Raw genomic sequence first — 115343 nt, 5'->3', positions numbered from 1 at the left:
CGCGTCCAGGCACCGCTCGCCTCTATCTCCCGCACCAGGGCGGACGCGGCGTCCGCGGCGAGAAGAGGGTCGACTGTGGGTCCCATATAGCCACTGTGCTGCGGTAAGGCCCGCGATGCGAGCGGCAGGACGTACCGATCCGGAGGAGATCGGTCCCGCTCCGGGGGAGACCGGCCCCGATCCGGGGTCCGTGAGCCTGCGTCCGGGGGGCGACGAGTCCCGATCCCTGGGGGCGACGAGTCCCGATCCGGATGCCATGAGCCCGTTCCGGAAGGCGTCGGTCCTAAGCCTTCCGTCCTCGGTCGGCGCGTCTGAGACCATGGACGGTGTGATAGAGATCCCGCGCGGCACGCTTCAGGAGCAGACCTTCTATGAACAGGTCGGCGGCGAGGAGACCTTCCGGCGCCTGGTGCACTTCTTCTACCAGGGGGTCGCGGAGGACCCGCTGCTGCGACCGATGTACCCGGAGGAGGACCTGGGACCGGCCGAGGAGCGCCTCGCGCTGTTCCTGATGCAGTACTGGGGCGGCCCCCGCACGTACAGCGACAACCGCGGCCACCCCCGGCTGCGGATGCGCCACGCCCCGTTCACCGTCGACAAGGCCGCGCACGACGCCTGGCTGAAGCACATGCGTGCCGCCGTCGAGGAGCTGAAGCTCTCCGAGGAGCACGAGCGGACGCTGTGGAACTACCTGACGTACGCGGCGGCGTCCATGGTCAACTCCGAGGGCTGACGCCTCTCGGCGCTCTCGGTGCTCTCAGCACTCTCGGCGCACTCTTTCGGTGACGTCGGCCGCAGGCTAGGCCGGCGTCACCGAAAGGCCACCGACGCCCGCGCGGCGCACGGCGATCGACCCGTAGTTCGTGCGCAACCGCAGCCACGCCCCGGAGGACAGCAGGTCGAGCGTGTCTCCCCGCAGGAACCCCAGGGCCTGGGCGGCGTGCGCGGCCCGCACGGGCAGGCCCGTGTCTCCGATGGTCCTCGACCAGATCTCCCGGCCCAGCTCGTCGAGCTCGGCCCGGACCCGCCGCTCCTGCGGCAACTCCTCGACCCGGGACTTGAACTCGGCGACCGCGGCCGCGACGAGCCCCCGCACCGCGTCCGCCGGCGGGAGCCCACGCTCGGGCTGCCAGCCGCCGCGCGGCGGAAGAACTCCGGCCCACGGCGGCCCGGTCACGGCCTGCGGCACCGAGACCACGCCCGCCGACTCGACGGACTCGGCCGACTCCCCCACGGCTTCGAGGAGTTCACCGGCGGAGACGGTGACATCGAGGGAGGAGTCGAGCCCGTGCTCGTACGGCTTCGCGAGCCGCGCCGTACGGATGGCGAGCACTTCGAACGACGGCGGCCTGCCGAACACGGCGAGCGTGTCGCCCGCCGCCTGCAGGCGGACCGCGGCGGCCTTGTCGTAGTGGATGAGCCGGGCCAGGAAGGCGGCGAGATCGCCCGCCTCCCCGGCGTCGGTCAGGTGCAGCTGCGCCGTCATGCGACGAGCGCCTCCGAACTTCCGGCGTCATCGTCGTCGTCCATGTACGTCAGGAGAACGGCCTTCTCCTCGGCGGTGATCCGCCGCGGGCGCTGCGCCTCCAGGTTGAACGGGACGACGATCGTCGAGGCCCGCACGTACACCTGGTCGGGGTCCTTGACCTCGTAGGAGATGGTGAGCGAGGCCGCGCCGATCTTCGTCACCCACGACTCGATGGTCACCGGCGAGTGCCGGTGGACCAACGGCCGTACGTAGTCGATCTCATGGCGGGCCACGACGGACCCGCCCGAGAACGACGGACTGCCGTCCCCCGGTGCGAGCCGGAACATGAAGTCGATCCGCGCCTCTTCCAAGTACCGCAGGAAGACGGCGTTGTTGACGTGCCCGAAGGCATCCATGTCCGACCACCGGAGGGGGCAGCTGTAGATATGCCGACTCATGTCAGCCTCAGCCTCGGGTGAGCTTCTTGTAGGTGGCACGGTGCGGGCGGGCCGCGTCGGCGCCGAGACGCTCGATCTTGTTCTTCTCGTACGACTCGAAGTTGCCCTCGAACCAGTACCACTTGGAGTCACCCTCGTAGGCGAGGATGTGCGTGGCGACTCGGTCGAGGAACCAACGGTCGTGGGAGATCACGACAGCGGCGCCCGGGAACTCCAGGAGCGCGTTCTCCAGGGAGGACAGGGTCTCGACGTCGAGGTCGTTCGTCGGCTCGTCGAGGAGGAGCAGGTTGCCGCCCTCCTTGAGGGTCAGCGCCAGGTTGAGGCGGTTGCGCTCACCACCGGAGAGCACCCCGGCCGGCTTCTGCTGGTCCGGCCCCTTGAACCCGAACGCGCTCACGTACGCGCGCGAGGGCATCTCGACCTGACCGACGTTGATGTAGTCGAGCTCGTCGGAGACGACGGCCCACAGCGTCTTCTTCGGGTCGATGTTGGCGCGGCCCTGGTCGACGTAACTGACCTTGACCGTGTCGCCGACCTTGATGGAGCCGGAGTCCGGCTCCTCGAGGCCCTGGATCATCTTGAACAGCGTGGTCTTGCCCGCGCCGTTCGGGCCGATGATGCCGACGATGCCGTTGCGCGGCAGCGAGAAGCTGAGGTCGTCGACGAGCACCTTGTCGCCGAAGGCCTTCGACAGATTCTCGACCTCGACGACGATCGAACCCAGCCGCGGGCCCGGCGGAATCTGGATCTCCTCGAAGTCCAGCTTCCGCATCTTGTCCGCCTCGGCGGCCATCTCCTCGTAGCGCGCCAGACGCGCCTTGGACTTGGCCTGACGCCCCTTGGCGTTGGACCGCACCCACTCGAGCTCTTCCTTGAGCCGCTTGGCGCGCTTCTCGTCCTTGCGGCCCTCGACCTTGAGACGGGTCTGCTTCTTCTCCAGGTACGTGGAGTAGTTGCCCTCGTACGGGTGGGCGCGACCGCGGTCGAGCTCAAGGATCCACTCGGCGACGTTGTCCAGGAAGTACCGGTCGTGAGTGACCGCGACAACGGCGCCGGCGTACTTGGAGAGGTGCTGCTCCAGCCAGTTCACCGACTCGGCGTCGAGGTGGTTGGTGGGCTCGTCGAGGAGCAGCAGGTCGGGCGCCTCGATGAGCAGCTTGCAGAGCGCGACGCGGCGCTTCTCACCACCGGAGAGGGTGGTGACGGGCCAGTCGCCGGGCGGGCAGCCGAGCGCGTCCATGGCCTGCTCGAGCTGGGCGTCGAGGTCCCAGGCGTTGGCGTGGTCCAGGTCCTCCTGGAGCTTGCCCATCTCTTCCATGAGCGCGTCGGAGTAGTCGGTGGCCATGAGCTCGGCGACCTCGTTGAAGCGCCTGAGCTTGCCCATGATCTCGGCGGCGCCGTCCTGGACGTTCTCCAGGACCGTCTTCGACTCGTCGAGCTCCGGCTCCTGCATGAGGATGCCGACGCTGTAACCGGGCGAGAGGAACGCGTCACCGTTGGACGGCTGCTCAAGACCGGCCATGATTTTCAGCACCGTGGACTTACCGGCGCCGTTGGGGCCCACGACACCGATCTTCGCGCCAGGGAGGAAGCTCAAGGTGACGTCATCGAGAATCACCTTGTCGCCGTGCGCCTTGCGCGTCTTGCGCATGGTGTAGATGTACTCAGCCAAGAGAAACCGTCCGGCAATCAGTGAGTGGGCAGATACACCCCATCTTGCCTGACAGCCACCTCCCGGAGGAAACCAGTATGGGCAGGGGGCCATGACCTGGACGTTCGATGGTCGGTTGGGTGGTTGGGGCGTTACGGGGTGTCACCCCCGGGTGTCGCTTGTCGCTCAGGGGATGCAGGCGTCCGGTAGCCGGGTGCCACCGGACGCTCGCCCTTCGGTGCGTTTCTCGGGCGCCCCGTCCTGCTGTCCGCTCCCCTGGCTCCTGCTCAGTCCTCCGTCGGCGTCTCCGTGCCTGTCGGGTCCTTCTTCTTGCGGAGGAGGAACATGGCCGCCGCGCCCAGTACGACCATCAGGACCGCTATTCCGGCGATCATCGGTGTCGCGCTGGAGCCGCCCGTCTCCGCGAGGTCGCCGCCGCCCGTGCTGGTGCCGCCTGCCGACGCGGGGCTCGGGTCGGAGACCGGCTCCGTCTTGGTGCCGATCGCGCTGGCCTCGGTCTGGCAGTCGAGCACGCCCTTGAACCGCTTCTCGTAGCCGTTCGGACCCTTGATCGTGAAGTCGTAGGCCTGGTCCTCCTGCAGCGGGATCGTCACCGTCCGCGACGTACCGGCCTCGATGGTGTGCTTGAGCCCCATGAGCCGGAAGGTGAACGGCCGGTCGCCCTTGTTGCTCGCCGTGATGTCCACGCCGCCCTTGGCGCAGTTCTTCTCCGCGGACAGCGCCGGTATCGCGCCCTCCTTGGCCCAGGTGGCGCTCGCCGTCGCGGAGACCGTGGACTCGCTGGAGCCCGCGAGAATCTGCGTCTGGCTCCGGGTCTCGGAGGCGAAGGCCCGGCCGACCGGAATCGTGGTCGACGCCTGCACGGCGAGCGCCGCCGAGCCGTCCGGGGCGTCATCGGGGATGTCGAAGAAGAGCCGGCTGCCGTTGGCCGCGGAGGTGACGGGCTTGCCGTCCTTGCCGACGACCTTCACTCCGCTCGCCGCCGAGTCCGCGGGCGGGGTCACGGACACGCTGTCCGCGTCCGTCCGCACGGTGACCGGACCGACCCGCTCCCCCGCGCGTCCGGAGACCGCGGGCGGGTCGAGGGTCAGCGAGGCCTTGGGCTCTGCCGTGCCACGGGCGCTCTTGTAGAGGTAGTCCGCGAGCTTCTCGGCCTGCGGGTCGACCGCGTCCACCTCGGCGCCGTCCGAGTAACGCCAGATCGCCACCTGCGTGCCGGCGGCCGCCTCCTGCTCGGTGAGCGCCCGCGCGCCCGCCTTGTGGGCCAGCGCGGCGAGGTCGTTCACCTGCGGGTAGGAGTTCTGCAGGATCCAGCGGATCCTGCCCGCGTCCTTGTTGCTGTTCAGCGAAGTGCCGCTCCAGGAGGTCTCCTGGTACTTCGCGTCCTTCTGCGTGGGGTTCTGGATGTCGACGCAGTACGTCTGCAGGGTGCCGCCGCCGTCCACGGACATCTCGAAGAGCCCGGCGGGCACCTGCTGGCTCGTCCCGTTGTCTCGGATGACGGCCTGGTCGTACGTCTGGAGCCCGCCCAGCGTCGCGACGGCTCCGCCCTGGTGCTGCGGAACCTCTTCCGCGGCGGCGGGACCCGCGGTGGCTATCGCGCCCGCCGCCAGGACCCCGGTCGCCAGCGTCACCGCCGCAAGGCGCACGGCGCCCCGTCTCCCCCCGGACGGGGCAGGGCAGGCACGTCCACCGGAGAACGACGAAGACGCCGAGAACGCCGAGAACGCGGAAACCACAGATCGTGCAAAGAACACAGAATTCCCCTCCGGGCGGGACCCGTTCACATCGAGGGGGGTGGTCCCGCCAGCAGATTGAAGGGGCAGAATCACCTGCCACCTGCGTGGCATCCACTACCAACTGCCCCGTGAGCTACTTTCGGCATCCTAGGGACGCGGCACAGCACGGTCCCCCGTCCTACCGTTCGATAACCGATCCGACTCGGAATCGTTATCGCCAACAACCTTTCAGAACTGGGCTTATCGACAAATCAATGGCACCCATTCGCCGATATGCCGCACATCGGTCGCCGCCCCTGACGAGTCATCACCCCACCGGCTCGGGCATCGGCTCAGGATCGGGATCGAGCACCCGCTCACGCGCCGCCACCGGATCCGTCAGTGCCGCATTGCCCTTGAGCACGCGCCGGAACGCCGCCGTCCCGCGCGAGAGGTCGTGGCCGATGGCGATCGCGTCGATGTCCGCCGACGTCCAGTGCTGACCGCCCCGTTCCTCGTCGCGCACCTTCAACTTGCCCTGCACGATGACGGGTTCGCCGATCGTCAGCGAGCCCTGCACGTTCGAGCCGAGCGATCGCCTCGCCCACACCGTGAAGAAGTTGGTGTGTCCGTCCGCCCATACGTTCTGCACCGCGTCGTAGTGCCGCGCCGTCACCGCGAGCCGGAACCGCGCCACCGGCCCGGAGGGCAGCTCCCGGAACACCGGCGTCGTCGCGACGTTCCCCACCACCGTCACCAAGGTCTCGTTCATGTCGAACCCCTCCCTCGTCCACTCCGCTTCCGTCGCCGCGACGGTCGGTCCCGCGGCTTCGATCTCAGAGTGGACCGGTCGGGGCGATCTCGCTGAGCCCTGTGGTCTACCGGGCCGTTGTGGAAAACTCCGTCACCCGGAAGGGGTTCAGCCGACCGTCGCCCCCGTCACCCGCACGTACTGCTCCCGGACCTCCAGGTACCGCAGCAGCTCCGCCGCCACCGGATCCAGGACCCTCGCGCGCCCGCACCCGGCGGCCGCCTCCCGCAACCGCCTTTCCGCGTCCAGGCCGTAGCGTCGCGCCGGCCCCCGTGCCGCCATCCTGCTCCCCCACTCCACGCAGGGACCGCCCACGATGCCCGCCAGCATCAGCAGCACCGGCACGCCCAGATTCGGCACCGCGACCCCGATGATCTGGGCCACCAGCCATAGCCCGCCGATGACCTGGAGCAACGTCATCGCCGCCTGGGCGAAGACCGCGGCCGGCCACCACCCGGGCCGCGGCGGCTTTCCCTCCGGCACCCCGACCGACGCCGTCAGTTGGTCGAGCGCCTCGGGCAGCCCCTCCGCGCCGCGCACCGCGGCCTCCCGCACCGCCTGCCCCCAGGGCTGCGGCAACCCGGCAGCAGCCTCGTCGGCCACCGTGCGCACCGCGTGCTCGACGCGCTGCCGAGCCGTGGCCTCCTCGTCCGCCGGCGCCTGCGCCACGGGCCAGCCGACGCCCCGCGGCGAGCGCTGGGCCTCGTACCAACGCCACAGCCGCAGCCATGGCGTACCGCACGCCTTGCCCGCGTTGCGCTGCCAGGCCCGTTCCGCGGCCTGCCCCGCCGCCGCCGCGCCCACCGCGTCCGCGAGCCGGTCGGTGAACTCCTCCCGCGCTTCTTCGCTGAGCCCGATCCACGACCTGCCCCGGCCTCCATGCCACCCCGCCCCGGCCGCGTACACCGGCCACAGCTGGTCGGCGGTGGCGTCCAGGTCGGCTGCGATCCGCCGGGCGGCGGCGCCTCGCTCCTTGGTGAACTGGCCGACGGACTCCCGCAGTTCATCGACTCCCTCGCCGGTCAGGGCGGACAGCGCGAGCACGGTGGCGCCGGGTTCGCCGTGCTCGCCGAGGGCGATGCCGTCCTCGTCGAGCAGCCGTCGCAGATCGTCGAGCACCTGGTCGGCGGCGTCGCCCGGAAGCCGGTCCACCTGGTTGAGCACGACGAACATGACCTCGGCGTGCCCCGCCATGGGTCGCAGATAGCGCTCGTGGAGCATCGCGTCGGCGTACTTCTCGGGGTCGACGACCCAGATGACCGCGTCGACGAGCGCGAGGATCCGGTCCACGTGGGCGCGGTGCTCCCCGACCGCCGAGTCGTGGTCGGGCAGGTCGATCAGGACGAGCCCCTCCAGGGTGTCCAGGTCAGGGCCCTGGAGCGGACGTCTGCGCAGCCGCCCAGGGATGCCGAGCCGGTCCAGGAGCCCCGCTGCGCCGTCGGTCCAGCTGCACCCGATGGGGGCGGCCGTGGTGGGCCTGCGGACGCCCGTGTCCGAGATCGTCACTCCGGCCAGGGCGTTGAAGAGCGTCGACTTGCCGCTCCCCGTGGCGCCGGCGATGGCGACGACGGTGTGCCGGCCGGAGAGCCTGCGCCGGGCCGCGGCCTCGTCGAGGACCCTGCCCGCCTCGGCGAGCGTGGCGCTGTCCAGCCGGGTGCGGGAGAGCCCGATGAGTTCCCGCAGGGCGTCGAGCCGGGCGCGCAGCGGCCCTTCGTAGGCGGTCGAAATGCCGGACGAGGTACCGGATGGCGTACGCGAACGAGCACCGGATGGCGTAGCGGACGGCGCACTGGACGGCGCTGGGGGCAAGGTCTCCGCGGGGGCGTACGCGTCGGCGCCGCCTCCTGTCCCCTGAGCGGCGCCACCTCCTGCCCCCTGGGCGGAGCCGCTGCGCGTGGTACCGCCGCGCCGCGCGATCAGCCCGTCGTCCCAGACGGCTTCGGAGTCACCACGACCCTCCCCGGCAGCGCCTTCGGGGCTCGTCGGCTCCTCGGGGGGCTCGTCGCGCTCACGGTCGCGCTCGGTGTGATCAGTGACGGCAGTCACCGCGGTCACCTCTCCTTCTGCAGTACGGACAGCGCGGCGATCAGGTCGGCCTGGGGTTCGGGGTTCACGTCGAGGCGGTCGAGAGGGGCGAGGCGTCGCTCGCGCTCCGCGTCCAGGACGTTGTCCAGGTAGGTGGTGAGCAGACGTCCGCCCCGGTCGCGCAGCCGGAGCGCTCCCTGGGCGCCGATGCGCTCGGCGAGCGTCTCGCCCGCCGAACGTCCGCGGCCGCCGCCGAGCAGGGCCGTGGCGAGCAGGGCGGCCACCATCTCGGGGTCGGGCACGAGGTTCTTCTCGACCCGGTCGAGCCCGCGGACCTCGTCCTCCGCGTACTCCTCCAGGATGCGTCGCCAGCGCCGTACGGCCATCCCGATGCGGTGCTCGGCGCTCTCCGCCTCCCGGATCCGGTCGTCGAGCCCGGGGGCGGTGGCGGCCGGCTCGCGCCGCCACGCCTCGTCGATGCGCTCGTCGGCGGCGGTCACCGCGCACAGCAGCAGCGCCTCCAGGCTCTCGGCGACGGAGTCCAGGAGCTCGACGGCGCCGCAGTCCAGCGGATAGCTGCGCCACCGCTTCAGCGCGTCGCCCGCCAGGACGGCGCCCGACTGCAGACGCTCCCGCACGCGCGCGTGCTCGTGTCCGTACGCCTCTTCGACGGCCGAGGTGAGCCGCAGAGCGGCCGCGTACTGGAGGGCGACGGCGCCCGCGAGCTCCGGGACCCGCACGTTGAGGGACTGGATGACGCCGTGTGCCGTGCGCGCGATGGCCTGCGCGCGGGCCGTGGGCTCCTGGGAGCGATGGGTGAGCCAGGCCCGGAGCGGCGCGACGGCGGTGGCGGGCAGCAGCCCGCCACCGCCCGTGGACTCGGGCAGCTCGGGCACGGTGAAGCGCGGCACGTCGCCCAGGCCCGCCTTGAGGAGCAGCGCCCCGTACTGCCGCGACACCTCGGCCACCAGTTGATGCGGCACCCGGTCGAGGACGGTGACGAGGGTCGCGTCGTACTCCTTGGCGGTACGCAGCAGATGCCAGGGCACGGCGTCCGCGTACCGGGACGCGGTGGTCACCATGACCCAGACGTCGGCCGCGGAGATCAGCTCGGCGGCGAGGATGCGGTTGTCGGAGATGAGCGAGTCGACGTCGGGGGCGTCCAGGAGCGCGAGTCCCTGGGGCAGGGTGTCGGCGGTCTCGATGCGCAGCGCGCGCTCGCCGTCGGGCGCGGGCGGCAGCAGGTCGTCGCCGCCGTCGTCGTCCTCGTCCCGCGCGGCCGAGGGTTCCGGGCGCGGCACCCATACGCGCGTGAGATCGGGCAGTACGCGCATACCGGCGAACCAGTGATGATCCCCCGGATGGCACACAAGGACCGGTGTCCGGGTCGTCGGCCGCAGCACCCCGGCCTCGCTGACCTGCCGTCCGACGAGGGAATTCACCAGGGTCGACTTGCCGGCACCGGTGGAACCCCCGATCACGGCGAGGAGCGGAGCTTCGGGGGCCCGCAGGCGGGGCACCAGATAGTCGTCGAGCTGCGCAAGGAGCTCGTCGCGGTTGGCACGCGCGCGTGGCGCCCCCGCCAAGGGGAGCGGAAAGCGTGCGGCGGCGACACGCTCGCGCAGGGCGGAGAGTGCGTCGAGCAGTTGAGGCCGTACGTCCAAGGTCACCACATGCGAAGAATGCCCAATTTTGGCGGCTTTCTGAAGCATATGGGCACCCCTGCGCGCCGATCGGACACATGGGATGGAAGGGGCGACTGGGGCGCAGGCATAACGAGTGCACAACACCCGGGGCGCGAGACGGCAAAAGCGGTGCGAGATTCGCACCTGCCTGCGATTATCAGGACCGCTTCACTGAACCTCCACATGCAGCCCCGGAGGCGAAGCACCAGGGACAAGGACCCGGGAGCCCTATCCTTGTCCCCGGCAAGGTCACGGCTCGTCCCCACCCGGGCTCCAGGCCTCCGGCCACCATCCGGCCCCCGTAGCTCAGTGGATAGAGCAGGCGCCTTCTAAGCGCTTGGCCGCAGGTTCGAGTCCTGCCGGGGGCGCAAACCACCTTTGACCAGCGGAAACGCTGGTCAATTTCTGTTTCGGGGCGGCTCCCCGTACAGCGCCTCGATCTCGGCTGCGTACGCCGTCGTCACCGCATGCCGTTTGATCTTCAGGGACGGGGTGAGCAGGCCGTTGTCCTCGGTGAACTCGCCCTCGACGAGGGTGAACCTGCGGATCGACTCGGCCCGTGAGACCGCCGTGTTGGCGTAGTCCACGGCCTTCTGGATCTCCGCGATCATCTGCGGGTCCCGGCAGAGTTCGGTGAGCGGGGTGTCCTCCGGGCGCTTGCGCACGGCGAGCCAGTGCTCCACGGCCTCCGGGTCCAGCGTGACGAGCGCCGCCACGTACGAACGGTTGTCCCCGACGACGATGCACTGCCCGACCAGGGCCCTGCCGCGCAGCCGGTCCTCCAGGATCGCCGGGGAGACGTTCTTGCCCCCGGACGTGACGATGATGTCCTTCTTGCGGCCGGTGATCGTGAGATAGCCGTCGTCGTCGAGCGCCCCGAGATCACCCGTCGCGAACCACTCGTCCCGCAGCACGGCATCCGTCGCGGCCGGGTTGTTCCAGTACGAGCCGAAGACGATGCCGCCCTTGATGAGCACCTCGCCGTCGTCCGCGATGCGCACGGCGGTGCCGGGCACCGGCAGACCCACCGTGCCGGGGCGGGGCTTCAGCGGCGGCGTGATGGTCGCGGCGGCCGTGGTCTCCGTCAGGCCGTACCCCTCGTAGATGATGATCCCGGCGGCGTAGAAGAAGAGGTTGAGGCGCCGGTCGAGGGGTGAGCCGCCGCTGATCGCATAGCGCAGCCTGCCGCCGACCTCCTTGCGGATGCGGCGGTAGACCAGCAGCTCGTACAGCGCCCAGCCGAGGTGGAGGCCGACAGAGGGGCCGGGGTTGCTCTTGTCGAGGAACTTGTTCAGGTACGCCTCCCCGAACCGGACCGCGATCCCCTCGGCCCGGTCGAAGGACGCGCCGCGCCCGATCTTCTCCGCGGTCGCGCGTCCCGTGTCGTGGATCTTCTCAAAGAGGTACGGGACACCGACGACGAACGTGGGCCGGAACTCCCGTAGTTCGGGACGCAGTTCGTCCGGCTTGATGCTCGGGCAGTGGCCGAGTTCGATGCGGGCGAGCATGCAGGCGATCTGGATGGTGCGGCCCAGGATGTGGGCGAGCGGCAGGAAGAGGAGCGTGGAGGCGACCTGGCCGGTGATCTCCTTGAAGACGGGATGCAGCAGGTCCACCGTGTTCGCGGCCTCGGCATGCAGGTTGCCGTGGGTCAGGACGCAGCCCTTGGGCTTTCCGGTCGTGCCCGACGTGTAGCAGATGGTGGCGATGGAGTCCGGGGTGAGGGCGGACCTCCGCTTGGTCACCTCCTCGTCCGACAGCGCCGCTCCCATGGCGGTGAGTTCGGCCATGGCGCCGTCGTCGACACAGAGGACGCGCGGCGGCTCGGTCAGGCCTGTGACCGCCGCCTCGACCGTCGCTACGTTCTCCGCCGTCTCCGCGATCAGCAGCGTCGCGCCGGAGTCCCGCACGATCCACTCGATCTGCTGCGCCGCCGATGTGGCGTACACGGGCACGGTCTGCCCGCCCGCCGCCCAGATCGCGAAGTCCAGTACGGCCCACTCGTACCGCGTACGGGACATCAGCGCGACCCGGCCGCCCGGCTGGAGCCCGGCCGCGATCAACCCCTTGGCCGCGGCGGTGACTTCGCGCGCGAAGGCCGCCGCGGTGACCGGACGCCACTGGCCGCCCTGCTTGCGGCGCAGGACGACCGCACCGGGCGCCTCGGCGGCGTTGGTGTAGGGGATATCGGCGGTGCTGCCCGCGGTGGCCTTCGCCGCGAGGGGGGCGGTGCGCGCCTCGCGCACGACGCCGTGCTCGTCCCGGACGATCTCCACCTTGGCGCGCTCCGCCAGCTCGCTGTGACGTTGCGCCCGTTTCAGGTCCTTGCGTACGCCCATGACGGCTCCCGGGTCCCGGCTACCAGCTGACGTGCGGAGTCATGCGGTGGTGCTGCGCAGGTGCTGCGGTGCGTACTTACTGGGTGGTCAACTTACTCACGCGTAGGGAAAGTTCAATGGGTTGGGCGGCGGAAAAACCGGCGAGCGGTCCGCACCACGGTGACAAGAGCGCTCACCTCGTGGGGTCGGCGCGCGGCACCCACACCTCCCCCTCGAGCACCCGCCCCATCCCCACCCACACCATGTTCATCAGCCGCAGGGTGACCCCCTCCGGCGACTGGCCCGGATGGGCGCCCATCCAGTCGGTGAGCGAGTCCGCCGCGCCGACCAGCGCGTGGGCCACGAAGTCGGCGTCCTCGTCGCCGAGCCGGGAGTCGCCGGGGCTCTCCGCGATGCCGTCCCAGACCAGGCCCGCGACCTGCGCCATCACCGCACGGCGCGCGTCGGCGACGGCGGACGCGATCGCCTCGCTCAGCTCCGAGGCCTGGCGGTGCAGCACGACCCAGCTGTCACGGTGCTCGGTGACGAAGGCGAAGAACGCCGAAAGGCCCGCGTACAGGCGCAGTTCGGGCGCACTGCCTCCGGCCCGCGCCGCGCTCTGGAAGGCGGCGACCAGGCGGTCGGCCTCGCGCCGCAGGCAGGCGAGGAAGAGTCCCTCCTTGGAGTCGAGATAGAGATAGACCATCGGCTTGGAGATGCCGGCCAGTTCGGCGATCTCGTCCACGGACGCGGCGTGATAGCCGCGCTTGGCGAAGACCGTCACCGCCACATCGATGATCTGCTGCTCGCGCTCCTGGCGCGGAACACGCCGACGCCGTCCCTCAGTTCTCCCGTTGACCGTCACCCTTGCAGCCTCCCAGACTCGGAGCTACCTTACCCTTTAGTAAGTTTACTGTTGAGTAAGGAGATTGTCATGGCGGACGGCATCGGCGGCCCCGAGGACGTGGCCGGCCTCGACTTCGCGAGCGTCACCCCGGACGAGTTCGCGAAGATCGTGAAAGGTCTCTCCGGCAAGGAGATCACCGCGATCGCCCAGGACGCCGAGGTGCGTGCCCGCGTTCTCCAGGAGGTGTTCGGGCGGATGGGCCGGCAGTTCAAGCCGGAGGCCGCGGGCGCCGTCGAGGCGCTGATCCGCTGGAAGATCACGGGGGTCGACGAGGCGGTCTACGAGACGGAGATCTCCGAGGGCAGCTGCACCGTCCGTGAGGGCCGCTCGAACGCCGAGCCGCGCGTCACGCTCGTGATGGCCGACGCCGAGTTCCTCAAGCTGGTCTCCGGCAACGCGAGCCCCGTGACGATGTTCATGATGCGCAAGCTCAAGATCGTGGGCGACGTGGCGTTCGCCGCCGGTCTGACCCGCTACTTCGACATCCCGAAGGCTTGATTCCGCAAGCCCCGCAAGCCTCGCAAGTCCCGCAAGTCCCGCACGCCATACAAGTCCTGCAAGTCCCAGAAGCTGAACCGACTTCCGGAAGGAACTCACCATGGCCTTCTCGCTCGAACTGACCGAGGAACAGCGGGACCTGCGCGGCTGGGTGCACGGCTTCGCCGCCGACGTGGTGCGGCCGGCGGCCGCCGAGTGGGACGAGCGCGAGGAGACGCCCTGGCCCGTCATCCAGGAAGCCGCGAAGATCGGTCTGTACGGGTTCGAGTCCCTGGCCGACCTGTTCGGTGACCCCACCGGTCTCTCACTGCAGATCGCCAACGAAGAGCTGTTCTGGGGTGACGCGGGCATCGGGATGGCCCTGTTCGGCACGTCGCTCGCGGTGGCGGGGATCTTCTCCGCGGGCACGCCCGACCAGCTCGCCGAGTGGGTGCCGCAGTGCTTCGGGGACGAGGACGATCCCAAGGTCGCGGCGTTCTGCGTCTCCGAGCCCGACGCGGGCTCGGACGTGTCGGCGATGCGGACGCGCGCGACGTACGACGAGGCGCGCGAGGAGTGGTCGCTGTCGGGCCAGAAGGCGTGGATCACGAACGGCGGCATCGCGAACGTCCATGTCGTCGTCGCCTCCGTCGATCCCGCCCTCGGCTCGCGAGGGCAGGCGGCCTTCATCGTGCCGCCCGGCACACGCGGCCTCGAAGGCGCCAAGAAGATCAAGAAGTTGGGGTTGCGGGCCTCGCACACCGCGGATGTCTTCCTGGACGACGTACGTGTGCCCGGGCACTGCCTGCTCGGCGGCAAGGAGCGCCTCGACGCCCGGCTCGCGCGGGCGCGTGAGGCGGCGAGGGCGGGCTCCGGGGGCGGTACGAAGGCGGGCTCCGGTGGCCGCGCGCAGGCCGCCATGGCGACCTTCGAGGTGAGCCGCCCGACCGTGGGGGCGCAGGCCCTCGGCATCGCGCGGGCGGCGTACGAGTACGCGCTCGACTACGCGGGCTCCCGAGTCGCCTTCGGCCGCCCCATCATCGAGAACCAGTCCATCGCCTTCGCGCTCGCCGACCTGCGGACCGAGATCGAGGCCGTCCGGCTGCTGATCTGGCAGGCGTCGTGGATGGCGCGCAACGACAAGGCGTTCGACGCGGGGCAGGGGTCGATGTCCAAGCTGCGCGCCGGGGAGCTTGCCGTGGCGGCCACGGAGAAGGCGGTGCAGGTGCTGGGGGGCGCGGGCTACAGCAGGGAGCATCCGGTGGAGCGGATGTACCGGGACGCGAAGATCTACACGATCTTCGAGGGGACGAGCGAGATCCAGCGCCTGGTGATCGCCCGGGCGATCTCCGGGCGGCAGATCCGTTAGGCGTCCGGCGCGAACGGCTCGACCGGACCACCGCCCCGAACGTCCCGATCGATCCGACCTGCTCGACCGGCCCGACCGGCGCGAACGGCCCGAACGGGCCCGACTGGCCCCACCGCCCTGACCGGCCCGACCGCCCCGACTGACCCGAACGGCTCGACCGCCCCGCCCGGCTCGACTGGCCCACCGCCCCGAACGACCCGAGCGGCTCCACCGCCCCGAGCGGCTCCACCGCCCCGACCTGCCCGACCGCCCCGCCTGACCCGAACGGCTCGACCGCCCCGCCCGGTCCGCCTGGCCCGACTGACCCGACCGGCCCCACCGCCCCGACCGCCCCGACCGCCCCGACCGGCCATTGACGCAAACCCCGCCTAAAGCCCCCATTTACCGGCGCCGATGAAAAGATCATGACGTCGACGCAACTCTCCCTCCGCGAGCCCGACGCCGTCCTCGGGCTGATCAACAGCCGACGCGACACCGGGCGCAGGCTCCGGCGCGGCGTCCTGTGTCTGCTGCCGGCCTGTGCCATCGCGTTCGCCGGGTTCCAGCGGCGCTGGATGTCCGACGACGGGCACATCTACGTCCGTACGGTCCGGCAGATCCTGGCCGGCAACGGCCCCGTCTTCAATGCGGGCGAACGCGCCGAGTCCTCCACCGGCACCCTCTGGCAGTGGCTGCTCGTGCTCGCGGGACTGCCGGGGGCCGACATCGCGAGGGCCGCGATGTACGGCGGGCTGTTGCTGACCGCGGCCGGGTTCGCGCTCGCCTCGCTCGGGGCGCTGCGGCTGTACGCAGACAACGCAGTCGGCGCAGCCAGCGGAGACAACGCAGCCAAGGCGGTGCTCCCCCTCGGCTGCCTCGTCCTGCTCGCTCTGCCGCCCGTCTGGGACTTCGCCACCTCCGGCCTGGAGACCGGGCTCGCGACCTGCTGGATCGCGGGCGCCTGGTTGCTCCTCGTGACCCGGTCGGGGTCGCTCGCCACGTGCGTGGTCCTCGGCCTCGGGCCCCTCGTACGGCCCGACCTGGCGCTCGTGTCCGCCGTCTTCCTCGTCGCGCAGTGGGTGATGGCGCGGCCCTCGCGGCGGGCCACGTTCGGCGGCCTCGGTGCCGCCCTCGCGCTGCCGGGCGCGTACGAGATCTTCCGGATCGGGTACTACGGGCAGTTGATGCCGCTGCCCGGCGTGACCAAGGAGGCCTCGCGGAGCCTGTGGGGGCGCGGCTTCGACTACCTCACGGACTTCACCGGGCCCTATCTCCTCTGGATGCCCGCGCTGTTCCTGCTCGCCGCGCTGCTGCCCACGAAGGCGATCCGGCGGGACGCCGTCCCCGTCGCCCCCTACTTCGCCCCCTACCTCGTTCCCGCGCTCGCGCCCGTCGTCGCGGGACTCCTCTGCTGGGCCTACGTCATCAAGGTGGGCGGCGACTTCATGCACGGCCGGATGTTCCTGCCGGGTCTGCTGCTCATGCTCCTGCCGGTCTTCCTGGTGCCGGTCACGCGCGCGTGGACCATCGCCACGGTGGGCGTCGGGCTGTGGGCCGTGGCCTGCGCGAGCCTGCTGCGGGTTCCGTACGAGGGGCGGATCGGGCCCGGCGGGGTGGCGGACGAGCGCGGTGTGTACGTCCGGCAGAACGCGGCGGCCCACCCCCTCCACCACGACTTCGCGGGTTACCCGGGCACCGTCGCGTACGCACGTCTCGTACGCGAGGCCGATCGTGCGAACACACCCAGCCTGCTCCTCGCCAGGACCCCCGCCACCGCCGATTCCCCGACCGTCACCGGCGTCTACAGCACGCTCGGCTTCAACGGCACCGTGGTGCCCCTGGACGGCGCCGCTCTCGACCCGATCGGGCTCGCCTATCCGCTGGCCGCGCACTCCGAGCGCATCGACGGCAGGGTGGGCCACGACAAGCGGCTCCCGGACACCTGGATCTTCGCCGACCGTGGCCGGGGCCCCCTGCCCGACGGCCTCGACCCCGCGGGGGTGGCCGCCGCCCGGCGCGCGCTCGACTGCGGTCCGCTGGCCGAGCTGCGGGCGGCGACGCGGGACCCGATGACGCCCGGCAGGTTCCTGCGCAATGTCACCGGCGTCTGGGAGCGCACCTCGTTCCGCTTCCCCAACGACCCGGTGCGGGCCGAGCGGCAGCTCTGCGGCGGGTAAGAGCCTTCTGAGGGATCTGGAGCCGGACCGGGGAGAGCGTTCGGCGGCTGGATCGCGCCGGTCCTGTGCGGCCCGTCGAACGTCAGATTCCGCTGTGCACCGGGGTCTTGAATGTTGGGCGATCGCGTCCGATGCTGACGTTTCTTGTTGCCTTACGTTCGGAGTTGCAGCATGGGCGCACATCTGCCGAGCCGCCGTTCCTTCCTCGCCACCGGCACCGCCCTCGTGGGCTGGGCCGCCTTCTCGGCGCAGAAACAGGCCTTCGCGGCGGAGGCGAAGACGGCGGGCACCCCCGAGTGGAACGCCGACCCGCGTGTCTTCCAGGTCAACAGGGAAGCGGCCCGGGCGAGACTCGTCCCCTACGCCTCCATAGCCGACGCCCTGCGCGGTGAGCTCACCAAGTCGCCGTACTACCGCTCGCTGAACGGACGTTGGCGCTTCCATTGGGCGAAGAATCCCGAGCTGCGCCCCACCGGCTTCGAGGCCGACGACTACGACGTCAGCGGCTGGGACCACATCCCCGTGCCCTCCAACTGGGAGATAGAGGGCTATCCGGAGCCGATCTACCTCAACATCAAGTATCCGTGGGAGGGCTACGAGAAGCCCGACTTCCCGGACGTACCCAAGGACTTCAACCCCGTCGGCTCCTACCGCCGGACCTTCACCGTCCCGGACGACTGGTCCGGGCGGCGCACCCTGATCTCCTTCCAAGGCGTGAAGTCGGCCTTCTTCGTCTGGGTCAATGGCAAGAAGGTCGGCTACAGCGAGGACAGTTACACCCCGGCCGAGTTCGACATCAGCCCCTACTTGCGGCCCGGCACCAACTCCCTGTCGGTGGAGGTCTACCGCTGGTCCGACGGCAGCTGGCTCGAGGACCAGGACATGATCGACCTGTCCGGGATCTTCCGGGACGTGTACCTCTACGCGATCCCCCTCGTGCATGTGCACGACGTCTTCGTACGGACAGATCTGGACTCGGCGTTCCGCGACGCGACGCTGTCCGTCACCACCGTCGTACGCGACCGGACCGGCAAGGCGCGCGCGGGCGAGCATCGCGTCACGGCCCGGCTGCACGATGCCGATGGCCGCCCCGTGCCGGGCACGAAACTGACCGGTGAGCCCGTCTTCGACGAGCCGCTCACCCTCAAGGCCGACGTCAAGGCCCCCGCCCTGTGGTCCGCCGAGGACCCGAACCTCTACACGCTCGTCGTCACGCTCACCGACGCCAAGGGCCGTACGACCGACATCCAGCGGACCCGGATCGGCTTCCGCCAGGTCGACTTCGGCCCCGGCAAGTGGACGGTCAACGGCAAACACGTCATGCTCCACGGCACCAACCGGCACGAGTCGACCCCCGAGCACGGGCAGGCCGTACCGGAGTCCGTGATGGTCGAGGACGTCCTGCTGATGAAGCGGCACAACATCAACGCCGTCCGGACCTCGCACTACCCCAACCACCCCCGCTGGCTCGAACTGTGCGACGAGTACGGCCTGTACGCCATCGACGAGACCAACCTGGAGACGCACGGGGTGCGCGACCGGCTCCCCGCCTCGCTGCCCGAGTGGACCGACGCCTGTGTGGACCGGATCCGCTCGATGGTCGAGCGCGACAAGAACCACGCCTGCGTGGTGGCCTGGTCACTGGGGAACGAGGCCGGTCAGGGTGACAACTTCAAGGTGATGGCGGACTGGGTGCGCGCCCGTGACGACTCCCGGCCCGTGCACTACGAGGGCATGAACTCCGTCGCCGACGTGCACAGCGAGATGTACACGAAGCCCGCCGGCGTCGAGAAGTACGGCGCGTCCGGCAACCCCAAGCCGTACATGCTCTGCGAGTACACACACGCCATGGGCAACAGCAACGGCAACCTCCCCGAGTACTGGGAGATCTTCGAGAAGTACCCCAATCTGCACGGCGGTTTCGTCTGGGACTGGGTGGACCAGAACATCCGCCGCCCCATTCCCGGCGACCGCAGGCACAGCTACCTCTCGTACGGCGGCGACTGGCACGACGGCTACCCGACGGACGGCAACTTCAGCTGCAACGGCCTGGTGGCATCGACCCGTGCGCCCCACCCCGGCCTCATGGAGATCAAGAAGGTCTACCAGCCGCTGGCCGTCACGGCCGACGACCTCGAGGCGGGGACCGTCGAGGTTCGCAACAAGCACCTCTTCAGCGGCCTGGACGCGTACGAGCTGCGCTGGAGCGTGACGCGCGACGGCGAGCGGATCCAGCACGGCACGCTCCGCGCACCCGATGTGGCCCCCGGTACCGCCAAGGCCGTACGCATCCCGTACAAGAAGCCGGGCAGCCTCGAACCCGGCGCCGAGTACTGGCTCGACGTCACCTTCGCCCTGCGCCACAAGAACCGCTGGGCCCCGGCCGGCCACACCGTCGCCGCCGAGCAACTCCCCCTGGACTGGCGAGCCCCGGCCGCCGACGAACCGGCCCCCGGCTCGCTGCCCTCCCTGGAGCTCACCGAGAGCGACACCGAGGTGAGGATCACGGGGCGGCGCGTCGAGGTCGTCCTGTCCAAGGCGTCCGGCACGCTCTCCTCGTACAAGGTCAAGGGGAAGCTGCTCCTGGCGGGCGGCCCCGTGCCCAACTTCTGGCGCGGTCCCACCGACAACGACATCGGCCGCAAATACCACGAGCAGGCGGCCACTTGGCGTGACGCGGGCGCCAAGGCGAAGGTCACCGAGGTCAAGGCCGCGCAGCCGTCGCCCGGCGAGGTCACCGTCGAGGTGACCGCCACGCTGCCGACCTCGCCGTCACCGTCCTCCTGGCACACGGTGTTCACGGTGCGCGGCGACGGCGAGGTGCGGGTCAGGCACACCCTGAAGGCGGCGAAGGGGCTGCCCGATCTGCCCGTGGTGGGCACCCTGCTGACCGTGCCCGCCGGGTTCGAGCGGATCGACTGGTACGGGCGAGGGCCGCACGAGAACTACCAGGACCGCAAGTCGGCCGCGTTCGTGGGCCGCTACCGCTCCACGGTCGACGATCAGGTCGCTCCGTACGTCCGCCCGCAGCAGACGGGCAACATGACGGACGTACGGCGCTTCTCGCTCACCGACCGCTCGGGCGACGGCCTGACCGTGCTCGCCGACCCGGCCGGTGGCGAGCCGCTGCTCGAAACCAGCGCGCTGCACCACTTCCCCGCCGATCTGGACGGGCCGAGACACCCGCACGAGGTGAAGCGGCGCGACGAGACGATCCTCGGGGTCAACCACCGGCAGATGGGCGTCGGCGGAAACGACTCCTGGGGCGCGCCTCCGCTGGAGGCGTACCTGCTGCACTCCGGGCGGACCTACACGTACGCCTACCGGCTGCGGGCGCTCAACCGGGCTTGATCTCCCCTTCGCCACTGTCTCCGCCGCTGCCTTCGCCGCTGCCTCCTGTGAGGCGGTCCGCCTGGCGGACGGCAGTGGCGAGGTCACGCAGGGCGGTGTCTTCGCCGTCCCCCAACTCCGCGGCGCGCCGCGCCAGTTCGGGCAGCTTGGGCGCGCCGGGGAGAGGCTGCCAGGTGGAGTGGTCGCTGGTGGACATCGGCTCGGGGGCGGTGGTCGCCGTCGTGCCGGTGTCGGGCCGCACGGCAGGGTCGCCGGGCTCGGTCCGCGCGGAGGACCCGTGCCGCAGCGCGTCCGCGAAGTACGCGGCCACCGCCGCGGTCCGCAGCCCACGGTCCGCGTTCCACAGGCCACCCTCCAAGTCACCCGACTCGATCTGGTTCGACTCCTCGTGCGGGACACGGTTGTCGGGGTCGAGCCAGCGGACGTGGGCGGTCGCCACATGGCCGCTCGCGCCTGGCCTCATCCGGACGGCATACAGCGCGGTCACGGTATGCCCAGGACCGACCTCTCCCCCGTCCACGCCGTCGTCACGGAAGTCGTCGTCGGCGACCGCGCGGTTGTCGTAGCCGATGAGCCGGAACTGCTTGACGGTCTGCGGGTCGAAGGCGACCTGCGCCTTCGCGTCGCGGGCCCGCAGCTCGATGTTGGCCGGGAGCTGCTCGCAGAAGACCTTCTGGGCCTCCTCGCTGTCCGACACGTAGGTGGTGTGGCCGTCGCCCTTGTCGGCGAGGCGTTCCATCAAGGCGTCCCCGTAGTCGCTGCCGACGCCCACCCCGAAGAGGGTGATGCCGTGTTCGCGGCGGGCGTCGGAGATGCGCTCCAGGATGCCGTCGGCGCTGGTCTCACCGGTATTGGCGAGGGCGTCGGAGAGGAGCACGACGCGGTTGGTCGCGCCGTCGCGCCGGCCGCCCACCGCGGTGTCGTACCCGGTGCGGACGCCCGCCTCCAGGTTGGTGGACTGGGTGGGCTCCATGGCGCTGATGGCCGAATGCACCTTGCCACGGTGGTCACCGAGGCGCGTCATGGGCAGCACGGTCTCGGCGCTGTCGCTGAAGGTGACGAGCGCGACGGAGTCGTCGTCGCGCAGCTCGTCGGTCATGATCGCGAGCGATTCCTTGACCAGGTCGAGACGGCCGGGCTCCGCCATCGAACCGGAGACGTCGATCACGAAGGTGAGGGCGGCGGGCGGGCGTTCGCCGTCCGATGTGTCGCCGCGGGTGGCGAGACCCACCCGCAGCAGGGACCAGTCGTCATCGTCGGTCCGGGCACCGTCCACGTTCACCGAGAAACCGTCGCCCTCGGGGCGCGGGTAGTCCTGGCGGAAGCTGTTGACGAACTCTTCGGGGCGTACGGTCGCCGGGTCCGGGAGGCGGCCTTCGGCCAGGGTCCGGCGGGCGAAGCCGTAGGAGGCGGTGTCCACGTCCAGGGCGAAGGTGGAGAGGTAGTCGGGCGGTGGGGCGAAGTCGCGCTCCTTGCCGTCCTGTTCCTCACCGGGGGTCGCCGCGTCGCCGGTGCCGGGCGATGCGGGGCCCGGCGCGGGCAGCGGCGTGGTGCCGCTCCGGTCCCGCTTGCCGCTGTCGGTGGTCCGGCTCGTGTCGTGGTCGCCGGAAGTGCATCCGGTGAGCAGCAGCCCGCTCGCCACGGCCGCGGCGAGCACCCCGCGCCGTATTCTCCAGGTCCGCATCCTGGCCCCCTCGCGTCGTCGGTTCACATGACTGTGACGCGCGGGGCACCACGAACGCTCGCTCGAAACCGTTGCGGAAGAGTCTCGATGCGGGAACGGGCCCCTGGGCCTTGAGCGGGGGCGGTCACCGGCTTCGCCTCGTTCGTCCTCAAACGCCGGACGGGCTGAAATGTTGCCGGCCTCCTACGACACCACGTCCTTTCGCGCGAACCCCCGGAACGCGAGCGCGAACAGCACCAGCGCGTACGTCACCGAGACGGCGGAACCCTGGATCATGCCGCCCCACTCCATTTTCGGCTGGATCGCGTCCGCCCAGGCGAACTGCCAGTGCGCCGGCAGGAAGTCGCGCCAGCCGCCCAGTGCCGTCACCGCGTCCAGGACGTTGCCGATGATGGTCAGGCCGACCGCGCCACCCACCGCCCCCAGAGGCGCGTCGGTCTTCGTCGAGAGCCAGAACGCGAGAGCGGCCGTGACCAGTTGGGAGACGAAGATGTACGCCACGACGATCAGCAGGCGCTGCGCCGCCGTCCCCGCGGGCAGTGCTCCGCCGGTCGGGATCTGCAGCGGGCCCCAGCCGTAGGCCACTGTCCCGACCGCGAGGGCGATCAGCGGGAGCAGCACCATGGCCGCCGCGCTGAGCCCGAGCGCCACGGCCAGCTTCGACCACAGCAGGCGGGCCCGCGGCACCGGGGCGGCGAGCAGATAGCGCAGGGAGGACCAGCTCGCCTCCGAGGCGACCGTGTCCCCGCAGAACAGCGCGACGGGGATGACGAGGAGGAATCCTGCGGAGACGAACAGACACGTCGCCGCGAAGTTCCCGCCGGAAGCCGTGGCCGTGTCCATCAGCGTCACCCGGCCGCTTCGGGACTCCGGCGAACCGGCGATGGCGAACGCCAGGACCAGCACGAAGGGCAGCAGGACCATCACCCCGGCCATGACCAGGGTCCTGCGCCGCTTCAGCTGGCGGACCGCCTCGACCCGCAGCGGCAGCGTGCGCCCGGGGCGGTATCCGGGGGCCGTGGCGCGTTCCGTGCCCGGCCCGGTGGCTGTGACGCTCATGCGGTGCCTCCGTCGATCAGGGTCAGGAACGCGTCTTCGAGGCGGCGGTGCGGGCCCATGGACTCCACCGGCAGCTCCAGGCGCACCAGTTCGGGCAGCAGCCGTGCGGCGCTCGCGCCGTCCGTGCCGTCGAGGCGGATCAGGAGGCCGCCGTCCGCGCGGGCCGCCGAGGCGACGCCGGGCAGCGCGGCCACCTTGTCGACCATGGGGTCGGCGACGTCTTCCGCGAGTCCCACCAGGAGCGTGTCGCCGGAGCCGACGATCTCGGAGACCGGGCCGGCCTGGATCAGCCGGCCGCGGTCCATGACGACGAGGTGGGTGCAGGTCTGCTCGACCTCGGCGAGGAGGTGGCTCGAGACGATGACCGTGCGGCCGCCCTGCGCGTACCGGATCATCACCTCGCGCATCTCGCGGATCTGTGGCGGGTCGAGGCCGTTCGTCGGCTCGTCGAGGATCAGCAGGTCCGGCATGCCGAGCATCGCCTGGGCGATCGCGAGCCGCTGCCGCATGCCCTGCGAGTACGTGCGCACCGCGCGGGCCAGCGCGTCGCCGAGCCCGGCGATCTCCAACGCCTCGTCCATGCGGGCGTCTTCGGCGGGGCGCCCGGTGGCCTTCCAGTACAGCTCCAGGTTGTCGCGGCCGGAGAGGTGCGGCAGGAAGCCCGCGCCCTCGACGAAAGCGCCGACCCGGGAGAGGACCGGGGCGCCGGGCCGGATCGCCTGGCCGAAGACCCGGATCTCGCCCGCGTCGGGCTGGATCAGGCCCATGAGCATGCGCAGGGTCGTCGTCTTGCCGGCGCCGTTCGGTCCGAGGAGGCCGAGCACCTGGCCCTTGTCGACGCCGAAGGAGAGGTCACGGACCGCGTAACGGTCCGTCGACTTGGCGTACCGCTTGCTCAAGTCCGTGATCCGCAGCGGCACTTCCGCGAGCTGCGGGTCCGGTGCGGGCGCCGAGGTTCGGCGCCGGGCGGTGACCAGGAGCAGCACCGCGATCACCGCTCCGGCCGCGGGGAGCCACCACACCCAGGCGGGCAGCGGGGCCGCCGCGGTCTTCACGCCGGGCGCCGTCGGGACCGACAGGTCGCCCCGTACGGAGACCGTGTACGTGGCGGGCTGTGCCGGAGAGGCATAGCCCAGGTCCGTCGAGGCGAGGACCAGGCGCAGCCGGTGGCCCTTCTGCACGTCGTGGTCGACGGCGGGCAGGGTGACGGTGACGTCCTTGCCTGCCTTCGTGCCCTCCACCCGGATCGGCGAGACCAGCTGCGAGGGCAGCACCTTCTGGCTGCCGTCGGGCCCCACGTCGTACACCTTGCCGAAGAGCACGGCGTCCTCGCTGTCGGACTTGACGTGCACCCGCACCTTCGGCGATCCGGTGATGCGCAGGTCGTCCTTGAGCGGCGCCGACTGGAACGAGGCGTTCTGGCCGGGGAAGTCGAGAGAGACGCCGACGCCCAGCGAGGAGAGCTGGTTGAGTCCGCCGCCACCCGTGCCCGGGAGCGCGGAGATGGCGGGCGGCGAGGCTCCCGCGGGGTTCTGGACGCGCTGCGGCTCGCGCCCGCTGAGGGCGATCTTCCGCTGCCCGTTGTCCAGGCCGGGGTACCGGTCGCCGCTCGCGCCCCGCAGTTGCGCGGCGCCGTCGGTGGAGTCGATGCCTCCGGTGCGGGTGACTCGGAAGGCGGGGCCGGTGTCCGCGTTCTCGTCGTCCTTCAGGTAACGGTCGAACCACGAGCCGATGCGGGCCTCGACCCGCCCCGTCTCGCGGTCGCCGCCGTCGTGGCCGCCCGAGATCCAGTCGACGGAGACGGGCGCGTGGTTGCCCCGGACCGCCTTGGAGATGGCGTCGGCCTGGCCGAGCGGGAAGAGGGAGTCGGTCTGGCCCTGGAAGAGCAGGGTGGGCGCGTCGATGCGGTCGCCGACGGCTTCGGGGCTGCGGGCGGCGAGGAGCTTCTGTGCCGCGGCGTCCGGCTTCCCGGCCTCCGCGACGCGGTTGTACATCTCACACAGCCGCTTCTCGAACCGCTCGCAGCCGCCGCCGGTGTTGATGAAGAGCCCGGCCCAGAGCTTCTTGAAGACACCGTTCGGGAAGAGCGCGTCGCCGAGGTTCCAGTACGTGATCTGGGGGGCGATGGCGTCCACCCGGTCGTCGTACCCCGCGGCCAGGAGGGAGACCGCACCGCCGTACGAGGCACCGGTCATGCCGACGCGGGGGTCGCCCTTCTTGTCCAACTGCACCTCGGGGCGGGTCGCCAGCCAGTCGATCAGCCGGCGGGCGTCGGCGACCTCGCCCTTCGGGTCGTTCAGGCCGATCTTGCCGGTGGACTTGCCGAAGCTCCGGGCGGACCAGGTCAGGACCGCGTACCCCTTTTCGGCCAGGTCCTCGGCCTGGGCGCGCAGGTCGTCCTTGCTGCCGCCGAAGCCGTGGCCGATGAGGACGGCGGGGCGCTTGACGGAGGGGTCTCCCGCGGTGAAGTACGACGTGTCGATCTTCGCGCCGCCCGCGCCCGTCATCCGCATCATGCGGTCCGAGCGGTGCACGGCGGGCCCGTCGTCCGATGCCGCCGCCGTCCAGGTGCCTGCGCCCGCAAGCACCGCGAGGGCAGCCGCCGCGGCGAGCAGTCCGCGCTTGGGCAGCTTCGGCAGTCGTAGATCCATGCGTCAACCGTACGGGTGAGGGCTGCCGTCAGCGGCAACCGGTGGTCTGAACCCGGCTGCCTACCTGGGGAGTAGGCGACAGGGCCCGCGTACCGCGGTCGCGGTACGCGGGCCTCCGTGTGCCCTCAGTGATTGCGCGGAAACCCGAGGTCCACGCCCGCCGGGGTGTCCGACGGGTCCGGCCAGCGGGTCGTGATGACCTTGCCCCGGGTGTAGAAGTGCGTCCCGTCATTTCCGTAGATGTGGTGATCCCCGAAGAGCGAGTCCTTCCAGCCACCGAAGGAGTGGTAGCCGACCGGCACCGGAATCGGGACGTTCACGCCCACCATTCCCGCCTCGACCTCCAGCTGGAAGCGCCGCGCGGCTCCGCCGTCGCGCGTGAAGATCGCGGTGCCGTTGCCGAAGGGCGACGCGTTCATCAGCGCCACGCCCTCCTCGTACGTGTCGACGCGCAGCACGCACAGCACGGGGCCGAAGATCTCGTCCTTGTACGCGTTCGCCGTCACCGGGACGCGGTCCAGGAGCGAGAGCCCGATCCAGTGGCCGTCCTCGAAGCCCTCGACCGTGTGGCCGGTGCCGTCGAGGACGACCTCGCAGCCCTCCGCCGCCGCGCCGGTGACGTACGACGCGACCTTGTCGCGGTGGGCCGCGGTGATCAGCGGGCCCATCTCAGACGTCGGGTCGTTGCCGGGGCCGATCTTGATCTTCTCGGCCCGCTCCTTGATCTTCGCGACCAGCTCGTCCGCGATCGACCCGACCGCGACCACGGCCGAGATGGCCATGCAGCGCTCGCCCGCCGAGCCGTACGCCGCCGAGACGGCCGCGTCGGCCGCCGCGTCGAGGTCCGCGTCCGGCAGGACCAGCATGTGGTTCTTGGCGCCGCCCAGCGCCTGGACACGCTTGCCGTTGGCCGTCGCGGTGGTGTGGATGTACCGCGCGATCGGCGTGGAGCCGACGAAGGAGACGGCGGCCACGTCCGGGTGCTCGAGGAGGCGGTCCACGGCCACCTTGTCGCCGTGCACGACGTTGAAGACGCCGTCCGGGAGTCCGGCCTCGGAGAGCAGCTCGGCGATCTTCATCGCGGCCGAGGGGTCCTTCTCCGAGGGCTTCAGGACGAAGGTGTTGCCGCACGCGATGGCCAGCGGGAACATCCACATCGGCACCATGGCCGGGAAGTTGAACGGCGTGATGCCCGCGACGACGCCCAGCGGCTGGCGGATGGAGGAGACGTCCACGCGCGAGGCCACCTCCGTCGACAGCTCACCCTTGAGCTGGACCGTGATCCCGCAGGCGAGGTCCACGATCTCCAGGCCGCGGGCGACCTCGCCGAGCGCGTCCGAGTGCACCTTGCCGTGCTCGGCGGTGATCAGCTCGGCGATCGCGTCGCGGTTGGCGTCCAGGAGCGCGCGGAAGGCGAAGAGGACCGAGGTGCGCTTGGCGAGCGACGACTTGCCCCACGTGGCGTACGCCTCGCGCGCGGCGGCGACGGCGGCGTCCACCTCGTCCACGTTTGCGAAGGCGACCTGCGTGGTGACGGCGCCGGTCGCGGGGTCGGTCACGGGGCCGTACGTACCCGACGCGCCCTCGACGGACTTCCCGCCGATCCAGTGATTGACGGTCTTCGTCATGACAAGCATCCCTACTCTCACAGGTGGCGGCGTCGGGCTGAGACGTGCCGGTCGTACTCTTTCCTGGCCTTGATCGCGGACGGTCGGTCCGCGGTCTCGGCCACGGGCACATCCCACCACGCCTGCGCCGGGGGCGGGGGCGACACTGTGTCTGCCGTTTCCGTCTCCACGTAGACACATGTGGGACCGTCGGCCGTACGCGCCTCCGCGAGGGCATCGCGCAGGTCAGCCACTGTTTTGGCGCGAATGACACGCATCCCGAGCGAGGCCGCGTTGGCCGCCAGATCGACGGGCAGCGGGGCGCCGGTGTACGTGCCGTCGGGTGCCCGGAAGCGGTAGGCCGTGCCGAACCGCTCGCCGCCGACGGACTCGGAGAGCCCGCCGATGGACGCGTACCCGTGGTTCTGCAGGATCACGACCTTGACCGGGATGTTCTCCTGGACGGCCGTGACGATCTCGGTGGGCATCATCAGATACGTCCCGTCGCCCACCAGCGCCCAGACGGGGCGGCCCGGTGCCGCGAGGGCCACCCCGATCGAGGCGGGGATCTCGTATCCCATGCAGGAGTAGCCGTACTCGACGTGGTACTGCCGGGGCGAGCGCGTCCTCCACAGTTTGTGGAGATCGCCGGGGAGGGAGCCCGCCGCATTGATGAGTACGTCGTCGTCGGTGACCAACTCGTCAAGGAGGCCGAGCACTTGGAGCTGTGTGGGCCGTACGTCGGGTTCGCCGGCCGCGTACGCCGCGTCGACGCGATGCTCCCAGCGCTCCTTGTCCTCGGTGTACTCGGCGACGTACGCGGGTGGCACACGCCACCCCTTCAGGGCTCCGGTCAGCGCCTTAAGGCCCGCGCGCGCGTCCGCGATCAGGGGTGTGCCCGCCATCTTGTGGCCGTCGAAGGCCGTGATGTTGAGGTTCAGGAAGCGGACGGCGGGCTCGGTGAAGAGGGTGCCGGACGCGGTGGTGAAGTCGCTGTAGCGGGTGCCGACGCCGATCACCAGGTCGGCGGTGCGGGCGAGTTCGTCGGCCGTGGCCGTGCCCGTGTGCCCGATGCCGCCGACGTCCGCGGGGTGGTCGAACCGCAGGGAGCCCTTGCCCGCCTGGGTGGAGGCGACGGGGATGCCGGTCGCATCCGCGAGATCCCGCAGCGCCTCCTCGGCGGCGCTGTGGTGGACTCCGCCGCCCGCGACGATCAGCGGGCGCCGCGCCTCGCGCACGGCCCGCGCGGCGGCGTCCAGTTCCCGCGGGTCGGGCGCCTGCCTGCGTACACCCCAGGTCCGCTCCGCGAAGAACTCCTCGGGCCAGTCGTACGCCTCGGCCTGGACGTCCTGCGGGAGCGCGAGGGTGACGGCGCCGGTGTCCGCCGGGTCCGTCAGGACGCGCATCGCGGCGAGCGCGGCCGGGATCAGGGCCTCGGGCCGGGTGATCCGGTCGAAGTACTTCGAGACCGGGCGCAGGCAGTCGTTCACGGACACGTCGCCCGCGTAGGGGAGTTCGAGCTGCTGGAGCACGGGGTCGGCGGGGCGGGTGGCGAAGGTGTCGCCGGGCAGCAGGAGCACCGGGATGTGGTTGATGGTCGCCAGTGCGGCTCCGGTGACGAGGTTGGTCGCGCCGGGGCCGATGGAGGTGGTGACGGCGTGCGTGGCCAGGCGGCCCGACTGGCGGGCGTACCCGACGGCGGCGTGCACCATGGCCTGTTCGTTGCGGCCCTGGTGGAAGGGCATCTCGTCGGCGTACTCGACGAGCGCCTGGCCGATACCCGCCACGTTGCCGTGCCCGAAGATGCCCCAGGTGGCGCCGATGAGCCGCTGCCGCTCACCGTCGCGCTCGGTGAACTGCCGGGACAGGAAACGGACGAGGGCCTGCGCGGTGGTCAGCCTGATCGAGGTCATCGCTTTCCCTCCACTGTCATCGGTATCCCTCCGTGTGATCGGGGTGGAAGCAGATCCGCCACTCCCGTTCCTCGCCGGGGCCCGCCATCACGTTCAGGTAATACATGCTGTGTCCGGGCTGGGCGATCGACGGGCCGTGCCATCCGTCGGGGACGAGCACGGCGTCGCCCGTCCGGACCTCGGCCAGGACGTCGGTGCCGCCGGGGCGCGAGGGGAAGACCCGCTGGTAGCCGAAGCCTTCCTGCCCGTCCTCGCCGGCCTCGATCTCGAAGTAGTAGATCTCTTCGAGCTCGGCCTCGACGCCGGGGCGGTGCTCGTCGTGCTTGTGCGGGGGGTACGAGGACCAGTTGCCGCCGGGTGTGATCACCTCGACGGCGATGAGGCGGTCGCAGTCGAAGGCGTCGGCCGACGCGAAGTTGCGGACCTCGCGGGAGCAGGTGCCGCCGCCGCGGTGTTCGACGGAAACCTCCGGCGCGGAGCCGTAGCGGGCGGGGAGTCGACGCTCGCACTTCGCTCCTGCCAGGGCGAAGCGGCCTCCCGCGCCGGAGGCGATCTGGATGTGGGCGTCACGGGGCACGTAGGCGAAGTCGCTCACTCCGCTGAACACGCTCTGACGGCCAAGCAGTTCAATGATCTCGCCTTCTGCGTGCACCGTACAGCCGCCGGTCAGCGGGAGCACGATCCATTCACTCTCCCCGGTGGCGAAGGAGTGTGTGGTGCCGGGTTCGATGTCGACCACGCGCAGCGCGGAAAAGATCAGACCGGACCGCTTCGGGTCGAGATCGAGTGCGTACGGCCCTTCGGCCGCGCTGCCCTTCGGTACGTACGTCATGTGGCCCTCCTACAGCAGTCCGACTGCGGTGTCGACGGCGCCCGCCACGTCGCCGTCCGCCGGGTAGAGGAGCGTGCGCCCCGCGACGAGGCCGTGCACGGTGGGCAGTTGGAGGGCGCCGCGCCACTTCTCGTACGCCGCGTCACTGTCGTCACCGAGGTCACCTCCGAGGAGTACGGCGGGCAGCGTCGAGGTCTCCATGACCCGCGCCATGTCGTCCGGATTCTCGGTCACGGGGACCTTCAGCCAGGTGTACGCCGATGTCCCGGCGAGCCCCGAGGCGATGGCGATGGACATCGTGACGGCCTGAGCGCTCAGGTCGTTGCGCGGCGGCCCGCCGTCGGACGCGCGGCGGCAGAGGAACGGCTCGACGAAGACGGGCAGCTTCCTGGCCGCCATGGCGTCGATCGCGCGGGCGCTGGAGTGCAGGGTGGCCAGCGAGCCGGGGTCTTCGTAGTCGACCCGAAGCAGGAGCTTCCCCGCGTCGAACCCGAGCCGGTCGATGTCCTCGGCCCGGTACGCCGTGAACCGGTCGTCCAGCTCGAACGAGGCCCCCGCGAGCCCGCCCCGGTTCATCGACCCCATGACGACCTTGCCGTCGAGGGCGCCGAGCAGCAGGAGGTCTTCGACGATGTCGGCGGTGGCGAGCACGCCGTCCACCCGGGGCCGCGAGAGCGCCAGGCAGAGCCGTTCGAGGAGGTCCGCGCGGTTGGCCATGGCCAGCTTGTCCCCGCCGACGGAGAGGGAGCCCCGGGCGGGATGGTCGGCGGCGATGATCATCAGCCGCCCGCTGTCGCCGAGGAGCGGGCGCCGGACGCGCCGGGCGGCCGCCTCGGCGATGGCTTCGGGGTGCTGGGCCCGGACCCGCACCAGCTCGGCGAGGTCAAGCATGCGTCACGGCTCCCGCCGCCAGCGCCGCCTCGACCTCGTCCGGGAACGGCATCGCGGAGGAGCATTCGAGGCGGGATGCGACGATCGCCCCCGCCGCGTTCGCGTACCGCATGATCCGCTCCAACTCCCAGCCCGCGAGCAGCCCGTGGCACAGCGCCCCGCCGAAGGCGTCCCCGGCACCGAGGCCGTTGAGCACCGTCACGGGCAGCGGTGGCACCTCGGCGCGCTCGCCCGCGCGGTTCATCGCGAGCACGCCCTTGGGGCCCTGCTTGACGACGGCGAGTTCGACGCCGGTGTCCAGCAACGCGCGGGCGGCGGCGTCCGGTTCGCGCACGCCCGTGGCGACCTCGACCTCGTCGAGGTTGCCGACCGCGACGGTGGCCTGCGCGAGCGCTTCGGCGTAGCAGCCCCGTGCCTCAGCGGCCCGCTCCCAGAACATCGGCCGCCAGTCGAGGTCGAAGACGGTGAGCCCCGCCTTCGCCCGGTGGCGCAGCGCGGCCAGCGTCGTCGACCGGCTGGGCTCCGTGCAGAGCCCCGTACCCGTCATCCAGAACACCCGTGCGGACGCGATCGCGTCCAGGTCGAGCTCCTTCTCGTACATCTCCAGGTCGGGGGCGCTCGGCTGCCGGTAGAAGTAGAGCGGGAAGTCGTCCGGCGGGAAGACCTCGCAGAAGGTCACCGGGGTCGGCAGGCCGGCGACCGCGCTCACCCACCGGTCGTCGACCCCGAACTGCCGCAGCTCCCGGTGGAGATAGTCCCCGAAGGGGTCCTGACCGGTGCGCGTGATCACCGCCACGCGGCGGCCGAGCCGGGAGGCGGCGACGGCGACGTTCGACGCCGAGCCGCCGAGGAACTTGCCGAAGGTGGTGACGTCGGCGAGAGAGACCCCGGCTTGCAGCGGATAGAGGTCCACCCCGATCCGGCCCATCGTGATCACGTCGTACGGATCGCATGCGTCGTACGGATCGGTCACCCTGCACTCCTCCTCGGCATCCGCCCCTCGGATCCTCCCCCAGGTCTATTCCGCCCCACGAGCCCTGTCAACACATTGTCCTTACATTCGGACTACTCCTTGACACCGTTCCGCGGCGGCCTGAAAGCTGGCGGACATGACGACGCTGTCACGCATCCGGATCGGCTCGGCACCCGACTCGTGGGGTGTGTGGTTCCCCGAGGACCCGGGCCAGGTCCCCTGGAGCCGCTTCCTCGACGAGGTGGCGGACTCCGGATATGAGTGGATCGAACTCGGCCCGTACGGCTACTTGCCCAGCGATCCGGCCGTACTGAGAGCCGAGACGCAGAGGCGCGGCCTGAAGGTCTCGGCCGGAACGGTCTTCACGGGTCTGCACCACGGGCCCTCCGTGTGGGACAAGACCTGGGCCCACGTGGCCGACAACGCCGCGCTCGCGCAGGCGATGGGCGCCGAGCACCTCGTCGTCATCCCCTCCTTCTGGCGCGACGACAAGACCGGCGAGGTCCTTGAGGACCGCACGCTCACCCCGGACCAGTGGCGTCAGCTCACGCTCCAGACCGAGCGGCTGGCGTACGAGGTGCGCGAGCGCTACGGCCTGCGCGTGGTCGTCCACCCCCACGCCGACACCCACATCGACGACGAGAAGAACGTCACGCGCTTCCTCGACGCGACCGACTCCGACCTCGTCTCGCTCTGCCTGGACACGGGCCATTACGCCTACTGCGGCGGCGACAACGTCAAGCTGATCGAGACGTACGGCGAGCGCATCGGCTATCTCCACCTCAAGCAGGTCGACCCGGCCGTCCTGGCCGAGGTGCGCGCGCAGGAGATGCCGTTCGGTCCCGCCGTGGCCCGCGGTGTGATGTGCGAGCCGCCGACCGGCGTGCCCGCGATCGAACCGGTCCTCGCGGCGGCCCAGAAGCTGGGCGTCGACCTGTTCGCCATCGTCGAGCAGGACATGTACCCGTGCCCGCCGGACAAGCCGCTGCCCATCGCCCGCCGCACCCGCTCGTATCTGCGCTCCTGCGGCGCCTGAACGCTCGGACACGATCCCGGACCGGGACGCTGCCCGTCTTCGCATCACACGCGTCACAAAGAACCTCCTTCTGTCACACATGTCCCATGTACGCGGGTCTTGCGTCACAGCCGGTCGACAGCCGCCCCCCTGTGGTCACTCCGCGTCGTTAACCGGGCACAGGCTGAGTGATCGTCAGCGTCGCGCCGCAGCTCCCCCGACGGCTCTCCCGAGCCGCCCCTGCGGCGCCCGCAGGGAGGTGCCATCGATGACCGACCGAAAGCTCTGGTCGTACAAGGAGATCGCCGCACACATCCGGGTGCAGCCCGACACCGTGCGCTCCTATCGCAAGCACGGCTTGCTCCCCGACCCCGACCACGTGGAGTCCGGCAAGCCCTACTGGTACGCGGACACCGTCCGCGCCTGGGTCGCCGCGAGGCCCGGCAATCGCGGGCGCAGAGAGTGACCGCCCCCGTGAGAACCCACCCTCGGGCCTTGGGCGGCCCCCTCGTTGAGGTGTACCCCCTAGGGGTATAGAGTGGTGGGTGTCAGGAGGGCTCCGGGAACACCGGGACCACTCCTGCACATTACGACGCATAAGCAGGCACGCACACACGCCTCACCCTCACCGAGGAGAACGACATGAGCGCCCAGACCGAGCTCCCGCAGGCCGAGACCACCGGCTCCTGCTGCTCCCCCAGCGGTTCCTGCCACTCCGACGGCGCCGCCCAGGCGCCGCAGGGTGCCGTGACGACCGTGTACGAGGTGACCGGCATGACCTGTGGCCACTGCGAGGGCGCCGTCTCCGGCGAGATCTCGGAGATCGCCGGCGTCAGCTCCGTCAAGGCGGTGGCCGCCACCGGCCTGGTGACCGTGGTGTCCGAGGCCCCTCTCGACGAGGCCGCGGTCCGCGCCGCGGTCGACGAGGCGGGCTACGAACTCACCGGTGTCAGCAAGGCCTGACCCGCCCCCTGCCGGGTACCCCGGGCCCTGTGACACCGTCACAGGGCCCGCAGCCGCTTCACCCCAGACGCATGAAAGAGCCATGAACGAAGTCGAACTCGCCGTCGGCGGAATGACCTGCGCCTCCTGCTCCGCCCGCATCGAGAAGAAGCTGAACCGTGTGGAGGGCGTGAGCGCGTCGGTCAATCTCGCCACGGAGAAGGCGAAGGTCTCGTACGCGCCAGGGGTCGAGGTCGCGCAGCTGATCGCGACGGTCGAGAAACTGGGCTACAGCGCGCGGGAGATCGTCCCGGCCCCGCCCGAACCGGAGGCGCCGGCCACCACCGCCGACATCACCGAGCCCGACACCCTGCGTCAGCGGCTCATCGGCTCGGCGCTGCTCTCGCTGCCCGTCGTCCTGCTCGCGATGATCCCGTCCCTCCAGTTCGACAACTGGCAGTGGCTCTCGCTGACGCTGGCCGCGCCTGTCGTCGTCTGGGGCGGATTCCCCTTCCACCGCGCCGCGCTCACGAACCTGCGGCACGGCGCGGCGACCATGGACACCCTGGTGACGGTGGGCACGCTCGCCGCGTTCGGCTGGTCGCTGTGGGCGCTCTTCCTCGGGGACGCCGGAATGCCGGGGATGCGGCACGGCTTCGAGTTCACCGTCTCGCGCGCCGACGCGGCATCGACGCTCTATCTGGAGGTGGCCGCGGGCGTCATCACGTTCATCCTGCTCGGCCGCTGGCTGGAGGCCCGCTCGAAGCGGAAGGCGGGCGCGGCCCTGCGCACGCTTCTCGAACTGGGCGCCAAGGACGCGGCCGTACTGCGCGACGGCGCGGAGGTCCGCACACCGGTCGCGCTTCTCGCGGTCGGCGATCGTTTCGTCGTACGCCCCGGGGAGACCGTCGCGACCGACGGCACCGTCGTCGACGGCGCGTCCGCGGTCGACGTCTCGATGCTGACCGGTGAGTCCGTCCCGGTGGACGTGGCCGCGGGCGACGCGGTGACCGGGGCGACCACGAACGTCTCGGGGCGGCTCGTCGTCGAGGCCACACGGGTCGGCTCCGACACCCGGCTGGCCAGGATCGCGAAGCTCGTCGAGGACGCGCAGACCGGCAAGGCACAGGTGCAGCGCCTGGCCGACCGAATAGCGGGGATCTTCGTTCCGGTGGTCCTGGTGATCGCCACGGCCACGCTCGGCGGCTGGCTCGGCGCCACCGGTGACGTGACGGCCGCCTTCACCGCGGCCGTCGCCGTCCTGATCATCGCCTGCCCGTGTGCCCTCGGCCTCGCGACCCCGACCGCCCTGATGGTCGGCACGGGGCGCGGCGCGCAGCTCGGCATCCTCATCAAGGGCCCCGAAGTCCTCGAATCCACGCGGCGGGTGGACACCATCGTCCTGGACAAGACCGGCACGGTGACGACGGGGCGCATGACGCTGCGGGAGGTGTACGCCGTCGGCGAGACCGAGGAGAAGCAGTTGCTGCGGCTCGCGGGGGCCCTGGAGCACGCCTCCGAGCATCCCGTGGCACGGGCCGTGGCGGCGGGCGCCGCCGCGGAGTCGGGGCTCCCGGTGGGCGCGCTGCCCGCCGTGGAGGGCTTCGAGAACGTCGCGGGGTCGGGCGTGCGCGGCACGGTGGAAGGGCACGTGGTACTCGCGGGCCGTGAGCGGCTGCTCGCGGACGCGGGAGTCGAGGGGCTCGCTTCGGTGGCCGCGCTCAAGGCGGAGGCCGAGGCGGCGGGACGTACGGCCGTCCTGGTGGCCTGGGACGGTGTGGCGCGCGGTGTCCTCACCGTCGCCGACACCGTCAAGGACACCAGCGCCGAGGCGGTGCGCGAGCTGCGCGCCCTGGGCCTGACGCCGGTGCTGCTCACCGGGGACAACCGCGCCGTCGCCCTGGCGGTGGCGAAGAGCGTCGGCATCGGGACGGACGCCGTGTACGCCCAGGTCCTGCCCGAGGACAAGGTCGATGTCGTACGGCGGCTGCGGGACGAGGGGAAGGTCGTCGCGATGGTCGGTGACGGCGTCAACGACGCGGCGGCGCTGGCCACCGCCGATCTGGGCCTCGCGATGGGCACCGGCACGGACGCGGCCATCGAGGCGAGCGATCTGACGCTGGTGCGCGGGGACTTGCGCGGGGCCGCCGACGCCATCAGGCTCTCCCGTAAGACCCTCGCCACGATCAAGGGCAATCTCTTCTGGGCCTTCGGTTACAACGTCGCCGCACTGCCGCTCGCCGCCGCCGGACTCCTGAATCCCATGATCGCCGGAGCCGCGATGGCTTTTTCCTCGGTCTTTGTTGTCACCAACAGCCTCCGCCTCAGGAACTTCACATAAGCTCTTCACATCTTGGTCGCAGCATTCTCACGCCTGAGTCTCGATCGGCATATCGGGCCTCTTGCGCATGTACAGGACATATGCAGGAGACGCAGATCACAGCGATCCCAACGTAACCATTCGGGGGGCTCGCGAGTCTAAGAGGACGATGCCAGAGACGTCTTGGGGGACGTCTCTAGACATCGGGGACATCTTGGGGGATGTTCCTAGGAATGCGTTGGCCGGGGCACGTGCACCGGGGAGCTTTGAGCGGCCCTCCCGACACGTACGCGTCCCGGCAGATCGCAGCACGACTGGCGCGCTGCCACCACAGACGCCCGGCCGGATCCCGTGGGGGGAATCCGCACCGGGAAACAGGAAAGCGCCCCGACCGTCGACCCGTGGGGGGATCGACGGCGGGGCGCTTTTCGCTTGCTGTGTTCCTGAACGCGCCTACGGCGTGCGGATCAGCGGCCCTCGACCGGGACGAAGTCCCGCAGAACCTCACCGGTGTAGATCTGGCGCGGGCGCCCGATGCGGGATCCCGGCTCCTTGATCATCTCGTGCCACTGGGCGATCCAGCCCGGCAGACGACCCAGCGCGAAGAGGACCGTGAACATCTCGGTCGGGAAGCCCATCGCGCGGTAGATGAGACCCGTGTAGAAGTCCACGTTCGGGTAGAGCTTGCGCTCGACGAAGTAGTCGTCGGCCAGCGCGTGCTCTTCGAGCTTGAGCGCGATGTCGAGCAGCTCGTCGTCCTTGCCGAGAGCCGAGAGGACGTCGTGCGCGGCAGCCTTGATGATCTTCGCCCGGGGGTCGAAGTTCTTGTAGACGCGGTGCCCGAAGCCCATGAGCTTCACGCCGTCTTCCTTGTTCTTCACCTTGCGGATGAAGTTGTCGACGTCGCCGCCGTCCTGCTTGATGCCTTCGAGCATCTCCAGGACGGACTGGTTGGCGCCACCGTGCAGCGGGCCCCAGAGGGCCGAGATGCCGGCGGAGATCGAGGCGAACATGTTCGCCTGCGACGAGCCCACCAGACGCACGGTGGAGGTCGAACAGTTCTGCTCGTGGTCCGCGTGCAGGATCAGGAGCTTGTCCAGCGCGGAGACGACGACCGGGTCGAGGTCGTAGTCCGCGGCCGGCACGGAGAAGGTCATGCGCAGGAAGTTCTCGACGTAGCCGAGGTCGTTGCTCGGGTAGACGACCGGGTGGCCCACGGACTTCTTGTAGGCGTACGCCGCGATCGTCGGAAGCTTGGCGAGAAGGCGGATCGTCGAAAGGTGACGCTGCTTCTCGTCGAACGGGTTGTGGCTGTCCTGGTAGAACGTCGACAGCGCGCTGACCACGGACGACAGCATCGCCATCGGGTGGGCGTCACGCGGGAAGCCGTCGTAGAACCGCTTGACGTCCTCGTGCAGCAGCGTGTGCTGCGTGATCTCGTTCTTGAAGCTGGCGAGCTCGTCGACCTTCGGCAGTTCGCCGTTGATCAGCAGGTACGCCACCTCGGTGAAGGTGGAGCGCTCGGCCAGCTGCTCGATCGGATAGCCGCGGTACCGGAGGATTCCCTCTTCGCCGTCGAGGTAGGTGATGGCGGATTTATACGCGGCGGTGTTGCCATAGCCGCTGTCCAGGGTCACCAGACCGGTTTGGGCGCGGAGCTTCCCGATGTCGAAGCCCTTGTCGCCGACGGTCGAATCGATCACCGGGTAGGTGTACTCGCCATCGCCGTACCGCAGTACTACAGAGTTGTCGCTCACGTCATCCCTCACCGACGTTGTGCCTCTTCTTCGAGGTGCCCTGACTGTCTCTACCATCCCCCATTTGGCCCTGGAGAGTGCACTCGGGGTCGACCATTGGGCCTATTGGCGGCACTGAGTGCCGCCAACTTACTCATCCTGCCCCGTGTGCCCCGGTTGCGGAAGTGCTCTGTGACCTTTCCTACTCGTTTGATCGATCAAAATTTCCGGAGGTGGATCTGGGGGGTCCTCCGGCGAGCCGGAAGTCCAGGGCCGTGCAGCGTCTGCCCGCGGAGACCGTGCGTACCGCTTGTCCCAGAGCCTTGCGCGAACCGACCAGGACGACCAGCTTCTTGGCGCGGGTGACCGCCGTGTAGAGCAGATTTCGCTGGAGCATCATCCACGCGCCCGTCGTCACGGGGATCACCACCGCCGGATACTCGCTGCCCTGGGAGCGGTGGATCGTGACCGCGTACGCGTGCGCCAGTTCGTCCAGTTCGTCGAAGTCGTACGGAATCTCCTCGTCCTCGTCCGTCAGGACCGTGAGCCGCTGCTCATCGGAGTCGAGCGAGGTGACTACTCCGACGGTGCCATTGAAGACGCCGTTCTGCCCCTTCTCGTAGTTGTTGCGGATCTGGGTGACCTTGTCTCCGACGCGGAAGACCCGGCCGCCGAAGCGCTTCTCCGGTACGTCGGGTCTGCTGGGGGTGATGGCCTGCTGGAGCAGGCCGTTCAGGTTCCCCGCGCCCGCGGGGCCGCGGTGCATGGGCGCGAGCACCTGGACGTCGCGGCGCGGGTCGAGGCCGAACTTGGCCGGGATGCGGCGCGCCGCCACGTCCACCGTGACCCGGCCCGCGTCCTCGGTCTCGTCCTCCACGAAGAGGAAGAAGTCGTCGAGCCCCTGAGTGATGGGCGGCACCCCGGAGTTGATGCGGTGGGCGTTCGTGACGACGCCGGACTGCTTGGCCTGACGGAAGATGCGGGTGAGCCGGACCGCGGGGACGGGGCTCCGCTCGCTGAGCATGTCCCGCAGGACCTCGCCGGCACCGACGCTCGGCAGCTGGTCCACGTCTCCGACGAACAGGAGGTGGGCGCCGGGCGCGACGGCCTTCACCAGCTTGTTGGCCAGGAGCAGGTCCAGCATGGACGCCTCGTCGACCACGACGAGGTCGGCGTCGAGCGGGCGGTCCTTGTCGTACGCGGCGTCTCCGCCCGGCTTCAGCTCCAGGAGGCGGTGGACGGTGGACGCCTCGGCCCCGGTGAGCTCGGCGAGGCGTTTGGCGGCTCGGCCCGTGGGGGCGGCGAGGACGACCTTGGCCTTCTTGGCGCGGGCCAGCTCCACGATCGACCGGACCGTGAAGGACTTGCCGCAGCCGGGGCCTCCGGTGAGGACGGCCGCCTTCTGCGTCAGCGCGAGCCTGACCGCCTCCTTCTGCTCGGGGGCGAGGTCCGCGCCCGTACGGGTGGCGAGCCAGGAGAGGGCCTTGTCCCAGTCCACGTCCCGGAAGGCCGGCATGCGGTCCTCCTGGGTCCTCAGGAGGCGCAGGAGCTGGGCGGAGAGGGAGAGTTCCGCGCGGTGGAAGGGGACGAGGTAGACGGCCGTGATGTCCTCTTCGCCGTCGGCGCCGCCCGGGACCGTCTCGCGTACGACGCCTTCGTCCTCCGTGGCCAGCTCCGCCAGGCAGTCGATCACCAGACCCGTGTCCACCTGGAGCAGCTTCACCGCGTCGGCGATGAGGCGCTCCTGCGGGAGATAGCAGTTGCCCTGGTCGGTGGATTGGGAGAGTGCGTACTGCAGGCCGGCCTTGACCCGTTCCGGGCTGTCGTGCGGGATGCCGACGGACTGGGCGATGCGGTCCGCGGTGAGGAAGCCGATGCCCCAGACGTCCGCGGCAAGGCGGTAGGGCTCGTTCTTCACCACGGAGATGGAGGCGTCCGCGTACTTCTTGTAGATGCGGACGGCGATGGAGGTGGAGACGCCCACGCCCTGCAGGAAGACCATGACTTCCTTGATGGCCTTCTGTTCCTCCCAGGCCGCGGCGATCATCTTGGTGCGTTTGGGGCCGAGGCCGGGGACTTCTACGAGGCGCTTGGGTTCCTTCTCGATGATGTCGAGGGTGTCCACGCCGAAGTGGGTGGTGATGCGGTCGGCCATGACGGGGCCGATGCCCTTGATGAGGCCCGAGCCCAGGTAGCGGCGGATGCCCTGGATGGTGGCGGGGAGGATGGTGGTGTAGTTCTCCACCGTGAACTGCTTGCCGTACTGGGCATGGGAGCCCCAGCGGCCCTCCATGCGGAGGGACTCTCCCACCTGTGCGCCAAGGAGTGCGCCCACGACGGTGAGGAGATCGCCGCCGCCACGGCCGGTGTCCACGCGGGCGACCGTGTACCCGTTCTCCTCGTTGGCGTAGGTGATCCGCTCCAGGACGCCCTCGACCACAGCGGACGTTGCCGCGGGGGCCGTTGCTGTGGCGGCCGTCGCCGTGGTGGTCGCTGTCGTGGCGGTCGTCGCTTTTGCTGGACTCGACATGGGGCGACGTTATCGCTCGGCGCTGACAGTGCGGAGGGCCTGTGGATAAGGGGCCTGGGTACCGCGTCGTGGTCCGGTCCGCAGCTTCGAGGGGGCCCGGTCTGACGACCGGGCCCCCTCGGGTCTCCCCTCCCCTGTCGGTACTCCGCTGATCCCCCCAGATCCCCCCCACGGGAGTCCCGACGCAAAGTACGACCCGCGTCGGGCGGGAAGGGTTGTACGGGCAGGGCAGCATTCTTTCAGGGTGCCGACCTTCCTTCAGGGTGCCGACGAACCGAGGCGGACGTAGCGTTTCTGGTATGAGCAAGAAATCTGGGGCGTTCGGAGGGCTCGGAGGTCTCGCGGCGGGCGGCGTGGCCACCGGGGTGCTGGCGAGGGTGAGCAGGCCGGTCGCGAAGGCGGTGGCGAAGAAGACGGGGCTGCCGGTCACCACTGTGGCCAGTGGGATCAAGCTGCTGATCCCTGTGGTCATCACTGTGCTGACGAAGCGCGCGCGGAGGCCGCGGAGCTCTTCTCACCGCTAACAGGCGTACCGCAAGTAGCTCCGTGCCGTCTCCGACAGAAGCTCCCGACCGTCCCTGGACCACAGCGTCTCGTTGAAGAGTTCGACCTCGATGGGTCCCCCGTAGCCCGCCTCCTCCACCAAGGACCGCCACGACCGCAGGTCAACCGCCCCCTCCCCCAGCTGCCCGCGCCCGTTCAGCACGCCCTCCGGCAACGGCGTGACCCAGTCCGCCAGTTGGAAGGCGTGCAGGCGCCCTCCCCGCCCCGCGCGGGCGATCTGCGCGGGCGCCTGGTCGTCCCACCACACGTGGTACGTGTCCACGCAGACCCCGACCTGCGAGGCCGGAAACCGCTCCGCCAGGTCCAGGGCCTGCCCCAGCGTGGAGACCACGCAGCGGTCCGACGCGAACATGGGGTGGAGGGGTTCGATGGCCAGGCGGACGCCCCGCGATGCCGCGTAGGGGGCGAGTTCCGCGAGCGCGTCGGCGATCCGCGAACGCGCTCCGTGCAGGTCCTTGCTCCCCGCGGGCAGGCCGCCGGAGACCAGGACCAGCGTGTCCGTGCCGAGCGTGACCGCCTCGTCGATCGCCGCCTTGTTGTCGTCGATGGCCCGCACGCGCGCGTGCGGATCGATCGCCGTCAGGAAGCCGCCCCGGCACAGCGTCGTCACCGTCAGGCCCGCGTCGCGCGTCAGCTTGGCGGTCGCCTCCAGGCCGTACGACTGGACCGGCTCTCGCCAGAGACCGACCCCGGGGACACCCAGGTCCGTGCAGGCGAAGACGAGTTCCGGCAGCGACAGCTGCTTGACCGTCATCTGGTTGACGGAGAAGCGTGCCAAGGCCCCGCTCCCGATCACGCTCATTGCTGGACTCCGTATGTGGTGAGCAGGGATCTCATTCGGGACTCGGCCAGGGCCGGGTCCGGGAACAGGCCGAGCGCGTCCGCCAGTTCGTAGGCGCGGGTCAAGTGCGGCAGGGACCGTGCCGACTGCAGGCCGCCCACCATCGTGAAGTGGGTCTGGTGGCCTGCGAGCCAGGCCAGGAAGACCACGCCGGTCTTGTAGAAGCGGGTGGGGGCCTGGAACAGGTGGCGGGAGAGTTCGACCGTGGGGTCGAGGCAGGCGCGGAACGCCTTCGTGTCGCCGGTGTCCAGGAGCCGCACCGCCCGCGCCGCCAGCGGAGCCAGCGGGTCGAAGATGCCCAGGAGCGCGTGGCTGAAGCCTTGCTCGTCGCCCGCGATCAGTTCGGGGTAGTTGAAGTCGTCGCCGGTGTAGCAGCGGACGCCGTCCGGGAGGCGGCGCCGCAGGGCGATCTCGCGCCCGGGGTCGAGGAGGGAGACCTTGATGCCGTCGACCTTGTCGGGGTGCGCGGCGATGACCTCCAGGAAGGTGTCGGTCGCCGCGTCCAGGTCGTCGCTGCCCCAGTAGCCCGTGAGCGCCGGGTCGAACATCGGGCCGAGCCAGTGCAGGATCACCGGCTCGCTCGCCTGACGCAGGAGGTGTCCGTACGTCTCCAGATAGTCGTCCGGCGTCCTCGCCACCGCCGCCAGCGCCCGGGAGGCCATCAGGATCACCTGGGCGCCGGTCGACTCCACCAGGGTCAGCTGTTCCTCGTACGCGGAGCGGACCGTCGGCAGGTCGGCGGGGCCCGCGAGTTGGTCCGTGCCCGCGCCGCAGGCGATCGCGCCGCCCACCGCCTTCGCCTCCGCGGCGGAACGCGTGATCAGTTCCGCCGCGCCCTTCCAGTCCAGGCCCATCCCCCGCTGCGCCGTGTCCATCGCCTCGGCCACCCCGAGGCCCTGCGCCCACAGGTGGCGGCGGAAGGCGAGGGTCGCGTCCCAGTCGACGGCCGCCGGGGAGTCCGGGGAGATGTCGGCGTAGGGGTCCGCGACGACGTGTGCCGCCGAGAAGACCGTGCGGGAGGTGAGGGCGGGCCCCCCGGGTGCCGCCTGCGCGGGCGTCCGGCGGGGTTCGTACGCGTACGTGGTGCCGTCCACGCGCGGCAGCAGAAGCGTCACTGTGCGATCTCCGGCACCTCGATGCGGCGGCCCTCGGCCGAGGACTTCAGGCCCAGTTCGGCGAGCTGCACGCCGCGCGCGCCCGCATGCAGGTCCCAGTGGTAGGGCGCGTCCGCGTACACGTGCTTCAGGAACAGCTCCCACTGTGCCTTGAAGCCGTTGTCGAACTCCTGGTTGTCGGGGACCTCCTGCCACTGGTCCCGGAAGGAGTGGGTGACGGGCAGGTCAGGGTTCCAGACCGGCTTGGGGGTCGTACCGCGGTGCTGTACGCGGCAGTTGCGCAGGCCCGCGACGGCCGAGCCCTCCGTGCCGTCCACCTGGAACTCCACCAGCTCGTCGCGGTTCACGCGGACCGTCCAGGAGGAGTTGATCTGCGCGATCGCGCCGCCCTCCAGCTCGAAGATGCCGTACGCGGCGTCGTCCGCCGTCGCGTCGTACGGCTTGTCCCGCTCGTCCCAGCGTTGCGGTACGTGCGTCGCGGCGAGTGCCTGGACGCTGCGTACGCGGCCGAACAGCTCGTGCAGGACGTACTCCCAGTGCGGGAACATGTCGACGACGATGCCGCCGCCGTCCTCCGCGCGGTAGTTCCAGGAGGGGCGCTGGGCGCTCTGCCAGTCGCCCTCGAAGACCCAGTAGCCGAACTCGCCCCGAACGGACAGGATCTTGCCGAAGAAGCCGCCGTCGATCAGGCGCTTCAGTTTGAGCAGGCCCGGCAGAAAGAGCTTGTCCTGGACCACGCCGTGCTTGATGCCGGCCGACTGGGCGAGGCGGGCCAGTTCGAGGGCTCCGGCGAGACCTGTCGCGGAGGGCTTCTCGGTGTAGATGTGCTTGCCCGCGGCGATGGCCCGCTTGATGGCTTCCTCGCGCGCGGAGGTGACCTGAGCGTCGAAGTAGATGTCGATGGTGGGGTCGGCGAGGACCGCGTCCAGGTCGGTCGAGACGCTCGTTTCGGCGTCAAGTCCGTGGCGCTCCGCGATCTCCCGCAGTGCGTGCTCTCTGCGGCCCACCAGGACCGGTTCGGGCCACAGCACCGTGTGGTCGGCGTCGCCGAGGGCGAGTCCGCCCTGCTCGCGCAGGGCGAGCAGAGAGCGGACGAGGTGCTGGCGGTAGCCCATCCGTCCCGTCACACCGTTCATGGCGATGCGCACCGTCTTGCGAGTCACAGGGGTCCCTCCGTACGCAGGTAAGCGTATAGCAAGCGCTTTCTATGGAAGAAGAAGCTAGCCTGCCGCACAAGGTTCGGACAAGGGCTTCGGACCAGAGCCGTGACCGGAGGACGACGAGATGACCGTGACCCTGGCCGACGTGGCGGCCCGCGCCCAGGTCTCCCCCGCTACCGTCTCCCGCGTACTGAACGGCAACTACCCCGTGGCCGCCGCCACCCGGGAGCGTGTCCTGCGGGCCGTGAACGACCTCGACTACGTCCTCAACGGGCCGGCGAGCTCACTCGCCGCGGCCACGTCCGACCTGGTCGGCATCCTCGTGAACGACATCGCCGACCCCTTCTTCGGGATCATGGCGGGCGCCGTCCAGTCCGAGATCGGCGGCCCCGGCGGGCGCGCCGGCGGCGAGCGGATGGCCGTGGTCTGCAACACCGGGGGCTCCCCGGAGCGCGAGCTGACCTACCTGACCCTGCTGCAGCGGCAGCGCGCCGCCGCGGTCGTCCTGACCGGCGGCGCCCTGGAGGACCCCGCTCACGCCGCGGCGGTGTCCGCGAAGCTGGCACGCCTCGCGGACGCGGGCACCCGGATCGTGCTCTGCGGACGGCCGCCCCTGGAGGACTCGGACGCGGCGGTGGCCACGCTGACCTTCGACAACCGCAACGGAGGACGGCGGCTCACGGAGCACCTGCTTACGCTGGGGCACCGCAGGATCGGGTATGTGGCGGGCCCGATGGAGCGGACGACGACCCGGCACCGGCTCGAAGGCCACCGGGACGCGCTGGCGGCGTCGGGTGACGGGGGCGCCGACCAGGACGAGCTGACCGTCCACGGCCCCTACACCCGCCGGTCCGGCTACGAGGCCACCCTCGAACTCCTGCGCCGCACCCCGGACCTGACCGCCATCGTCGCCGCCAACGACACCGTCGCCCTCGGCGCGTCAGCCGCCCTGCGCGAGCGCGGCCTGCGCATCCCCGAGGACATCTCGGTGGCGGGCTTCGACGACCTGCCCTTCTCGGTGGACGCCGTCCCCGCCCTGACGACCGTACGACTGCCGCTGTACGAAGCGGGAGCCCGCGCGGGCCGCCTCGCCACGGGCGCGGAGGAGCCGCCGCCCGGGGGCGTGGCGACGATCGGGGCGGAGCTGATGGTGCGGGGGTCTACGGCGCCGCCGTGTCGCTGAGCCCTCGATGTCGTTGACATCACCGGGAAAAGGAGGCTCATATGTCAGTCATGGTCATGGATGCACCCAGCGCCTGGGACGTACTGCACGGCGTCAACCTTCCCCGCGGCTACCGCGTCGAAATCACGGAGGGGAAGATCATCATGACGCCGCAAGGTGAGTACCAGTGGAATGTGATTCTCGAAGCTGCTCCGCAGATCAAGCAGCAGCTTGCCGGGCATGGCGCCATCCTGTCGGACGTCATGGTCGACTTCCCCTCCAGTCAGTACGGCTACGCACCCGACCTGGCAATCGTCGCCCCCGGAGCCGAGCGCAACAGCCGTGGCCGCTTCGAGTGGCACAGCCTGGAGGCGGTCATCGAGGTCGTCTCGCGGAGCAGCCGGGACAACGACTTCGCCAAGAAGTTCCACCTCTACGCGGAGTGCGGCATCCCGGTTTACGTGGTGATCGACCCCGAGGACGGCGTCTGCACCGTCCACCGCGGCCCGACCAGGACCGGGAGCTACGAGGACGAGGCCAAGATCCCCTTCGGCCAGGATCTGGTCCTGCCCCTTCAGGGGCGCGACATCACCATCGCGACCGGCGGCTTCCCGAAGGCCGGGGATCTCGACTGAGCCGGGAGATCCCGTCGCGGTGGGCATAGCCGTGAGGGCCGACGCGGCGTACCGTTGACTCAGTCAAGGGTAATTCGCCTCGATGCCCCCTGGAGTGATCCACGATGCCGCACGCGCCCGCCACGCCCATCCAAGAGATCCGCGCCTTCAACCGCTTCTACACGAACCTGATCGGTGCCCTCGACTACAGCCGCCAGCTGTACGTCCCGTACACCCTCACCGAGGCCCGCGTCCTCTACGAGCTCAACCACGCCCGTCACCTCGACGCGGCCGATCTGCGCTCCGAACTCTCCCTGGACGCCGGGTACTTGAGCCGACTGCTCGGCAAGCTCGAAAAGGCCGGGATCGTCGAGCGTGAGCCCTCCGAGCGTGATCCGCGGCGCCAGCGCATCACACTCACCGCACGGGGGCGCGAGACCGCCGCCCTGCTGGACGAGCGGTCGAGCGAGGCCGTCGGTGCACTGCTCTCGACCGTCCCCGCCCGCGAGCGGCCCCGCCTCGCGGACGCCCTGCGCACCGTCCGGGAGATCCTCTCCGACCGGGACGGAAAGGAGCCCTCGCGCCCTTTCCTGCGCGAGCCCGGCGCCGGTGACCTCGGGTGGATCGTGCAGCGCAACGCCGCCCTGTACGCGGCGGAGTACGGGTTCAACACCGACTACGAGGGTCTTGTCGCCCGGATCATCGCCGACTTCGCGGAGGACCACGACCCGCACCTGGAGCGGGTGTGGATCGCCGAGCTCGAAGGGCGGCCCGTGGGCTGCGTGATGTGCGTACGCGACGACGCGCCGGGTACCGCCCGGCTGCGACTCCTACTCGTCGAACCGGACGCGCGTGGACTCGGCATCGGCGATCAACTCGTGGGCTCCTGCGTCGACTTCGCGCGCGGCGTGGGATACCGCGAGATGGTCCTGTGGACCAATGACGTCCTCGGCGCCGCCCGCGCCATCTACCAGAGGCACGGCTTCGTCCTCGTCGACGAGAAGCCGCACCGCTCCTTCGGCGTCGACCTCGTCGGGCAGGACTGGCATCTGCGCCTAGGGTCTGGGTCATGAAACTCGCCTTCTCCACCCTCGGCGTACCGGGACTCCCCCTCGCCGACGTGCTGAACCTGGCCACCACGCACGGCTACCACGGCATCGAGCTGCGCGCACACCCCGAAGAGCCGGTCCACCCGGGGATCGGCCTCGCCGAACGGGCCGACGTGGCGGCCCAGTTCAAGGCCGCGGGCATCGAGATCCTCACAATCGCCGGGTACGCGCGCGTGGCCCAGCCGGGCGACGACGAGCCCGTCCTCGATGAGATACGGGCTCTGCTCGCCCTCGCCCGCGACCTGGGCGCCCCGTTCATCCGCGTCTTCCCCGGCGGCGGCACCGAGCAGAGCACCGATGAGGCCGACGCGACGGCGGCCCGACGGCTCGGCGGCGCGGCCGAGTTCGCCGCGGACTTCGGCGTACGCATCCTCCTGGAGACCCACGACTCGCACCGCACCGGCGCCGCGGCGACCCGCGTGCTCGGCACGGTCGGCCACCGGCACGCGGGCGCCCTGTGGGACGTGATGCACACCTGGCTCGGCGGCGAGTCCCCCGCCGACAGCCACGCGGCGCTCTCCCCGTACCTCGGCTACGTACAGGTGAAGGACATCGCGTCGGCCGACGACACGACGCCGCTTGGCCTCGGCGAGGGCGTCCTGCCGCTCGCCGAGTGCGTGGACGTGCTGCTCAGCGGGGAGCACCGGGACGGCTGGCTGTGCTGGGAGTACGAGAAGCGGTGGTACGAGGACGCGGCTCCGCTGCCGGAACTCCTGGGCCAGGGACAGGACTTCCTGTCTCGGCTCCTGAACCCGCAGGGTCACCAGGGCCGCCGGAACCACGCCTGACGCCCGCCAGGGACGTCAGGCTCACCCCGCCGACCAGGAGGGCCGCCGCGAGCCACCCCAGGGCGCTCACCGACTCGCCAAGGACGAGGCCGGCGGCGGACATTCCGAACACCGGGACCAGGAGCGAGAAGGGCGCGACGGTCGAAGCGGGGTGGCGGCGCAGCAAGTAGCCCCAGGCTCCGAAGCCGAAGACCGTCGTGATCCACGCGACGTAGACGATGATGCCCGCGCCCTGCCAGTCCAGTGAGGCCAGGGCGTCGAGGTCCGCCGTCGGGCCCTCGAACAGCAGCGAGAGCCCGAGCAGCGGCAGGACCGGGACCGTGCTCACCCACACCATGAAGTTCAGCGAGTCCGGCGGGGACGCCTTGCGGGTCAGGACGTTCGACGCGCCCCAGCAGGCCGCGGCGCCGATCAGCAGCGCGAAGGCCGTGAGCGGCCCCGCCTCCCCCTCGTCGACCGCCGCGACGCCGATGCCCGCGAGCGCGACGGCCATGCCCAACAGCCGTACGCGACCAGGCCGTTCACCGAGCGCCACGAAGGCGAACAGGGCCGTGAACACCGCCTGGATCTGGAGGACGAGGGACGACATCCCGGCCGGCATCCCGGCGTCCATGCCGATGAACAGCAGGCCGAACTTGGCGACCCCGAGGACGAGCCCCACTGCGACGATCCACTTCCACGCGACCTTGGGCCGCCCCACGAAGAACACCGCGGGCAGCGCCGCGACCAGGAAACGCAGGGCGGAGAAGAGCAGCGGCGGGAAGTGGTCGAGACCCACCTCGATGACGACGAAGTTGACGCCCCAGACGGCGGCGACGAGGACGGCGAGGAAGACATGTGCGGGGCGCATGCGTCGAGGATCACCCGCTCCGACCATGTAGGACCAGCGCGGATCTCTGCATGATGGGATGAAGCAACGCTTACGCATCAGACGACATCGGGCCGGCCGGCGCCGACCGGTGCCGCCGACGATTGGGGAGGGCTTCCCGTGCTCGATCTCGCTCGGCTCCGCGCCCTGCACGCCGTCTCCGTGCACGGCACCGTCGGCGCCGCCGCCACGGCCCTCGGCTACACCCCGTCCGCCGTGTCCCAGCAGATAGCGAAGCTGGAGCGGGAGACCCGCACCACCCTCCTGGAACGCCAGGGCAGGGGGGTGGCGCTCACCGAGGAGGCACGCCACCTCGCCTCCACCGCGCAGGAGTTGATGGCCATCGTGGAGCGCGCGGAGACGGAGCTGGAGGAGCGCCGCGGGCTGCCCGCGGGGCGTCTGACCGTCGCCGCGTTCGCCTCCTCGGCGCGCGGACTGCTGCCCGGCGTCCTCGCGGATCTGGCCCGGCGGCATCCCGCGCTCGACGCCCGGATGTCGGAGATCGACCCGCATCTCTCCATCGACCTGGTGGCCAAGGGCGCGGTGGACATGGCGGTCGTGCACGACTGGGACATCGCGCCACTGCCGACGCCGCCCGGCGTCGAACAGGCCGTCATCGGCGACGACTTCTGCGATCTCGTGGTGCCCGCGGGGCACGCGCTCGCGGGGCGGACCTCCGTGCGCCGCGAGGACCTGAAGGGCGAGCGGTGGATCACCCAGCCGCCGGGGCTCGTCTGCCACGAGTGGCTGGTCCGCACTCTGCGCGAGGCGGGCTGCGAGCCGGACATCGCGCACACGGCGGAGGAGAACCCCACCCTGGTCGCGCTGGTCGCGGCGGGGCTCGGCATCGCGCTCATCCCCCGCCTCGGCCGCGGCCCCGTCCCGGACGGCGCGGTCACCGTGCGGCTCGATCCGCTGCCGGTGCGGCGGCTGTACGCACTGTGGCGCTCCGGGGCGTCGCGGCGCCCCGCGATCGCCGAGACCGTACGGACCTTGCAGAGCCACTGGGCCGAGGCGGCGCCCGAGAGGAAGTCCTCCTGAACCCCAGGATTCCCCTTCGCACCACTTTCCGGAAAACGCCCTCCCTGGGGAACCCGCACGCGGTGGCCTCCGTCAAACAGCTGTGCTGCCGGGTGAGTCTCCGCGAGGCGGTGTCGGCATCGCTGCTGGCTGCGAACGCTGACCACCCTCTCTGCCGCCCGTGGCCGGCAGCATGCCGTCACCGGTGCGCCCCCCTTCACCAGCGCCGGTGACGGCCCCTCTCCTCCACAGAGGCTGCCGACTCCCTTGACCGGCAGAAATCTTCGGGATATCCGTGACTCTCGGAAAGTTTCCTTCAGCCGGTTCCCCCAGCCCGGCTACGGTCCGGCATCCGTCCCCGAAGGACGTCCCCGAAGGAGCGCACATGTCCCACCGCAACGCCTCCAGACGTACCCTGCTCACCGCCACAGCCGTAGCGGCGACGGCCCTGGCCGCGCCCTCCCCCGCCCACGCGGCCGGCAGCGGCGACCGCGGTCGCGACCGGAAGCTGCGGGAGCTCATCTCCCGCATGAGCCTCGAGGAGAAGGTCGGCCAGCTCTTCGTGATGCATGTGTACGGCCACTCGGCCACCGAGCCCGACCAGGCGGACATCGACGCCAATCTCACGCAGCTCGGCGTCCGCACCGCCGCGGAAGCGGTCGCCAAGTACCACCTCGGCGGCATCATCTACTTCGCCTGGGCGCACAACACCCGCGCCCCGCACCAGATCGCCGACCTCTCGAACGGCATCCAGCGCGCGGCCCTCACCCCGGACGCCCCTGAGGAGTCCCCCACCGCCCGCATCCCGCTGCTCATCTCCACCGACCAGGAGCACGGAGCCGTCGCCCGCGTCGGCAAGCCCGCCACACTCCTGCCCGGCGCGATGGCCCTGGGCGCCGCGGGCTCGCACTCCACCGCGCGCAAGGCGGCCCGCATCGCGGGCACCGAGCTCCGCGCGCTCGGCATCCGGCAGAACTACGCCCCGGTCGCCGACGTGAACGTCAATCCCGCCAACCCCGTCATCGGCGTACGGTCCTTCGGCTCGGACCCCGAAGCGGTCGCCGGGCTGGTCGCCGCGCAGGTCAAGGGCTACCAGGGCACGGACATCGCGTCCACGTCCAAGCACTTCCCCGGGCACGGCGACACCAAGGACGACAGCCACTCCAAGCTGCCGTACATCCACCACACACGTGAGCAGTGGGAGACCCTGGACGCCCCGCCGTTCCGGGCGGCGGTGGCCGCCGGCATCGACTCGATCATGACCGCGCACATCGTGGTCCCGGCCCTCGACCCGGCCGAGGAACCGGCCACGCTCTCCCGCCCCATCCTCACCGGCATCCTGCGCGAGGAACTCGGCTACGACGGCGTCGTGGTGACGGACTCGCTCGGCATGCAGGGCGTCCGCACGAAGTACGGCGACGACCGCGTGCCGGTGCTCGCACTGAAGGCGGGCGTCGACCAGCTCCTGAATCCGCCGAAGCCGGAGATCGCCTGGAACGCGGTGCTCCAGGCCGTGCGGGACGGCGAGTTGACGGAGGCGCGGCTCGACGAATCGATCCTGCGCATCCTGCGTCTCAAAGCGAAGCTGGACCTCTTCTCCGACCCGTACGTCACCTCGCGCGGCGTCGACCGTGCGGTCGGCACGCGCGCGCATCTCGCCGCCGCGGACCGGATCGCCGAGGAGACGACGACGCTGCTGATCAACGCGGACGGGCTGCTTCCGCTGTCGCGGCGCAGGCAGCGGAAGGTGCTGGTGGTCGGCGCGGACCCGGCGTCGCCTTCGGGGACGACGGGGCCGCCGACGACCGTCATCGGGCGCGAGCTGACCGACCTCGGCTTCACGCCGACGGTGCTGCCGACGGGCACGGCCCCCTCCGCCGCGAAGATCGCCGAGGCGGTGGCGGCGGCGGAGGGCAAGGACGCCGTGCTCGTGGGCACGTACAACGTGGGGGCGGGGAGCGCCCAGATCGCCCTGGTCGAGGCGCTGGTGGCGACCGGCGTCCCGGTCGTCGCCCTCGCCACCCGCAATCCGTACGACGTGGCGCGGCTGCGGGGCGTGGGCGCGTCGCTCGCCGCGTACTGCTGGACGGACGTCGAACTGCGCGCCGCGGTACGGGTGATCGCGGGGCGCGCCGAGCCGAGGGGGCGGCTGCCCGTGCCGGTGCAGCGTGCGGATGATCCGGCGCAGGTGCTGTACCCGGTCGGGCACGGCCTGACGTACTGATCCGTACGCCGCGCCACCGGCGCGCCACCTCCACCTGACCCAAAGCACCCCGCGCACCTGGCGTGCGCCCGTCTCCGCGGGCCACGCTGGGTGCACATATCGGGGGGTTCGCCATGCTTGTCATGCTTGGCCGGAGGTGTGCGGGGGTGCTGCTGGTCGCGTTCGTCGGACTGACCGGCTGCCAGAAGTCCTCGGACCCGGGATCGGAGTCGGCGAACCGGCAGCCGTCCTCGTCGGTGTCGTCCGGGTACGGAGCGGTCTTCCTCGCGGTGGACGAGTGCAGTTCGCGGGGGCGGGAGACCTTCACGGAGGTGCCGTGCACGAGTGAACGCGCGGCGGCGCGGGTCATCGCCCGTTACGACGGCAAGGTCGCGCAGGGCCCTTCGTGCCCCGCCCGCACGGACTTCGTGCTCCACATCAGCGAGAACCGTCCCGCGGTGGACGAGGACGGGAACGGGGAGGTGCCGCGGGGCTACGCCTGTATGCGGAACCTGGAGTCGCCGCATCCCGGGGATCCCGGGGGTGGGGGCGGGCCTCGGACGGTTGTCGGGGACTGTGTCTACGGCGCGGGGCGGGGGGAGGTGCGGGAGACCGCCTGTGACGGGTCTGGCGCGAGGGCCCCTGAGTACCGGGTGACTTCGGCGGTTTCGTCACGTGACGCGTGTCCGGCCGCGACTCAGCTCTATGTGTCGCTGGAGGGTGGAAAGCCGGTGGGGTGTGCGGTGCGGGTGTGAGCGGTTTTTTCTTTCCCCAACCCCGCCCCTTCCCGAAAACCCGCTCGGCGCGGGGGCCTTGCGTACCGTCATCACCGGCTTCGCCGAGTTCGTCCTCAAACGCCGGACGGGCTGGTTTTCAGCCCCTCCGGCGTTTGAGGAGCGGGGTCTGGGGCGGAGCCCCAGTTTCGGGAAGGGGTGGGATTGGGGAATGCCCCGCAGGGATCGCCCCTACGGCCGCAGACTCAGCTCCCGGTCCGCGTCCTTGCGGTCAAGCTTCGCGTCGTAAGGAGCCAGCGGCTTCGGAGTAGCCGAAGTGGAGACCCCGGCCCAGGCCTGGATCCGCTCCGTCGCCTTGGCCTTGTCCGCCGGGGCGAGACCGGCCACGTTCGCGCCGTGGTTGGCGCCCGGCGCGGTGAAGACGTGGGAGTCGTGCTTCGCGCCCCTGGCGGGACGGAACGGCTCCGCGCCCCACGGGTCGTTCTCGCCGTTGACGTACATCATCCGCTGCGCGTTGTGCCGCACCCAGCGGTCGACGTCCTTCATGGCGCCCGACTGGAACTTCATCGGGATGTCGCGCGGCACGAAGTTCCGCGGCGGCTGGTAGCCGTAGCGGCTCAGGTCGCCGAGCCAGGGCTGGGCGATGTCGGGCGAGCCGAGCTGCGTACCGGCCTGGTAGTAGTACGGCGTGTACGGGGTCAGGCCCTGGTCCGTGTAGGAGGCCCAGCCGCCCACCTGGTCGACGTAGTCGAAGATCGCCTGGTCCGAGGCGGACTTGGCGTCGGGGACGTCCGCGCACGCGGCCTCGGGCTGGTACTGCCAGAAGCCCCACACCAGGTCCAGGACGACGGCCTCGTACGCCTTGTCGAGGTTGCCGACCGTCTTGAAGGTGTGGTTGCCGGCCTCGGCGAACTCCGCGTACTTCTTCTCCAGCGGGTCGCGCCGCACGAGCGCCTCGCGCTGCACGGCCTCCAGCTTGTCCCTGCACTCCTTGGTGCCGACCGTCTCGAAGAACTCGTCGTAGCGCGAGTCCTCGTTGTTCACCACGTCGTTCGGGGCGACGTACGCGACGACGCCGTCCATGTCACGCGGGTAGAAGCGCTCGTAGTACGTGGCGGTCATGCCGCCCTTCGAGCCGCCGGTCGCCACCCACTTCTTGTCGTAGACCGGCTTCAACGCCTTGAAGATGCGGTGCTGGTCGCTCGCGGCCTGCCAGATGTCCAGCTTGGACCAGTCGGCGGGCTGGGGGCGGGACGGCGTGAAGAAGCGGTACTCCATGGAGACCTGGTTGCCGTCGATGATCCGCGTCGGCTCGCTGCGGCTGGGGTTGGTGGAGACTCCGTAGCCGCTGGTGAAGAAGGCCGTGGGGCGGGCGGTGTCCTTGTGCAGGACCGTCAGGCGCTGCTTGAAGGTGCCCTTGGAGGGGTGCCGGTGGTCGACCGGCTGGGTGTAGTTGAGGACGAAGTAGCGGTAGCCGGTGTACGGCTTCTCCTCGATCAGGCTCATGCCCGGTATCGCGAGGAGCCTGTCCTTGATGTCGGTGGCCTGCGGCTTCGCGGCGGTGGCCGCCCCTGCCGCACTCACTGTGCCCGCGGTGCCGATGCCTATCAGCACCACGAGCGACAGCAGCCATCTGAGCGCCTTGCGCATGCACTCTCCCCTGAGTGGTTCACGGTTGCGTCCGCCGGAACTTATCGGAGCAACTCGCTCACTACTAGGGGCTCTTGCGTCACGTCAGGACGCAGTACGCCACAAAGGGGCGCACAACGCTCAAGAAGCGATCAGCACAGGATCCAGCCCGAGCTGGTACTGCCCCCGCCGACCCTTCCCTTCACCCACACACAGCGGTGCCCCGCGTGTACCGTCACCGGTCCCGCGTGATGCGTGTAGCGGCCCTTGTCCCTGGCCGGGCGGTTGCCGCGGGCCTGGACGCTCACGGACATCGTCTTGCGGGCGCCGGGACGCTTGGCGACGGTGACGGCGCAGACGTAGCCGCGGCTCTTGTAGACGACGACCTTGCCGGTGCTGAAGGAGAGGGTGCGCACCTTGTGCCCGGCGCAGCGTCCGGCCGACGCCTGCGCCTGCGCGGCTCCGGCGCCCGCGACACCGAGCAGGACGGCAGCCGCAAGGACGACGGCACCGAGCGCAAGGCTCCGCCGTATTCGACCACTGCTCACCAGGTTCCCTCCCGACACTTCCGCATCAGCGTACTGATGTACGGACGCGGACCGCGGGGCGCCTGGTTGCGCGCCCACCCCCATTTGTTCACCGGGTCAGGCGGCCGACGGCTCCGCCTGGCCCACGAACGTCCGCCACAGCGTCGCGTACCGCCCGTCGAGCGCGAGCAGCTCCTCGTGCGTGCCGTCCTCCGCGACCCGGCCGTGGTCCATCAGGATCACGCGGTCCGCGCGGGCCGCCGTGGTGAGGCGGTGGGCGACCACCAGCGTGGTGCGCTTGCCCGCGATGCGGTCGGTGGCCTGGTTGACCTGCGCCTCCGTGGCCAGGTCGAGGGCGGCGGTCGCCTCGTCCAGGAGCAGGATGTCGGGGTCGACCAGCTCCGCGCGGGCCAGGGCGATGAGCTGGCGCTGACCGGCCGAGAGGTTACGGCCGCGCTCGGCCACCTCGTGGAGGTAGCCGCCGTCCAGGGTGGCGATCATGTCGTGCGCGCCGACCGCGCGGGCCGCGGCCTCCACCTGGGCGTCGGTGGCGTCGGGCCGTCCGTAGGCGATCGCGTCGCGCACCGTGCCCGCGAAGAGGTAGGCCTCCTGCGGGACGACGCCGAGGCGGTGCCGGTAGGCGGTGATGTCCAGGGACCGCAGGTCCGTGCCGTCCACCGTCACCCGGCCGCCGGTCGGGTCGTAGAACCGGGCGACGAGCTTGACCAGCGTCGACTTGCCGGCGCCGGTCTCGCCGACGAAGGCGACGGTCTGGCCCGCGGGGATGTGGAGCCGCACGCCGCTCAGCGCCTCCTCCGGTTCGTCGGCGGAACCGTACGCGAAGTCGACGTCCTCGAAGGCGATCTCGCCGCGCAGCGAGCCCACGTCGAGCGGCTCGTCCGCCGTCTCGGTAGAGGTCGGCTCCCGGAGCAGTTCCTGGATGCGGCCGAGCGAGACGGTGGCCTGCTGGTAGCCGTCGAAGACCTGGGAGAGCTGCTGGACGGGGGCGAAGAACAGGTCGATGTAGAGGAGGTACGCGACCAGGGCGCCGGTCGTCAGCGTCCCCGCCTCCACGCGCCCCGCGCCGACCGTCAGAACCGCCGCCGCGGCGACCGCCGAGAGCAGCTGCACGAACGGGAAGTAGACGGAGATCAGCCACTGCCCGCGGATACGGGCGCTGCGGTAGTCGGCGCTGGCCTGCGCGAACTTCTTCCCGCCGGAGCGCTCGCGCCGGAAGGCCTGCACGATGCGGAGCCCCGCCACGGACTCCTGGAGGTCGGCGTTGACCACCGAGACGCGCTCCCGCGCCAGCTCGTACGCCTTGACGCTGGAGCGGCGGAAGAAGAACGTGCCGATGATCAGCGGCGGCAGCGTCGCGAAGACGACGAGCGCGAGCTCCACGTCGATCACGACGAGGGCGACCATGATGCCGAAGAAGGTGACGACGGAGACGAAGGCGGTGACGAGCCCGGTCTGCAGGAAGGTGGAGAGGGCGTCCACGTCCGTGGTCATCCGGGTCATGATGCGCCCGGTCAGCTCGCGCTCGTAGTAGTCGAGTCCGAGCCGCTGGAGCTGGGCGAAGATCTTCAGGCGCAGGGAGTAGAGCACCCGCTCGCCCGTCCGTCCGGTCATCCGCGTCTCGCCGATCTGGGCCGTCCACTGGACGAGCACGGTGAGCAGCGCGAGCCCGGAGGCCGCCCACACGGCACTGAGGGCGAGCTGCGAGACGCCCTCGTCGATGCCGTGACGGATCAGCACCGGAAGCAGCAGCCCCATGCCCGCGTCGATCGCGACCAGCAGCAGGGCGAGGAGCAGCGGCTTCCCGAACCCGGCGAGGAGGCGCCGAAGCCCGTAGGACTCCTCGGAGGCGACCGCGCGTGCCTCGTCGATGCCAGGGGTGTCGGTGGCCGGGGGCAACGCGTCGACCTGGGCGAGGAGTTCGGGCGTCGCGGGCGTCCCGGAGAGCGCGGTGTCCTTGGGCTCTCGGTCGCCGACCCAGAGCGGTGGCGTGATGCCGCGCTCGGCGTCGAACTCGGCGTCCAGCTCGTCGCGTACGGAGGTGTCCTCGGGGAGCTCGACCGGGACGGTGCGCCCCGGCGAGACGCCGCCGAGCTCGTCCGGGTCGGTCAACAGGCGCCGGTAGAGCGCCGATTGCTCGGTCAGCTCCTCGTGCGTGCCGATGGCGGCCAGGCGTCCGCCGTCCAGTACGGCGATGCGGTCGGCGAGGTTCAGGGTGGAGCGGCGGTGGGCGATGAGGAGGGTCGTGCGCCCTGCCATGACGCCGCGCAGGGCCTCGTGGATCTCGTGCTCGACCCGCGCGTCCACCGCCGACGTGGCGTCGTCGAGGACGAGAAGGCGGGGGTCGGTGAGGATGGCGCGGGCGAGGGCGACGCGCTGGCGCTGGCCGCCGGAGAGAGTGAGACCGTGCTCGCCGACAGGGGTGTCGTACCCGTCGGGCAGCTCGGCGATGAAACGGTCGGCCTGGGCGGCGCGGGCGGCGGTCTCGATCTCCTCCCGGGTGGCGTCCGGCTTTCCGTACGCGATGTTGGCGCGGATCGTGTCGGAGAAGAGGAAGGAGTCCTCGGGCACGAGACCGATGGCGGCCCGCAGCGAGTCGGTGGTCAGCTCGCGCACGTCGTGGCCGCCGATGAGGACGGCGCCGTGCGTCACGTCGTAGAAGCGGGGCAGCAGCAGCGAGACGGTGGACTTGCCGCTGCCGGAGGTGCCGACGACGGCGAGGGTCTCGCCCGCCCTGATCTCGAAGGAGAGCCCGTCGAGGACGGGGCGGCTGTCCTCGTAAGCGAACGACACGTCGTCGAACTCGACGGTGGCCGGGGCGTCGGCGGGCAGTTCCTTGGTGCCGTCCGTCAGCGTCGGTTCGGTGTCGATGAGCTCCAGGACGCGCTCGGCGCCCGCGCGGGCCTGCTGGCCGACGGTGAGGACCATGGCGAGCATGCGCACGGGTCCGACGAGCTGGGCGAGATAGCTGGAGAAGGCGACGAACGTGCCGAGCGTGATCTGGCCGCGCACCGCGAGCCAGCCGCCGAGCGCGAGCATCGCGACCTGCCCGAGCGCGGGCACGGCCTGGAGGGCGGGCGTGTACTTGGAGTTCAGCTTGATGGTCCGCAGCCGCCCCGCGAAGAGCTTGCGGCTGATCTCTCGGAGCTTCCCGGTCTCCTGGTCCTCCTGGCCGAACCCCTTCACGACGCGTACGCCGGACACGGAGCCGTCCACGACCCCGGCGACGGCGGCGGCCTGGGCCTGCGCGTACCACGTGGAGGGGTGCAGGCGGCCCCGGCTGCGCTTGGCGATGATCCAGAGGGCGGGGGCGACGGCGAGCGCGACGAGGGTCAGCGGCACGGAGAGCCACGCCATGATCACGAGGGACATCGCGAAGAGGAGGATGTTGCCGATCGTCATCGGCAGCATGAAGAGCAGGCCCTGGATGAGCTGGAGGTCGCTGGTGGCGCGCCCGACGACCTGACCGGTGGACAGCTCGTCCTGGCGCCGCCCGTCGAGCTTAGTGATCGTCCCGTACATCTCGGTCCGCAGGTCGTGCTGGACGTCGAGCGCGAGACGGCCGCCGTAGTAGCGGCGGATGTAGGTGAAGACGTAGACGAGGACGGCGGCGCCGATGAGGGCGCCGACCCAGGGCCCCATGTCGCGCGACTTGTCCCCGATGACGTCGTCGATGATCACCTTGGTGATGAGCGGGACGAGCGCCATGACGGCCATGCCGGCGAGCGAGGAGCCGAGCGCGAGCACGACGTCCTTCGGGTACCGCCACGCGTACCCGGTCAGCCGTCTGCCCCAACCGGACTTCTCCGGCCCGGCCGCACCGGACTTCTCCGGCCCGGCCCCACCCCGTTGCTGCGCCACGTGCCTGCCTCCCGTCGACCTGACCTGCCGAGAGGCCCAACGCGGCGGGATGCGGATTTCATCCCGCCGCAACAAAGAGGGGTCTTGAGACCTAGGACAGGACCTAGAAAGGGACCCAGGTCCCCGTCAGCTTTCGGGGGTCGCCACGAACGCCTCCCGCGGCGTCTGTGTCGGGGCGTACCGCCCGGCCGCCGGGGACCTGGGCGTCAGGTCCTTGTGGATGGCCTTGGCCACGCCCTGGATGGTGGCGACGCCGTAGTTCATGGAGCTGTTGCCGTGGGTGAGCACGGAGAGGGTGTAGTCGTGGCCGCCGCCCTTGAACGCGCCGATGCTGTGCACCCGCCAGCCGTGGGTCGACCGCTGCAGCCAGCCGTTCTTGACGTGGATCTTGACGCCGGACGGCGCGCCCGCCGGGGTGCCCCAGCGCTGCGAGGAGACGACCTTGCCCATCAGCTTGAGGATGTAGGCGCGGGCGTTGTCGCTCAGGACCGTGTTCTTGGCGGTGATCAGGGCGAGGAGCTTCTGCTCGTCGGCCGCGTTGATCCGGGTCAGACCCCAGTAGCCGCCGGACCCCGGCACGGTCTTCGTCATCTTGGCGGCCGCGAGGAACGCCTTGATCTTCCCGGTGCCGAGCTGGCGCCAGAGCTTGCTGGTCGCCGCGTTGTCCGACTTCGTGATCATGGCGTACGCGAGGTCCGACTCACGGGCGGACAGCTTCCGATCGGTCTTCTTCGCGTCCCACAGCAGCGCCGCGAGAACGGTCACCTTGACGACGCTCGCCGAGTCGAAGGACGTGGTCGCACGCAAGGTGCAGGTGGTGCCCGTGGTGCGGTCGCGGAGGCCGACCGCGATGGTGCCCTTGCGGTTCTTCAGCGCCGCCGTGATGTCCTTCGTCAGCTTGGCGGCGAGGCCGGCCTGCGCGGAGGTGCAGATGACCTTCGGCGGTGCCGCCGCGGCGGCGGGCGTGGCGGTCGCGGTCACGCCGAGCGGCACGAGCACTCCGGCGGCGAGACCCGCCGAGAGCACGCGGGCACGCCTGGATATCCCGGATACCGGGTGAGTCATGGAGTCTTCCCATCCCCTTGGGTCCGTACAAGACCCTCGGGGCCCGTACAAGCGCGCCCCCCGGCACGCTCACCGCACTTGACTCACCAGTGTCGGTGAAAGGTTGCACGAGTTTGGGAACAGGTGACCGATCTGTGATCAGTTCGTGTCATGGCACCGCTTCGATCGCATGGCCGAGTCCTGTGCTGGTTGCAGAAAAGTCCCGCCTCACACCGCGCACAGCGGGTGTCGCCGGGACTTTTCTGCGATCGGCCCAGTAGCCCAGACTCAGAGGTGCGTCGGCTCGAACATCCGAAGCACCGCCGGGAGCACGACCACCGAGGGGCCGGGCTCCGCGAGCGCCTTCGCGAGGTCGTCCTTCAGGGTCTCCGGGGTCGTCCGCACGCCCGGCACCCCGAAGGATTCCGCGAGCGCGACGAAGTCGGGGCGGGCGAGTTCCGTCGCCGTGGGTTCGCCGAAGGCCTCGGACATGTACTCCCGGAGGATTCCGTAACCCCCGTCGTCCACGATCAGCCAGGTGACCGGCAGGCCGTACTGCTTGGCCGACGCCAGTTCCGCGAGGGAGTACATCGCGCCGCCGTCGCCCGAGACGGCCAGGACCGGCGTCGACGGGTCGGCGGCAGCTGCTCCGATCGCCGCCGGGAAGCCGTAGCCGAGGCCGCCCGCGCCCTGGGCGGAGTGCATCGTGTTCGGTCGCCGCGCGTCGAAGGCGGACCAGGCCCAGTACGCGAGGATCGTCATGTCCCAGAACGACGGCGAGGCATCGGGGAGAGCCTCACGCACCGACGCGAGGACCTGCTGCTCCAGGGTGAGGCCCTGCGCCGCGATCCGCTCCTCGACCCGGGAGAGAACGGTCCGGACGCGCTCGGGCGCCGACGGGTCCTCGCGGGGAGCGTCGATCGTCTCCAGGAGCGCGGAGAGCGCGAGCCGCGCGTCCGCGTGGATGCCGAGCGCCGGGTGGTTGGACTCCAGCTTCCCGGCGTCCGCCTCGATCTGGACGACCCGGCCTCGTGGCTTGAACGTGTGGTAGTTCGAGGAGAGCTCGCCCAGGCCGGAGCCCACCACCAGGAGGACGTCCGCGTCCTCCAGGAAGTCCGTGGTGTACCGGTCCTCCAGCCAGGACTGGAGCGAGAGCGGGTGCTCCCAGGGGAAGGCGCCCTTGCCGCCGAAGGTCGTGACGACGGGGGCGTTCACCAGCTCGGCGAGCGCGAGCAGCTTGCCGGAGGCATCCGAACGGACGACTCCGCCACCCGCGATGATCGCCGGGCGCTCGGCCCGGGACAGCAGGTCGGCCGCCACCGCGGTCAGCTCGGGGCGCGGGACGACCTCGTCCGGGGTCGCGTCCATGGCCGTGACGACGGGCAGCGTCGTCTCGGCGAGCAGCACGTCCTGCGGGATCTCCACCCACACCGGGCCGTGCGGGGCGGTGAGCGCCGACTCCCAGGCCGCCGCGATCGCGGACGGGATCTGCGAGGCGGTGCGGACCGTGTGGACCGACTTCACGATGTCGCGGAACGACGCCTGCTGGTCGCGCAGCTCGTGGAGGTAGCCGTGCCGCCCGCCGCCGAGACCCGCGACCGGGACCTGGCTGCCGATCGCGAGCACGGGCGATGACCCGGCCGCCGCCTCCTGGAGCGCGGCGAGGGAGGTCAGCGCGCCGGGTCCGGTGGAGAGCAGCAGCGGGGCCACCTCGCCGGTGATCCGGCCGTACGCGTCCGCCGCGAAGCCCGTGTTGTTCTCGACGCGCAGTCCGACGTACGACAGGGACGAGCGCCGCAGGGCGTCGAACATGCCGAGCGCGTGCTGGCCGGGGAGGCCGAAGACCGTCGTCGCGCCGAGGCCCTGGAGGGTCTCCACGACGAGGTCGCCGCCGTTGCGCCCCGCAGGCGGGTTCAGGGCCGCCTCCGTCTGCGCGTCCGTGGGCCGCAGGACTACGTCGTGGTCGTGCGTCACTTGGCCGCCCGCCCCTCCGCGATCTGGCGGGACATGATCGTCGTCAGCTCGTACGCGGTGTGGGAGGCGGCGACGGCCGTGATCTCCGCGTGGTCGTAGGCGGGTGCGACCTCGACGACGTCCGCCGACACGAGGTTGCAGGAGGAGAGCCCCCGCAGGATCTCCAGGAGCTCGCGCGACGTCATGCCGCCCGCCTCCGGGGTGCCCGTGCCGGGCGCGTGGGCCGGGTCCAGGCAGTCGATGTCAATGGAGATGTACAGCGGGCGGTCGCCGATGCGCTGGCGCAGCTGGTCGGCGACCTCGTCGGCGCCGCGGCGGTAGATGTCCGCCGAGGTGACGATGCCGAAGCCCATCTTCTCGTCGTCGGTGAGGTCCTGCTTGCCGTACAGCGGGCCGCGCGTGCCGACGTGGGAGAGCGCCTCGGTGTCGAGGATGCCCTCCTCGACGGCCCGGCGGAACGGCGTGCCGTGGGTGTACTCGGCGCCGAAGTACGTGTCCCAGGTGTCCAGGTGCGCGTCGAAGTGCAGCAGGGCGACCGGGCCGTGCTTCTTGGCGACCGAACGGAGCAGCGGCAGGGCGATGGTGTGGTCGCCGCCGAGCGTCATCATGCGGGCGCCGGAGCCGAGCAGGTCGTCCGCGGCGGCCTCGATCGTCTCGACCGCCTCGTTGATGTTGAACGGGTTGGCGGCGATGTCGCCCGCGTCCGCGACCTGCGCGAGCGCGAAGGGCGAGGCGTCCTGCGCCGGGTTGTACGGACGCAGGAGGCGCGAGGCCTCACGGATCGCGTTGCCGCCGAAGCGGGCGCCGGGGCGGTAGGAGACGCCGGAGTCGAAGGGCACGCCGACCACGGCGATGTCCGTCTTGCCGCCCACCTCGTCGAGACGGGGCAGCCGGGCGTAGGTCGCCGGGCCCGCGTACCGGGGGATGCGGGAGGAGTCGACCGGGCCGCGGGGGGTCGGGGTCTCGGCGCTGCTCATGGTCGGGTTCCTCCTGCTGGTACGAGTGTTGCTGTGCTGCTGGGACAAGTGTCGCGCGGCCCACTGACAGTGGCGCCGGGAGGGGCGCCGGCGCGGGCCGTGGGCCGCGCGGAAAAACTAGACAGTCACCGGAGTCTCCGGTTCCGCCTCCTCTTCGGACCCCCGGCCCGCGAGCCGCTCGCGCCAGGCCGCGAGGACCTCGGCGTCGGTCGGCTTCGTGGCGAGGGAGACGACGACGTACACGCCGAGCGAGATCAGCAGGCCGTAGTAGACCGGCTCGTTGGCGAGGATTCCGTACCCCCACATGAGCCCGATGACCGAGAGCCCACCGGCGGTGACGGCCGCGAGGGCGCCGGGCGCGGTGCCGCGCTTCCACAGCAGCCCGCCGAGGATCGGCACGAGCAGCCCGGCGACGAGCAGGTTGTAGGCGACGGTGAGTGCCTGGACGACGTCGTTGAGGGCGATCGCGATGCAGACGACGGCGATGCCCATGATCAGGATGAAGAGGCGGTTGCCCTTCACCTCGTCGTGCGCCTCACCGTCCTCCTTCGGGGCGACGGCACCCCTCAGCCGCGACCAGATGTCGTTGTTGGCCACGGTCGCGCACGCGATGAGCGCTCCGGAGGACGTGGACATCACGGCGGCGAGCGCCGCGGCGAGCACGAGGCCCCGTACGCCCATGGGCAGTTCGTCCTTGACGATGGTCGCGAAGGCCGCGTCCGCGCTCGGCAGCTTCGGGTACATGACCTTGGCCGCCGTGCCGATGACGGCGCCCGCGATGGCGTACACGAGACAGTAAGTACCGGCGACGGTGCCGCCGTAGCGGGCGACCTTGTCGCTGCGCGCGGTGAAGACGCGCTGCCAGATGTCCTGCCCGATGAGCATGCCGAACGTATAGATCAGGACGTACGTGAAGATCGTCTCGCCGCCGATGCCCAGCGGGTCGAAGTACTCGGTGGGCAGCTTGGCCTTCATCTCGCTGAAGCCACCGGCCTTGACGACGGCGATGGGCAGCAGCAGGAGCAGTACGCCGATGGTCTTCACCACGAACTGCACCATGTCGGTGAGCGTGATGGACCACATGCCGCCGAGCGTCGAGTACGCGACGACGATCGAGCCGCCGAGGATGATCGCGATCGTGCGGTTCATGTCGAACAGGACGTCGAAGATCGTGGCGTACGCGATGGTCGAGGTGACCGCGAGCATCAGCGTGTACGCCCACATCACGACTCCGGAGATGACACCCGCGCGACCGCCGTAGCGCAGGTCGAGCATCTCGGAGACGGTGTACACCTTCAGGCGGGCGATGCGCGCCGAGAAGAAGACGCTCAGCGCGAGCAGCCCGAGGCCGATCGTGAAGACCATCCAGGCGCCGGAGAGCCCGTACTGGTAGCCGAGGCCGACGCCGCCGATGGTGGACGCGCCGCCGAGGACGATGGCGGCCATCGTGCCGGAGTACATCCACGGCCCGAGGCGGCGCCCGGCGACGAGAAACTCGCTCTTGGACTTGGCGCGGCGCATGCCCCACCAGCCCATGGCGAGCATGCCGGCGAGATAGACGACGATCACTGTGTAGTCGACGGCCATAGGGCCCTCCTTCGCGCACCTCGGTGGCGTGTCGTGCAGATGGGGGTGGTGTGGTGCCAGTGGGGGGTGGCTGGCAACCAGTCGCGGGGACATCCGCCCGTACCCGCGGCCTGGGGTCGGCACGACCTTAGGTGGCCGGAAAGCAACGCTGAAGTGTACGTTTCATCCACTCCCCGTGATCAATATGGATGGAACATCCACCATGTCGGACCCCCTCGCCCCGTCAGCTCCTCCCCCGACCCCTCCCGTCCCCTTGACCGCGCTCCTCGCCCGGGAGGACCTGGGCCTGCGTCAGATCGCGGGCCCCGACGCCGGGGAGAGCGGGGCTGCCGTCCAGTGGGTGCACACCTCGGAGATGGCGGACCCGTACCCGTACCTCCTGGGCGGCGAGCTGCTGCTGACGGCGGGCGTGCACATCACCGACCCGGCGGGAGCGGGGGTGTATCTGGACGACTACGTGGCGCGGATCGTCGAGGCGGGCGGCGCGGCCCTCGGCTTCGGCGTCGCGCCCGTGCACGACACGGTGCCGCGCGCCCTGGTGACGGCCTGCGACCACTACGGCCTGCCGCTCCTCGAGGTGCCGCCGCGCACGACGTTCAGCGGGGTCGCCCGCGCCGTGTGGCGGCTGGTGGCGGAGGCCAGGCACGCCGAGCTGCGCCGCGTGACCGAGGCACAGCAGGGCCTCGCATCGGCCGCCGCGCGCCCGGACCCGGTGCCCGCGGTGCTGCGTCAGCTGGCGGTACGCCTGGGCGGCTGGGCGGCGCTCTACGCCCCGGACGGCACGGTGCTCCACACGGCGGGCGCGGCTCCGGCGGCGGGGGCGCGGCAGGCGGTGCGCGACCTCTCCGAAGTCGTGCGTCCCTCGGGGCGGCCCGGCCCCACCCCCGCCTCCGCCACCGACTCCGTGGGCGGCACCCACCTCGCCGCGTACGCGCTCGGCGGCGGGCGGGGGTTCACGCTCGGGGTCGCCGCCGAGCAGCGCGAGCCGGGGGACCACACCATCACCGGAGTGGCCGTCGTACTGCTCTCGCTCCTGACCGGGAAGCACCAGGGCGCCGCCGATTCCGCGCGCTCGGCGGCGCTGGTGCGGCTGCTGCTCGGCTCGGCGGTGGGCGATGTGGCGCCTCTCCTGGGGGCCGGTGAGTGGACCGTGGTGCACGCGCGCGGGGATGCCCACAACGACCCAGTGACGCACTCCGTGGCCGCCTCCGCCCTGGCCGCCGCGCTGGGCAGCGGCCTGGTGGACGCGGACGCGGGGCGCGACCTCGTACGGCTGCTGCTCCCCGCCGACCGCGAGCTCACCGGTGAGCCGGGCTGGACCCTCGGCGTCTCCGCTCCCGCCGCACCCGGCGACCTGGCCGCCGCCGACGCCCAGGCGGACCGCGCCCTGCGCCGCGCCGAGGCCACCCGCGCGCCGCTCGTGCGGCACCGGGAGGCGGGCATCGCCGCTCTGGTGGCGCCCGCCGAGGCCGCGGCCCACGCGCGCGTGCTGCTCGCCCCGCTCGGCGGCAGCGAGGCGCTCACGGAGACCTTGCGCACCTGGCTCTCCCTGCACGGCAGTTGGGACCGCACGGCGACCGCGCTGGGGGTGCACCGCAACACGGTCAGACAGCGCATCACCCGGTGCGGGTCACTCCTGGAGGCGGACCTGGACGACCCCGACGTACGCATGGAACTGTGGTTCGCGCTGGGCCGGGGCCGATAAGTGGCGGGCGGTACGGGGCGCCCCGTAAGGGGCGCGGGGAACTGCGCGACCAGCCACGAACGACCCGCGGACGAAAACGAACCCAATCCGCTCAAGCAAAGCGCCAGCGTCCAGCAGAATGGACCCCATGCCGATACCCAGCCGTGCCGCCCTCGTCGACCACCTCGTACGCTCCCGCATCGCGGGCAATGTCGCCACGCCACGCGAGAACAACCTCAGTCACTACAGGAAGCTGGCGAACGGCGACCGCCACTACTGGCTCGGTCTTGAGCTCGGCGACCGCTGGACCGACGAGCAGGACGTCCTCGCGGTGATGGCCGAGCGGTGCGGCGTGATCGACGACGCCGAGTTCCGGCACGGACAGGACACCATCGACCCCGAGCTGACGGTCGACGCCCTGGAGCGGATGGCTGCGCGCCTGCGCAAGGCGGCGGCCGGCAAGGAGAGGGTCCTTTTCGCCACCGGCCACCCCGGAGGCCTGCTCGACGTGCACCGCGCGACGGCTGCGGCCCTGCGCGCGGAGGGCTGCGAGATCGTCGTCATCCCGGAGGGCCTCACGGCCGACGAGGGCATGGTCTTCCAGTTCGCGGACGTGGCGGTCCTTGAGCGCGGCGCGACCCTCTGGCACACGCACTCCCCCGAACCGATGAACGCGATCCTCGACGGCCTGGAGCGCGAGGGACGCCCGCTGCCGGACCTGGTCGTCGCCGACCACGGCTGGGCGGGACGGGCGGGCCAGCGCGGCATCGACTCCCTCGGGTACGCGGACTGCAACGACCCGGCGCTGTTCATCGGCGAGGCCGAGGGCACCGTCCAGGTGACGGTCCCGCTGGACGACCACGTCACCAGCCCGCGTTTCTACGACCCCATGACGGCCTACCTGCTGGACGCCGCGGGGCTCACCCCCGGAGCCTGATCCGGGCCCGGCGTCGGGTCCAGGTACACCCGGCTGACCGCCGGGAACCGCTCCTGGATGCGGTGCGCCATCCGGTCGCAGGCGCGCTCGATGTCCCCGGCCGTGGACATGTCCCGGAAGTCGACCTTGGCGGCGACCAGGGCCTCCTTGGGCCCCTGGAGCAGCGTGGTCAGTTCCAGTACGTCCACGACGTGCGGGTCGGCGAGCAGTTCGGCCCGCACCGCGTCACGCATCTCCCTGGGCAGCGGACGCCCGATGAGCAGCTCCGAGTTGGCGTGCCCGAGGACCCAGGCGACGTACACGAGCAGTACGCCGATGCACAGCGAGGCGACACCGTCCCACACGCCGGAGCCGGTGAGCTGCCCGCCCAGCAGCCCGGCCGCGGCGAGCACGAGGCCCGCGAGCGCCGCCGAGTCCTCCATCACGACGGCCTTCACCGCGGTGTCGGGGGTGTGCCTCAGATAGCGCTTCATGTGCACCCCGAAGCGGTCCGCCTCGCCGCTCGCCTGCTTGAGTCCCGTCCGCAGCGAGTAGCCCTCCAGGAGGAAGGCGATTCCCAGGACGATGTACGAGACGAGGGGGTCGCCGGGGTCCTCAGCGTGCGTGAGGGTGTGGATGCCGTCGTAGAGCGCGAACACGCCACCGCCCACGAAAGTGGCGACGGAGGCGAGGAGCGCCCAGATGTAACGGGCCCCTCCGTAGCCGAGCGGATGCTCCTCGTCGGCGGGCCGCTCGCTGCTCTTGAGGGAGACGAGCAGCATCAGCTCGGTGACGGTGTCGGCCAGCGAGTGCGCCGCTTCGGAGAGCATGGCGCTCGACCCGCTGATGACACCGGCGACGGCCTTGGCGACGGCGATGCCGAGGTTGGCGACGGCGGCGACGATGACGGTGAAGGTGCTCTCGCCGCCACCTTCTGACGGTTGCTCACTCATGTATCGGACGGTATGTCCCATCAGCGGGGAACGCGAAACGGCGTTCAGCGCGGGACGCGGACCACGCCCTCCTGGATCACCGTCACCGCGAGCCGCCCGTCCCGCGTCCAGATCCGCGCCTGGCCGAGTCCGCGCCCGCCGGACGCCGAGGGCGACTCCTGGTCGTACAGGAGCCATTCGTCCGCCCTGAAGGGGCGGTGGAACCACATCGCGTGGTCGAGCGAGGCGCCCACGACGTCACCGACCGCCCAGCCGCCCCGGCCGTGCGCGAGCAGCACCGAGTCGAGCAGTGTCATGTCGGAGACGTACGTGGCGAGGCAGACGTGCAGCAGCGGGTCGGGCGCGTAGTCGTCGAGCTTGCCGTTCGTGCGGAACCACACCTGGGAGCGCGGCTCGCGCGGCTGCCCCACCGAGGCCCATGGGGGTGCGTCCACGTAGCGCAGGTCGACGGCCGCGCGGGCCTCGATCAGGCGTTCGGCGACGTGGGCAGGCAGGTGGCGGGGCAGCATCTCGGCGGCCGTCGGGAGCGTCTCCGGGTCCGGGGCCGACGGCATGCCCGTCTGGTGCTCAAGGCCCTCCTCGTACGTCTGGAAGGACGCGGAGAGGTGGAATATGGGCTGCCCGTGCTGGACGGCGACGACCCGGCGGGTGGTGAACGAGCGGCCGTCGCGGATCCGGTCGACGGTGTAGACGATCGGCGCGCCCGGGTCCCCCGCACGCAGGAAGTACGCGTGCAGGGAGTGGGCGGGCCGATCGGCGGCGACGGTGCGCCCTGCCGCCACCAGCGCCTGGGCGGCCACCTGGCCGCCGAAGACGCGCGGGACGATCGCCGAACGGCTCACGCCCCGGAATATGTCCTCCTCGATCTGCTCCAGGTCGAGCAGATCGAGGAGTGACTCAAGTGCCTTGTTCATGAATCCAGTTCTACAGGGCGGTCTTTACAGGCCCGTGTTCCTGCTTTAGAGGCCCATGTTCTTGGCGATGATCATCTTCATGACCTCGCTGGTGCCGCCGTAGATGCGGTTGACGCGGTTGTCCGCGTACAGGCGGGCGATGGGGTACTCGTTCATGAAGCCGTAGCCGCCGTGCAGCTGGAGGCACTTGTCGATGACGCGGTGCGCGACCTCGGTGTTGAACAGCTTCGCGGACGCGGCCTCGGCGGCGGTCAGCTCGCCCGCGTCCAGGGCCTCGAGGGCGCGGTCGGCGACGGCCTCGGCGGCGTCCACCTCGGCCTGGCAGGCGGCGAGCTCGAACTTGGTGTTCTGGAAGGAGGCGACCGTCTTGCCGAAGACGGTGCGGTCCTGGACGTACTCCTTGGCGAACCGGACGGCGGCCTTGGCCTGCGCGTACGCGCCGTAGGCGATGCCCCAGCGCTCGGAGGGGAGGTTGCTGCCGAGGTAGTAGAAGCCCTTGTTCTCCTCGCCGAGGAGGTCCTCGACGGGAACCTTGACGTCGACGAACGCGAGCTCGGCGGTGTCGGAGGTCTTCAGGCCGAGCTTGTCGAGCTTGCGGCCGATGGAGTAGCCCTCGGACTTGGTGTCGACGGCGAAGAGGGAGATGCCGTAGCGGCGGTCCTCGGCGGTGGGCGCGGAGGTCCGGGCGCAGACGATCACGCGGTCGGCGTGCACGCCGCCGGTGATGAAGGTCTTGGAGCCGTTGAGGACGTAGTGCGTGCCGTCCTCGGAGAGCTTGGCCGTGCTCTTCATGCCCGCGAGGTCGGAGCCGGTGCCCGGCTCGGTCATCGCGAGGGCCCACATCTCCTCGGCGGAGACGAACTTCTCCAGGTAGCGCTTCTTCTGCTCGTCGGTGGCGAGCGCCTTGATGTAGGGCAGGGCGAGCAGCACGTGGACGCCGGAGCCGCCGAAGGTGACGCCCGCGCGGGCGGTCTCCTCGTACTGGATGGCCTCGAACTTGTGGGTGTCCAGGCCCGCGCCGCCGAACTCCTCGGGGACGTTGATGCCGAACAGGCCGAGCTCGGCCAGCTTGTAGTAGAACTCGCGCGGCACCTGTCCCGCGGCGAACCACTCGTCGTGGACCGGTACGACCTCGGCCTCGATGAAGGCGCGCAGGGTCTCCCGGAACGCCTCGTGGTCCTCATTGAAAACGGTACGGCGCACGGAAAACTCCCTCTGCTACGACGGCCCCAGCGGCTCACTGTGGTCCAAGCACGGACTAAGCGCTTGCTCAGATCAACGTTACCCGCCGGTCACCGGACCGTCCAGAGAGAAGCCCTGTCGCTCCCGTCACGCCACGGCCGCCGCGAAGGCCCCGCGCGCGAGGCCGTGCAGCAGCCGGGCCATGGCGCTGCGGCTGGGCAGCGCGTCGCGGCGGCTCAGGTGCGGCGTGGAGTTGAGCAGCCCGAAGACCGCGTGCACACAGACGCGGGCGGCGTTCTCCGCGAGGTTCGGATAGACCTTGCGCACGACGTCGACCCAGATCTCCACGTACTGCCGCTGGAGCTGGCGGACCAGCTTGCGGTCGGTGTCCCGCAGGCGGTCGAGCTCACGGTCGTGCAGGGTGATCAAGGAGCGGTCGTCGAGGGCGAAGTCGATGTGCCCCTCGATGAGCGCGTCGAGCACCCGCTCCGGCGATCCGTCCGCGTCGGCCACACACCGCTTGCCGCCCGTCAGGAGCTGTCCGCTGATGCCCACGAGCAGCTCGGCGAGCATCGCGTCCTTGCCCGCGAAGTGGCGGTAGAGGCCGGGCCCGCTGATGCCGACGGCGGCTCCTATCTCATCCACGCCGACGCCGTGGAAGCCGCGCTCGGCGAAGAGCCTGGCGGCTTCCCTGAGGATCTGCTCGCGTCGGGTGGGGGCGTCGGTTCTGGTGGCCATGGAATCAATTCTAGACAGGGCGGTTAGCGCTCGTTAACCTGATGGAAACGCGTTAACGCTCATTAACCGAGCAAGGGGGCTCGACTGATGCTGCAGGCACCGGTGCTGACGAGCGCGGCTGATCCCGCGTCCGAAGCATGGCGGACGAACGAGGCGGCGCACACCGCCCTCGTCGAAAACCTGCGGGCCAAGCTCGCGGCGGCCAGGCTCGGCGGGGGAGAGCGGGCCCGCGCCCGCCACGTCGCGCGCGGCAAGCTGCTGCCCCGCGACCGCGTGGACGCCCTGCTCGACCCGGGCTCGCCCTTCCTGGAGCTGGCCCCGCTCGCGGCCGACGGTCTGTACGGCGGGGACGCCCCGGCCGCCGGAGTCATCGCCGGCATCGGCCGGGTCTCCGGGCGCACCTGCGTGATCGTCGCCAACGACGCCACCGTCAAGGGCGGCACGTATTACCCCCTGACGGTGAAGAAGCATCTGCGCGCCCAGGAGGTCGCGCTGGAGAACCGCCTCCCCTGTCTGTATCTGGTGGACTCGGGCGGCGCCTTCCTGCCCATGCAGGACGACGTCTTCCCGGACCGCGAGCACTTCGGGCGGATCTTCTACAACCAGGCGCGGATGTCCGGCGCGGGCGTCCCGCAGATCGCCGCCGTGCTCGGCTCGTGCACGGCGGGCGGCGCGTACGTCCCCGCGATGAGCGACGAGGCGGTGATCGTGCGCAATCAGGGGACGATCTTCCTCGGCGGCCCGCCCTTGGTGAAGGCCGCGACCGGTGAGGTCGTGACGGCCGAGGAGCTGGGCGGCGGTGAGGTCCACTCCCGGGTCTCCGGAGTGACCGACCACCTCGCCGAGGACGACGCGCACGCGCTGCGGATCGTGCGGACGATCGTTTCCACTCTCCCCGAGCGCGGCGAACTGCCCTGGTCCGTCCGCCCGGTCCAGGAGCCGAAGGTCGACCCCCTCGGGCTCTATGGCGCGGTGCCGACGGACTCCCGTACCCCCTATGACGTCCGCGAGGTCATCGCGCGCGTGGTCGACGGCTCACGCTTCGCCGAGTTCAAGGCGGAGTACGGCCAGACGCTCGTGACCGGCTTCGCCCACCTGCACGGCCACCCGGTCGGCATCATCGCGAACAACGGCATTCTGTTCTCCGAGTCCGCCCAGAAGGGCGCCCACTTCATCGAGCTGTGCGACCAGCGCGGCATCCCCCTCGTCTTCCTGCAGAACATCTCCGGCTTCATGGTCGGCCGGGACTACGAGGCGGGCGGCATCGCCAAGCACGGCGCCAAGATGGTGACGGCGGTGGCCTGCACGCGCGTGCCGAAGCTGACCGTCGTGATCGGCGGTTCGTACGGCGCGGGGAACTACTCCATGTGCGGCCGGGCCTACTCCCCCCGCTTCCTGTGGATGTGGCCGAACGCCAAGATCTCCGTGATGGGCGGCGAGCAGGCCGCCTCGGTCCTCGCGACCGTCAAGCGCGACCAGCTGGAGGCGCGCGGCGAGGAGTGGTCGGCGCAGGACGAGGAAGCCTTCAAGGACCCGGTCCGCGCCCAGTACGAGGAACAGGGCAACGCCTATTACGCCACGGCCCGGCTGTGGGACGACGGCGTGATCGACCCCATGGAGACCCGGCAGGTCCTCGGCCTGGCCCTGACCGCGTGCGCCGAGGCTCCGTTGGGCGAACCCGGCTTCGGCGTCTTCCGGATGTGAGGGGCGGACGATGAGCGACATCCAGCAAGGGCCCACACCGGGGAGAGGGACGATGTTCGACACGGTTCTGGTCGCCAACAGGGGCGAGATCGCGGTCCGCGTCATCCGGACGCTGCGCGCGCTCGGCGTGCGCTCGGTCGCCGTGTTCAGCGACGCGGACGCGGACGCCCGGCACGTGCGGGAGGCGGACACGGCCGTACGCCTCGGTCCGGCACCGGCCGCCGAGAGCTATCTCTCGGCCGAGCGGCTCCTGGAGGCGGCGGCCCGCAGCGGCGCCCAGGCGGTCCACCCGGGCTATGGATTCCTCGCCGAGAACGCGGAGTTCGCACGGGCCTGCACGGAGGCGGGTCTGGTCTTCATCGGCCCGCCCGCCTCGGCGATCGACCTGATGGGCGACAAGATCCGGGCCAAGGAGACGGTCGAGGCCGCCGGGGTCCCGGTGGTCCCCGGCTCCTCCGGCAGCGGCCTGACCGACGCCCAACTGGCCGAGGCGGCCCGGGAGATCGGCATGCCGGTGCTGCTCAAGCCGTCGGCGGGCGGCGGCGGCAAGGGCATGCGGCTCGTGCGCGACGCCGCCCTGCTCGCGGACGAGATCGCCGCCGCACGGCGCGAGGCGCGGTCCTCCTTCGGTGACGACACACTGCTCGTGGAGCGGTGGATCGACCGCCCCCGGCACATCGAGATCCAGGTCCTGGCGGACGGCCACGGCAACGTGATCCACCTGGGCGAGCGCGAGTGCTCGCTCCAGCGCCGCCACCAGAAGATCATCGAGGAGGCCCCCAGCGTCCTGCTGGACGAGGCCACGCGCGCCTCGATGGGCGAGGCGGCGGTCCAGGCGGCGCGCTCCTGCGGTTATGCGGGCGCGGGCACGGTGGAGTTCATCGTCCCGGGCAAGGACCCGGCGTCGTACTACTTCATGGAGATGAACACACGGCTCCAGGTGGAGCACCCGGTGACGGAGCTCATCACCGGCATCGACCTGGTGGAGTGGCAGCTGCGGGTCGCCGCCGGCGAGGAACTGCCGTACGGCCAGCAGGACATCACGCTGACGGGCCACGCGATCGAGGCCCGCGTCTGCGCCGAAGACCCTTCCCGCGGCTTCCTGCCGTCGGGCGGGACCGTCCTCGCGCTGCACGAGCCGCAGGGCGACGGGGTGCGGACCGACTCCGGCCTGAGCGAGGGCACGGAGGTCGGGAGTCTGTACGACCCGATGCTGTCGAAGGTCATCGCGTACGGCCCCGACCGCCCGACCGCCCTGCGCAAGCTGCGGGCCGCACTCGCGGAGACGGTCACCCTGGGCGTGCCGACCAACGCGGGGTTCCTGCGCCGCCTCCTCACCCACCCGGCCGTGGTGTCCGGGGAGTTGGACACCGGCCTGGTGGAACGCGAGGCGGACGGCCTCATCCCCGAAGGGGTGCCCGACGAGGTGTATGAAGCAGCGGCAGCCGTCCGCGCCGCCGCCCTCGAACCGACCGGTGACGGCTGGCGGGACCCCTTCTCGGCCCCGAACAGCTGGCGCCTCGGCGGCACCCCGGCCCCCCTGAGGCACAACCTGCGCGTACCGGGACACGAGCCCGTGGCACACGTCGCCGGCGAGGGGCCGCACACCGTGGAGCCCGGCCGCGTCACGGTCCACGTGGACGGCCTCGCCCACACGTTCCACCGCGCCGCCGACTGGCTCGGCAGGGACGGCGACGCCTGGCACGTCCAGGACCACGACCCGGTGGAGGCGAGCCTCACCGGCGCCGCCCACGGCGGGGCCGACGCCCTCACCGCCCCCATGCCCGGCACGGTCACGGTCGTCAAGGTGTCCACCGGCGATCACGTGACCCAGGGGCAGAGCCTCCTGGTCGTAGAGGCCATGAAGATGGAGCACGTCATCTCCGCCCCGCACGCGGGCACCGTCAGCGAACTCGACGTCACCCCGGGCTCGACCGTCGCCATGGACCAGATCCTGGCCGTGGTGATCCCCGACGAGACGGAGGGAGACGACTCGCGATGACCACCGACCCAGGGCCCACCGGGCCCACCGGGCCCACCCAAGCCCGGCCCGGCGCCCTTCCCATGACCGTCCCCGCCCAGGACCTCCCGGCCCGCGTCCGCATCTATGAAGTGGGCGCACGGGACGGCCTGCAGAACGAGAAGGCGGTCGTCCCCACCGAGATCAAGGCGGAGTTCATCCGCCGCCTCGCCGCCGCGGGCCTCACGACCGTCGAGGCGACCAGCTTCGTGCACCCCAAGTGGGTGCCCCAACTGGCCGATTCCGAGCAGCTCTTCCCGTTGGTACGGGACCTCGAACAGGAGGCGGCGGCAACGCTCCCCGTCCTGGTGCCGAACGACCGGGGCCTCGACCGCGCCCTGGCGCTCGGCGTCCGCAGCATCGCCGTCTTCGTCAGCGCCACGGAGTCCTTCGCCAAGGCCAACCTCAACCGCACCATGGACGAGGCGCTCGCCATGTCGGCACCGGTCGTGGCCCGCGCCCGCGAGCAGCAGGTAAGGGTGCGGGGCTATCTCTCCATGTGCTTCGGCGACCCGTGGGAGGGCCCGGTGCCCGTCGCCCAGGTCGTCCGCACCGCGAAGGCGCTCCTGGACATGGGCTGCGACGAGCTGAGTCTCGGCGACACGATCGGCGTGGCCACACCGGGCCACGTCCTCGCCCTGCTCGCCGAGTTGAACGAAGCGGGGGTGCCGACGGACCGCATCGGCGTGCACTTCCACGACACGTACGGCCAGGCGCTCTCCAACACCCTGGCCGCCCTGCAGCACGGCGTGCGCACGGTCGACTCCTCGGCGGGCGGCCTCGGCGGCTGTCCGTACGCGAAGAGCGCCACCGGCAATCTCGCCACCGAAGACCTCGTATGGATGCTCGACGGTCTCGGCATCGAGACAGGCGTCGATCTCGGCAAGCTCACCGCCACCAGCGCGTGGATGGCCGAACAACTGGGCCGACCCAGCCCTTCCCGCACCGTCCGTGCCCTGTCGGGCACCTCCCACCAGGAGCAGTGAAGACCGATGGACCACCGTCTGTCCCCCGAGCACGAGGAACTCCGCCGCACCGTCGAGGAGTTCGCACACGAGGTCGTCGCCCCGAAGATCGGCGACCTGTACGAACGCCACGAGTTCCCGTACGAGATCGTCCGCGAGATGGGCCGCATGGGCCTGTTCGGCCTGCCCTTCCCCGAGGAGTACGGCGGGATGGGCGGCGACTATCTCGCCCTCGGCATCGTGCTCGAAGAGCTGGCGCGGGTCGACTCCTCGGTGGCGATCACCCTGGAGGCGGGTGTCTCGCTCGGCGCCATGCCGATCCACCTCTTCGGCACGGAGGAGCAGAAGCAGGAGTGGCTGCCGCGCCTGTGCTCCGGTGAGCTCCTCGGCGCCTTCGGCCTGACCGAGCCGGACGGCGGCTCGGACGCGGGCGCTGCGCGCACGACCGCGGTGCGGGACGGCGACGAGTGGGTGATCAACGGCTCCAAGTGCTTCATCACCAACTCGGGCACGGACATCACGGGCCTGGTCACGGTCACCGCAGTGACCGGCCGCAAGGCTGACGGCCGTCCGCTCATCTCCTCGATCATCGTGCCGTCCGGGACGCCCGGGTTCACGGTCGCCGCTCCGTACTCGAAGGTCGGCTGGAACGCCTCGGACACCCGCGAGCTGTCCTTCTCGGACGTGCGGGTGCCGGTGGCGAACCTCCTCGGCGAAGAGGGCCGCGGCTACGCCCAGTTCCTGCGGATTCTCGACGAGGGCCGGGTCGCGATCTCCGCGCTCGCGACGGGCCTCGCACAGGGCTGCGTCGACGAATCCGTGAAGTACGCCAAGGAGCGGCACGCCTTCGGCAAGCCGATCGGGGCGAATCAAGCCATCCAGTTCAAGATCGCCGACATGGAGATGCGGGCGCACATGGCCCGGGTCGGCTGGCGGGACGCGGCGTCGCGGCTGGTCGGCGGGGAGCCCTTCAAGAAGGAGGCGGCGATCGCGAAGCTGTACTCCTCCACGGTCGCCGTCGACAACGCCCGCGAGGCCACCCAGATCCACGGCGGATACGGCTTCATGAACGAATATCCCGTGGCACGGATGTGGCGGGACTCCAAGATCCTGGAGATCGGCGAGGGCACCAGCGAGGTGCAGCGCATGCTGATCGCCCGCGAGCTGGGTTTCGCGGGATAACGATCCCCGCGCCGGGGAAGGCGTTCGCGGGGGCCACTGGACAGCTCGTTAGGTTAGGTTAACCTAAGCGCTAGTTCCGGCCAGTGGCCCCGCCGCGCCGCCGTCCTCACGAAAGCAGAGACTCCCCTATGTCCCACGCCCGCTTCCCTCAGCCCTCCCGCCGCGGCATCCTCGCCGCAGGCGGCGCCCTCGGCCTCACGGCCCTGCTGGCAGCCTGCGGAGACGAGAAGAAGGACGGCTCGGGCGCCGCGGACTCCGGTGACTCCGGCGCCTGGAGCTTCAAGGACGACCGCGGCACGACCGCCAAGGCCAAGGGCACTCCGAAGAACATCGTCGCCTTCACCGGCGTCGCCGCCGCCCTCTTCGACTACGGCGTCGAGGTCAAGGGTGTCTTCGGCCCGACGAAGACCAAGGACGGCAAGGCGGACGTCCAGGCCGGCGACATGGACATCAGCAAGCTGACGGTCATCGGCAACGAATGGGGTCAGTTCAACATCGAGAAGTACGCGGGCCTCGCCCCCGACCTCCTCGTCTCCACGATGTTCGACGACGCGGGCACCCTTTGGTACGTCCCGGAGGAGAGCAAGGACAAGATCCTTAAAGTCGCCCCGAGCGTCGGCGTCTCCGTCTACGACCGCCAGATGACCCAGCCCCTCCAGCGTCTCCTCTCGCTCGCCGAGTCGCTCGGCGCGGACGTGAAGGCCGAGAAGGTCGTCAAGGCGAAGAAGCGCTTCGAGGCCGCCGCCGAGCGGCTGCGCAAGGTCGCCAAGGCGAACAAGGACATCAAGGTCATGGTCGGCTCGGCCAGCCAGGACATCTTCTACGTCTCCGGCACGAACCTCTCCGCCGACCTGGAGTACTTCAAGTCCCTGGGCGTGAACTTCGTCGAGCCGTCCGAGGGCGCCAAGAAGGAGAGCGGCGGCTGGTTCGAGAACCTGAGCTGGGAGAACGTCAACAAGCACGGCGCGGACGTCATCATGATGGACAACCGCACCTCGGCCCTCCAGCCCGATGCCCTGGACAAGTCCAAGCCGACCTGGGCGAAGCTGCCCGCGGTCAAGGTCGGCCAGGTCATCCCCCGCGTCACCGAGCCCATTTACTCGTACGCCAAGTGCGCCCCGATCCTCGAGGACCTCGCCGACGCGATCGAGAAGGCCAAGAAGGTCAGCTGACACTCCCCCGGACGCTTTCGCACCACAGCCCTCTCCGCATTTCGGAGAGGGCTGTTCCGTTTTTCTGCCTCCTTGTGACCGCAAGGACCCCCTGGGTTTATCCACGAGGTTAGTTAGGTTAGGCTTACCTCACTTCCCCCAAGTCCCCTCACCCAGAGGAAGTTCATGCGCTCGCACCTGCTCAACGACACCACCGCGGAGCGTTACCGCAGCTCCGTGACCGAAGGAGTCGAGCGGGTGGCGGCCAGAATCGCCACCACCTCACGCCCCTTTACCGGCGTCCGTGTCGACGACCTCGCGCCCCGCATCGCGGCCGTCGACCTGGACGAGCCCCTGCACGACACCATCGCCGCCCTGGACGAGCTCGACGAGCTCTACCTGCGCGACGCCGTGTACTTCCACCATCCCCGCTACCTCGCGCACCTCAACTGCCCGGTCGTCATCCCGGCCGTGCTCGGCGAGGCGGTGCTCTCCGCGGTCAACTCTTCCCTCGACACGTGGGATCAGTCCGTCGGCGGCACACTGATCGAGCGCCGCCTCATCGACTGGACAGCCGAGCGCATCGGGCTCGGCCCGGCCGCCGACGGCGTGTTCACCAGTGGCGGCTCGCAGTCCAACCTGCAGGCCATGCTGCTCGCCCGCGAAGAGGCGGCCAAGGCGGGCAAGCCCCCCACCGAACTGCGCATCCTCGCCTCCGAGGTCGGCCACTTCAGCATCCAGAAAGCCGCGACACTGCTCGGCCTCGGCGAGGACGCCGTGATCGTCATCCCCACCGATCACAACAAGCGCATGCAGACCGTGGCACTCGCCCGCGAACTGGAACGCTGCCGCGACAACGACCTCACCCCCATGGCGGTCGTCGCCACCGCCGGCACCACCGACTTCGGCTCCATCGACCCGCTCCCCGAGATCGCCGAACTCTGCGAGCAGTACGGCACCTGGATGCACGTCGACGCGGCGTACGGCTGCGGTCTGCTCGCCTCGCGGAAGAATCGCCACCTCATCGACGGCATCGAGCGCGCCGACTCGGTGACCGTCGACTACCACAAGTCCTTCTTCCAGCCGGTGAGTTCCTCCGCCGTCCTGGTGCGGGACCGCTCCACTCTGAGCCACGCGACGTACCACGCGGAGTACCTCAACCCGCGCCGCATGGTGCAGGAGCGCATCCCCAACCAGGTCGACAAGTCCCTCCAGACCACGCGCCGCTTCGACGCCCTCAAGCTGTGGATGACGCTGCGTGTGATGGGCGCCGACGCCATCGGCGAGCTCTTCGACTCCGTCTGCGACCTGGCGGACGAGGGCTGGCAGCTGCTCGCCGCCGACCCCCGCTACGACGTCGTCGTGGAGCCCCAGCTGTCGACGCTCGTCTTCCGCTACATCCCCGAGTCGATCTGCGACCCCACCGCCATCGACCGCGCCAACCTGTACGCCCGCAAGGCCCTGTTCGCCTCCGGTGACGCCGTCGTCGCGGGCACCAAGGTCGGCGAGCGCCAGTACCTCAAGTTCACCCTGCTCAATCCCGAGACCACGGTCGCCGACATCACGGCCGTACTCGATCTGATCGCCGGCCACGCCGAGCAGTACCTGGGAGAGACCCTTGACCGCGCTTCCTGATCACCGAGAATCACGAGAGCCACTGGACTTCATCGGTATCGGTCTCGGCCCCTTCAACCTCGGCCTCGCCTGTCTGACCGAACCCATCGACGAGCTGACCGGCCTCTTCCTGGAGTCCAAGCCGGACTTCGAGTGGCACTCGGGCATGTTCCTGGAGGGCGCCCACCTCCAGACCCCGTTCATGTCCGACCTCGTCACCCTCGCGGACCCCACGTCCCCGTACTCCTTCCTCAACTACCTGAAGGAATCGGGGCGGCTGTACTCCTTCTACATCCGCGAGAACTTCTATCCCCTGCGCACCGAGTACAACGACTACTGCCGCTGGGCCGCCGCGAAACTCTCCTCGGTCCGCTTCAGCACGACGGTCACCGAGGTGACGTACGCGGATGACCTGTACGTCGTTCACACCACCACCGGCGACACCTTCCGGGCCCGCCACCTCGTCCTCGGGACCGGCACCCCGCCGCACATCCCCGAGTCGTGCGCGGACCTCGGCGGGGACTTCATCCACAACTCCCGCTATCTGCAGAGCAAGCCGGAGCTCCAGAAGAAGGAATCGATCACGCTCGTCGGCAGCGGCCAGTCCGCCGCCGAGATCTACTACGACCTCCTGAGCGAGATCGACGTCCACGGCTACCGGCTCAACTGGGTCACGCGCTCCCCGCGCTTCTTCCCCCTGGAGTACACCAAGCTGACGCTGGAGATGACCTCTCCGGAGTACGTCGACTACTTCCACGCCCTGCCGGAAGCGACCCGCTACCGCCTCCAGGACCAGCAGAAGACGCTCTTCAAGGGCATCGACGGTGACCTGATCAACGAGATATTCGATCTCCTCTACCAGAAGAACCTCGGCGGCCCGGTGCCGACGCGGCTGCTCACCAACTCCTCGCTCCAGAGCGCCCGTCACGAGAACGGCACCTACACCCTCGGCCTGCGCCAGGACGAGCAGGGCAAGGACTTCGAGCTGGAATCCGACGGCCTGATCCTGGCCACCGGCTACCAGTACGTCACGCCCGACTTCCTGGAGCCCGTGCGCGACCGGATCCGCTGGGACGGCCGAGGCCGCTTCCAGGTCGCCCGCAACTACTCGATCGACACCACGGGGCGCGGCATCTTCCTGCAGAACGGCGCCGTGCACACCCACTCCCTGACCAGCCCCGACCTGGGCATGGGCCCGTACCGCAACGCGTACATCATCGGTGAGCTGCTCGGCGCCGAGTACTACCCCGTCGAGAAGTCCATCGCGTTCCAGGAGTTCGCCGTATGAGCAACCTTTCAGATCTCACCCTGCGCCCCCTCGACCCGCTGAAGGACGCCGAGCTCCTGCACGGCTGGGTCACCCACCCCAAAGCCGCGTTCTGGATGATGCAGGACGCGACGCTCCCGGACGTCGAGCGCGAGTACATGGCGATCGCCGCCCACGAGCATCACGACGCGTTCATCGGCCTGCACAGAGGCGTCCCCGCCTTCCTGATGGAGCGCTACGACCCGCGATACGTCGAGCTGGTCGGCCTCTACGACCCCGAGCCCGGCGACGTCGGCATGCACTTCCTCACCGCGCCCTCCGACGTCCGCATCCCCGGCTTCACCCGGGACGTGATCACCAAGGTCATGGCGACGCTCTTCGCCGACCCGGCGACCGAGCGCGTGGTGGTCGAGCCCGACGTCGACAACAAGGCCGTGCACACCCTCAACGAAGCCGTCGGGTTCCGGGCGGCCGAGATCATCCAGAAGCCGGAGAAGAAGGCTCTGCTGAGCTTCTGCACCCGCGAACAGTTCGAAACAGCAGTACGCGAAAGGGAATCGGCGATATGACCCTGTCCGACGCAACGGCGCACCTGACCCCCGAGCGCTGGGAGCAGGCCAATCGCCTCCTCATCCGCAAGGCCATCGCCGAGTTCTCCCACGAGCGACTCTTCACCCCGGAGCCTTTGGGCGATGACACATACGTCATCCGCAGCGACGACGCCCTGACCCGCTACCGCTTCACCGCCAAGCGGCTGCGGCTCGACCACTGGCAGGTCGACGCCGCCTCCATCACCCGGCACCGCGACGGCACCGAACTCCCACTCAACGCCCTCGACTTCTTCGTCGAGCTGCGTACGGCACTCGGCCTGAGCGACGAGATCCTGCCGGTCTACCTGGAGGAGATCTCCTCCACCCTCTCCGGCACCTGCTACAAACTCACCAAGCCCGCGATCCCGGCCGCCGAGCTCTCCCGCTCCGGCTTCCAGGAGATCGAGACGGGCATGACCGAGGGCCACCCCTGCTTCGTCGCCAACAACGGCCGGCTCGGCTTCGGGGTGCACGAGTACCTCTCGTACGCTCCCGAGACCGCGAGCCCCGTACGCCTCGTGTGGCTGGCGGCGAGCAAGGAGCGCGCCGCGTTCACGGCGGGCGCGGGCATCGACTACGAGTCGTTCTTCCGGGCCGAGCTGGGCCAGGAGACCCTGGAGCGCTTCGACCGGAAACTCCGTGACCAGGGCCTGGACCCGGAGGACTACCTCCTGATCCCGGCACACCCCTGGCAGTGGTGGAACAAGCTGTCCGTCACCTTCGCGGCCGAGGTCGCCCAGCGGCATCTGGTCTGCCTGGGCGAGGGCGACGACGAGTACCTGGCCCAGCAGTCGATCCGTACCTTCTTCAACAAGAGCGACCCGGCCAAGCACTACGTCAAAACGGCCCTCTCGGTCATCAACATGGGCTTCATGCGCGGACTTTCGGCCGCGTACATGGAGGCGACCCCGGCGATCAACGACTGGCTCGCGGGCCTCATCGACTCCGACGAGACCCTCAAGTCGACCGGACTGACGATCATCCGCGAGCGCGCGGCCGTCGGCTATCGCCACCTGGAGTACGAGGCCGCCACCGACCGCTACTCCCCGTACCGCAAAATGCTCGCGGCCCTGTGGCGCGAGAGCCCCGTCCCCTCCCTGGCCGAGGGCGAGCAACTGGCCACCATGGCCTCGCTGTTGCACACCGACCTGGAGGGCGCGTCCTTCGCGGGAGCCCTCATCGAGCGTTCCGGACTCACCCCGGCCGAGTGGCTGCGCGGCTATCTGCACGCCTACCTGACGCCTCTCCTGCACAGCTTCTACATGTACGACCTCGTCTACATGCCGCACGGCGAGAACGTCATCCTGGTCCTGAAGGACGGCGTCGTACAGCGGGCGATCTTCAAGGACATCGCCGAGGAGATCGCGGTCATGGACCCGGACGCGGTCCTGCCGCCCGCGGTCGAGCGCCTGCGGGTCGAGGTCCCCGACGACCAGAAGCTCCTGTCGATCTTCACGGACGTCTTCGACTGCTTCTTCCGCTTCCTGTCCGCGAACCTCGTCACCGAGGGCCTGGTGGACGAGGAGACGTTCTGGGGTGCCGTCGCCGAGTGCGTGACGACGTACCAGGAGGCCACGCCCCAACTGGCCGACAAGTTCAAGCAGTACGACATGTTCGCCCCCGAGTTCGCGCGCTCCTGCCTGAACCGGCTGCAGCTTCGGGACAACGAACAGATGGTGGACCTCGCCGACCCGTCGGGGGCCCTGCAACTGGTCGGGACGCTGAAGAACCCGATCGCGTAGTCACCACACGAGCCGAGCGGGGCTCCCGGGACGGTCCCCGGGAGCCCCGCTCTCATGCTGAGCCGTGCGCTACTTCGACGGCCAGGGCACCTGCGAGGACTTGTAGTAGTCCATGCCCATCGCGTCCCAGCGCGGCCCCTGCTGGGCGAGGCGCACCTTGTACGCGTCCCAGTCGTGCGTCGAGGCGGGCGACCAGCCGAGCTCGGCGATGCCGGGCAGCCGCGGGAACGCCATGTACTCGATGTTCTGGGAGGTCGAGAGCGTCTCCGACCACAGCGGCGCCTCGACGCCGAGGATGGAGTCCGCGGGCGCGCCCTTCAGGTACGTCCCCGGGTCCCAGTCGTAACTGCGCTGCACCTCGACGAGGCCCGCCCAGGACAGGCCGAGCGGGGTGTCCTTGTTGTACTTCATGTCGAGGTAGGCGCGGTCGGCGGGCGAGAGCACCAGCTTGGTGCCGTTCTTCGCCGCGTTCGCGACCTGCTCGCGCTCGGCGGCACCGGTGGCGTCGTAGCCCCAGTACTGCGCGACGGCGCCCTTGGCGGGCGTGGCGCCGGTCAGCTGATGCCAGCCGATCACGGTCTTGCCGTACTTGGCGACCACGGGCTGCACCTTGTTCATGAACGCCACATAGTCCTCGTGGCTGGTGGAGTGCGCCTCGTCGCCGCCGATGTGGATGTACTTGCCGGGCGTCAGGGCGGCGATCTCCCGGATGACGTCGTCCACGAAGTCGTACGTGACGTCCTTCTTGACGCACAGCGAGCTGAAGCCGACCTCGGTGCCGGTGTAGAGCGGGGGCGCGACGCCGTCGCAGTTCAGCTCGGCGTACGAGGCGAGCGCGGCGTTCGTGTGGCCCGGCATGTCGATCTCGGGGATGACTTCCAGCTGCCGCGATGCCGCGTACCGGACGATGTCCTTGTACTGGGCCTTCGTGTAGTAGCCGCCCTTGCCGCCGCCGACCTGCGTGGAGCCGCCGTACGTCGCGAGCTTGGGCCAGGAGTCGATGGCGATGCGCCAGCCCTGGTCGTCGCTCAGGTGCAGGTGCAGTTTGTTCACCTTGTAGAGCGACATCTGGTCGATGTAGCGCTTGACCTTGTCGACCGAGAAGAAGTGCCGCGACACGTCGAGCATCGCGCCCCGGTGCGTATAGCGGGGCGAGTCCTTGATCGTGCCGCCGGCGACCAGCCAGGGCCCCTTCTGCTTCGTCTTCTTCTCGGCGGCCGCGGGCAGTTGCTGCCGCAGCGTCTGGACGCCGTAGAAGAGCCCGGCCGGCTTGCGGGCCGTGATGGTGACGGAACCCCGCCTGGACTCCAGGCGGTAGCCCTCGTCGCCCAGGGACTTGTCCTTGGAGCTGAGCCGCAGCCGGATGCCGTCGCGGCCCCCGTCGTCGGTGACCTTCAGGGAGTAGCCGGTGGAGGGGCGCAGGACGCCCGCGAGATAGCCGCCGATCCTGCGCGCGTCACGCGAGTCGTCGACCCGGATGCGGGTCTTGGAGTTGATCTCGTACGGGGATCCGCCCGGGTCGGCGGAGGCCGGGGCCGGGATCACCTGGCCGAGCGGGGTCGGGGTGGTGGCCGTGGCGGCCTCCTTCGCTCCGCCGTCGGCGCCGGGCACAGCGGCCACGGACGAGAGTCCGGCCGCGGCGACGAGCAGCAACGAGCCGAACAGACGGGTCGATCTTTGGTGCTGTCTCACGAGCGGGTCCCTTCGACGGGCCATCACTGTGGTGCATCGCAATCGAACGGTCACCATGCGTACCTTGCACCCCGTGGCGGGTCAAGGGTGTAGACCACTTCGGCCGCCCGCCAGTGGAAGAATCCTCCCATGGCGGAAATCATCCAGCGCGACGGAACATGGACCTTCGACGGAGAGACGCTGCGCCTGGTGCCGGGACGCGACAAGAACGTTTCTCTGTTGCGCAAGACGCTGGGAGAACTGGCCGTGCCGCTGGGCGCGTTGGCGGGCATCGCCTTCGAACAGGGCAAGAAGTCGGGGCGTCTGAGGCTGCGTCTGCGGGACGGCGCGGACCCGTTGCTTCAGGCCACGGGGGGCAAGCTCGGGGAGGCCGCCGACCCGTATCAGCTGTCGGTGGACTCGGACCGCTACGGGGTCGCGGAGTACGTCGTGGACGAGGTCCGCAACGCGCTGCTGATCGAGCAGGTGCCGACCGCGCCCTGCGACAGCTATCTGCTGCCGGGGCCCTCGGTGCCGCTCTCGGTGTCGGCGGGGGACGGCACGGCGAGCTTCGACGGCGAGACCGTCCGCCTGGAGTGGAACTGGAAGACGGAGGAGGCGAAGTCGGCGTCCGGTACGCGCACGCTGGCCCTCTCCGAGGTCGCGGCGGTGGAGTGGCACCCCTCGGCGGGCCTGGAGAACGGCTACCTCCGCTTCACCGTCCGGCACGCGCCCACCAAGGCCCCGCCGAAGTACGACCCGAACTCGGTGGAGCTGTGGGGCTTCAAGAAGGACCCGCTGATGGCGCTGGTCGCCGCCGCCGTGCAGGCGCGGTTGCCTCATCCGGCGGCGGCCTCGGCGGAGCCCTCGGAGGCGGCCCCTGCCCTGGCGGCGACGCCCGCGCCCGCGCCCGCCACCCCGGCGGAGGACGACCACGACGCCTTGCTGCGGCGGCTCCGCGAACTGGGGGAGCTTCATCGGACGGGGATACTCACCGACGAGGAGTTCGCCGCTGCCAAGCAGGCGGTGCTGAAACGGCTCTAGGCCGCCGCTCCGCGACGGATTTTTCCCGCCCTCCCCCAAGCTCTTGAGGAGCAGGGGGAACCCCCAACCCGATTGCCCCGCATCGGGGCCAGTTTTCGACGCGCCCCTGCCCGAAACCGGGCAGGATTGTTGCACTCGGAGGGCTCTTCCTTCAGGATCAACGAATGCACGACGACCTGGTGGACCACCTCACCCGCAGCACCCCGCTCCAGCGGGGCGAGGCTCTGCGGGTCATCCAGGACGTGCTCGCCTACTTCGACGAGACGACCGAGGAATTCGTCCGTCGCCGCCACCGCGAACTGCAAGGTCAGGGCCTGCTGAACGCGGCGATCTTCGAACAGATCTCGGCGGATCTCACATACCGCGCGGTCGCGCCGCCCGAGCTCACCCTCCGGCAGCTGCGTCGCATCATCTACGGCTAGGACACCCTCTATGTGCGGAATCGTCGGTTATATCGGCAAGCGTGACGTGGCCCCCCTCCTTCTCGAAGGCCTCCAGCGCCTGGAGTACCGCGGCTACGACTCCGCGGGCGTCGTCATCACCAGCCCCAAGGCCGCCGGCCTGAAGATGGTCAAGGCGAAGGGCCGCGTCCGCGACCTGGAGGCGAAGGTGCCCGCCCGCTTCAAGGGCACCACCGGCATCGCCCACACCCGCTGGGCGACCCACGGCGCCCCGTCCGACGAGAACGCCCACCCGCACATGTCGGGCGACAACAAGGTCGCCGTCGTCCACAACGGCATCATCGACAACGCCTCCGAGCTGCGCGCCAAGCTCACCGCGGACGGCGTCGAGTTCCTCTCCGAGACGGACACCGAGGTGCTCACCCACCTCATCGCCCGCGCCCAGGCCGACACCCTGGAGGAGAAGGTTCGCGAGGCCCTGCGCCACGTCGAGGGCACGTACGGCATCGCCGTCCTGCACGCCGACTTCAACGACCGCATCGTCGTCGCCCGCAACGGCTCCCCCGTGGTCCTCGGCATCGGCGAGAAGGAGATGTTCGTCGCCTCGGACGTCGCCGCGCTCGTCTCGCACACCCGCCAGGTCGTCACCCTCGACGACGGCGAGATGGCCACGATCAAGGCCGACGACTACCGCACGTACACCACCGAGGGCTCCCGCACGACCGCCTCGCCGACCACCGTGGAGTGGGAGGCCGAGTCGTACGACATGGGCGGCCACGACACGTACATGCACAAGGAGATCTTCGAGCAGCCCGACGCCGTGGACCGCGTGCTGCGCGGCCGCATCGACGACCGCTTCTCCACCGTGCACCTCGGTGGCCTGAACCTGGACGCGCACGACGCCCGCAAGGTGCGCCGCGTCAAGATCCTCGGCTGCGGCACCTCGTACCACGCGGGCATGATCGGCGCCCAGATGATCGAGGAGCTGGCCCGCATCCCCGCCGACGCGGAGCCCGCGTCCGAGTTCCGCTACCGCAACCCGGTCGTGGACCCCGACACCCTCTACATCGCGGTCTCCCAGTCCGGTGAGACGTACGACGTGCTCGCCGCCGTCCAGGAGCTCAAGCGCAAGGGCGCCCGCGTCCTCGGCGTCGTGAACGTCGTCGGCTCCGCCATCGCCCGTGAGGCCGACGCGGGCGTGTACGTCCACGCGGGCCCCGAGGTCTGCGTCGTGTCGACCAAGTGCTTCACGAACACCACCGTCGCCTTCGGCCTGCTCGCCCTGCACCTGGGCCGCATCCGCGACCTGTCGGTCTCCGACGGCAAGCGGATCATCGAGGGCCTGCGCAAGCTGCCCGGCCAGATCTCGGAGATCCTCAAGCAGGAGGACGAGATCAAGAAGATCGCGAAGGGCTACGCGGACGCCCGCTCGATGCTCTTCATCGGGCGCGTACGCGGTTACCCCGTCGCCCGCGAGGCCTCCCTCAAGCTCAAGGAGGTCTCGTACATCCACGCCGAGGCCTACCCGGCCTCCGAGCTCAAGCACGGCCCGCTGGCGCTCATCGAGCCCGCGCTCCCCACGGTCGCGATCGTCCCGAACGACGACCTCCTGGAGAAGAACCGCGCCGCCCTGGAGGAGATCAAGGCCCGCAGCGGCAAGATCCTCGCGGTCGCGCACCAGGAGCAGGAGAAGGCCGACCAGACGATCCTCGTCCCGAAGAACGAGGACGAGCTGGACCCGATCCTGATGGGCATCCCGCTCCAACTCCTCGCCTACCACACGGCGTTGGCCCTGGGCCGCGACATCGACAAGCCGCGCAACCTGGCGAAGTCGGTCACGGTCGAGTAGTCCGGCACCGCTCAAGCCCCCAGAAATGAACAGCGCCCAGAAATGAACGACCCCTCGCGCGTGCCACCAAGCGTGCGAGGGGTCGTTCTTCAGAGGTCAGGGGCGCCCATTCCCCCGACCCGCGCCTGCCTCAGCCGGAAGCCGTCACTCCCCGGGCGGCAGGGTGTCGTGCCTCTGTACGTACCCTTCACAAGGGCACTAAGCACCTCTACGCACGAGTAGATTTATCTACACGGCAAGGGAGTTGACGCCCCGTCGGCCGCACCCCACCTGGGACGAAGAGCCGTTACGGAATGACCACGACGGGGCGTTGCGCACGGCGCGCGAGCCGGCCCGCGACCGAACCGAAGATGCGCCCCACGATCCCGTGCGTCGATCCGACGACAATGGCGTCCGCGGAGTACTCCCGGCCGACCTCTTCGAGTTCGTGGCAGATGTCGCCACCGCGCTCGACAAGAATCCAGGGCACTTCGGTCAGGTAGTCCGCACAGGCCAGCTCGAGTCCGAGCACTTCCGTGCGGTGGTCCGGCACGTCGACGAAGACCGGTGGCTCGCAGCCCGCCCATACCGTGGTGGGGAGCCTGTTGGCGACGTGCACGATGATCAGGCCCGAGCCGGAGCGGTGGGCCATCCCGATGGCGTACGAGAGAGCGCGTTCACTGGACGTCGAGCCGTCGAATCCGACGACGACTCCGTGCCGGAAGGCCGGATCGCAGGAATGACGTGGTTGTTCCGCCGCCTGGGGGGTCGCCGTGGGATCGGCGACCTGCCGCTTGCGGTCCGCTGGTTCGGAGAATTCGTGACCGGCCATGGGTGTCTCGGCGAAGGAGTCCTCTGTGGGAGGGTCGGCTTTGTTCGGGTCGTACGGCGCAGTATGGAGCAGAACGGACAGAATCGGGTAGGGGTGAGGAGGAGCGGCGACCACCGGAGCTGTGTCCGGGAATCATCTTCCCAACCCCATACCCCTAAGGGTACGGCGACACTCCTCTCCTGCCCAGGGCTTGCTACCGGCCCTGCGGGAGCCTCACGGCGTTCACCGGAGCATGCATGAGCGGCGCCCGTATGGCAATGGTTGCTGCCCCGTACAGGCGGTTTGGGCACCCACCCGTGTGGGGTGTCGTCGCCACAGGGTTCACGCCAGTGACCGGCCGCGCGACCACGCGTTGAACTCGGTACGCCACCGCCACAGGGAGCCCGCCGTGCCTGGACCGCCGTCAGTGTCCTCACCGGTCACGACGCCCTCACGAGCCACGACGTCCGCACGGGTCGCGGCTCCGGGCCACCGCCGACCGCCGGAGCAGGCGCGTGAGCGCCCGCGCAGGGGCATCTCGCCGCGCGCCGAGGACACGCCGCCCACCCCTCTGCAGGACTCCGCGAGCGATGTCGTCCGCTGGGCGGCGTTCAGCTGCGTCCTGGTCCCCGTCGTCCTGGTCGGGTACGGGACCTCGCTGGCGGGAGCCACGGGATCGGCCCTCGGACTGCTGGCCGTGACAGGGGTCTGCCGGCTGCTTCTGCGGCAGTCCGAGCGGGGGCGGCACGGCTGGCCGAGGAGCGGGGCGACGAGCGCCGCGGGCGGCACGGACGGACGGCCGCGGGGGCGCACAGGGGCGGTCGGCATGCTGGTGGGTCAGCGCCGGTGGACTGACCGATTCGCGCACACTCACCCGTAACTTTTCAGCCAACTTCCTACGGCCGTGCATTCCTTGGCCGAAGGGGTACCCAACCCCGGTCCCACCAGGGCTGAAAGGCATGCGGAAGGCGGCTGAACCCTACGGGGACCGGCCACGCGGCGGAGGCGCACTTCCCAGCAACGCCCGTGAGTGCAACGCTTCGTGATCGACTGCTTCACGCCAAGTTGCCATGTCGACATAGTGCCGGGTCCGTAACTGGTCACCCCGGCGGCACAGGACGCAGTAGATTCGATCATGACTGTATTACGGCGGGGGACTGGTGGAGGACCGAGGGGAAACGTGCAGGAGCGACAGGTCCGACAGGAACGCCAAGAGCGCCGGGAACGCAGGGACCGCGGAAAACACAGAGATATCAGAGCACGCCAAGAACAGGGAGCCGCGACGACCGAGGGGGGCTTAGCACCATGAGCCACGACTCCACTGCCGTGCAAGAAGCCGCGTCGCGGAAGCTTTCCGGGCGCCGCCGCAGGGAGATTGTCGCGGTGCTGCTGTTCAGCGGTGGCCCCATCTTCGAGAGTTCCATACCGCTCTCCGTGTTCGGGATCGACCGGCAGGACGCCGGGGTCCCCCGCTATCGGCTGCTGGTCTGCGCCGGTGAAGAGGGACCGCTGCGTACGACCGGGGGGCTCGAACTCACCGCCCCACATGGCCTGGAGGCCATAGGGCGCGCTGGAACCGTCGTGGTGCCGGCCTGGCGGTCGATCACATCACCGCCGCCGCCGGAGGCGCTCGACGCGCTGCGCCGCGCGCACGAAGAGGGTGCCCGCATCGTGGGTCTGTGCACCGGGGCTTTCGTGCTCGCCGCGGCCGGTCTGCTCGACGGCCGCCCGGCGACCACGCACTGGATGTACGCACCGACGCTGGCCAAGCGGTATCCGTCCGTCCACGTGGATCCGCGTGAGCTCTTCGTCGACGACGGGGACGTGCTCACCAGCGCGGGCACCGCGGCCGGAATTGATCTGTGCCTGCACATCGTGCGCACGGACCACGGCAACGAAGCCGCGGGCGCGCTCGCCCGCAGGCTCGTCGTGCCTCCGCGCCGGGCCGGCGGGCAGGAGCGCTATCTCGACAGGTCTTTACCTGAGGAGATCGGCGCCGACCCGCTCGCCGAGGTCGTCGCCTGGGCCCTGGAGCATCTCCACGAGCAGTTCGACGTGGAGACCCTGGCCGCGCGCGCGTACATGAGCAGGCGCACCTTCGACCGCAGGTTCCGCTCGCTCACCGGGAGCGCTCCCCTGCAGTGGCTGATCACTCAGCGCGTGCTGCAGGCACAGCGGCTGCTCGAGACCTCCGACTACTCCGTCGACGAGGTCGCGGGCCGCTGCGGCTTCCGCTCGCCCGTGGCCCTGCGCGGCCACTTCCGGCGCCAGCTCGGCTCGTCGCCCGCCGCCTACCGGGCCGCTTACCGCGCCCGCAGGCCGCAGGGGGGTGAGCGGGCTCTGCTGGAATCGGCGGCGCCCATGTCCGCCACGGCGACGGTGCACGCGGAGGGCACAGGACCAGTGCCCTCGCAGACACGGCGTACGGCGGCCGCGAGTGCCATCGGCCCGTCGGCTTCGCTGTCCGCGGAGCCGGGAAAGCCGCACTCGGATGTGTACGCTCCAGGGCGTCCGCCACTGCCCGGCCAGAGGAGTGCGCCGTAGGGTAAGACGCATGAACGATCGCATGGTGTGGATCGACTGCGAGATGACCGGGCTCTCGCTGACGGATGACGCACTAATCGAGGTGGCCGCGCTGGTCACCGACTCGGAACTGAACGTGCTCGGCGCAGGTGTGGACATCGTGATCCGCCCGCCGGACGCGGCGCTGGAGACCATGCCCGAGGTGGTGCGCAAGATGCACACCACCTCGGGGCTCCTCGACGAACTGGCGTCGGGCACGACGCTGGCCGACGCCGAGGAGCAGGTCTTGGCGTACGTACGTGAGCACGTCAAGGAGCCGCGCAAGGCTCCGCTCTGCGGGAACTCGGTCGGCACCGACCGGGGCTTCCTGCTGCGCGACATGCCGACCCTTGAGGAGCTTCTGCACTACCGCATCGTCGACGTCTCCTCGATCAAGGAACTGGCCCGGCGGTGGTACCCCCGGGCCTACTTCAACAGCCCGGACAAGAACGGCAACCACCGGGCCCTGGCCGACATCCGCGAGTCCATCGCCGAGCTGCGTTACTACCGCGAGGCGATCTTCGTGCCGCAGCCGGGGCCGGACTCCGACACCGCGAAAACCATCGCGGCCAAGCACGTGCTGCCCGCGGAGTAACCTCCGCGGAACCCCTCCGTACGGGGTCCGGAAAACGCGTGCGCGAGCACCCCTTCGGACCCTGTACACTTTTTCTCGGCCGGTCAGAAGAGCGCAGGACGACCGGACATGGTGGGTGTAGCTCAGTTGGTAGAGCACCTGGTTGTGGTCCAGGTGGCCGCGGGTTCAAGTCCCGTCACTCACCCTGAATGATCAAGGCCCGGTCCGCGGAAGCGGACCGGGCCTTTTTCGTGTCCCTGCCTGGTTCTGGTTTCAGACGGTCAGTGGCACGGGGTGGACCTCGTCGGCACGGTGGCCGGCACGCTCGTGAATGCGTTGGACCGCCTCCGCCGAGGGGGCCTCGGAGAGGCAGTAGACGGTCCCGGACCGCGGGTCCGCCCAGGCCCTCTCGAAGTGCACGCCTTCTTCCTTCTCTATGGCCAGGTCCGCCTGGTGGGCCTGGTTCAACTGGTCGGCCGTGATGTCCATCATCCCGCGGTGGACGTCCATGAACTGAGGCATGGCGTCGCATCCCCTTCCGGCATGCGTGGTCAGACGTTCAGAGCTGCCAAGTCCGCTGTCGGCTGCACTATCTCCATCCTGCGCCTGTACGGCCGCGGACGCGATCGGTCACGGAGCCCCTCAGGAGGACGCCCGCTCCACCAGCTCCGTGGGCAGCACCAGCTGGCGGTGTTCCAGGCGGCGGGCGGAGAACGGGCGGTCGTCGGCGATCTCGGCAAGCAGGAGATCGATCATCGCCCGGCCCATCTCCTCGATCGGCTGCCGGACACTGGTCAGCGGCGGGTCCATGTGCCGGGCGATCGCCGAGTCGTCGAAGCCGACGAGCGCCACGTCGTCGGGTATCCGGCGCCCGGCCTCGCGAAGGACCTGGCGGGCGCCGGCCGCCATCACGTCGGAGCCCGCGAACACCGCGTCCACGTCGGGGGAGGCCGCCAGCAGCTCCGTCATCGCCCTGCGCCCGCCCTCCTCCGTGAAGTCACCCGGCGCGATCAGCCGCTCGTCCACCGGGAGGCCCGCGTCCGACAACGCGGCGCGGTAACCGTCCAGGCGGCGCTGGGCGCCGTAGACATCCAGGCGGCCGGTGATGGTGGCTATCCGCGTGCGGCCGCGTGCCAGCAGGTGCTCGACCGCCGAGCGAGCCCCGGCGAAGTTGTCGGAGTCCACCGAGGGCAGCGCCTCGTCGGCCGAGCGGCGGCCGCTGATCACCGCGGGGATCTCCAGCTGGGCGAGGAGGTCCGGCAACGGGTCGTCGGCGTGGACCGAGACGAGCAGGACGCCGTCGACCCGGTGGGCCGCGAGGTACTGGGCGAGGCGCTGGCGTCTGCGGTCGTTCCCGGCGAAGATCAGAAGGAGCTGCATCTCCGTCTCGCCGAGCTCCGCCCCGACACCGCGCAGGACGTCGGAGAAGTAGGGCTCGGCGAAGAAGCGGGTCTCGGGCTCGGGCACGACCAGGGCGATGGCGTCGGTGCGGTTGGCGGCGAGGGCGCGGGCCGCCGTGTTCGGGACGTACCCCAGTTCGGCGACGGCGGCCTCGACTGCCGTGCGGGTCGCCTCGCTCACCCGCGGCGAGCCGTTGATCACCCGGGACACCGTCCCGCGGCCCACTCCCGCCCTCGCGGCGACCTCCTCCAGGGTCGGGCGTCCGCCGCTGCGGCCGCGCGGTCCGTGAGCTGGCATTGTCGCCTCCCGTCGCACTTCCCCCGGGCGAGGAATGTAGAGGAATGTAACAGCCTGATCTTCACCGGTCGGATGGGCTGATCGCGCGAGCGTCCTCGTAACAGCCCGATAACTGAAGACATATCTCTATGTCCGGTCCCTTGACACCCCCGCTCCCAGCCACGACTCTTCAACTCATCACTTGTGGGAGCGCTCCCACGGTACCTGACACGTACACATCCCGCACGTTCCCCGCCCGAGCCGAAGAGTCCAACAACGGGGCAAGAAGTGCAGTTGGCCGGGGGGTCGGCACGTCAGGCAACAGGAGGACGTAATGCGCACGAGTTCCCGCCGACCCGGTCGGCTGGTGGCCTTCGCGGCCGTGACCGCGCTGGCCGGCAGCCTGCTGGCCGGTTGTTCCAGCGACGACGGCACCAGTTCCGAGGGCGGCGACGGCAAGGTCACGCTCAATGTGGGCACGTTCGGTGTGCTGGGTCTGAAGCAGGCCGGTCTCTACGACGAGTACGAGAAGACGCATCCGAACATCAAGATCAAAGAGAACGTCATCGAGCGGAACGACGCCTACTACCCGAAGCTCCTCACCCACCTCCAGTCCGGCGCCGGCGTGAACGACGTCGCCGCCATCGAGGTCAGCAACATCACCGAGGTCGTGCAGACCCAGGGCGCCAAGTTCGAGGACCTGAGCAAGGCCGAGGGCGTGGACAAGTCCACGTACCTCGACTGGAAGTGGAAGCAGGCCACGACCGAGGACGGCAAGACGGTCGGCCTCGGCGTCGACATCGGCCCGACGGCGCTGTGTTACCGCAAGGACCTCTTCAAGAAGGCCGGTCTGCCCACCGACCGCGAGAAGCTCGCCAAGGAGTGGGAGGGCGACTGGGACAAGTACGTCGCGCTCGGCGAGAAGTACATGAAGAAGGCCCCCGACGGCACCAAGTTCGTCGACTCCGCCTCCAGTGTCTACAACGCCGTCTTCGCCGGTGCCACCGAGCGGTACTACGACAAGAGCGGCAAGGAGATCTACGACAAGAGCCAGGGCCGCAAGGACGCCTGGGACGCGGCGATGAAGGTCGCCGACGGCGACATGTCGTCCAAGCTCAAGCAGTTCGACCCCACCTGGGACCAGGGCTTCGCCAACGCCAAGTTCGCCACCGTGGCCTGCCCGGCGTGGATGGCCGGTTACATCCAGGAGAAGACGGGTCCTGAGGGCAAGGGCCAGTGGGACATGGCCAAGGCGCCCAAGGACGGCAACTGGGGCGGAACGTTCCTCGGTGTGCCGAGCGCGGGCAAGCACAAGAAGGAGGCGACCGAGCTCGCCGTCTGGCTGACGCAGCCCGAGCAGCTCGCGAAGGTCTTCGCCAAGCAGGCCAGCTTCCCCTCCACCCCGTCGGCGTACGACACACTGAAGCCCTCTCCGGCGACCAAGGCGTACTTCAATGACGCGCCCATCACGGAGATCTACGCCGACATCGCGAAGAACACCCCCTCCGCGATCTACGGCCTGAAGGACGCCCAGATCGGCCAGTCCATCACGGACATCGGTGTGCTCCAGGTGGAGCAGCAGGGCAAGTCTCCGGCTGAGGGCTGGGAAGCCGCGCAGAAGGAGATCAAGGATGTTCTGGGACAGTGACGCGCATGTCCGAGACCGCTGAGTACGCCGAGACCGCGTCCCCCGAAGAGGGGGGCGCGGCCCCGGCCGCGTCCGGGAGCCGCAAGGCCTCCCCCACGTCCTCGTGGCGCAGCCGCCTGTACCGCTGGGACATAAAGGCGTCGCCGTACATCTTCGTCGCCCCCTTCTTCCTCTTCTTCGGCGCCTTCGGGCTCTTCCCGCTGCTCTACACGGGCTGGGCGTCGATGCACCGCCTGTCGCTCACGGACCTCGACGGCAGCACCTGGATCGGCCTGGAGAACTACACCAACCTGCTGCAGAGCGAGTACTTCTGGAACGCGCTCGGCAACACCTTCACCATCGGCGTCATCGCCACCGTCCCCCAGCTCGCCGTCGCGCTCGGCATCGCGCATCTGCTCAACTACAAGCTGCGCGGCTCCACTCTGTGGCGGGTGGCGATGCTCGCTCCGTACGCCACGTCGGTGGCGAGTGCCTCGCTGGTCTTCACGCTGCTGTTCGCGTGGGACGGCGGCATGGTCAACTGGATCATCGGATCCGTCGGCATCGACGCCGTCAACTGGCGTGAGTCGTCGTGGGGTTCGCAGTTCGCGGTGTCGTCGATCGTCATCTGGCGGTGGACCGGCTACAACGCGCTGATCTATCTGGCGGCGATGCAGGCCGTGCCGCACGACCTGTACGAGTCGGCCTCGCTGGACGGCGCCTCGCGCTGGCAGCAGTTCCGGCACGTGACCATCCCGATGCTGCGGCCGACGATCCTGTTCACCGTGGTCGTCTCGACCATCGGGGCCACCCAGCTCTTCGGTGAGCCGCTGCTGTTCGGCGGCACGGCCGGGTCCAAGGGCGGCGCCGACCACCAGTTCCAGACGCTTGGTCTCTATCTGTACGACCAGGGCTGGATCAACGGCCATCTGGGCCGGGCATCCGCCGTCGCCTGGCTGATGCTCGCGATCCTGCTGCTCATCGCCGCGGTCAACCTGCTGATCGCCCGACGTCTGAGGAAGGCCCAATGAAGTCCCGCACCTCGGGCCCGACGACGGAGCTCGCCGCGGACCCGCCGACCGACGTGATCCCGGGCCCGAAGGCCGGCCCCGCCGCGCCGAGGGCGAAGGCGGGCCGCTCCCTGGGGCTCAAGGCCGGGCGCACGATGCACGCCGGCCCGTGGACCTACGTCGTGCTCACGCTGTTCACCGCCGTGTCGCTGGCCCCGCTGATCTGGACGGCGATCGCGGCGTCCCGTACGAGCGGGCGGCTCGCCCAGACTCCGCCGCCCCTGTGGTTCGGCGGGAACCTCTTCAAGAACCTGGAGCGGGCCTGGACCGAGGCGAGTCTGGGCGACGCGATGCTCAACACCACGATCGTGGCGGGCAGCATCACCATCGGCACCGTCCTGTTCTCCACGATCGCCGGGTTCGCCTTCGCCAAGCTGAAGTTCAAGTTCAGCGGCCTGCTGCTCCTCCTGACGATCGGCACGATGATGGTGCCGCCGCAGCTGAGTGTCGTACCGCTCTATCTGTGGGTCGCCGACCTGCAGTGGACCAATCAGCTCCAAGCGGTGATCCTGCCGACGTTCGTGAGCGCCTTCGGCGTGTTCTTCATGCGCCAGTACCTGCTGCAGGCGCTGCCGAGCGAGCTCATCGAGGCGGCGCGGATGGACGGGGCGAGCAGTCTGCGGATCATCTGGCACGTGGTGTTCCCGGCGGCGCGGCCCGCGATGGCGGTGCTCGGCCTGCTGACGTTCGTGATGGCCTGGAACGACTTCCTCTGGCCGATCATCGCGCTGAACCAGTCGAACCCCACCGTGCAGGTGGCCCTCAACTCCCTGGGTACGGGCTACATCCCGGACCGGGCGGTGATCATGGCGGGCGCTCTGCTCGGCACACTGCCGCTGCTCCTGGCGTTCATCCTGTTCGGCAAGCAGATCGTGAGCGGCATCATGCAGGGCGCCGTCAAGGGCTGAGGCCCGACCGCCCGCCGTTCCTCCCCCGCCGGGGCCGAGCCGCCGCCACCTCGGCCCCGGCCATCCGCCCGACCCCCTTCCCTCTGTCCTCTCCCCCTGTTCCTTTCCCCTTTCCATGGGAGCGCTTCCATGCCTGAATCCCTCGCTTTTCCGGCCGACTTCCTCTGGGGGGCCGCCACGTCCGCGTACCAGATCGAGGGCGCCGTACGTGAGGACGGCCGCACCCCGTCCATCTGGGACACCTTCAGCCACACGCCCGGCAGGACGCTCGACGGAGACACCGGTGACGTCGCCGTCGAGCACTACCACCGCTATCGCGACGACGTGGCGCTCATGGCGGACCTCGGCCTGAACGCGTACCGGTTCTCCGTCTCCTGGTCGCGGGTGCAGCCCACCGGGCGCGGCCCCGCCGTCCAGCGCGGCCTCGACTTCTACCGGCGGCTCGTCGACGAGTTGCTCGGCAAGGGCATCAAGCCCGCCCTGACTCTCTACCACTGGGATCTGCCGCAGGAGTTGGAGGACGCGGGCGGCTGGCCCGCGCGGGAGACCGCCTACCGGTTCGCCGAGTACGCGGGCTTCGTCGCCGAGGCGCTCGGCGACCGCGTCGAGTCGTGGATCACGCTCAACGAGCCGTGGTGCAGCGCCTTCCTCGGCTACGGCTCCGGCGTACACGCCCCCGGCCGCACCGACCCGGCGGCGGCGCTGCAGGCCGCGCACCACCTCAACCTCGCGCACGGCCTGGGCACCCAGGCGCTGCGTGCCGCGCTTCCGGCCCGCGCCCGGGTGGCGGTGAGCCTCAACTCCTCCGTGGTCAGGGCGGTTTCGCAGAGCCCGGAGGACCAGGACGCCCGCCGGCGCATCGACAACCTCGCCAACGGCGTCTTCCACGGCCCGATGCTGCACGGCGCCTACCCCGCGGACCTGCTCGCCGACACGGCCCGGCTCACCGACTGGTCCTTCGTGCACGACGGCGACCTGGCCGCCGCCCACCAGCCGTTGGACGCGCTCGGCCTGAACTACTACACGCCCGCGCTGGTCTCGGCCGCGCGGAACGACTCCGCGCACGCGCGCAACGACGGGCACGGCGCCAGCGACCACTCCCCGTGGCCCGGCTCCGACGACGTGGCCTTCCACCAGACGCCGGGCGACCGCACCGAGATGGGCTGGACCATCGACCCGTCGGGTCTGCACGACCTGATCATGCGCTACACCCGGGAGGCGCCGGGCCTCCCGCTGTACGTCACCGAGAACGGCGCGGCCTACGACGACAAGCCGGACCCGGACGGCCGCGTCCACGACCCGGAGCGCATCGCCTACCTGCACGGCCACTTGGCCGCCGTCCGCCGGGCCATCTCGGACGGCGCCGACGTCCGCGGCTACTACCTGTGGTCCCTGATGGACAACTTCGAATGGTCGTACGGCTACAGCAAGCGTTTCGGCGCGGTCTACGTCGACTACGAGACGCAGGCCCGCACCCCGAAGTCCAGCGCCCACTGGTACGCGGGTGTCGCGTCCAGCGGTGAGCTGCCGCGCGAGTACGTCGCGGACTGACGGACCCCGGCGGCATTCCCAAGGAGCCGAGTGGCGCCCCGACCGGGTGGGGGGATACCGGTCGAGGCGCCGTGGGGGGGTGGCAGTACTGGGGTTCTCGCGGGTTACTTGTAGGCGGCGAACGCCTTCGTGAAGGCGAGCGGCTCCTGCTCGATCGAGGAACAGGTGGGCTGCGCACCGTTGTCGGCGCCGCCCTCGCAGGCCTTGTCGCGGGTCGACGACCACATCGCGAGCCGGCCGATGCCCTTCTCCTCGGCGAACTTCACCAGCTCCGTGGCGTCGTCGACCTTGAAGACCTCGGTGGTGACGTCGTTGACGCCGATCATCGGGGTGACCGCGACTGTCTTCCAGGCCGCCTCGTCGGACAGGTCGAGGGCGCCCTTGATCTGCTTCTGCGTGGCGGTCGCCGCGTCGATGGCGTACTGACCCATGTCGCCGCTGTAGGACGGCCCGTAGTCCATCGCCATGATGTTGACGGCGGAGACCCGCACGCCGTTCTTCTTGGCGTCGGCGACGAGGTCGACGCCCGGCTGGGTCAGTCCCTCGGGCATGACGGGCAGCGTGAACGAGACGTCCAGGCCCTCGTGGTCCTTCTGCAGCTGCGCGATGGCCTGCGCACGGCGGGTGTTGGCCGCGGTGTCGGGCAGCGCGGCGCCCTCGATGTCGAAGTCGACCTTCGTCAGCTCGTACTTGTCGATGACCTTGCCGTACGCCTTGGCGAGCTCGTCGGCGCTGCCGCACTTGAGGCCGAGCTCGGAACCCGCCGCGCCGCCGAAGGACACGCGTACGTCGCCGCCCTTGGCCCGCAGGTCACCGATCTGCGAGGCGACCTTGTCGTCGTCGAGCCCGGTGGTGCCGCCCCAGAGGGGCTCGCAGCCGCCGCCGGAGGTGATGAAGGCGAGGGTGAACTCCTTGACCCCGGTCTTGGCGGCGGTGTCGGCCAGGTCGTACGCGGGGGCGAGCGAAGTGTCCACGAACGGGGCGAACTTGGCGGTGCCCTCGACGGTTTCCCCGGCAGGAGCCTTGGTCGCCAGCGCGGTCCCGGAGAAGGCGAAGGCGCCGCCGCCGATGAGGCCCGCGGCCACGACGCCGCCTATGACCTTGGACTTGGTGCTCACCGTGCGCCGATGCGTGCTGCTCATCGCGTGCCTGCCTTAGCTGTGCGTGGGGGGTGGGGGTGCATCAGCACGTTAGCCTCGCGGCGGCACGACATTGCAGGCAATTGGGGCTCTGCACTGGATCTTAGGGCGGGCTTAAGGGAGCGATCGGGGGTGGTTAATGGTGGGGGGCCTTACCTACTTGACGCGGGGTGGACGGGTGGGTGGGCGGGAGAGATCCGCCGCGCAGCGGCGGCTCAGGGGCTAGCGAACGCTAGGGGCACGCTTGCGGCGGCGTACGGACCCCCCGTGCCCCCGGCCGCCCCCGGCCACGGGCCGACGCCCGTCCAGCTGGATCCAGATGCGGACCTCCGTGCCGCCGAGCACGGACCGCCCGATGCGGACGTCGCCGCCGGTGGACTCCGCCAGCTGCCGCACGATGTCCAGGCCGAGCCCCGTCGAGCCATCGGCTCCCGACCCCGCGCCCCGCGCCAGCGCGGCCTCGGGATCGGCGATCCCGGCCCCCGCGTCCGACACGAGGACGATGACCGCGTCCTCGCCGCTGTGCACGTCCACCGCGAACGCCGACCCCTCCCGCGTGTGCCTGAAGACGTTGCCGAGCAACGCGTCGAGGGAGGCGACCAGTTCGGGGCGCGCCACCGGTATCCACACCGGCCGCTCCACCCCCGCGACCCGCACCGCGCGCCCCTCGTCCTCCGCGAGCGCCGACCAGAAGGCCATGCGGTCCCGGATCACCTCGGAGACGTCGCAGCCCACGCCGGGGCCGACCGCGGCGGTCTGCGGCTTGGCGTCGCGGGCGGTGCGGATGATCGTGTCGACCTCGCGCTCCAGCTTCTCCACCGCTATGCGGGTCTGCTCGGCCGCGGGCCCGTCCCCCAGCGAGGCCGCGTTGAGCCGCAGCACCGTCAGAGGAGTGCGCAGGCGGTGCGACAGGTCTGCCGCCAACTCCCTTTCGTTCGCCAGGAGTTGGACCACCTGGTCGGCCATCGAGTTGAACGCCACCGCCGCCAGGCGCAGTTCCGTCGGGCCCTCCTCCACGACCCTCGCGCCCAGCTTTCCCTCGCCGAGGGACTGCGCCGCGCCGACCAGCCGCTTGGCGGGCTGCACCATGCGTACGCCGAGCCGGTCCGCCACCGCCACGGACCCGATGATCAGCGCGACGCCGACGCCCGCGAGCACCAGCCACGCCGTGGTCACACCATTGCTGACCGCGCCCTCGGGCACGAAGATCTCGACCACCGCGATCTGGCCGGAGCTCAGCGCCGTCGGCTGGAGCAGCGCGAAGCCGCCGTCGACCGTCGCGGTCCGCGCCCGGCCCTCCTTGCGTGTGGTCTCCACCGCGTGCGCGTCCGCCCGCCGGTCGCCGATCTCCAGGGCGGGCGCCTTGTCGATGGGCGGCACGTACACGGCCATGCGGCCCTCGCCGCCCGCCTCGGACGTGGCGACGGCCCGCGTCAGCTGATCGCGGTCGGTGGTGATGGAGAGCGTGGGGCCCATGCCGGCCGCGTGCCGCTCCGCGTTCGAGAAGGCCCGGTCCCGCGCCATCTCCTGGATGACCAGGCCGAGCGGCACGGCGAAGGCGACCACGACCATCGTCGTGACGGCCAGGCAGACCTTGACGAGCGCCCACCTCACAGCGGTGGTTCCAGCTTGACGCCGACACCCCGCAGCGTGTGCAGATAGCGCGGGCTCGCGGCCGTTTCGCCCAGCTTCCTGCGCAGCCACGACAGATGTACGTCGATGGTCTGGTCGTCGCCGTAACTCTGCTGCCACACCTCGGCGAGCAGCTCCTTGCGGGGTACGACGACACCGGGCCGCCCCGCGAGGAAGGCGAGCAGATCGAACTCGCGCCGGGTCAGGTCGAGCCGCGCCCCGTCCAGCTCGGCCTGGCGGCGCAGCGGATCGATGGCGAGCCCGCCCACCCGTATCTCCCGGCTCGGCGGGGCCTCGCCCGCCGGGACGCGCGAGCGGCGCAGGACGGCGGCCATCCGGGCCGAGAGGTGCTCGACGGAGAACGGCTTGGTCAGGTAGTCGTCGGCGCCGTCGTTGAGGAGCCTGACGATCTCGGTCTCGTCGTCGCGCGCGGTGGCGATGATCACGGGGACGTCGGTGATCCCGCGCAGCATCTTCAGCGCCTCGGAACCGTCCAGATCGGGCAGTCCGAGGTCCAGGATCACCACGTCGAACCGGAAATGGGCCACCTCGCGCAACGCCTCCAGGGCGGTGCCGACGCTGCGCACGGTGTGCGATGCCTCGGTCAGATGCCGGATGAGAGCGGAGCGTACGAACTGGTCATCCTCGACGACGAGCACACTTGCCATGGGCGGCACCGTACGCCATAGGAGTGACCCCGGTCCTCCTGGGACGCCGAGGCGCCCGGTGGTGCAGTATGGCTCGCGATGCGCAGAGGACTCATACACGCAATGGCTTGGTCGCTGGCCACGGGAGCGGCGGTCACGCTCTCCTGGTGGGGTGTCCACACGGTCATGGCGGGCACCGCCTACGACCCGCCGCGCGCGGTGCCGCTGGCCGCCGAAGGCGACCGCGGCGAGCCGCTCTCCTCCTCCACGCACCGCCCGGACCCGACGCCGACCCCGTCCCTCTCGAAGACGGAGAAGCCCTCGGAGTCCTCGGAGCCTCCCGAGAGCAAGCCGTCGAAGGCGAAGCCGAGCAGGCCGAGCACTCCTTCCGCGCCCGCCTCCGCGCCCGGCAACGTGAAGAGCTACTCCTCCGAGGGCGGCCGGGTCGTCTTCGACCTCGGCAAGGACTCCGCGACGCTGGTGTCGGCGACTCCGGCGGCCGGCTGGTCGGTACAGGTGTGGAAGCAGAGCACCTGGATCCGGGTGGAGTTCACGTCGGGCGCCGACAAGGTCTCGGTGTTCTGTACGTGGCACGACCACCCCCCGGCGGTCGAGATCAACGAGTACTGACCGGTCGGGTCGGTTCAGCGGAACACCGAGGGCGGCGGCGCCGGTGACGCCACCGCGCTCGCGTCCGTGACCGCCGCCGCTCCCCCGCTGAAGTCGACGAGCGCTTTGCCGTGCTCGACCCGCGCCGGATGGGAGTCCCCCGCGCTGCGCCGGGTCAGCTCGGCGATCGGAAGCGGCACACCGGAGCCCACGAGTACCGCGTTGCCGAAGCGCTTGCCGCGCAGTACCGCGGGGTCGGCGATGAGCGCGAGCTCCGGGAAGAGCGTGGCGGCGGTGGCGAGCTGGCCGCGCAGATGCGCCAGCGGCGGCCCGTCGGCGAGATTGGCCGCGTAGAGACCGCCGGGCCTCAGCACCCTGCGTATGTCGCCGAGGAACTCCGCGCTGGTGAGGTGGGCGGGGGTGCGGGCGCCGCTGAAGACGTCGGCGATGACGAGGTCCGCCCAGCCGTCCGCGATCTTCGCGAGCCCTTCGCGGGCGTCGGTGCCGCGCACCCGGACCCGTGCCTGCGGGTCCAAGGGCAGTTCGCGGCGGACGAGTTGGATGAGCGCGGTGTCGCGCTCGATGACCTGCTGGGTGGAGCGGGGCCGCGTCGCGGCTATGTAGCGGGCGAGGGTGAAGGCACCACCGCCGAGGTGCAGGGCCTGGATCGGCTTGCCGGGCGGTGCGACCAGGTCGGCGACGTGACCGAGCCTGCGCTGGTACTCGAAGTCGAGATACGCCGGGTCGTCGAGGTCGACATGGGACTGCGGGGCGCCGTCCACGAGCAGCGTCCACGCGCGTGGCCTGTCCCGGTCGGGCATCAGCTCGGCGAGCCCTCCGTCCACCTCCTCGACGACGGCTTGCGCCTCTTCCCGGGACCGCCTGTTCCTTGCCATCGGACCATTATCGGCGTACGCGCGGTGCGCGGCCCGATGACCTTGCAGAACCGCTTCGCCCGGGGCTCAGCGGCAGTTGTCGGCGGCCTCGATCGTGCGGGCCGCCTGGCCGAGCGCCGCGCGCAGAACGGCGGGGTCGGTGACCGGGTCGGACTCCTCGGGGGGCAGCAGCCAGCCGGTGCCGGCGACCGGGGGCGGCGGGGGTACGGGCTGCGGCTCGGTGTGCGGGCGCATACCGCGGCCGAAAGTCTGCGTACACGCGCTGCCGGGCAGGTCCCAGGCGTCGGCGGTGCCGGGCGGGACGAGGAATCCGAGGGTGTCGCAGCTCCCGTCGTGCAGGACGGGGCCGACCGCGTCGTCACCCGCCCCGCGGCGCAGGATGTCGACCGCTTCGAGGCCCTGGCGGGCCGGGACGGTGACGAGATCGCAGAAGTCGGCGGGCTCGGGGGGCCGGGCGCCCTGCTGTGGTGGTGCGCTGCGCTCCTGGGACGGCAGGTGCCGTGCCGTAGTCAGCGATGCTCGCGATTCGTCGTTCTCCACGTCGATCTCCAACAAGGGGACCCCTCCTCGCAAGGGCGGGAGCCGCGTCGCTCCCTCTCCGCATGGTTCAACGCGGGACGGCGTCAACAGCTACGGCGTAATGCCGCCGCAAAGGATGGCACTTCATGGCGGATCGTGGGTGAGATATCCGGTTTGTAGCCAAACCCCGCGTGCCGGTCCCCTCACAGCCGGTACGTTCGTGCTCCGCCGGAACAGGGGCAGTATCGCCGTATCCACAGGATTCGGCGCAATCCGGCACGATCCGTACGAGAGGGTCAGGCCATGGCGTCGTCACCGATGGCATCGTCAACTCCGTCCCCACGACCGAATCTTCCCTTCCGGCAACTGCGGGGACAGCGCTCTCCGGGCGAGTTCGCCGCCTTGATCCGACGGGCCGCTCGTGAGATCGGTGAGCGCGTCAGCTGCGACGCCCGTTACGTCGGACGCGTCGAGGCGGGCGAGATCCGCTGCCCCAACTACGCCTATGAGCGGGTCTTCCTGCACATGTTCCCCGGCCGGACACTGACGGACCTGGGGTTCGCGCCCCGCTCCGCGGTGCGCGGGCGGGGGGCGCGCACCATGTCCAAAGCGCCCGCATCACACACCACGATCCAGCTGTATGAGTCTCCCCCGTCCGGGCCGATGGGCCCCGAACTGCACGAGTGCGACCCGTACGAGATCCAGAGTCACGAGGAGATCGACGTGCGGCGTCGCGCATTCATGAGCGGTACGGCCACCGTGGCCGCCGCCTCCCTGGGGTCCTTCGGGTTCGCCGACGCGAGCCGCGCCGAGGCCACCGCACGGCGCGGCGGCCGGTCGGGCGAGGCCGAGGCGATCGCGGTCGAGGAGGCCGTGCGCAGGATCCGGCTGCTCGACGACCGGCACGGGGCCGATGGCCTGTACCGGCGCGCGGCCGCCCCGCTGCGGACCGCCTACGCCCTGCTCGACGCGGGCACGACCCGCCAGTCGATGACGGACCGGCTGTACTCGAGCGCCGGTGAACTGTCCATCTCCGTGGGCTGGCTGGCGCACGACTCGGGACGCTTCGACGACGCCCGCTCGCACTACGCGGAGGCGCTCGCGACGGCCCGCATGGCCGGTGACTCGGCTCTGGAGGCGCACGCCTTCTGCAACACGGCCTTCCTGGCGCGCGACGCCGGGCGCCCCCGGGAGGCGGTGCGGGCGTCGCAGGCGGCGACGCGGGCCGCCCGGCACCTCGCGTCGCCGCGGCTGCTCTCGCTCCTCGCGCTGCGTGAGGCCGGGGGCTGGGCGGGGCTCGGCGACCGGACGGGCTGCGAACGGTCACTGACCCGCGCGCACGCCCTCTTCGACCGGGGCCCCTCGGACACCGATCCGGAGTGGATGACCTTCTACGGGCCCGCCGAGCTCGAAGTCCTCGAGGCGCAGTGCTGGTCGGCGCTCGGCGACTGGGAGCGGGCCGCCCGGCACGCACGGCGCGCGGCGGGCATCGCGTCGGCGCAGACCCCGCAGTTCACCCGCAACATCGCCCTCTACACCGCGGAGCTCGCCGACGACCTGGCCCGCGCGGGCCGCCCGGACGAGGCGGCGACGGCGGGCATGCGCGTGCTCGGGCTCCTGGACGAGGTGCAGTCGTCGCGCATCCAGTCGATGCTCGCCACGACGGCCCGGGTGCTGCTTCCGCACCGGCGGGCTTCGGGGGTGTGCGGCTTCCTGGAGCGGCACGCTTCTCTGCCGCGTGCCGTATAGAGAGCCGTACGCGCCGCGCCCTGGCAGAACAGCCGTCGCACCGGGGACAGCCGTACGCCGCTGCGCCTACACCAGGTGTCCGGTGTCGTTCCACGACTCGACGGCCGGTTCGCCGTAGGCCCAGCCCAGGGTGGAGATCGAGGTCGGGTTGAGGCGGATGCGGGCGGCGAAGTCGACGCCGAGACCGAGCCAGCGTGCGCCGATGGAGCGCAGGATGTGTCCGTGCGCGAAGACCAGGACGTCGCGGTCCGCGCCGCGCGCCCAGGCCACCACCTCGTCCGCGCGGGCGGTGATCTGCTCCAGGGTCTCGCCCCTGGGGACGCCGTCGCGCCAGATGAACCAGCCGGGGCGTACGCCCTGGATGTCGGCCGGGGTCATGCCCTCGTAGGAGCCGTAGTCCCACTCCATGAGCGTGTCCCAAGTGGTGGCACGGTCCCCGAAGCCGGCGATCTCGCAGGTCTCGCGCGCACGCGCGAGGGGGCTGGTGCGCACCTCGACGTCCGGGAGGCCGTCGAAGGGGGCGCGGCGCAGACGCTCGCCCAGGAGCTTCGCGCCGTTGCGGCCCTCTTCCAGGAGCGGAATGTCCGTCCTGCCGGTGTGCTTCCCGGACAGGGACCACTCCGTCTGTCCGTGGCGGGCCAGCAGGATGCGCGGTGCCATGTCGAGCCTTTCCGAGCCGACAGCCACCGGTGGAGACCATCAGCTGTCATAGAACGAATTCTGTAAACAGACAGCTGTCCGTACCCTCCATCATCACTCACGCCTCATGTCGCGATCACTCGTGCCCGCGAGGAGCAACCTGCTCGTGGATCTCTGCGTCTAAGACGACCGGGGACCCTCTCAGCGTCCTTTCGCGTACGCCGTAAGGTGAGGCGCCGTTGAACACCGCGTGACCAAAGACAGATGGGGGACCGACCGGATGCCGCAGACTGACGCTCCGGGCACCGGGGGCATCAGCGGGCTTCGGCTCCGCTGGTGGACGGAGCTGCCGCTGATCCTGCTGGTGTACGCCGCGTACTCGGCGGGACGCCTGCTGGCCCGCGGCGATGTGGCAGGCGCGGTCGACAACGGCCTGAGCATCCTCCGCGTCGAGAAGTTCCTGCGTCTCAACGCCGAGCACCCGCTGAACCGCCTGTTCACCGACCATTCCTGGATAGGCGTGCCCGCCGACTTCTGGTACGCGTCGCTGCACTACCTGGTCACGCCCCTGATCCTCGTGTGGCTCTTCCGCAGCCGCGCGGTCCACTACCGCGCGGCGCGCGCGTGGCTGATGACCTCCACGATGATCGGCCTGGTCGGCTTCACGCTGCTGCCGACCTGCCCGCCCCGCCTGCTGAGCGAGGGGTACGGCTTCGTCGACACCATGGCGCAGTACAGCGACTTCGGCTGGTGGGGCGGCGAGGCGAGCGCGCCGCGCGGGCTCGGCGGCATGACCAACCAGTACGCGGCGATGCCGAGCCTGCACGTGGGCTGGGCTCTGTGGTGCGGGGTCGTGCTGTGGCGGCAGGGCCGTTCGCCGCTGGTCAAGACCGCGGCGGTGGCCTACCCGCTGATCACCACGATCGTCGTGATGGGCACCGCCAACCACTACTTCCTCGACGCGGTCGCGGGCGCCGCGGTGATGGGCCTCGGGCTGCTCCTCGCCCGGCCGGTGCTGCGGCTCGCGGACCGCGTGAAGGCCAGGGTCAAACTGCCGTTCGATGTCGCGCGGCCTTCGTCGGGGGTGGCGGCCGGGCCGAGGCCGGCCTCCCTCGTGGCCTCGTCGTCCGTCTCGTCCGCCCCGGAGTCCTCAATTGTCAGTGGCGGGTGCCAGACTTCCGTGGGTGAGCGAATTCCCCGGCCGCGCAAGCGGCCTGCCGAGCCAGGCGCCGAGCCGAGTGCCCGACCCGCCGAGGCGGGGGACAGCACTCCGACAGCGGCTCGCTGAGCTGCGCGGACCGGACGTCCCCGCGTCACCGCTCGACGCCCGCGCGCTCGCGGCCCTCGCCGCGAATCCGGGCTGCCGGCGGCGTGCGCTGCTCGACGGCGCGGGCGTGGACAAGGCGACGCTGGCGCAGTCCCTCGGCACCCCCGCGCCCTTCGGTCAGTCACAGTTCGCTTTCATGCGGGGCAACGCCTTCGAGGCGAAGGTCAAGGCCGACGGCGGCGTTGAGCTGCTGCGGCTCGTGCACGGCAGGCTCGGCGGCGGCCCGGAGCCGGTGCCGGGCGAGTCGTCCGTGCCGGACCTCGCCGCGGTGGGCCCCGAAGGCCGGGCGGCCCGCACCTCTCTCGCGCTGCGCGAGGCCACGTCGTCGCAGGGCTGGACCCTCCTGGACCACCCCATGCTGGCCCTCGACGTCGCGGGGACGCCGGCTTTCCTCGAACCGGACGCGGTGGTAGTCCATCCCGACGGCACGTGGACGGTCGTCGAGATCAAGTCCTTCCCGATGATCGACGGCTCGGCGGACGCGGCGAAGGTGGGCGCGGCGGCGCGCCAAGCCGCGGTGTACGCCCTGGCGCTGGAGGCAGTGACGGCCCGCATGGACCCCGCGCCCCGCGTCCGGCACCACGTGCTCCTGGTATGCCCCAAGGACTTCTCGAACCTCCCCACCGCGTCGGCCATCGACGTGCGCAAACAGATCTCCGTGACGAGGCGCCAGCTGGCGCGCCTGACCCGCATCGAGGACATCGCGGACGCGCTTCCGGAGGGCACCACCTTCGACGTGAACCTCCCCGTGGCCGACCTGACGGCAGCGGTCGAATCGGTCCCGGCGACGTACGCCCCCGAGTGCCTGGCCGCCTGCGAGCTGGCCTTCCACTGCCGCGAACGCTCCCGCGAGAGGGGTGCGGTGACCGCCCTGGGCCGTTCGGTGCGGGGCGAGCTGGGCGGCCTGACGACGATCGGTGACGTTCTGTCCGCGGCCACCGGAGCCTCGGGCGACCCCGAGGACCCGACGGTGGCGGCACTGCGCAGGGCGGCGGCGCTACGGGCCGAGGCGTTGTCCGGCGGGGGCGCCTCGAGCGGGGCGTCGGCGGGGGGTGCGCCGTGCTGACCGCCCTTGCGGCGATGCCGCCCGGCGCGGCCCGGCGCCGCTCGCGCCAGTGCTCCGCGGCGGCGGCTCCGCTCCCGCCCACCCACCCACGGGACCGCTCTTCGGTGAGTGGCTGCCGCCGGGTGATCGGGTGGGCGGGTGGGAACATTCCGCCGCGAAGCGGCGGGGCAACGAACGACGGCCCGCAGACGCCGACGCACCGCACAGCCGACTCGCACCGCGCAGCCGACTCGCACCGCACACCCGACCAGCCCCGCGCAGCGGACCCGCACGGGAGGGCCGCCCGATGTCGCTGATCGACAACCTCGCCCGCCTGGAAGCGGTAACCACCGGCCGGGCCCAGCCGAGGGCGATGGTGCGCCACCGCCACCTCTCCCAGCGGCCTCTCGTCCTCGTCCCCCTCGTCACCGCCGGTGAGGCCGGCGCCCCGCTCGGCGCGCTCGTCGGGACGGAGCGCACCTCCCCCCGCGTCCTCGTCGTACACCAGCCCCGCGACCGCGACCTGCGCTTCACCTTCCTGGCCCAGCTCGCGGACTCCGTCCTGGAGTACGTCGACTCGTTCACGGACGACGTCGAAGCAGCGGAACGCAGCGAGACGGACCCGGAGACCGGCAAGCGCGTCAAGGTGGAGGTCGAACTCTGCTCGGACGCCCCGCAGTTGATCGTCCCGAGCCGCGCGGGCATCGACTTCGTCCGGCTCATCGGCCGCTCCACCCGCTTCCGCCGCACCGCCGAGCAGGACCCGGAAACCCCGTATCCCGCCCCTCCCCGCGTCCCCCTCCTGGGCCGCTGGCTGACCCACTTCGGGGAGCGCGCCCGGGTGCCGGGCTCCTCCCTCCTCGTCGCCATGACCGACCTGCTCTCCCGGCACTGGGCCACCGGCCAGTCCAGCCTGGAGGACCAGCACCTGGGCGCCCTGCTCGCCTGGATCGAGGCCCCGGAAGGCACCTCCGGCGCCGACGCCGCGCTCCGTGCCGAGCTGGCGCGGGACAAGGACGGCCAGCTGCTCTGCCCGCCCGCGGGCCCCGCCACGGACCCGGCCTTCGACAACCGTCTGCTCGCCCCGGCCATCGAGCGCCACGACCGCGCGCGCGGCGCCCTCGCCACCGCCGAGGACGGCATCCAGGCGGACGTCCGCCTCGCCGAACTGGCCGCGGCCGAGCGGGAGATCCGCGCCTTGATCGAGAGCAGGACCCGCCCCACCTGGGACGCGGTGTGGCGCGGTCTCGACGCGCTCTGCACGATTCCCGAGGCCCCGCACGCCGCCGACCGCTGGACCCGCGACCGCTGGTCGTTCACCGGTCACCGGGACCGCGTGAGGGCAGGCGAGCCCCCGCAGCCCCGCGTCGACGACGCGGTGACGGCGGCGAACAAGCTCGGCGCGCGGGAGCGCGAGCAGGCCAGGCTGGAAGCGCAGGAAGCACTCGACGACCCCCTGGTGATGGCGGGCCGCCGGCTCGCGGGCGAGGCGTTCACCGGTGAGGTGACCGAGGTGGTCATGGCGTACAGCGAGAGCAAGAGCCCGCGGCCCCGGCCCCTGGTCACCGTCCGCACGGACGACCGCCCGCACCTGGCCGAGCGCGCGAAGGTGTACCGCTCGCTCCAGGGCAAGCCGCAGACGGCCGAGTTCGTGACGTACGAGGCCGAGGACAGCGGTGCTTTTGTCGTACTGCGCATCACCGACAAGATGGGCCGCGGCAAGGAGCCCGAGCCCGGCTCCGTGCCGCAGAAGGGCGACCGGATCTGCTGGACGCTCTTCGAGCACGAACAGCGCGGCGGCCCCAAGCTCCCCGACCCGGAGGCGACTCCCTGGACCCACGGCGGCCCGCCGGGCGACGCCGCCGAGCGCCCTGACCCCGTGACGCCGGAGGACACCCTGTGAGTCCGACCGCCCCCTTCGACCGCGCCTCCTTCGACCCCGGCGAGGCGGCCGGCCGCGCCACGGACGCGATCCTGCACGACACGCTGCACAGCGCGCACCGCGGCGTCGTCGTCGACTCGCCGCCCGGCGCGGGCAAGTCGACCCTCGTGGTGCGCGCGGCCCGCGAACTGGCCGCCGCGGGACGCCCCCTGATGGTGATCGCGCAGACGAACGCCCAGGTCGACGACCTGGTCCTGCGGCTGGCCGAGAAGGACCCCGAGCTGCCGGTCGGCCGTCTGCACAGCAGCGACCCGGACGCGTACGACAAGGCGCTCGACGACCTGCCCTTCGTCCGTACGTCCACGAAGGCCGCCGACCTCGCCGGGCTCGATGTCGTCGTGTCGACGGCCGCGAAGTGGGCGCACGTCGAGGCCACCAAGCTCGACGGGCCCTGGCGGCACGCGATCGTGGACGAGGCGTACCAAATGCGCTCGGACGCGCTGCTCGCGGTGGCCGGGCTCTTCGAGCGGGCCCTGTTCGTGGGCGACCCCGGCCAGCTCGACCCATTCTCGATCGTGGGCGCCGAGCAGTGGGCCGGTCTCGCGTACGACCCTTCGGCGAGCGCGGTGACGACCCTGCTCGCGCACAACCCCGAACTGCCCCAGCACCGCCTCCCGGTGTCCTGGCGGCTCCCGGCGTCGGCCGCCCCGCTGGTCTCGGCCGCGTTCTATCCGTACACGCCCTTCCGCAGCGGCACGGACCACGGCGACCGGAAGCTCCGCTTCGGTGTGCCGTCGGACGGTTCCGGTCCCGACCGGGTGATCGACGAGGCGGCGGAGTCGGGCTGGGGCCTGCTCGAACTGCCCGCACGGAACACGCCGCGCACCGACCCCGAGGCCGTGCACGCGGTGGCCCGGGTCGTCCGGCGTCTCCTGGACCGCGGCGGCGCGGCCACGTCGGAGCGCGGCCCGGACCCCACCCCCCTGACGGCCGACCGCATCGCCGTCGGCACCGCCCACCGCGACCAGGCGGCGAAGGTGCGGGCGACCCTCGCGGAGATGGGCGTAAGGGATGTCACGGTGGACACCGCCAACCGGCTGCAGGGCCGCGAGTACGACGTGACGGTGGTCCTGCACCCGCTCTCGGGCCGCCCGGACGCCACGGCGTTCCACCTGGAGACGGGCCGCCTCTGCGTCCTGACCTCCCGCCACCGCCACGCCTGCATCGTGGTCTGCCGCGCGGGCGTCAGCGAACTGCTCGACGACCACCCGTCGACGGAACCGGTCCAACTGGGCGTCACGGTGAAGTTCCCGGACGGCTGGGATGCAATGTTTACCACGTGGGATCACTTGCAGAACCACAAAGTGCCGTACTCCTAGATCAACCCAGGCAGGGAGCTTGGCGGTTCTCCAGGGCGCGAGTCAGCCTCAGCCGCTGCATGTGGTGCGTGAACAAGTCGTCATGGTCCGCCACAGGACGATTTCCCGTTCTCGAAACCCGAACCCCTTGCCCTACCCACACCGCCTCGCGACGATCAGACGAGACGCTCCGTCTACGGGAAGGGGAACGCTCGTGAAGGTGACCATGCTGGCGACGACGTGTGACAAGAAGGACTGCCCCTCGATCTACAAGACCGACCGGGGCACGATCCTCGTACAGGGCGAGACGCCGGAAGGCCACGGGCTCAACATCCCCGGACACGAACACCTTGTAGAGATCCCCATGGAACTCATCCGAGAGGCCTTCGGTGGGCAGCTCTAGCCGCTCCCTGGGGGACCTGTTCGACAGCTTCCGGCAGGAAGCGTTCCGGCTCGAAACCCTCGACGACTACAGCCAATCCGGGAACGTCGACGCGTACCGGCTGTACCTGGATGGCCAGCCGCAGCCTGCTGACTACAACGCCGACTGGCTCGACGAGATCCGGACCTATGTCGGCTCAGGGCGCCGCATGTACCGCGTCCACATCCTCACGCGGCCACTCACCCCGTACCTGCGGTTCGAACTCGGGTGGGGCTACCGGACGAACGCTACAGCCGGTGAAGAGTTCTTCATCCTCGATGTGACCGACCGGCCGAGCCCTGTCCCCAATGGTGTGGGGGACTTCTGGCTCTTCGACTCGACCACTCCGGCACGCTTCCACTACAGCCATGACGGCAAGTTCCTCGGGGCTGATCTGCTGCCGGATGACCGTGGGCCTGAGTACGTCACTTACCGGGATACAGCCCTAGCTCACGCTGTCCCGTTCGCGGACTGGTGGGCAAAGTACGGGGAGTGAACCGTTCAGAGCTTGGTGCGGCGCTACGGGCACTACGGCAAGCCTCAGAGAAAGAGGCCAAAGTCGTGGCCCGTGGCGCTGTCATGTCCGCCAGCAAGCTGAGCAAGATCGAGACCGGCAAGGCTTCAGCTACCGCTGATGATGTTGACCGCATCCTGACGGCTATCGGCGTCTCAGACGACGTCAAGGCCGAGTACATGGATGCCGCCCGCGTAGCAGCAACAGAAGCCACAGCATGGCGTCTCATCCAACGCGCAGGACTCCACAAGGCGCAGAGACAGTTGCAGGCTCTTGAGGCCCGCATGACGCTCCTACGGCTCTTCCAACCCGCCCTGGTACCGGGACTGCTCCAGACCCCCGAGTACATGCGGGCAGTCCTTTCCCGGCACGACGACCTGACAGAGGACACCGTTCGTCAGACCGTGAGCGCGAGGCTTGAACGGCAAGAGGTTCTGTACGACGAAGGCAAGACTCTGCGGTTCGTGATCACAGAACCCGTTCTTCGGTGGCTGATCGTTCCGCCCATGGTCATGGTCGGGCAGATAGACCGGCTCATCTCTGTGTCCCGGCTTCCCAACGTTGACGTCCTGGTGGTGCCACTCGCCGGACCCAAACATGACATCCCGAACCACGCCTTCGTGGTCCGTGACGACCGCGCGGTGACCGTAGAGACGGTTCACGCGGAAGTTGTCGTGACCGACCCGAGAGACATTGCGTTGTACGTCGCCAAGTTCGATGGGTTCGCCGCCGACGCTCTTGAGGGCGACGACATGAGGGCCCTACTGACGTCCATCAGGGACGACCTTTTGCAGCAACGGGAAAGCGGCTAGAGACAGTTAGCCAACCGGCCCACGATGGTTCCCAGCGAATCGAGGCGCGGGGAGGCCACAACGTGACACAGAATCAACAGAGTTATAGCGGACTGACGGAGCTTCCCCCCGAGCCCCGTGCAGTCCCCGGCTGTAAACGCTGTTTGGGGCTCTGCAACAAGCGAGAGAACTTCAGATCGACCAGTAACTACAGCGCGGTTTCTGACACGAACGTGGAACTCACGCAGCACCACCAAGACGACCACAGGTGAGCCCCGTGGACATCGATATGCAAACTTGGCGGAGCAGTCTCAGGACAGCGGATGACGCCAGCAATGCACTCCGAGAAGCGCTCACCGCGCTAGGACTCCCCAAGGAAGTCTGCGACAGCATCCGGCCCATGGTTGGCCGTCCTCAAGGGCACGCGTACGTCGCAGTGCCCGCGCTCAAGGCCGAGCATGCTCAGCGGATAGCGGAGGCCCTGCGTATCTCGCCATCAGTCCGTTCGTGAAGGCTGCCCGGTGCGTGCAATGCCGCAGCATTCACGTGATCCTGTCGCGCCCCCATGACCCTGCGACACGTAAGCCACGATGGCGCTACAGGTGCCTTGATTGCACCGTGGCATGGTGGGTGGACGAGCATGGCGGCCAGCCTGACGAGTACCGAGCTAGCCGTTAAGGACCCTGGTGCGCGAGGGACGGAAAAGCTCCAACTACTCCTAGCGGACCAGTTTGGGAGTCAACCCGGGATCCTGTTGACCTCAACACAGATGCCCCCTACGCCGGTAGGGGGCTCTCGTGTGCCCTAGGAAAGCCACTTGAGTGGCGTCCTGTTGCCCAGATCAATACTCAGATCAACAGACTATTCAGTCCAGGGCTTTCCCTTCTCGGGAATCGGGTTAGGGCGGGGGTGATCCGGCCAATCCCTGCTCACTACTTCTTCGCAGTCTTGGCGCTCATGGTCTCAGCACTGAACGCACCGGAAGAAAGCTTCAGACCAACTGAACGGGCCGGATCAATCTCAGCTGTGCCCACGAAAGCCTCAGCAATGATTCGCTGAGTGAGAGTGTCGTCGTGGAACGCTTGAAGAACGGTGAGCGCGTAGCCAACACTCGAAGTGGAGTCAGAGAACTCGGCAGACGCCCCGTTCGAGCCGGGCGGAGCGTACGGGGCACGGATGGCCATGGCAAAGGCATCCTGAGCGTAGGCCACTGCACCGGCATCCAGGTAAGGCGAAACGACAACGTTGAAACCATGGAGCCTACCGATGACAGCATCTGCCAGAGCATCGTCACCACCAGAGGAATTGACCGCAGCCAGCATCGGATCAGCCAAAAGCAGCTTCTTGACATCAGGGGAAACAGCCAGCCAGCGGGTACCCGGGACCTTGGCCTTATCCAGCTTGACACCAGCGTCCAGAATCGCATCACGGACATTGGCAGGATCGATAATCAGGGCGTCAGCCGC

90 protein-coding genes, 2 tRNA genes and 3 pseudogenes (2 of these 95 only partly in view) are annotated in these 115343 nt (G+C 70.3%); 49 read left to right on the top strand and 46 right to left on the bottom strand.

Annotation, left to right across the window (positions count from 1 at the left end):
- Positions 1-86: the beginning of a methyltransferase domain-containing protein gene (locus tag AB0I94_RS12790; protein ID WP_363309521.1), read on the bottom strand. 892 nt of this gene lie to the left of the window's left edge; 86 of the gene's 978 nt are visible here — the first part of the coding sequence; it begins with the start codon at positions 84-86; its stop codon lies off the left edge, out of view.
- Between the two features lie 233 nt (positions 87-319).
- On the opposite strand from AB0I94_RS12790, the gene AB0I94_RS12785 reads away from it, so the two are divergent.
- Positions 320-733 (top strand): globin, encoded by a 414-nt coding sequence (locus AB0I94_RS12785; protein WP_363309520.1) that lies wholly within the window; start codon positions 320-322, stop codon positions 731-733.
- A gap of 66 nt (positions 734-799) precedes the next feature.
- On the opposite strand, the gene AB0I94_RS12780 is transcribed toward AB0I94_RS12785, so the two are convergent.
- The 7 genes from AB0I94_RS12780 to AB0I94_RS12750 form a co-directional block, all read right to left on the bottom strand.
- Positions 800-1486, bottom strand: coding sequence for a hypothetical protein (locus tag AB0I94_RS12780; protein WP_363309519.1), 687 nt, complete (start codon positions 1484-1486; stop codon positions 800-802).
- The gene (locus AB0I94_RS12775) at positions 1483-1926 is read right to left on the bottom strand and encodes a thioesterase family protein (RefSeq protein ID WP_363309518.1); all 444 of its coding nucleotides are present in this window, start codon (positions 1924-1926) and stop codon (positions 1483-1485) included. The genes AB0I94_RS12780 and AB0I94_RS12775 overlap by 4 nt, the downstream gene beginning before the upstream one ends.
- A gap of 7 nt (positions 1927-1933) precedes the next feature.
- Positions 1934-3598: an energy-dependent translational throttle protein EttA gene (gene ettA / locus AB0I94_RS12770; protein WP_363309517.1), complete on the bottom strand. Its 1665-nt coding sequence runs from the start codon at positions 3596-3598 to the stop codon at positions 1934-1936.
- Positions 3599-3864: 266 nt separating this feature from the next.
- Complete coding sequence (locus AB0I94_RS12765; RefSeq protein ID WP_363309516.1) at positions 3865-5247, bottom strand: Cys-Gln thioester bond-forming surface protein; 1383 nt, start codon at positions 5245-5247, stop codon at positions 3865-3867.
- A gap of 397 nt (positions 5248-5644) precedes the next feature.
- Positions 5645-6088: a single-stranded DNA-binding protein gene (locus AB0I94_RS12760; protein ID WP_363309515.1), complete on the bottom strand. Its 444-nt coding sequence runs from the start codon at positions 6086-6088 to the stop codon at positions 5645-5647.
- 147 nt (positions 6089-6235) lie between these two features.
- On the bottom strand, positions 6236-8173 hold the full coding sequence (locus AB0I94_RS12755; protein ID WP_363309514.1) for a GTPase: 1938 nt from the start codon (positions 8171-8173) through the stop codon (positions 6236-6238).
- A 5-nt stretch (positions 8174-8178) separates the two neighbouring features.
- A complete protein-coding gene (locus tag AB0I94_RS12750; protein ID WP_363309513.1) occupies positions 8179-9825 on the bottom strand; it encodes a dynamin family protein in 1647 nt (548 codons plus the stop codon).
- A gap of 307 nt (positions 9826-10132) precedes the next feature.
- Here AB0I94_RS12750 and AB0I94_RS12745 point away from each other — a divergent pair.
- A tRNA-Arg gene (locus tag AB0I94_RS12745) sits at positions 10133-10205 on the top strand.
- A 30-nt stretch (positions 10206-10235) separates the two neighbouring features.
- On the opposite strand, the gene AB0I94_RS12740 is transcribed toward AB0I94_RS12745, so the two are convergent.
- Positions 10236-12176 carry a long-chain fatty acid--CoA ligase gene (locus AB0I94_RS12740; protein WP_363309512.1) on the bottom strand — a complete coding sequence of 647 codons (1941 nt, stop codon included), beginning with the start codon at positions 12174-12176 and terminating at the stop codon, positions 10236-10238.
- 172 nt (positions 12177-12348) lie between these two features.
- Positions 12349-13020 (bottom strand): TetR/AcrR family transcriptional regulator, encoded by a 672-nt coding sequence (locus tag AB0I94_RS12735; RefSeq protein ID WP_363309511.1) that lies wholly within the window; start codon positions 13018-13020, stop codon positions 12349-12351.
- Between the two features lie 69 nt (positions 13021-13089).
- Between AB0I94_RS12735 and AB0I94_RS12730 the strand changes: the two genes are divergently transcribed.
- The 4 genes from AB0I94_RS12730 to AB0I94_RS12715 all read left to right on the top strand — a co-directional run bounded on the left by AB0I94_RS12730 (position 13090) and on the right by AB0I94_RS12715 (position 20415).
- On the top strand, positions 13090-13560 hold the full coding sequence (locus AB0I94_RS12730; RefSeq protein ID WP_363309510.1) for an SCP2 sterol-binding domain-containing protein: 471 nt from the start codon (positions 13090-13092) through the stop codon (positions 13558-13560).
- A 100-nt stretch (positions 13561-13660) separates the two neighbouring features.
- Complete coding sequence (locus AB0I94_RS12725) at positions 13661-14908, top strand: acyl-CoA dehydrogenase family protein (RefSeq protein ID WP_363309509.1); 1248 nt, start codon at positions 13661-13663, stop codon at positions 14906-14908.
- A 404-nt stretch (positions 14909-15312) separates the two neighbouring features.
- Entirely contained in the window at positions 15313-17064 is a 1752-nt protein-coding gene (locus tag AB0I94_RS12720) for a hypothetical protein (RefSeq protein ID WP_363309508.1), read from the top strand.
- Positions 17065-17235: 171 nt separating this feature from the next.
- The gene (locus AB0I94_RS12715) at positions 17236-20415 is read left to right on the top strand and encodes a glycoside hydrolase family 2 TIM barrel-domain containing protein (RefSeq protein WP_363309507.1); all 3180 of its coding nucleotides are present in this window, start codon (positions 17236-17238) and stop codon (positions 20413-20415) included.
- On the opposite strand, the gene AB0I94_RS12710 is transcribed toward AB0I94_RS12715, so the two are convergent.
- The 8 genes from AB0I94_RS12710 to iolC all read right to left on the bottom strand — a co-directional run bounded on the left by AB0I94_RS12710 (position 20402) and on the right by iolC (position 32025).
- On the bottom strand, positions 20402-22099 hold the full coding sequence (locus tag AB0I94_RS12710) for a von Willebrand factor type A domain-containing protein (protein ID WP_363309506.1): 1698 nt from the start codon (positions 22097-22099) through the stop codon (positions 20402-20404). The two genes, AB0I94_RS12715 and AB0I94_RS12710, sit on opposite strands and share 14 nt — an antisense overlap.
- A 183-nt stretch (positions 22100-22282) precedes the next feature.
- Entirely contained in the window at positions 22283-23158 is an 876-nt protein-coding gene (locus AB0I94_RS12705) for an ABC transporter permease (RefSeq protein ID WP_363309505.1), read from the bottom strand.
- Positions 23155-25809 (bottom strand): alpha/beta fold hydrolase, encoded by a 2655-nt coding sequence (locus AB0I94_RS12700; protein ID WP_363309504.1) that lies wholly within the window; start codon positions 25807-25809, stop codon positions 23155-23157. The genes AB0I94_RS12705 and AB0I94_RS12700 overlap by 4 nt, the downstream gene beginning before the upstream one ends.
- Positions 25810-25934: 125 nt before the next feature.
- A complete protein-coding gene (gene mmsA, locus AB0I94_RS12695; RefSeq protein WP_363309503.1) occupies positions 25935-27437 on the bottom strand; it encodes a CoA-acylating methylmalonate-semialdehyde dehydrogenase in 1503 nt (500 codons plus the stop codon).
- A 17-nt stretch (positions 27438-27454) separates the two neighbouring features.
- Entirely contained in the window at positions 27455-29329 is a 1875-nt protein-coding gene (gene iolD, locus AB0I94_RS12690) for a 3D-(3,5/4)-trihydroxycyclohexane-1,2-dione acylhydrolase (decyclizing) (protein WP_363309502.1), read from the bottom strand.
- Between the two features lie 16 nt (positions 29330-29345).
- Positions 29346-30161 carry a 5-deoxy-glucuronate isomerase gene (gene iolB, locus AB0I94_RS12685; RefSeq protein ID WP_363309501.1) on the bottom strand — a complete coding sequence of 272 codons (816 nt, stop codon included), beginning with the start codon at positions 30159-30161 and terminating at the stop codon, positions 29346-29348.
- Between the two features lie 9 nt (positions 30162-30170).
- Positions 30171-31052, bottom strand: a complete 882-nt coding sequence (locus tag AB0I94_RS12680; protein ID WP_363309500.1) for a deoxyribose-phosphate aldolase — start codon at positions 31050-31052, stop codon at positions 30171-30173.
- Positions 31045-32025: a 5-dehydro-2-deoxygluconokinase gene (iolC, locus tag AB0I94_RS12675; protein WP_363309499.1), complete on the bottom strand. Its 981-nt coding sequence runs from the start codon at positions 32023-32025 to the stop codon at positions 31045-31047. Before iolC ends, AB0I94_RS12680 begins: the two co-directional genes overlap by 8 nt.
- 136 nt (positions 32026-32161) lie before the next feature.
- On the opposite strand from iolC, the gene AB0I94_RS12670 reads away from it, so the two are divergent.
- The 4 genes from AB0I94_RS12670 to AB0I94_RS12655 all read left to right on the top strand — a co-directional run bounded on the left by AB0I94_RS12670 (position 32162) and on the right by AB0I94_RS12655 (position 36323).
- Positions 32162-33061: a sugar phosphate isomerase/epimerase gene (locus AB0I94_RS12670; RefSeq protein WP_363309498.1), complete on the top strand. Its 900-nt coding sequence runs from the start codon at positions 32162-32164 to the stop codon at positions 33059-33061.
- 247 nt (positions 33062-33308) lie between these two features.
- A complete protein-coding gene (locus tag AB0I94_RS12665) occupies positions 33309-33506 on the top strand; it encodes a MarR family transcriptional regulator (protein ID WP_363309497.1) in 198 nt (65 codons plus the stop codon).
- Between the two features lie 176 nt (positions 33507-33682).
- Entirely contained in the window at positions 33683-34003 is a 321-nt protein-coding gene (locus tag AB0I94_RS12660) for a heavy-metal-associated domain-containing protein (protein WP_363309496.1), read from the top strand.
- Positions 34004-34085: 82 nt separating this feature from the next.
- Positions 34086-36323: a heavy metal translocating P-type ATPase gene (locus AB0I94_RS12655; RefSeq protein ID WP_363309495.1), complete on the top strand. Its 2238-nt coding sequence runs from the start codon at positions 34086-34088 to the stop codon at positions 36321-36323.
- A gap of 446 nt (positions 36324-36769) precedes the next feature.
- Here the strand turns inward: AB0I94_RS12655 and AB0I94_RS12650 are convergent, their stop codons facing one another.
- Complete coding sequence (locus tag AB0I94_RS12650; RefSeq protein WP_363309494.1) at positions 36770-38116, bottom strand: citrate synthase; 1347 nt, start codon at positions 38114-38116, stop codon at positions 36770-36772.
- A gap of 124 nt (positions 38117-38240) precedes the next feature.
- On the bottom strand, positions 38241-40568 hold the full coding sequence (locus AB0I94_RS12645) for an ATP-dependent RecD-like DNA helicase (RefSeq protein ID WP_363309493.1): 2328 nt from the start codon (positions 40566-40568) through the stop codon (positions 38241-38243).
- A gap of 299 nt (positions 40569-40867) precedes the next feature.
- Between AB0I94_RS12645 and AB0I94_RS12640 the strand changes: the two genes are divergently transcribed.
- The gene (locus AB0I94_RS12640; RefSeq protein WP_363309492.1) at positions 40868-41092 is read left to right on the top strand and encodes a hypothetical protein; all 225 of its coding nucleotides are present in this window, start codon (positions 40868-40870) and stop codon (positions 41090-41092) included.
- Here the strand turns inward: AB0I94_RS12640 and AB0I94_RS12635 are convergent.
- Genes AB0I94_RS12635 through AB0I94_RS12625 form a run of 3 tightly spaced genes read right to left on the bottom strand, consistent with a single transcriptional unit; the run spans position 41089 to position 44251 of the window.
- Entirely contained in the window at positions 41089-41934 is an 846-nt protein-coding gene (locus tag AB0I94_RS12635; RefSeq protein WP_363309491.1) for a sugar phosphate isomerase/epimerase family protein, read from the bottom strand. The two genes, AB0I94_RS12640 and AB0I94_RS12635, sit on opposite strands and share 4 nt — an antisense overlap.
- Positions 41931-43088, bottom strand: coding sequence for a dihydrodipicolinate synthase family protein (locus tag AB0I94_RS12630; protein ID WP_363309490.1), 1158 nt, complete (start codon positions 43086-43088; stop codon positions 41931-41933). Before AB0I94_RS12630 ends, AB0I94_RS12635 begins: the two co-directional genes overlap by 4 nt.
- Positions 43085-44251, bottom strand: a complete 1167-nt coding sequence (locus AB0I94_RS12625; protein WP_363309489.1) for a Gfo/Idh/MocA family oxidoreductase — start codon at positions 44249-44251, stop codon at positions 43085-43087. Before AB0I94_RS12625 ends, AB0I94_RS12630 begins: the two co-directional genes overlap by 4 nt.
- Before the next feature lie 121 nt (positions 44252-44372).
- On the opposite strand from AB0I94_RS12625, the gene AB0I94_RS12620 reads away from it, so the two are divergent.
- The 4 genes and pseudogenes from AB0I94_RS12620 to AB0I94_RS12605 all read left to right on the top strand — a co-directional run.
- Positions 44373-45431 carry a LacI family DNA-binding transcriptional regulator gene (locus AB0I94_RS12620; protein ID WP_363309488.1) on the top strand — a complete coding sequence of 353 codons (1059 nt, stop codon included), beginning with the start codon at positions 44373-44375 and terminating at the stop codon, positions 45429-45431.
- A 41-nt stretch (positions 45432-45472) separates the two neighbouring features.
- Positions 45473-46045, top strand: a complete 573-nt coding sequence (locus AB0I94_RS12615) for a Uma2 family endonuclease (protein WP_363309487.1) — start codon at positions 45473-45475, stop codon at positions 46043-46045.
- 104 nt (positions 46046-46149) lie between these two features.
- Positions 46150-47097, top strand: coding sequence for a bifunctional helix-turn-helix transcriptional regulator/GNAT family N-acetyltransferase (locus tag AB0I94_RS12610; RefSeq protein WP_363309486.1), 948 nt, complete (start codon positions 46150-46152; stop codon positions 47095-47097).
- Positions 47094-47816, top strand: a pseudogene (locus AB0I94_RS12605) (sugar phosphate isomerase/epimerase family protein); the annotation flags it as partial. The gene AB0I94_RS12610 and the pseudogene AB0I94_RS12605, both read left to right, overlap by 4 nt.
- Here AB0I94_RS12605 and AB0I94_RS12600 read toward each other — a convergent pair.
- Entirely contained in the window at positions 47764-48771 is a 1008-nt protein-coding gene (locus tag AB0I94_RS12600; protein ID WP_363309485.1) for an EamA family transporter, read from the bottom strand. The pseudogene AB0I94_RS12605 and the gene AB0I94_RS12600 overlap by 53 nt on opposite strands.
- 138 nt (positions 48772-48909) lie before the next feature.
- Here AB0I94_RS12600 and AB0I94_RS12595 point away from each other — a divergent pair, with 138 nt between their 5' ends.
- From AB0I94_RS12595 to AB0I94_RS12585, 3 genes are all read left to right on the top strand, one after another.
- Positions 48910-49830: a LysR family transcriptional regulator gene (locus AB0I94_RS12595; protein WP_363309484.1), complete on the top strand. Its 921-nt coding sequence runs from the start codon at positions 48910-48912 to the stop codon at positions 49828-49830.
- A 364-nt stretch (positions 49831-50194) separates the two neighbouring features.
- The gene (locus AB0I94_RS12590; protein ID WP_363309483.1) at positions 50195-52033 is read left to right on the top strand and encodes a glycoside hydrolase family 3 protein; all 1839 of its coding nucleotides are present in this window, start codon (positions 50195-50197) and stop codon (positions 52031-52033) included.
- A gap of 113 nt (positions 52034-52146) precedes the next feature.
- Complete coding sequence (locus AB0I94_RS12585) at positions 52147-52767, top strand: hypothetical protein (RefSeq protein WP_363309482.1); 621 nt, start codon at positions 52147-52149, stop codon at positions 52765-52767.
- Positions 52768-52977: 210 nt separating this feature from the next.
- On the opposite strand, the gene AB0I94_RS12580 is transcribed toward AB0I94_RS12585, so the two are convergent.
- From AB0I94_RS12580 to AB0I94_RS12550, 7 genes are all read right to left on the bottom strand, one after another.
- Positions 52978-54396 (bottom strand): S28 family serine protease, encoded by a 1419-nt coding sequence (locus tag AB0I94_RS12580; RefSeq protein ID WP_363309481.1) that lies wholly within the window; start codon positions 54394-54396, stop codon positions 52978-52980.
- Between the two features lie 131 nt (positions 54397-54527).
- Complete coding sequence (locus AB0I94_RS12575) at positions 54528-54923, bottom strand: hypothetical protein (RefSeq protein ID WP_363309480.1); 396 nt, start codon at positions 54921-54923, stop codon at positions 54528-54530.
- Positions 54924-55019: 96 nt separating this feature from the next.
- Positions 55020-58703, bottom strand: a complete 3684-nt coding sequence (locus AB0I94_RS12570) for an ABC transporter ATP-binding protein (RefSeq protein ID WP_363309598.1) — start codon at positions 58701-58703, stop codon at positions 55020-55022.
- 204 nt (positions 58704-58907) lie between these two features.
- The gene (locus tag AB0I94_RS12565; RefSeq protein WP_363309479.1) at positions 58908-59846 is read right to left on the bottom strand and encodes a serine hydrolase; all 939 of its coding nucleotides are present in this window, start codon (positions 59844-59846) and stop codon (positions 58908-58910) included.
- A 267-nt stretch (positions 59847-60113) separates the two neighbouring features.
- A complete protein-coding gene (locus AB0I94_RS12560) occupies positions 60114-61799 on the bottom strand; it encodes a thiamine pyrophosphate-binding protein (RefSeq protein ID WP_363309478.1) in 1686 nt (561 codons plus the stop codon).
- Positions 61796-62776: an agmatinase gene (speB, locus tag AB0I94_RS12555; protein ID WP_363309477.1), complete on the bottom strand. Its 981-nt coding sequence runs from the start codon at positions 62774-62776 to the stop codon at positions 61796-61798. The genes AB0I94_RS12560 and speB overlap by 4 nt, the downstream gene beginning before the upstream one ends.
- A gap of 117 nt (positions 62777-62893) precedes the next feature.
- Positions 62894-64363 (bottom strand): sodium:solute symporter, encoded by a 1470-nt coding sequence (locus tag AB0I94_RS12550; RefSeq protein ID WP_363309476.1) that lies wholly within the window; start codon positions 64361-64363, stop codon positions 62894-62896.
- 202 nt (positions 64364-64565) lie between these two features.
- Between AB0I94_RS12550 and AB0I94_RS12545 the strand changes: the two genes are divergently transcribed.
- Positions 64566-66068 carry a PucR family transcriptional regulator gene (locus AB0I94_RS12545; protein WP_363309475.1) on the top strand — a complete coding sequence of 501 codons (1503 nt, stop codon included), beginning with the start codon at positions 64566-64568 and terminating at the stop codon, positions 66066-66068.
- Positions 66069-66186: 118 nt separating this feature from the next.
- A complete protein-coding gene (locus tag AB0I94_RS12540) occupies positions 66187-66984 on the top strand; it encodes a phosphatase (protein WP_363309474.1) in 798 nt (265 codons plus the stop codon).
- On the opposite strand, the gene AB0I94_RS12535 is transcribed toward AB0I94_RS12540, so the two are convergent.
- The 4 genes from AB0I94_RS12535 to AB0I94_RS12520 all read right to left on the bottom strand — a co-directional run bounded on the left by AB0I94_RS12535 (position 66945) and on the right by AB0I94_RS12520 (position 70750).
- A complete protein-coding gene (locus AB0I94_RS12535; RefSeq protein ID WP_363309473.1) occupies positions 66945-67916 on the bottom strand; it encodes a cation diffusion facilitator family transporter in 972 nt (323 codons plus the stop codon). The genes AB0I94_RS12540 and AB0I94_RS12535 overlap by 40 nt on opposite strands.
- Before the next feature lie 44 nt (positions 67917-67960).
- Positions 67961-68830 carry an acyl-CoA thioesterase II gene (locus tag AB0I94_RS12530; protein WP_363309472.1) on the bottom strand — a complete coding sequence of 290 codons (870 nt, stop codon included), beginning with the start codon at positions 68828-68830 and terminating at the stop codon, positions 67961-67963.
- Between the two features lie 45 nt (positions 68831-68875).
- Entirely contained in the window at positions 68876-70033 is a 1158-nt protein-coding gene (locus AB0I94_RS12525) for an acyl-CoA dehydrogenase family protein (protein ID WP_150218539.1), read from the bottom strand.
- Positions 70034-70159: 126 nt separating this feature from the next.
- On the bottom strand, positions 70160-70750 hold the full coding sequence (locus AB0I94_RS12520; protein ID WP_363309471.1) for a TetR/AcrR family transcriptional regulator: 591 nt from the start codon (positions 70748-70750) through the stop codon (positions 70160-70162).
- Between the two features lie 87 nt (positions 70751-70837).
- Between AB0I94_RS12520 and AB0I94_RS12515 the strand changes: the two genes are divergently transcribed.
- The 9 genes from AB0I94_RS12515 (at position 70838) to AB0I94_RS12475 (ending at position 82985) form a co-directional block, all read left to right on the top strand.
- Entirely contained in the window at positions 70838-72454 is a 1617-nt protein-coding gene (locus AB0I94_RS12515) for a carboxyl transferase domain-containing protein (RefSeq protein WP_363309470.1), read from the top strand.
- 52 nt (positions 72455-72506) lie between these two features.
- Entirely contained in the window at positions 72507-74456 is a 1950-nt protein-coding gene (locus AB0I94_RS12510) for an acetyl/propionyl/methylcrotonyl-CoA carboxylase subunit alpha (RefSeq protein ID WP_363309597.1), read from the top strand.
- On the top strand, positions 74453-75460 hold the full coding sequence (locus tag AB0I94_RS12505) for a hydroxymethylglutaryl-CoA lyase (protein WP_363309468.1): 1008 nt from the start codon (positions 74453-74455) through the stop codon (positions 75458-75460). Before AB0I94_RS12510 ends, AB0I94_RS12505 begins: the two co-directional genes overlap by 4 nt.
- Before the next feature lie 6 nt (positions 75461-75466).
- Positions 75467-76621: an acyl-CoA dehydrogenase family protein gene (locus AB0I94_RS12500; protein ID WP_363309467.1), complete on the top strand. Its 1155-nt coding sequence runs from the start codon at positions 75467-75469 to the stop codon at positions 76619-76621.
- A gap of 128 nt (positions 76622-76749) precedes the next feature.
- Positions 76750-77793: an ABC transporter substrate-binding protein gene (locus AB0I94_RS12495; protein WP_363309466.1), complete on the top strand. Its 1044-nt coding sequence runs from the start codon at positions 76750-76752 to the stop codon at positions 77791-77793.
- A 165-nt stretch (positions 77794-77958) separates the two neighbouring features.
- Complete coding sequence (locus AB0I94_RS12490; RefSeq protein ID WP_363309465.1) at positions 77959-79407, top strand: aspartate aminotransferase family protein; 1449 nt, start codon at positions 77959-77961, stop codon at positions 79405-79407.
- A 31-nt stretch (positions 79408-79438) separates the two neighbouring features.
- On the top strand, positions 79439-80674 hold the full coding sequence (locus AB0I94_RS12485; RefSeq protein WP_363309595.1) for a lysine N(6)-hydroxylase/L-ornithine N(5)-oxygenase family protein: 1236 nt from the start codon (positions 79439-79441) through the stop codon (positions 80672-80674).
- A complete protein-coding gene (locus AB0I94_RS12480) occupies positions 80671-81222 on the top strand; it encodes a GNAT family N-acetyltransferase (RefSeq protein ID WP_363309464.1) in 552 nt (183 codons plus the stop codon). The genes AB0I94_RS12485 and AB0I94_RS12480 overlap by 4 nt, the downstream gene beginning before the upstream one ends.
- A complete protein-coding gene (locus AB0I94_RS12475) occupies positions 81219-82985 on the top strand; it encodes an IucA/IucC family siderophore biosynthesis protein (protein ID WP_363309463.1) in 1767 nt (588 codons plus the stop codon). The genes AB0I94_RS12480 and AB0I94_RS12475 overlap by 4 nt, the downstream gene beginning before the upstream one ends.
- Positions 82986-83054: 69 nt before the next feature.
- Here AB0I94_RS12475 and AB0I94_RS12470 read toward each other — a convergent pair whose 3' ends face one another.
- Positions 83055-84677: a beta-N-acetylhexosaminidase gene (locus AB0I94_RS12470; protein ID WP_363309462.1), complete on the bottom strand. Its 1623-nt coding sequence runs from the start codon at positions 84675-84677 to the stop codon at positions 83055-83057.
- A gap of 129 nt (positions 84678-84806) precedes the next feature.
- On the opposite strand from AB0I94_RS12470, the gene AB0I94_RS12465 reads away from it, so the two are divergent.
- The 3 genes from AB0I94_RS12465 (at position 84807) to glmS (ending at position 87950) form a co-directional block, all read left to right on the top strand.
- A complete protein-coding gene (locus AB0I94_RS12465; RefSeq protein ID WP_363309461.1) occupies positions 84807-85700 on the top strand; it encodes a DUF4429 domain-containing protein in 894 nt (297 codons plus the stop codon).
- 164 nt (positions 85701-85864) lie between these two features.
- Positions 85865-86122 carry a hypothetical protein gene (locus AB0I94_RS12460; protein ID WP_363309460.1) on the top strand — a complete coding sequence of 86 codons (258 nt, stop codon included), beginning with the start codon at positions 85865-85867 and terminating at the stop codon, positions 86120-86122.
- A gap of 10 nt (positions 86123-86132) precedes the next feature.
- Positions 86133-87950 (top strand): glutamine--fructose-6-phosphate transaminase (isomerizing), encoded by a 1818-nt coding sequence (glmS, locus tag AB0I94_RS12455; RefSeq protein ID WP_363309459.1) that lies wholly within the window; start codon positions 86133-86135, stop codon positions 87948-87950.
- A gap of 286 nt (positions 87951-88236) precedes the next feature.
- On the opposite strand, the gene AB0I94_RS12450 is transcribed toward glmS, so the two are convergent.
- The gene (locus tag AB0I94_RS12450; RefSeq protein ID WP_363309458.1) at positions 88237-88761 is read right to left on the bottom strand and encodes a universal stress protein; all 525 of its coding nucleotides are present in this window, start codon (positions 88759-88761) and stop codon (positions 88237-88239) included.
- 514 nt (positions 88762-89275) lie between these two features.
- On the opposite strand from AB0I94_RS12450, the pseudogene AB0I94_RS12445 reads away from it, so the two are divergent.
- The 4 genes and pseudogenes from AB0I94_RS12445 (at position 89276) to AB0I94_RS12430 (ending at position 92081) form a co-directional block, all read left to right on the top strand.
- Positions 89276-89595 (top strand): annotated as a pseudogene (locus AB0I94_RS12445) (hypothetical protein).
- Between the two features lie 450 nt (positions 89596-90045).
- Positions 90046-91284 (top strand): helix-turn-helix domain-containing protein, encoded by a 1239-nt coding sequence (locus tag AB0I94_RS12440; RefSeq protein WP_363309457.1) that lies wholly within the window; start codon positions 90046-90048, stop codon positions 91282-91284.
- A gap of 10 nt (positions 91285-91294) precedes the next feature.
- Positions 91295-91897, top strand: a complete 603-nt coding sequence (orn, locus tag AB0I94_RS12435; protein WP_363309456.1) for an oligoribonuclease — start codon at positions 91295-91297, stop codon at positions 91895-91897.
- Positions 91898-92008: 111 nt separating this feature from the next.
- A tRNA-His gene (locus tag AB0I94_RS12430) sits at positions 92009-92081 on the top strand.
- 68 nt (positions 92082-92149) lie between these two features.
- Here AB0I94_RS12430 and AB0I94_RS12425 read toward each other — a convergent pair.
- Positions 92150-92398 (bottom strand): SCO4226 family nickel-binding protein, encoded by a 249-nt coding sequence (locus AB0I94_RS12425; protein WP_363309455.1) that lies wholly within the window; start codon positions 92396-92398, stop codon positions 92150-92152.
- A gap of 120 nt (positions 92399-92518) precedes the next feature.
- Positions 92519-93574 carry a LacI family DNA-binding transcriptional regulator gene (locus tag AB0I94_RS12420; RefSeq protein WP_363309454.1) on the bottom strand — a complete coding sequence of 352 codons (1056 nt, stop codon included), beginning with the start codon at positions 93572-93574 and terminating at the stop codon, positions 92519-92521.
- 313 nt (positions 93575-93887) lie between these two features.
- Here AB0I94_RS12420 and AB0I94_RS12415 point away from each other — a divergent pair, with 313 nt between their 5' ends.
- The 4 genes from AB0I94_RS12415 (at position 93888) to AB0I94_RS12400 (ending at position 98709) form a co-directional block, all read left to right on the top strand.
- Positions 93888-95201 (top strand): ABC transporter substrate-binding protein, encoded by a 1314-nt coding sequence (locus AB0I94_RS12415; RefSeq protein ID WP_363309453.1) that lies wholly within the window; start codon positions 93888-93890, stop codon positions 95199-95201.
- 5 nt (positions 95202-95206) lie between these two features.
- Positions 95207-96211, top strand: a complete 1005-nt coding sequence (locus AB0I94_RS12410; RefSeq protein ID WP_363309452.1) for a sugar ABC transporter permease — start codon at positions 95207-95209, stop codon at positions 96209-96211.
- A gap of 134 nt (positions 96212-96345) precedes the next feature.
- Positions 96346-97158, top strand: coding sequence for a carbohydrate ABC transporter permease (locus AB0I94_RS12405; RefSeq protein WP_363309594.1), 813 nt, complete (start codon positions 96346-96348; stop codon positions 97156-97158).
- Between the two features lie 129 nt (positions 97159-97287).
- The gene (locus AB0I94_RS12400; protein ID WP_363309451.1) at positions 97288-98709 is read left to right on the top strand and encodes a GH1 family beta-glucosidase; all 1422 of its coding nucleotides are present in this window, start codon (positions 97288-97290) and stop codon (positions 98707-98709) included.
- A 104-nt stretch (positions 98710-98813) separates the two neighbouring features.
- Here the strand turns inward: AB0I94_RS12400 and AB0I94_RS12395 are convergent.
- The 3 genes and pseudogenes from AB0I94_RS12395 to AB0I94_RS12385 form a co-directional block, all read right to left on the bottom strand.
- Positions 98814-99701, bottom strand: a pseudogene (locus tag AB0I94_RS12395) (chitinase); the annotation flags it as partial.
- A gap of 369 nt (positions 99702-100070) precedes the next feature.
- On the bottom strand, positions 100071-101462 hold the full coding sequence (locus AB0I94_RS12390) for a HAMP domain-containing sensor histidine kinase (protein ID WP_363309450.1): 1392 nt from the start codon (positions 101460-101462) through the stop codon (positions 100071-100073).
- Entirely contained in the window at positions 101459-102148 is a 690-nt protein-coding gene (locus tag AB0I94_RS12385; protein ID WP_363309449.1) for a response regulator transcription factor, read from the bottom strand. Before AB0I94_RS12385 ends, AB0I94_RS12390 begins: the two co-directional genes overlap by 4 nt.
- A 78-nt stretch (positions 102149-102226) precedes the next feature.
- Between AB0I94_RS12385 and AB0I94_RS12380 the strand changes: the two genes are divergently transcribed.
- The gene (locus AB0I94_RS12380; protein ID WP_363309448.1) at positions 102227-102757 is read left to right on the top strand and encodes a hypothetical protein; all 531 of its coding nucleotides are present in this window, start codon (positions 102227-102229) and stop codon (positions 102755-102757) included.
- A 14-nt stretch (positions 102758-102771) separates the two neighbouring features.
- Here AB0I94_RS12380 and AB0I94_RS12375 read toward each other — a convergent pair whose 3' ends face one another.
- Together AB0I94_RS12375 and AB0I94_RS12370 are read right to left on the bottom strand one after the other, a co-directional pair.
- Positions 102772-103632 carry a fused MFS/spermidine synthase gene (locus AB0I94_RS12375; RefSeq protein ID WP_363309447.1) on the bottom strand — a complete coding sequence of 287 codons (861 nt, stop codon included), beginning with the start codon at positions 103630-103632 and terminating at the stop codon, positions 102772-102774.
- A 66-nt stretch (positions 103633-103698) separates the two neighbouring features.
- Entirely contained in the window at positions 103699-104184 is a 486-nt protein-coding gene (locus AB0I94_RS12370) for a hypothetical protein (protein WP_363309593.1), read from the bottom strand.
- A gap of 270 nt (positions 104185-104454) precedes the next feature.
- Between AB0I94_RS12370 and AB0I94_RS12365 the strand changes: the two genes are divergently transcribed.
- A complete protein-coding gene (locus tag AB0I94_RS12365) occupies positions 104455-105900 on the top strand; it encodes a tetratricopeptide repeat protein (RefSeq protein WP_363309446.1) in 1446 nt (481 codons plus the stop codon).
- Between the two features lie 66 nt (positions 105901-105966).
- On the opposite strand, the gene AB0I94_RS12360 is transcribed toward AB0I94_RS12365, so the two are convergent.
- The gene (locus AB0I94_RS12360; RefSeq protein ID WP_363309445.1) at positions 105967-106560 is read right to left on the bottom strand and encodes a histidine phosphatase family protein; all 594 of its coding nucleotides are present in this window, start codon (positions 106558-106560) and stop codon (positions 105967-105969) included.
- A gap of 259 nt (positions 106561-106819) precedes the next feature.
- On the opposite strand from AB0I94_RS12360, the gene AB0I94_RS12355 reads away from it, so the two are divergent.
- From AB0I94_RS12355 to AB0I94_RS12325, 7 genes are all read left to right on the top strand, one after another.
- Positions 106820-107827, top strand: coding sequence for a phosphatase PAP2 family protein (locus tag AB0I94_RS12355; protein ID WP_363309444.1), 1008 nt, complete (start codon positions 106820-106822; stop codon positions 107825-107827).
- Positions 107778-108932 (top strand): hypothetical protein, encoded by a 1155-nt coding sequence (locus AB0I94_RS12350; protein WP_363309592.1) that lies wholly within the window; start codon positions 107778-107780, stop codon positions 108930-108932. The genes AB0I94_RS12355 and AB0I94_RS12350 overlap by 50 nt, the downstream gene beginning before the upstream one ends.
- Before the next feature lie 286 nt (positions 108933-109218).
- Positions 109219-110814: a hypothetical protein gene (locus tag AB0I94_RS12345; RefSeq protein WP_363309443.1), complete on the top strand. Its 1596-nt coding sequence runs from the start codon at positions 109219-109221 to the stop codon at positions 110812-110814.
- Positions 110811-112172: an AAA domain-containing protein gene (locus AB0I94_RS12340; protein ID WP_363309442.1), complete on the top strand. Its 1362-nt coding sequence runs from the start codon at positions 110811-110813 to the stop codon at positions 112170-112172. Before AB0I94_RS12345 ends, AB0I94_RS12340 begins: the two co-directional genes overlap by 4 nt.
- 193 nt (positions 112173-112365) lie before the next feature.
- A complete protein-coding gene (locus tag AB0I94_RS12335) occupies positions 112366-112554 on the top strand; it encodes a hypothetical protein (RefSeq protein ID WP_363309441.1) in 189 nt (62 codons plus the stop codon).
- Positions 112541-113068 carry a DUF6879 family protein gene (locus tag AB0I94_RS12330; RefSeq protein WP_363309440.1) on the top strand — a complete coding sequence of 176 codons (528 nt, stop codon included), beginning with the start codon at positions 112541-112543 and terminating at the stop codon, positions 113066-113068. Before AB0I94_RS12335 ends, AB0I94_RS12330 begins: the two co-directional genes overlap by 14 nt.
- On the top strand, positions 113065-113898 hold the full coding sequence (locus AB0I94_RS12325) for a helix-turn-helix transcriptional regulator (RefSeq protein WP_363309439.1): 834 nt from the start codon (positions 113065-113067) through the stop codon (positions 113896-113898). Before AB0I94_RS12330 ends, AB0I94_RS12325 begins: the two co-directional genes overlap by 4 nt.
- Positions 113899-114809: 911 nt before the next feature.
- On the opposite strand, the gene AB0I94_RS12320 is transcribed toward AB0I94_RS12325, so the two are convergent.
- Positions 114810-115343: the 3' portion of a hypothetical protein gene (locus AB0I94_RS12320; protein ID WP_363309438.1), read on the bottom strand. Its footprint extends 399 nt past the window's final position; only the last 534 of its 933 coding nucleotides appear in the window; its start codon lies beyond the right edge, outside the window — the gene reads right to left on this strand; the stop codon is at positions 114810-114812.

It is taken from the genome of Streptomyces sp. NPDC050147, from assembly GCF_040660195.1.
Lineage (GTDB): Bacteria > Actinomycetota > Actinomycetes > Streptomycetales > Streptomycetaceae > Streptomyces.
This window is presented reverse-complemented; position numbering and strand designations above follow the sequence as displayed.

Excerpts from the sequence above, each read along its gene's own strand:
- AB0I94_RS12530 (WP_363309472.1), bottom strand. The coding sequence starts at position 68,830 with ATGAACAAGGCACTTGAGTCACTCCTCGATCTGCTCGACCTGGAGCAG.
- AB0I94_RS12490 (WP_363309465.1), top strand. The coding sequence starts at position 77,959 with ATGCGCTCGCACCTGCTCAACGACACCACCGCGGAGCGTTACCGCAGC.
- AB0I94_RS12585 (WP_363309482.1), top strand. The coding sequence starts at position 52,147 with ATGCTTGTCATGCTTGGCCGGAGGTGTGCGGGGGTGCTGCTGGTCGCG.
- AB0I94_RS12620 (WP_363309488.1), top strand. The coding sequence starts at position 44,373 with ATGACCGTGACCCTGGCCGACGTGGCGGCCCGCGCCCAGGTCTCCCCC.
- AB0I94_RS12645 (WP_363309493.1), bottom strand. The coding sequence starts at position 40,568 with ATGTCGAGTCCAGCAAAAGCGACGACCGCCACGACAGCGACCACCACG.
- AB0I94_RS12650 (WP_363309494.1), bottom strand. The coding sequence starts at position 38,116 with ATGGTAGAGACAGTCAGGGCACCTCGAAGAAGAGGCACAACGTCGGTG.
- AB0I94_RS12465 (WP_363309461.1), top strand. The coding sequence starts at position 84,807 with ATGGCGGAAATCATCCAGCGCGACGGAACATGGACCTTCGACGGAGAG.
- AB0I94_RS12740 (WP_363309512.1), bottom strand. The coding sequence starts at position 12,176 with ATGGGCGTACGCAAGGACCTGAAACGGGCGCAACGTCACAGCGAGCTG.
- AB0I94_RS12540 (WP_363309474.1), top strand. The coding sequence starts at position 66,187 with ATGGACCCCATGCCGATACCCAGCCGTGCCGCCCTCGTCGACCACCTC.
- AB0I94_RS12725 (WP_363309509.1), top strand. The coding sequence starts at position 13,661 with ATGGCCTTCTCGCTCGAACTGACCGAGGAACAGCGGGACCTGCGCGGC.
- AB0I94_RS12510 (WP_363309597.1), top strand. The coding sequence starts at position 72,507 with ATGTTCGACACGGTTCTGGTCGCCAACAGGGGCGAGATCGCGGTCCGC.
- AB0I94_RS12495 (WP_363309466.1), top strand. The coding sequence starts at position 76,750 with ATGTCCCACGCCCGCTTCCCTCAGCCCTCCCGCCGCGGCATCCTCGCC.
- AB0I94_RS12380 (WP_363309448.1), top strand. The coding sequence starts at position 102,227 with ATGCGCAGAGGACTCATACACGCAATGGCTTGGTCGCTGGCCACGGGA.
- AB0I94_RS12475 (WP_363309463.1), top strand. The coding sequence starts at position 81,219 with ATGACCCTGTCCGACGCAACGGCGCACCTGACCCCCGAGCGCTGGGAG.
- AB0I94_RS12785 (WP_363309520.1), top strand. The coding sequence starts at position 320 with ATGGACGGTGTGATAGAGATCCCGCGCGGCACGCTTCAGGAGCAGACC.
- AB0I94_RS12775 (WP_363309518.1), bottom strand. The coding sequence starts at position 1,926 with ATGAGTCGGCATATCTACAGCTGCCCCCTCCGGTGGTCGGACATGGAT.
- AB0I94_RS12730 (WP_363309510.1), top strand. The coding sequence starts at position 13,090 with ATGGCGGACGGCATCGGCGGCCCCGAGGACGTGGCCGGCCTCGACTTC.
- AB0I94_RS12355 (WP_363309444.1), top strand. The coding sequence starts at position 106,820 with ATGCCGCAGACTGACGCTCCGGGCACCGGGGGCATCAGCGGGCTTCGG.
- AB0I94_RS12665 (WP_363309497.1), top strand. The coding sequence starts at position 33,309 with ATGACCGACCGAAAGCTCTGGTCGTACAAGGAGATCGCCGCACACATC.
- speB (WP_363309477.1), bottom strand. The coding sequence starts at position 62,776 with ATGAGCAGCGCCGAGACCCCGACCCCCCGCGGCCCGGTCGACTCCTCC.
- AB0I94_RS12580 (WP_363309481.1), bottom strand. The coding sequence starts at position 54,396 with ATGCGCAAGGCGCTCAGATGGCTGCTGTCGCTCGTGGTGCTGATAGGC.
- AB0I94_RS12780 (WP_363309519.1), bottom strand. The coding sequence starts at position 1,486 with ATGACGGCGCAGCTGCACCTGACCGACGCCGGGGAGGCGGGCGATCTC.
- AB0I94_RS12440 (WP_363309457.1), top strand. The coding sequence starts at position 90,046 with ATGAGCCACGACTCCACTGCCGTGCAAGAAGCCGCGTCGCGGAAGCTT.
- AB0I94_RS12360 (WP_363309445.1), bottom strand. The coding sequence starts at position 106,560 with ATGGCACCGCGCATCCTGCTGGCCCGCCACGGACAGACGGAGTGGTCC.
- AB0I94_RS12600 (WP_363309485.1), bottom strand. The coding sequence starts at position 48,771 with ATGCGCCCCGCACATGTCTTCCTCGCCGTCCTCGTCGCCGCCGTCTGG.
- AB0I94_RS12615 (WP_363309487.1), top strand. The coding sequence starts at position 45,473 with ATGTCAGTCATGGTCATGGATGCACCCAGCGCCTGGGACGTACTGCAC.
- AB0I94_RS12375 (WP_363309447.1), bottom strand. The coding sequence starts at position 103,632 with ATGGCAAGGAACAGGCGGTCCCGGGAAGAGGCGCAAGCCGTCGTCGAG.
- AB0I94_RS12545 (WP_363309475.1), top strand. The coding sequence starts at position 64,566 with ATGTCGGACCCCCTCGCCCCGTCAGCTCCTCCCCCGACCCCTCCCGTC.
- AB0I94_RS12565 (WP_363309479.1), bottom strand. The coding sequence starts at position 59,846 with ATGACTCACCCGGTATCCGGGATATCCAGGCGTGCCCGCGTGCTCTCG.
- AB0I94_RS12760 (WP_363309515.1), bottom strand. The coding sequence starts at position 6,088 with ATGAACGAGACCTTGGTGACGGTGGTGGGGAACGTCGCGACGACGCCG.
- AB0I94_RS12460 (WP_363309460.1), top strand. The coding sequence starts at position 85,865 with ATGCACGACGACCTGGTGGACCACCTCACCCGCAGCACCCCGCTCCAG.
- AB0I94_RS12705 (WP_363309505.1), bottom strand. The coding sequence starts at position 23,158 with ATGAGCGTCACAGCCACCGGGCCGGGCACGGAACGCGCCACGGCCCCC.
- AB0I94_RS12520 (WP_363309471.1), bottom strand. The coding sequence starts at position 70,750 with ATGGCCACCAGAACCGACGCCCCCACCCGACGCGAGCAGATCCTCAGG.
- AB0I94_RS12670 (WP_363309498.1), top strand. The coding sequence starts at position 32,162 with ATGACGACGCTGTCACGCATCCGGATCGGCTCGGCACCCGACTCGTGG.
- iolD (WP_363309502.1), bottom strand. The coding sequence starts at position 29,329 with ATGACCTCGATCAGGCTGACCACCGCGCAGGCCCTCGTCCGTTTCCTG.
- orn (WP_363309456.1), top strand. The coding sequence starts at position 91,295 with ATGAACGATCGCATGGTGTGGATCGACTGCGAGATGACCGGGCTCTCG.
- AB0I94_RS12660 (WP_363309496.1), top strand. The coding sequence starts at position 33,683 with ATGAGCGCCCAGACCGAGCTCCCGCAGGCCGAGACCACCGGCTCCTGC.
- AB0I94_RS12590 (WP_363309483.1), top strand. The coding sequence starts at position 50,195 with ATGTCCCACCGCAACGCCTCCAGACGTACCCTGCTCACCGCCACAGCC.
- AB0I94_RS12640 (WP_363309492.1), top strand. The coding sequence starts at position 40,868 with ATGAGCAAGAAATCTGGGGCGTTCGGAGGGCTCGGAGGTCTCGCGGCG.
- AB0I94_RS12400 (WP_363309451.1), top strand. The coding sequence starts at position 97,288 with ATGCCTGAATCCCTCGCTTTTCCGGCCGACTTCCTCTGGGGGGCCGCC.
- AB0I94_RS12515 (WP_363309470.1), top strand. The coding sequence starts at position 70,838 with ATGCTGCAGGCACCGGTGCTGACGAGCGCGGCTGATCCCGCGTCCGAA.
- AB0I94_RS12385 (WP_363309449.1), bottom strand. The coding sequence starts at position 102,148 with ATGGCAAGTGTGCTCGTCGTCGAGGATGACCAGTTCGTACGCTCCGCT.
- AB0I94_RS12405 (WP_363309594.1), top strand. The coding sequence starts at position 96,346 with ATGCACGCCGGCCCGTGGACCTACGTCGTGCTCACGCTGTTCACCGCC.
- AB0I94_RS12415 (WP_363309453.1), top strand. The coding sequence starts at position 93,888 with ATGCGCACGAGTTCCCGCCGACCCGGTCGGCTGGTGGCCTTCGCGGCC.
- AB0I94_RS12710 (WP_363309506.1), bottom strand. The coding sequence starts at position 22,099 with ATGCGGACCTGGAGAATACGGCGCGGGGTGCTCGCCGCGGCCGTGGCG.
- AB0I94_RS12680 (WP_363309500.1), bottom strand. The coding sequence starts at position 31,052 with ATGCTTGACCTCGCCGAGCTGGTGCGGGTCCGGGCCCAGCACCCCGAA.
- iolB (WP_363309501.1), bottom strand. The coding sequence starts at position 30,161 with ATGACGTACGTACCGAAGGGCAGCGCGGCCGAAGGGCCGTACGCACTC.
- glmS (WP_363309459.1), top strand. The coding sequence starts at position 86,133 with ATGTGCGGAATCGTCGGTTATATCGGCAAGCGTGACGTGGCCCCCCTC.
- AB0I94_RS12715 (WP_363309507.1), top strand. The coding sequence starts at position 17,236 with ATGGGCGCACATCTGCCGAGCCGCCGTTCCTTCCTCGCCACCGGCACC.
- AB0I94_RS12480 (WP_363309464.1), top strand. The coding sequence starts at position 80,671 with ATGAGCAACCTTTCAGATCTCACCCTGCGCCCCCTCGACCCGCTGAAG.
- AB0I94_RS12550 (WP_363309476.1), bottom strand. The coding sequence starts at position 64,363 with ATGGCCGTCGACTACACAGTGATCGTCGTCTATCTCGCCGGCATGCTC.
- AB0I94_RS12425 (WP_363309455.1), bottom strand. The coding sequence starts at position 92,398 with ATGCCTCAGTTCATGGACGTCCACCGCGGGATGATGGACATCACGGCC.
- AB0I94_RS12610 (WP_363309486.1), top strand. The coding sequence starts at position 46,150 with ATGCCGCACGCGCCCGCCACGCCCATCCAAGAGATCCGCGCCTTCAAC.
- AB0I94_RS12720 (WP_363309508.1), top strand. The coding sequence starts at position 15,313 with ATGACGTCGACGCAACTCTCCCTCCGCGAGCCCGACGCCGTCCTCGGG.
- AB0I94_RS12420 (WP_363309454.1), bottom strand. The coding sequence starts at position 93,574 with ATGCCAGCTCACGGACCGCGCGGCCGCAGCGGCGGACGCCCGACCCTG.
- AB0I94_RS12410 (WP_363309452.1), top strand. The coding sequence starts at position 95,207 with ATGTCCGAGACCGCTGAGTACGCCGAGACCGCGTCCCCCGAAGAGGGG.
- AB0I94_RS12700 (WP_363309504.1), bottom strand. The coding sequence starts at position 25,809 with ATGGATCTACGACTGCCGAAGCTGCCCAAGCGCGGACTGCTCGCCGCG.
- mmsA (WP_363309503.1), bottom strand. The coding sequence starts at position 27,437 with ATGACGAAGACCGTCAATCACTGGATCGGCGGGAAGTCCGTCGAGGGC.
- AB0I94_RS12500 (WP_363309467.1), top strand. The coding sequence starts at position 75,467 with ATGGACCACCGTCTGTCCCCCGAGCACGAGGAACTCCGCCGCACCGTC.
- AB0I94_RS12345 (WP_363309443.1), top strand. The coding sequence starts at position 109,219 with ATGTCGCTGATCGACAACCTCGCCCGCCTGGAAGCGGTAACCACCGGC.
- AB0I94_RS12635 (WP_363309491.1), bottom strand. The coding sequence starts at position 41,934 with ATGAGCGTGATCGGGAGCGGGGCCTTGGCACGCTTCTCCGTCAACCAG.
- AB0I94_RS12655 (WP_363309495.1), top strand. The coding sequence starts at position 34,086 with ATGAACGAAGTCGAACTCGCCGTCGGCGGAATGACCTGCGCCTCCTGC.
- AB0I94_RS12450 (WP_363309458.1), bottom strand. The coding sequence starts at position 88,761 with ATGGCCGGTCACGAATTCTCCGAACCAGCGGACCGCAAGCGGCAGGTC.
- AB0I94_RS12535 (WP_363309473.1), bottom strand. The coding sequence starts at position 67,916 with ATGAGTGAGCAACCGTCAGAAGGTGGCGGCGAGAGCACCTTCACCGTC.
- AB0I94_RS12505 (WP_363309468.1), top strand. The coding sequence starts at position 74,453 with ATGACCACCGACCCAGGGCCCACCGGGCCCACCGGGCCCACCCAAGCC.
- AB0I94_RS12365 (WP_363309446.1), top strand. The coding sequence starts at position 104,455 with ATGGCGTCGTCACCGATGGCATCGTCAACTCCGTCCCCACGACCGAAT.